Source organism: Candidatus Dependentiae bacterium (assembly GCA_026389015.1).
GTDB lineage: Bacteria > Babelota > Babeliae > Babelales > Vermiphilaceae > JAPLIR01.
Genome location: JAPLIR010000015.1, coordinates 1 through 115,343, shown reverse-complemented (window position 1 = coordinate 115,343; position 115,343 = coordinate 1). Strand labels below are relative to the sequence as shown.

General features: G+C 39.8%; 107 protein-coding genes and 4 tRNA genes (1 of these 111 running past the window's edge). 53 read left to right on the top strand and 58 right to left on the bottom strand.

The features are described 5' to 3' along the window. From NTX86_02070 to NTX86_02050, 5 genes are all read right to left on the bottom strand, one after another. Nucleotides 1-90, bottom strand: partial view of a hypothetical protein gene (locus NTX86_02070; GenBank protein ID MCX5922090.1) — the 5' portion only. 108 nt of this gene lie to the left of the window's left edge; 90 of the gene's 198 nt are visible here — the first part of the coding sequence; it begins with the start codon at nucleotides 88-90; its stop codon lies off the left edge, out of view. A gap of 106 nt (nucleotides 91-196) precedes the next feature. Beyond that, the gene (locus NTX86_02065) at nucleotides 197-2,122 is read right to left on the bottom strand and encodes a hypothetical protein (GenBank protein MCX5922089.1); all 1,926 of its coding nucleotides are present in this window, start codon (nucleotides 2,120-2,122) and stop codon (nucleotides 197-199) included. 268 nt (nucleotides 2,123-2,390) lie between these two features. Continuing rightward, entirely contained in the window at nucleotides 2,391-3,101 is a 711-nt protein-coding gene (locus NTX86_02060; protein MCX5922088.1) for a DUF4136 domain-containing protein, read from the bottom strand. Nucleotides 3,102-3,222: 121 nt separating this feature from the next. After that, nucleotides 3,223-4,245, bottom strand: a complete 1,023-nt coding sequence (gene ruvB, locus NTX86_02055) for a Holliday junction branch migration DNA helicase RuvB (protein ID MCX5922087.1) — start codon at nucleotides 4,243-4,245, stop codon at nucleotides 3,223-3,225. A gap of 129 nt (nucleotides 4,246-4,374) precedes the next feature. Then, entirely contained in the window at nucleotides 4,375-5,505 is a 1,131-nt protein-coding gene (locus tag NTX86_02050) for an FtsW/RodA/SpoVE family cell cycle protein (GenBank protein ID MCX5922086.1), read from the bottom strand. 205 nt (nucleotides 5,506-5,710) lie between these two features. Between NTX86_02050 and NTX86_02045 the strand changes: the two genes are divergently transcribed. The 3 genes from NTX86_02045 to NTX86_02035 all read left to right on the top strand — a co-directional run bounded on the left by NTX86_02045 (nucleotide 5,711) and on the right by NTX86_02035 (nucleotide 7,248). After that, nucleotides 5,711-6,385, top strand: a complete 675-nt coding sequence (locus NTX86_02045; protein ID MCX5922085.1) for an ankyrin repeat domain-containing protein — start codon at nucleotides 5,711-5,713, stop codon at nucleotides 6,383-6,385. 134 nt (nucleotides 6,386-6,519) lie between these two features. After that, complete coding sequence (locus tag NTX86_02040; protein ID MCX5922084.1) at nucleotides 6,520-6,849, top strand: hypothetical protein; 330 nt, start codon at nucleotides 6,520-6,522, stop codon at nucleotides 6,847-6,849. A gap of 36 nt (nucleotides 6,850-6,885) precedes the next feature. Then, the gene (locus NTX86_02035) at nucleotides 6,886-7,248 is read left to right on the top strand and encodes a hypothetical protein (GenBank protein ID MCX5922083.1); all 363 of its coding nucleotides are present in this window, start codon (nucleotides 6,886-6,888) and stop codon (nucleotides 7,246-7,248) included. Nucleotides 7,249-7,442: 194 nt separating this feature from the next. Here NTX86_02035 and NTX86_02030 read toward each other — a convergent pair. After that, nucleotides 7,443-7,518: transfer RNA gene (locus tag NTX86_02030), tRNA-Pro, on the bottom strand. A gap of 99 nt (nucleotides 7,519-7,617) precedes the next feature. Further along, a tRNA-His gene (locus NTX86_02025) sits at nucleotides 7,618-7,693 on the bottom strand. A 173-nt stretch (nucleotides 7,694-7,866) separates the two neighbouring features. On the opposite strand from NTX86_02025, the gene uvrA reads away from it, so the two are divergent. From uvrA to rplU, 11 genes are all read left to right on the top strand, one after another. Beyond that, the gene (gene uvrA / locus NTX86_02020) at nucleotides 7,867-10,449 is read left to right on the top strand and encodes an excinuclease ABC subunit UvrA (GenBank protein ID MCX5922082.1); all 2,583 of its coding nucleotides are present in this window, start codon (nucleotides 7,867-7,869) and stop codon (nucleotides 10,447-10,449) included. Between the two features lie 42 nt (nucleotides 10,450-10,491). Further along, the gene (locus NTX86_02015; GenBank protein ID MCX5922081.1) at nucleotides 10,492-10,851 is read left to right on the top strand and encodes a nucleotide pyrophosphohydrolase; all 360 of its coding nucleotides are present in this window, start codon (nucleotides 10,492-10,494) and stop codon (nucleotides 10,849-10,851) included. Between the two features lie 15 nt (nucleotides 10,852-10,866). Then, nucleotides 10,867-11,787: a hypothetical protein gene (locus NTX86_02010; protein MCX5922080.1), complete on the top strand. Its 921-nt coding sequence runs from the start codon at nucleotides 10,867-10,869 to the stop codon at nucleotides 11,785-11,787. A gap of 21 nt (nucleotides 11,788-11,808) precedes the next feature. Next, nucleotides 11,809-12,267 carry a hypothetical protein gene (locus NTX86_02005; protein ID MCX5922079.1) on the top strand — a complete coding sequence of 153 codons (459 nt, stop codon included), beginning with the start codon at nucleotides 11,809-11,811 and terminating at the stop codon, nucleotides 12,265-12,267. Nucleotides 12,268-12,334: 67 nt separating this feature from the next. Next, nucleotides 12,335-12,799: a hypothetical protein gene (locus tag NTX86_02000; GenBank protein ID MCX5922078.1), complete on the top strand. Its 465-nt coding sequence runs from the start codon at nucleotides 12,335-12,337 to the stop codon at nucleotides 12,797-12,799. A gap of 179 nt (nucleotides 12,800-12,978) precedes the next feature. Next, the gene (locus NTX86_01995) at nucleotides 12,979-13,383 is read left to right on the top strand and encodes a hypothetical protein (protein MCX5922077.1); all 405 of its coding nucleotides are present in this window, start codon (nucleotides 12,979-12,981) and stop codon (nucleotides 13,381-13,383) included. Nucleotides 13,384-13,487: 104 nt separating this feature from the next. Beyond that, entirely contained in the window at nucleotides 13,488-16,109 is a 2,622-nt protein-coding gene (gene mutS / locus NTX86_01990; GenBank protein ID MCX5922076.1) for a DNA mismatch repair protein MutS, read from the top strand. A gap of 175 nt (nucleotides 16,110-16,284) precedes the next feature. Further along, nucleotides 16,285-16,866, top strand: a complete 582-nt coding sequence (locus NTX86_01985) for a hypothetical protein (protein MCX5922075.1) — start codon at nucleotides 16,285-16,287, stop codon at nucleotides 16,864-16,866. Nucleotides 16,867-17,030: 164 nt separating this feature from the next. Continuing rightward, nucleotides 17,031-17,468, top strand: coding sequence for a hypothetical protein (locus NTX86_01980; GenBank protein MCX5922074.1), 438 nt, complete (start codon nucleotides 17,031-17,033; stop codon nucleotides 17,466-17,468). Nucleotides 17,469-17,598: 130 nt separating this feature from the next. Continuing rightward, complete coding sequence (locus tag NTX86_01975; GenBank protein ID MCX5922073.1) at nucleotides 17,599-18,087, top strand: hypothetical protein; 489 nt, start codon at nucleotides 17,599-17,601, stop codon at nucleotides 18,085-18,087. A 219-nt stretch (nucleotides 18,088-18,306) separates the two neighbouring features. Then, nucleotides 18,307-18,633 carry a 50S ribosomal protein L21 gene (gene rplU, locus NTX86_01970; protein ID MCX5922072.1) on the top strand — a complete coding sequence of 109 codons (327 nt, stop codon included), beginning with the start codon at nucleotides 18,307-18,309 and terminating at the stop codon, nucleotides 18,631-18,633. An 87-nt stretch (nucleotides 18,634-18,720) separates the two neighbouring features. On the opposite strand, the gene NTX86_01965 is transcribed toward rplU, so the two are convergent. Genes NTX86_01965 through NTX86_01950 form a run of 4 tightly spaced genes read right to left on the bottom strand, consistent with a single transcriptional unit; the run spans nucleotide 18,721 to nucleotide 22,671 of the window. Further along, a complete protein-coding gene (locus NTX86_01965) occupies nucleotides 18,721-19,365 on the bottom strand; it encodes a TrkA family potassium uptake protein (GenBank protein MCX5922071.1) in 645 nt (214 codons plus the stop codon). Between the two features lie 17 nt (nucleotides 19,366-19,382). Next, a complete protein-coding gene (locus NTX86_01960; GenBank protein ID MCX5922070.1) occupies nucleotides 19,383-20,720 on the bottom strand; it encodes a hypothetical protein in 1,338 nt (445 codons plus the stop codon). Nucleotides 20,721-20,741: 21 nt separating this feature from the next. Continuing rightward, nucleotides 20,742-21,341, bottom strand: a complete 600-nt coding sequence (locus tag NTX86_01955; protein ID MCX5922069.1) for a VTT domain-containing protein — start codon at nucleotides 21,339-21,341, stop codon at nucleotides 20,742-20,744. A 4-nt stretch (nucleotides 21,342-21,345) separates the two neighbouring features. After that, entirely contained in the window at nucleotides 21,346-22,671 is a 1,326-nt protein-coding gene (locus NTX86_01950) for a glycine--tRNA ligase (GenBank protein MCX5922068.1), read from the bottom strand. 189 nt (nucleotides 22,672-22,860) lie between these two features. Between NTX86_01950 and NTX86_01945 the strand changes: the two genes are divergently transcribed. Then, a complete protein-coding gene (locus NTX86_01945) occupies nucleotides 22,861-24,612 on the top strand; it encodes a trypsin-like peptidase domain-containing protein (GenBank protein MCX5922067.1) in 1,752 nt (583 codons plus the stop codon). 80 nt (nucleotides 24,613-24,692) lie between these two features. On the opposite strand, the gene NTX86_01940 is transcribed toward NTX86_01945, so the two are convergent. After that, nucleotides 24,693-26,696, bottom strand: a complete 2,004-nt coding sequence (locus NTX86_01940) for a hypothetical protein (GenBank protein ID MCX5922066.1) — start codon at nucleotides 26,694-26,696, stop codon at nucleotides 24,693-24,695. 32 nt (nucleotides 26,697-26,728) lie between these two features. Further along, complete coding sequence (locus NTX86_01935) at nucleotides 26,729-29,680, bottom strand: right-handed parallel beta-helix repeat-containing protein (protein MCX5922065.1); 2,952 nt, start codon at nucleotides 29,678-29,680, stop codon at nucleotides 26,729-26,731. Nucleotides 29,681-29,931: 251 nt separating this feature from the next. On the opposite strand from NTX86_01935, the gene NTX86_01930 reads away from it, so the two are divergent. The 8 genes from NTX86_01930 (at nucleotide 29,932) to NTX86_01895 (ending at nucleotide 36,875) form a co-directional block, all read left to right on the top strand. Beyond that, nucleotides 29,932-31,407, top strand: coding sequence for a trypsin-like peptidase domain-containing protein (locus tag NTX86_01930; protein ID MCX5922064.1), 1,476 nt, complete (start codon nucleotides 29,932-29,934; stop codon nucleotides 31,405-31,407). A 71-nt stretch (nucleotides 31,408-31,478) separates the two neighbouring features. After that, complete coding sequence (locus NTX86_01925; GenBank protein MCX5922063.1) at nucleotides 31,479-32,213, top strand: TlyA family RNA methyltransferase; 735 nt, start codon at nucleotides 31,479-31,481, stop codon at nucleotides 32,211-32,213. Nucleotides 32,214-32,282: 69 nt separating this feature from the next. Beyond that, a tRNA-Arg gene (locus tag NTX86_01920) sits at nucleotides 32,283-32,356 on the top strand. A 159-nt stretch (nucleotides 32,357-32,515) separates the two neighbouring features. After that, nucleotides 32,516-32,592: transfer RNA gene (locus tag NTX86_01915), tRNA-Arg, on the top strand. A gap of 224 nt (nucleotides 32,593-32,816) precedes the next feature. Continuing rightward, the gene (locus NTX86_01910) at nucleotides 32,817-34,052 is read left to right on the top strand and encodes an FAD-dependent oxidoreductase (protein MCX5922062.1); all 1,236 of its coding nucleotides are present in this window, start codon (nucleotides 32,817-32,819) and stop codon (nucleotides 34,050-34,052) included. 127 nt (nucleotides 34,053-34,179) lie between these two features. Beyond that, a complete protein-coding gene (locus NTX86_01905) occupies nucleotides 34,180-35,382 on the top strand; it encodes a hypothetical protein (protein MCX5922061.1) in 1,203 nt (400 codons plus the stop codon). 72 nt (nucleotides 35,383-35,454) lie between these two features. Beyond that, nucleotides 35,455-36,108 carry a phosphatidylserine decarboxylase gene (locus tag NTX86_01900; protein MCX5922060.1) on the top strand — a complete coding sequence of 218 codons (654 nt, stop codon included), beginning with the start codon at nucleotides 35,455-35,457 and terminating at the stop codon, nucleotides 36,106-36,108. Continuing rightward, the gene (locus NTX86_01895; GenBank protein MCX5922059.1) at nucleotides 36,108-36,875 is read left to right on the top strand and encodes a CDP-alcohol phosphatidyltransferase family protein; all 768 of its coding nucleotides are present in this window, start codon (nucleotides 36,108-36,110) and stop codon (nucleotides 36,873-36,875) included. Before NTX86_01900 ends, NTX86_01895 begins: the two co-directional genes overlap by 1 nt. 102 nt (nucleotides 36,876-36,977) lie before the next feature. On the opposite strand, the gene NTX86_01890 is transcribed toward NTX86_01895, so the two are convergent. Both NTX86_01890 and NTX86_01885 read right to left on the bottom strand, forming a co-directional pair. Next, nucleotides 36,978-38,720, bottom strand: a complete 1,743-nt coding sequence (locus tag NTX86_01890) for a hypothetical protein (protein ID MCX5922058.1) — start codon at nucleotides 38,718-38,720, stop codon at nucleotides 36,978-36,980. Between the two features lie 31 nt (nucleotides 38,721-38,751). Beyond that, nucleotides 38,752-40,059 carry a hypothetical protein gene (locus NTX86_01885; protein MCX5922057.1) on the bottom strand — a complete coding sequence of 436 codons (1,308 nt, stop codon included), beginning with the start codon at nucleotides 40,057-40,059 and terminating at the stop codon, nucleotides 38,752-38,754. A 240-nt stretch (nucleotides 40,060-40,299) separates the two neighbouring features. On the opposite strand from NTX86_01885, the gene NTX86_01880 reads away from it, so the two are divergent. The 8 genes from NTX86_01880 to NTX86_01845 all read left to right on the top strand — a co-directional run bounded on the left by NTX86_01880 (nucleotide 40,300) and on the right by NTX86_01845 (nucleotide 46,738). Beyond that, nucleotides 40,300-41,361, top strand: coding sequence for a C39 family peptidase (locus NTX86_01880; GenBank protein MCX5922056.1), 1,062 nt, complete (start codon nucleotides 40,300-40,302; stop codon nucleotides 41,359-41,361). A 121-nt stretch (nucleotides 41,362-41,482) separates the two neighbouring features. Then, a complete protein-coding gene (locus tag NTX86_01875) occupies nucleotides 41,483-42,679 on the top strand; it encodes an N-acetylmuramoyl-L-alanine amidase (GenBank protein ID MCX5922055.1) in 1,197 nt (398 codons plus the stop codon). A gap of 170 nt (nucleotides 42,680-42,849) precedes the next feature. Continuing rightward, the gene (dnaA, locus tag NTX86_01870; GenBank protein MCX5922054.1) at nucleotides 42,850-44,256 is read left to right on the top strand and encodes a chromosomal replication initiator protein DnaA; all 1,407 of its coding nucleotides are present in this window, start codon (nucleotides 42,850-42,852) and stop codon (nucleotides 44,254-44,256) included. A gap of 36 nt (nucleotides 44,257-44,292) precedes the next feature. Further along, nucleotides 44,293-44,850, top strand: coding sequence for a hypothetical protein (locus NTX86_01865; GenBank protein MCX5922053.1), 558 nt, complete (start codon nucleotides 44,293-44,295; stop codon nucleotides 44,848-44,850). Nucleotides 44,851-45,229: 379 nt separating this feature from the next. Further along, nucleotides 45,230-45,457, top strand: coding sequence for a type II toxin-antitoxin system Phd/YefM family antitoxin (locus NTX86_01860; protein MCX5922052.1), 228 nt, complete (start codon nucleotides 45,230-45,232; stop codon nucleotides 45,455-45,457). Further along, entirely contained in the window at nucleotides 45,454-45,828 is a 375-nt protein-coding gene (locus NTX86_01855; GenBank protein MCX5922051.1) for a type II toxin-antitoxin system VapC family toxin, read from the top strand. The genes NTX86_01860 and NTX86_01855 overlap by 4 nt, the downstream gene beginning before the upstream one ends. Beyond that, on the top strand, nucleotides 45,809-45,991 hold the full coding sequence (locus NTX86_01850) for a hypothetical protein (GenBank protein ID MCX5922050.1): 183 nt from the start codon (nucleotides 45,809-45,811) through the stop codon (nucleotides 45,989-45,991). Before NTX86_01855 ends, NTX86_01850 begins: the two co-directional genes overlap by 20 nt. 384 nt (nucleotides 45,992-46,375) lie before the next feature. Next, complete coding sequence (locus NTX86_01845) at nucleotides 46,376-46,738, top strand: hypothetical protein (GenBank protein ID MCX5922049.1); 363 nt, start codon at nucleotides 46,376-46,378, stop codon at nucleotides 46,736-46,738. Nucleotides 46,739-46,832: 94 nt separating this feature from the next. On the opposite strand, the gene NTX86_01840 is transcribed toward NTX86_01845, so the two are convergent. The 3 genes from NTX86_01840 to NTX86_01830 form a co-directional block, all read right to left on the bottom strand. After that, nucleotides 46,833-51,731 carry a hypothetical protein gene (locus NTX86_01840; protein MCX5922048.1) on the bottom strand — a complete coding sequence of 1,633 codons (4,899 nt, stop codon included), beginning with the start codon at nucleotides 51,729-51,731 and terminating at the stop codon, nucleotides 46,833-46,835. A 658-nt stretch (nucleotides 51,732-52,389) separates the two neighbouring features. After that, entirely contained in the window at nucleotides 52,390-52,668 is a 279-nt protein-coding gene (locus NTX86_01835; GenBank protein MCX5922047.1) for a hypothetical protein, read from the bottom strand. A gap of 184 nt (nucleotides 52,669-52,852) precedes the next feature. Beyond that, a complete protein-coding gene (locus tag NTX86_01830; protein MCX5922046.1) occupies nucleotides 52,853-53,914 on the bottom strand; it encodes a hypothetical protein in 1,062 nt (353 codons plus the stop codon). A gap of 272 nt (nucleotides 53,915-54,186) precedes the next feature. Here NTX86_01830 and NTX86_01825 point away from each other — a divergent pair, with 272 nt between their 5' ends. Beyond that, nucleotides 54,187-54,717: a hypothetical protein gene (locus NTX86_01825; GenBank protein ID MCX5922045.1), complete on the top strand. Its 531-nt coding sequence runs from the start codon at nucleotides 54,187-54,189 to the stop codon at nucleotides 54,715-54,717. Here the strand turns inward: NTX86_01825 and pgk are convergent. After that, entirely contained in the window at nucleotides 54,714-55,904 is a 1,191-nt protein-coding gene (gene pgk / locus NTX86_01820; GenBank protein ID MCX5922044.1) for a phosphoglycerate kinase, read from the bottom strand. The genes NTX86_01825 and pgk overlap by 4 nt on opposite strands. Nucleotides 55,905-55,918: 14 nt before the next feature. After that, entirely contained in the window at nucleotides 55,919-57,154 is a 1,236-nt protein-coding gene (locus tag NTX86_01815; protein ID MCX5922043.1) for an FtsX-like permease family protein, read from the bottom strand. Between the two features lie 98 nt (nucleotides 57,155-57,252). Between NTX86_01815 and NTX86_01810 the strand changes: the two genes are divergently transcribed. Together NTX86_01810 and NTX86_01805 are read left to right on the top strand one after the other, a co-directional pair. Beyond that, entirely contained in the window at nucleotides 57,253-58,089 is an 837-nt protein-coding gene (locus tag NTX86_01810; GenBank protein MCX5922042.1) for a hypothetical protein, read from the top strand. Further along, on the top strand, nucleotides 58,086-58,532 hold the full coding sequence (locus NTX86_01805) for an RpiB/LacA/LacB family sugar-phosphate isomerase (GenBank protein ID MCX5922041.1): 447 nt from the start codon (nucleotides 58,086-58,088) through the stop codon (nucleotides 58,530-58,532). Before NTX86_01810 ends, NTX86_01805 begins: the two co-directional genes overlap by 4 nt. A 94-nt stretch (nucleotides 58,533-58,626) precedes the next feature. Here the strand turns inward: NTX86_01805 and NTX86_01800 are convergent, their stop codons facing one another. Both NTX86_01800 and NTX86_01795 read right to left on the bottom strand, forming a co-directional pair. Then, a complete protein-coding gene (locus tag NTX86_01800; GenBank protein ID MCX5922040.1) occupies nucleotides 58,627-58,938 on the bottom strand; it encodes a GIY-YIG nuclease family protein in 312 nt (103 codons plus the stop codon). A 215-nt stretch (nucleotides 58,939-59,153) separates the two neighbouring features. Next, a complete protein-coding gene (locus NTX86_01795) occupies nucleotides 59,154-61,586 on the bottom strand; it encodes an AAA family ATPase (protein MCX5922039.1) in 2,433 nt (810 codons plus the stop codon). A gap of 139 nt (nucleotides 61,587-61,725) precedes the next feature. Between NTX86_01795 and NTX86_01790 the strand changes: the two genes are divergently transcribed. Further along, nucleotides 61,726-63,225 carry an FAD-dependent oxidoreductase gene (locus tag NTX86_01790; GenBank protein MCX5922038.1) on the top strand — a complete coding sequence of 500 codons (1,500 nt, stop codon included), beginning with the start codon at nucleotides 61,726-61,728 and terminating at the stop codon, nucleotides 63,223-63,225. Here NTX86_01790 and NTX86_01785 read toward each other — a convergent pair. Then, nucleotides 63,193-64,596, bottom strand: a complete 1,404-nt coding sequence (locus tag NTX86_01785; GenBank protein MCX5922037.1) for a hypothetical protein — start codon at nucleotides 64,594-64,596, stop codon at nucleotides 63,193-63,195. The two genes, NTX86_01790 and NTX86_01785, sit on opposite strands and share 33 nt — an antisense overlap. A gap of 232 nt (nucleotides 64,597-64,828) precedes the next feature. Here NTX86_01785 and NTX86_01780 point away from each other — a divergent pair, with 232 nt between their 5' ends. The 5 genes from NTX86_01780 to NTX86_01760 all read left to right on the top strand — a co-directional run bounded on the left by NTX86_01780 (nucleotide 64,829) and on the right by NTX86_01760 (nucleotide 69,874). Continuing rightward, nucleotides 64,829-65,422: a hypothetical protein gene (locus NTX86_01780; protein ID MCX5922036.1), complete on the top strand. Its 594-nt coding sequence runs from the start codon at nucleotides 64,829-64,831 to the stop codon at nucleotides 65,420-65,422. 160 nt (nucleotides 65,423-65,582) lie between these two features. Then, the gene (locus NTX86_01775) at nucleotides 65,583-67,103 is read left to right on the top strand and encodes a leucyl aminopeptidase (GenBank protein MCX5922035.1); all 1,521 of its coding nucleotides are present in this window, start codon (nucleotides 65,583-65,585) and stop codon (nucleotides 67,101-67,103) included. A gap of 322 nt (nucleotides 67,104-67,425) precedes the next feature. After that, nucleotides 67,426-68,604, top strand: a complete 1,179-nt coding sequence (locus NTX86_01770) for a hypothetical protein (GenBank protein ID MCX5922034.1) — start codon at nucleotides 67,426-67,428, stop codon at nucleotides 68,602-68,604. A 113-nt stretch (nucleotides 68,605-68,717) separates the two neighbouring features. After that, on the top strand, nucleotides 68,718-69,317 hold the full coding sequence (locus NTX86_01765; protein MCX5922033.1) for a hypothetical protein: 600 nt from the start codon (nucleotides 68,718-68,720) through the stop codon (nucleotides 69,315-69,317). Nucleotides 69,318-69,397: 80 nt separating this feature from the next. Beyond that, entirely contained in the window at nucleotides 69,398-69,874 is a 477-nt protein-coding gene (locus NTX86_01760; GenBank protein MCX5922032.1) for an ankyrin repeat domain-containing protein, read from the top strand. A gap of 58 nt (nucleotides 69,875-69,932) precedes the next feature. On the opposite strand, the gene thyX is transcribed toward NTX86_01760, so the two are convergent. The 4 genes from thyX to ftsW form a co-directional block, all read right to left on the bottom strand. Continuing rightward, a complete protein-coding gene (gene thyX / locus NTX86_01755; GenBank protein ID MCX5922031.1) occupies nucleotides 69,933-70,691 on the bottom strand; it encodes an FAD-dependent thymidylate synthase in 759 nt (252 codons plus the stop codon). An 85-nt stretch (nucleotides 70,692-70,776) separates the two neighbouring features. Continuing rightward, entirely contained in the window at nucleotides 70,777-71,835 is a 1,059-nt protein-coding gene (locus tag NTX86_01750; protein ID MCX5922030.1) for an ankyrin repeat domain-containing protein, read from the bottom strand. After that, complete coding sequence (locus tag NTX86_01745; protein MCX5922029.1) at nucleotides 71,832-72,104, bottom strand: hypothetical protein; 273 nt, start codon at nucleotides 72,102-72,104, stop codon at nucleotides 71,832-71,834. The genes NTX86_01750 and NTX86_01745 overlap by 4 nt, the downstream gene beginning before the upstream one ends. A 33-nt stretch (nucleotides 72,105-72,137) precedes the next feature. Next, a complete protein-coding gene (gene ftsW, locus NTX86_01740; GenBank protein ID MCX5922028.1) occupies nucleotides 72,138-73,244 on the bottom strand; it encodes a putative lipid II flippase FtsW in 1,107 nt (368 codons plus the stop codon). A gap of 169 nt (nucleotides 73,245-73,413) precedes the next feature. Here ftsW and NTX86_01735 point away from each other — a divergent pair, with 169 nt between their 5' ends. Next, on the top strand, nucleotides 73,414-73,908 hold the full coding sequence (locus NTX86_01735) for a hypothetical protein (protein ID MCX5922027.1): 495 nt from the start codon (nucleotides 73,414-73,416) through the stop codon (nucleotides 73,906-73,908). A gap of 81 nt (nucleotides 73,909-73,989) precedes the next feature. Here the strand turns inward: NTX86_01735 and murD are convergent, their stop codons facing one another. Next, nucleotides 73,990-75,345 carry a UDP-N-acetylmuramoyl-L-alanine--D-glutamate ligase gene (gene murD / locus NTX86_01730; protein ID MCX5922026.1) on the bottom strand — a complete coding sequence of 452 codons (1,356 nt, stop codon included), beginning with the start codon at nucleotides 75,343-75,345 and terminating at the stop codon, nucleotides 73,990-73,992. 104 nt (nucleotides 75,346-75,449) lie between these two features. On the opposite strand from murD, the gene ileS reads away from it, so the two are divergent. After that, the gene (ileS, locus tag NTX86_01725) at nucleotides 75,450-78,386 is read left to right on the top strand and encodes an isoleucine--tRNA ligase (protein MCX5922025.1); all 2,937 of its coding nucleotides are present in this window, start codon (nucleotides 75,450-75,452) and stop codon (nucleotides 78,384-78,386) included. 11 nt (nucleotides 78,387-78,397) lie between these two features. On the opposite strand, the gene NTX86_01720 is transcribed toward ileS, so the two are convergent. The 3 genes from NTX86_01720 to NTX86_01710 form a co-directional block, all read right to left on the bottom strand. Beyond that, on the bottom strand, nucleotides 78,398-78,772 hold the full coding sequence (locus NTX86_01720) for a hypothetical protein (GenBank protein MCX5922024.1): 375 nt from the start codon (nucleotides 78,770-78,772) through the stop codon (nucleotides 78,398-78,400). 142 nt (nucleotides 78,773-78,914) lie between these two features. Further along, entirely contained in the window at nucleotides 78,915-80,324 is a 1,410-nt protein-coding gene (locus NTX86_01715; protein ID MCX5922023.1) for a hypothetical protein, read from the bottom strand. A 281-nt stretch (nucleotides 80,325-80,605) separates the two neighbouring features. Continuing rightward, a complete protein-coding gene (locus tag NTX86_01710; GenBank protein ID MCX5922022.1) occupies nucleotides 80,606-82,450 on the bottom strand; it encodes a hypothetical protein in 1,845 nt (614 codons plus the stop codon). Nucleotides 82,451-82,573: 123 nt separating this feature from the next. Here NTX86_01710 and NTX86_01705 point away from each other — a divergent pair, with 123 nt between their 5' ends. The 7 genes from NTX86_01705 (at nucleotide 82,574) to NTX86_01675 (ending at nucleotide 87,981) form a co-directional block, all read left to right on the top strand. Further along, nucleotides 82,574-82,984, top strand: a complete 411-nt coding sequence (locus NTX86_01705) for a type II secretion system protein (protein ID MCX5922021.1) — start codon at nucleotides 82,574-82,576, stop codon at nucleotides 82,982-82,984. Then, nucleotides 82,981-83,460, top strand: a complete 480-nt coding sequence (locus NTX86_01700; GenBank protein ID MCX5922020.1) for a hypothetical protein — start codon at nucleotides 82,981-82,983, stop codon at nucleotides 83,458-83,460. The genes NTX86_01705 and NTX86_01700 overlap by 4 nt, the downstream gene beginning before the upstream one ends. Continuing rightward, nucleotides 83,457-83,912 carry a hypothetical protein gene (locus NTX86_01695; GenBank protein MCX5922019.1) on the top strand — a complete coding sequence of 152 codons (456 nt, stop codon included), beginning with the start codon at nucleotides 83,457-83,459 and terminating at the stop codon, nucleotides 83,910-83,912. Before NTX86_01700 ends, NTX86_01695 begins: the two co-directional genes overlap by 4 nt. A 343-nt stretch (nucleotides 83,913-84,255) precedes the next feature. Further along, nucleotides 84,256-84,699 (top strand): 50S ribosomal protein L9, encoded by a 444-nt coding sequence (gene rplI / locus NTX86_01690; protein ID MCX5922018.1) that lies wholly within the window; start codon nucleotides 84,256-84,258, stop codon nucleotides 84,697-84,699. A 27-nt stretch (nucleotides 84,700-84,726) separates the two neighbouring features. Then, the gene (gene dnaB, locus NTX86_01685; protein ID MCX5922017.1) at nucleotides 84,727-86,112 is read left to right on the top strand and encodes a replicative DNA helicase; all 1,386 of its coding nucleotides are present in this window, start codon (nucleotides 84,727-84,729) and stop codon (nucleotides 86,110-86,112) included. A 47-nt stretch (nucleotides 86,113-86,159) separates the two neighbouring features. Next, on the top strand, nucleotides 86,160-86,324 hold the full coding sequence (locus NTX86_01680; GenBank protein ID MCX5922016.1) for a hypothetical protein: 165 nt from the start codon (nucleotides 86,160-86,162) through the stop codon (nucleotides 86,322-86,324). Nucleotides 86,325-86,406: 82 nt separating this feature from the next. Continuing rightward, on the top strand, nucleotides 86,407-87,981 hold the full coding sequence (locus NTX86_01675; GenBank protein MCX5922015.1) for a trypsin-like peptidase domain-containing protein: 1,575 nt from the start codon (nucleotides 86,407-86,409) through the stop codon (nucleotides 87,979-87,981). Nucleotides 87,982-88,143: 162 nt separating this feature from the next. Here NTX86_01675 and NTX86_01670 read toward each other — a convergent pair whose 3' ends face one another. Both NTX86_01670 and NTX86_01665 read right to left on the bottom strand, forming a co-directional pair. Beyond that, entirely contained in the window at nucleotides 88,144-88,449 is a 306-nt protein-coding gene (locus NTX86_01670; protein ID MCX5922014.1) for a hypothetical protein, read from the bottom strand. Nucleotides 88,450-88,473: 24 nt separating this feature from the next. Then, nucleotides 88,474-88,833: a hypothetical protein gene (locus NTX86_01665; protein ID MCX5922013.1), complete on the bottom strand. Its 360-nt coding sequence runs from the start codon at nucleotides 88,831-88,833 to the stop codon at nucleotides 88,474-88,476. Between the two features lie 115 nt (nucleotides 88,834-88,948). Between NTX86_01665 and NTX86_01660 the strand changes: the two genes are divergently transcribed. Then, nucleotides 88,949-89,443 carry a crossover junction endodeoxyribonuclease RuvC gene (locus tag NTX86_01660; GenBank protein MCX5922012.1) on the top strand — a complete coding sequence of 165 codons (495 nt, stop codon included), beginning with the start codon at nucleotides 88,949-88,951 and terminating at the stop codon, nucleotides 89,441-89,443. Between the two features lie 179 nt (nucleotides 89,444-89,622). After that, the gene (locus NTX86_01655) at nucleotides 89,623-90,090 is read left to right on the top strand and encodes a hypothetical protein (protein ID MCX5922011.1); all 468 of its coding nucleotides are present in this window, start codon (nucleotides 89,623-89,625) and stop codon (nucleotides 90,088-90,090) included. 6 nt (nucleotides 90,091-90,096) lie between these two features. Here the strand turns inward: NTX86_01655 and NTX86_01650 are convergent, their stop codons facing one another. From NTX86_01650 to NTX86_01590, 13 genes are all read right to left on the bottom strand, one after another. Then, nucleotides 90,097-90,444, bottom strand: a complete 348-nt coding sequence (locus tag NTX86_01650) for a hypothetical protein (GenBank protein ID MCX5922010.1) — start codon at nucleotides 90,442-90,444, stop codon at nucleotides 90,097-90,099. Nucleotides 90,445-90,689: 245 nt separating this feature from the next. After that, a complete protein-coding gene (locus NTX86_01645) occupies nucleotides 90,690-91,541 on the bottom strand; it encodes a hypothetical protein (GenBank protein ID MCX5922009.1) in 852 nt (283 codons plus the stop codon). A 7-nt stretch (nucleotides 91,542-91,548) separates the two neighbouring features. Continuing rightward, a complete protein-coding gene (locus tag NTX86_01640; protein MCX5922008.1) occupies nucleotides 91,549-92,892 on the bottom strand; it encodes a hypothetical protein in 1,344 nt (447 codons plus the stop codon). Nucleotides 92,893-93,285: 393 nt separating this feature from the next. After that, a complete protein-coding gene (gene recF / locus NTX86_01635) occupies nucleotides 93,286-94,395 on the bottom strand; it encodes a DNA replication and repair protein RecF (GenBank protein ID MCX5922007.1) in 1,110 nt (369 codons plus the stop codon). Next, entirely contained in the window at nucleotides 94,385-95,509 is a 1,125-nt protein-coding gene (gene dnaN / locus NTX86_01630) for a DNA polymerase III subunit beta (GenBank protein MCX5922006.1), read from the bottom strand. The genes recF and dnaN overlap by 11 nt, the downstream gene beginning before the upstream one ends. Nucleotides 95,510-95,797: 288 nt before the next feature. Next, nucleotides 95,798-96,715, bottom strand: a complete 918-nt coding sequence (locus tag NTX86_01625; GenBank protein MCX5922005.1) for an ankyrin repeat domain-containing protein — start codon at nucleotides 96,713-96,715, stop codon at nucleotides 95,798-95,800. A gap of 195 nt (nucleotides 96,716-96,910) precedes the next feature. Continuing rightward, nucleotides 96,911-97,816, bottom strand: a complete 906-nt coding sequence (locus NTX86_01620; GenBank protein ID MCX5922004.1) for a tyrosine-type recombinase/integrase — start codon at nucleotides 97,814-97,816, stop codon at nucleotides 96,911-96,913. A 111-nt stretch (nucleotides 97,817-97,927) separates the two neighbouring features. Continuing rightward, nucleotides 97,928-98,104 (bottom strand): DUF1328 domain-containing protein, encoded by a 177-nt coding sequence (locus NTX86_01615; protein MCX5922003.1) that lies wholly within the window; start codon nucleotides 98,102-98,104, stop codon nucleotides 97,928-97,930. A 37-nt stretch (nucleotides 98,105-98,141) separates the two neighbouring features. Then, the gene (locus NTX86_01610; protein ID MCX5922002.1) at nucleotides 98,142-98,312 is read right to left on the bottom strand and encodes a DUF1328 domain-containing protein; all 171 of its coding nucleotides are present in this window, start codon (nucleotides 98,310-98,312) and stop codon (nucleotides 98,142-98,144) included. Nucleotides 98,313-98,386: 74 nt separating this feature from the next. Then, nucleotides 98,387-99,673, bottom strand: a complete 1,287-nt coding sequence (locus NTX86_01605) for an FAD-binding oxidoreductase (GenBank protein MCX5922001.1) — start codon at nucleotides 99,671-99,673, stop codon at nucleotides 98,387-98,389. Nucleotides 99,674-99,746: 73 nt separating this feature from the next. Continuing rightward, nucleotides 99,747-101,171 carry a proline--tRNA ligase gene (proS, locus tag NTX86_01600; GenBank protein MCX5922000.1) on the bottom strand — a complete coding sequence of 475 codons (1,425 nt, stop codon included), beginning with the start codon at nucleotides 101,169-101,171 and terminating at the stop codon, nucleotides 99,747-99,749. Between the two features lie 97 nt (nucleotides 101,172-101,268). Next, a complete protein-coding gene (locus NTX86_01595) occupies nucleotides 101,269-102,738 on the bottom strand; it encodes a hypothetical protein (GenBank protein MCX5921999.1) in 1,470 nt (489 codons plus the stop codon). A 51-nt stretch (nucleotides 102,739-102,789) separates the two neighbouring features. Then, nucleotides 102,790-102,978, bottom strand: a complete 189-nt coding sequence (locus tag NTX86_01590) for a hypothetical protein (GenBank protein ID MCX5921998.1) — start codon at nucleotides 102,976-102,978, stop codon at nucleotides 102,790-102,792. A 353-nt stretch (nucleotides 102,979-103,331) separates the two neighbouring features. Between NTX86_01590 and NTX86_01585 the strand changes: the two genes are divergently transcribed. Further along, a complete protein-coding gene (locus NTX86_01585; protein MCX5921997.1) occupies nucleotides 103,332-104,969 on the top strand; it encodes an ankyrin repeat domain-containing protein in 1,638 nt (545 codons plus the stop codon). Between the two features lie 93 nt (nucleotides 104,970-105,062). Further along, entirely contained in the window at nucleotides 105,063-105,938 is an 876-nt protein-coding gene (locus NTX86_01580) for a hypothetical protein (GenBank protein ID MCX5921996.1), read from the top strand. Between the two features lie 4 nt (nucleotides 105,939-105,942). On the opposite strand, the gene NTX86_01575 is transcribed toward NTX86_01580, so the two are convergent. The 12 genes from NTX86_01575 to NTX86_01520 all read right to left on the bottom strand — a co-directional run. After that, on the bottom strand, nucleotides 105,943-107,079 hold the full coding sequence (locus tag NTX86_01575) for a hypothetical protein (protein MCX5921995.1): 1,137 nt from the start codon (nucleotides 107,077-107,079) through the stop codon (nucleotides 105,943-105,945). 687 nt (nucleotides 107,080-107,766) lie between these two features. Then, nucleotides 107,767-108,744, bottom strand: coding sequence for a DMT family transporter (locus NTX86_01570; protein MCX5921994.1), 978 nt, complete (start codon nucleotides 108,742-108,744; stop codon nucleotides 107,767-107,769). A 28-nt stretch (nucleotides 108,745-108,772) separates the two neighbouring features. After that, nucleotides 108,773-109,210: a hypothetical protein gene (locus NTX86_01565; GenBank protein ID MCX5921993.1), complete on the bottom strand. Its 438-nt coding sequence runs from the start codon at nucleotides 109,208-109,210 to the stop codon at nucleotides 108,773-108,775. A 16-nt stretch (nucleotides 109,211-109,226) separates the two neighbouring features. Beyond that, complete coding sequence (locus NTX86_01560) at nucleotides 109,227-110,051, bottom strand: TIGR00282 family metallophosphoesterase (protein ID MCX5921992.1); 825 nt, start codon at nucleotides 110,049-110,051, stop codon at nucleotides 109,227-109,229. 3 nt (nucleotides 110,052-110,054) lie between these two features. Beyond that, nucleotides 110,055-111,617 carry a ribonuclease Y gene (gene rny, locus NTX86_01555; GenBank protein MCX5921991.1) on the bottom strand — a complete coding sequence of 521 codons (1,563 nt, stop codon included), beginning with the start codon at nucleotides 111,615-111,617 and terminating at the stop codon, nucleotides 110,055-110,057. A gap of 280 nt (nucleotides 111,618-111,897) precedes the next feature. Further along, the gene (locus NTX86_01550) at nucleotides 111,898-112,182 is read right to left on the bottom strand and encodes a cell division protein ZapA (protein MCX5921990.1); all 285 of its coding nucleotides are present in this window, start codon (nucleotides 112,180-112,182) and stop codon (nucleotides 111,898-111,900) included. Further along, nucleotides 112,179-112,475: a hypothetical protein gene (locus NTX86_01545; protein MCX5921989.1), complete on the bottom strand. Its 297-nt coding sequence runs from the start codon at nucleotides 112,473-112,475 to the stop codon at nucleotides 112,179-112,181. The genes NTX86_01550 and NTX86_01545 overlap by 4 nt, the downstream gene beginning before the upstream one ends. A gap of 50 nt (nucleotides 112,476-112,525) precedes the next feature. Continuing rightward, nucleotides 112,526-112,681, bottom strand: a complete 156-nt coding sequence (locus tag NTX86_01540; protein MCX5921988.1) for a 50S ribosomal protein L20 — start codon at nucleotides 112,679-112,681, stop codon at nucleotides 112,526-112,528. A gap of 62 nt (nucleotides 112,682-112,743) precedes the next feature. Further along, nucleotides 112,744-112,947: a 50S ribosomal protein L35 gene (gene rpmI, locus NTX86_01535; GenBank protein MCX5921987.1), complete on the bottom strand. Its 204-nt coding sequence runs from the start codon at nucleotides 112,945-112,947 to the stop codon at nucleotides 112,744-112,746. Nucleotides 112,948-112,968: 21 nt separating this feature from the next. Then, on the bottom strand, nucleotides 112,969-113,514 hold the full coding sequence (infC, locus tag NTX86_01530) for a translation initiation factor IF-3 (protein ID MCX5921986.1): 546 nt from the start codon (nucleotides 113,512-113,514) through the stop codon (nucleotides 112,969-112,971). Nucleotides 113,515-113,543: 29 nt separating this feature from the next. Next, nucleotides 113,544-114,584, bottom strand: coding sequence for a recombinase RecA (gene recA / locus NTX86_01525; protein ID MCX5921985.1), 1,041 nt, complete (start codon nucleotides 114,582-114,584; stop codon nucleotides 113,544-113,546). 56 nt (nucleotides 114,585-114,640) lie between these two features. Continuing rightward, on the bottom strand, nucleotides 114,641-115,343 hold a 703-nt coding region (locus NTX86_01520), incomplete at its 5' end, for a hypothetical protein (GenBank protein MCX5921984.1).

The following is a 115,343-nucleotide window of genomic DNA, read 5'->3' as shown; positions in this document are numbered from 1 at the left end:
TTTTGCGTGCTTGTCTATGAAGTGGAGCATTTTGCATAATTTGTAGGTCAGTTTTAATTTATCGTATTTGCAGTCGCTTAATGGATTCATGGGGCCCCCTTTTTTAGATAGTTTGATGAGACTTTAGCATTTACATACTAAAGTCTCATCGTTGTCTAAAGCAAGAGTTTTGCGTTCATGAGTTTCGCTATAATAACTATTTGTGTGTATCAAGCCATGTTTGGCCGCTTTGTGTGGTAATCAGCCATTGTTGTCCATCAGCCATATTAAGCCAGTTTTGCCCTTCGACAGTCTTGAGCCATGCTTGCCCGTCAGATGTATTGAGCCAATTGTGGCCATCGGATGACCGTATCCAAGTAATGCTTTCTGGTGCCATGCCGCTGTTGGTATTCAGCCAGATGCGCCATGCCAAACCATCAGACGTATTGAGCCAATTTTGCCCTTGGGTTGTTTTGAGCCATGCTTGTCCATCGGTGCCTTTAAGCCAATTGTAGCCATCGAGTGATTTGATCCAGTTAATACTTTCTTGCGCCATGCCGGTGTTGCTATTGAGCCAGGTGCGCCATTGTTGTCCGTCAATGGTAGAAAACCATGTATGCCCTTGCATAGTTTTGAGCCATCTTTGGCCATCAGTACCTTTGAGCCAATTATAGCCATCTGGCGATTTGACCCAATCAATAGATGCTTGGGTCATGGACGTTGTTTGTGGCGTTGTTGGAATTTGACTGTTTTCATATTTTTTCATTTGTATGTATTGGAGAGCGCGTTTAATATCTTCAAAATTAATATCATAGAAGTCGACGCTGACAAAATTTGGCCATATCGCGCTGCCTAGGTTGTAGGTGCAACGTGTTGCGTGATTTACAATTGAATCATAGGTATTGACTTGGCGTGCAACATCGGGAGATCCAGCAACACCTGGCGTGACTTGGTGGGTGAGTTCAAAGAGTGTATTGTCATCTGCAGGATTGGTATACGTTTGTTTACGGTACCATGCTGCATTTGGTCTGATGGCGATTTCAGAACAGGTATTATTGTTGAGTGCGTCAACAGAGGTGAAGTTCCACGCACTTGAATAAATAAAGTCATCAGATAAAAGGAAGCGGTTATCTTGGTATTTGAGGTTGGTAGATGCATCATCGTAAAAAATAACCAGACGTTTGTTGGCATTTACCATTTCTTGCATGGTAGGCCAAGGTCTTTCAGTGGTTTGTGCATATGCATAGTTGAGCAAGCCGGATTGTTGGAACTGCGATACGAAATTGGAAGACATACTACCAAAATCAAAAATATTAAGAAATAGCGTGACAACAGCGGTAGGGTGTTGGTCTAAATATGTTTTTATCGTAGTGAGCGCGTATACAAGTGGTTGGTTGGTAAGGTCGATTCTCCATTGTTCTGCTTTGATACGGTCAATAAGTGGTGCTAAAAACGCTCTGAGGTTTTCATTCATAGCTCCTTGTAGTGCTTGGTCAAGCTCAGATGCTTGTAAGCTATGGGTTGCCCATGGGGTTCCATTTACTGGATGCACCGGAATTTTAAAGGTGCGTAGGCCGTCAACAAGCTGTTCAGCAATACCTTTATTTTGATCAGCAACAATATTGCTCACTCTGAGGTTTTTTCCTGTTAATGAATCAATGACGGGGAGCCCGAATGCTTTTTTAGTCGTTGAGGTTGCATTGTGAATTTTGATTTGTGAAATCTGATTGTAACGCAATGAGTACCATTGTTCATGGCCTACGATTGGCATTGTTGGGGCCGCTTTATTTTGGTCGACAATAACGCCGCCAACAAACTTCATTAATCCATCAAACACTAATGCGACTGGTTCTGAAACGACGTATCTTCCTGCTTGTATACTAATAGATTCCAATTGACCTGGAATTGAACTTGCAAAATTCTGTACTTCATAGAATGCGTCTTCAAAGCCAGCAATAGCTATTTGTCCAAAGTTTTGAACGGTCGTGCCAAAAGATGAGAAGGCATCTTGAACGATACCAAAAAGATTTTGCCAATCGCTGGGACTAAATGGGTTCCATGCATACGCGGTAGATGGTATGCCGAGCGGACTCATCAAAGCGATAAGCGATAGCGTTAACATGGTTCTTTTGACTGTTTTCATACTGCTTCCTTAATGTTAAGGGATATTAATGACAACAATCACCATGTTACTCATTTTAAAAAATGAATGGCAATACATATGAATAGATAGCTATGTAATACATGATTACGTGCGAAACTAATTTTCTGACTAATCTTTCTATGAGTCCGACTGCGACTAAAGCTTTATCCTTCGCGCACATTGCGTCGAACGGGACGTCGGACACTCAGGGATATTTTTTGATAGAGCTAAAGAGTAAGCTGCTCATGCATGTAGTGTTAACTGTATGTTAGCAGGTGCTGTAGCAACCGTCGTTATACTGTGTGCGCAGTGCGGTAACAACTTTATCTTTTGAACTCATGGAGGTTGAGTAGGTGCCTTGAGTATTTGAGCCAAACCATTTCATCGATTCAACAATGAAAAAGTCGGTGTACGATCGTATATCAAAATCTTCGTCGCAATTGCGTATTTTGCATTCCCAAACCTTAGGTTGTTTGTTTTTTCTGTTTGGGCGTGCTTCATGCACATACAGATTTAGGAATTTTCTATAGTAGGTTGATTCCACTGGTACATGTGCCCATATGCCGGAAGAATGGGTTTTTTCGTTATATTGAGCGTCGCCGTCGCATTCCTGAGTGTACTCAAAAGTCTTAGAGCTTTCTTGGGGTATATAGGTGAGTACATTGTTGGTGACGGTTTCTTTATCGTAGCCATAGTTAAAAACGATGTTGTAATCAGCATTTTCTGGTTGTTCGATTGAATAACCTTTGTCTTGTAAGGCAATAGACAACTTTTGTGCTACTTCTTTCGTTTGAAGTTCATTTTCTCTTTTGCTGTCGTTGACGCGTAATGACCCTTCGACGCTAAAAGATTTGTTTCTGGCAAATCCTGAGGGAATAGCTTGTTTGTCAGCATAGGCGGTGGTTGACATACGAATATTTTTAGCGCAACCGGGTAACAAAATAATGAGAGATACAAGAAGAGAATATTGTTTGTACATACGTGTCTCCGTTGAGTAATGATACACTAATATCATTACTCAATTTCTCATTGTTTTATGTGCATGTCAAATGATTGCCTTTATTAAGGGCACAATAATACATTTTGTTTTAATTTGAAATTTAAAATAAGGCTTCTTGTCCTAAAAACTTCTTTTTCAAAAAAGGCAGTTTTTTGTGAGGAATCTGGCGACCACGAGCCGTTTTTTCTAAGTAGCCTTTGCGCATGAGGAATGGTTCATAAACTGCTTCAATGGTCTCTTTGTCTTCGCCAATAAGGGAGGCAAGGGTTTCCAAGCCAACAGGGCCACCATTAAAGTGTTCCACGATACGCTGCAAGAGCATATTGTCTACTTTGGTCAGGCCATCATCGTCAAGGCCTAAGAAGGTGAGAGCGTCTTGGACTACATCAACGTCCGCATTTTTTTTGTTATGGAATTGTGCAAAATCGCGTACGCGGCGTAAAATCTTTTTGCCAATACGAGGTGTTCCTCGTGAGCAGCGAGCAATCATGAGTGCGGCTTCGGGTGCTAGAGTGAGTTGCAAGAACTGAGCATTTTGGAGCACAATGTCGCGGAGCTCTTCGTCAGTATAAAAATCAAGGCGTTCACTGATGCCAAAGCGACTACGCAAGGGGGCGGAAATCATACCGCTCTTGGTCGTAGCGCCAACAAGCGTGAAGGGGTGGATTGGCAGGTTGATAGATTTTGCACCAGCACCTTGACCAATAATAACGTCCACGCGGAAATGTTCCATAGCGCTGTAGAGCACTTCTTCCACATTGGTGGGCATGCGGTGAATTTCGTCAATAAACAGAATATCTTTTGGTTCGAGGGAAGAAAGTATAGCAACCAAATCGCCAGTACGCTCCATCATAGGGCCACTGCAGATCTTAATGCCAACGCCCATAACGTGCGCCATAATTTGCGACAAGGTGGTTTTACCAAGGCCAGGAGGACCAAACAGCAGCATATGGTCGAGTGACTCGTTACGCATTTTTGCCGCTTGTGTGTAAATGTGTAGTTTTTGTTTGAGCTCTTTTTGTCCAAGATAATCGTCAAAAGTTTTTGGGGTAAAATCGTGTGAACGCTCTTCAGCTGTTTCTTGAAGTGATAGAATATTAATTTCGTGGAGTCCTTCGTTCATCGTACATACCTCATAATTTTATCCCCAGAAAACCCCACAGATTTTCAAGACTGTGGATGAATGGGCTAAAGCCCTTTTTCCGGGGTCCCCTAAATCACGGCTTAAAAGCCGTGTGAGGGGTTAATTTGTTTATCCATTACTTACTGCATAACTACTTTGTCCCATATAGAATCGCCGCATGGCAATGCCGTTAAACCAGCCGAGGCTGGCAAAGGTAATCCATAAATTGCTGATGCCGTAACTCATGAGCGGCAGAGGAATGCCCACGACAGGTAATAATCCAAGTACCATGCCTACATTAATGAGGGTAGAAATCATGATATGGATTACAATGCCTGTTGCCAGTAGTTGAATGAAGGGAATTTTGAGCGAAAGGATTATGGCAAAAAAACGAAAGAATAATATAAGATACAAGAGAAGAATGCTTATTGCGCCGACAAAGCCAACTTCTTCACACGCGACGGCAAAAATAAAGTCGGTGCGGCTTTCGGGTAAAAACAGGCATTTGTTTTGTGTGCCTTGCAAGAATCCTTTTCCAGATAATCCGCCAGAACCAATAGCAATCTTTGCTTGTTCTAATTGATACCGTTCTTTTTTGACATCGCCTTCGCCTAAAAATACGGCGATACGTTGTTTTTGATAAGGCTTTAAAAAGTGCCACAGAACAGGTGCGCAGAGAATAATGGTCATAAAGCCGATAATGAAAAATTTTCTCGTTATCCCGGTGAGCCACAGCAGGGTGATGGCAGAGAATGCCAAAATAAGTGCTGTGCCAAGATCTGGTTGTTTCATTATTAATACAAAGCTGATGGCAAGCGTTGCAAGCACCGGGATGAATCGTTTGAACGATAATTCCAGTGTGTCATCTTCGGTAATTAAATAGTAGGTGATAAACGCGGGAAAAAATAATTTTGAAAGTTCTGATGGTTGAAATTTAAATAAACCGATGTTGATCCATCGTTGCCCACCCATGCCAATGCTGCCTTTGAGAATGGTGAACACCAGTAATCCAATGACTGCCAAATAAATAAAATAGCCAACACGCATGAGCGTGCGATAATCTACGCTGCAAAAGAATGCGTAAATTAACCAGCCGGTTGCAAGGCCGAATGCTTGTTTTTTAAAAAAGAGGGAATACGGCTGTTCAACTTTATAGGTTGCGCTGTATACAAACAAAAGCCCTATGATCGAAATGACCATAATGAGCAAAAATCCTAACCAATCAAAGTGGCGGACGTAGCGCCTATCAATTAAAAACATACTGATCTTTCTTGTTTTTTAGATATTCCATGCTTGGTAAGTTTAACGACGATTACCAAGAAGGCAAAATTCTTTTGTTTTTTTGATAAAAAAAGCTTTGCTAAAGCCCGTTTTGATGTTTTTTTTAGTGAGTCTTGTGCTGCAAATATAACGATCCGTATTATGAGCGTGGTTTTATAGAACGTTATAGTACCAAGGAGGAGTTATGTCATTGAGGGGGTTTGTTAAGGTCTTGTTGGTCGGGGTTATAGTTGCAGGTACTGCGCAGAGCATGCAGCAACTCGTAGTAAAGCGTCCAGTGTTACATGATAATCATAAGAATTATTTTTTAGTTGGTGATACGGTAGAAGCGGAAAAGTTTCTGGATGCTGCGCCAGAAAATCTTGAAGCGCGCGATGACCAAGGATGGACACCACTTATGGTGGCCGCATTTCATGGGCATAAAAATCTTGTAGGGTGTTTAGCGGCGCGTGGCGCCCATGTCAATGCATGTAGTGCGGATGGCTGCACGGTGCTTATGCATATGGCTGTTGGTAGAAATACATCGATCTCGGTTATGCGTTTGTTGGTAGATAAGGGTGCATGGGTGAATATCATTAATCCCATAACTAAAAACTTTATCTATCAAACGGTAGAACAGAGGTTTGAAAGAGAGGGGTCTTGTGCTCGAGAAGGTGGTAGCGGTATTGGATTTCTATCGAGGGTTCATGATGACCAGCAAAAACAGGACGAGCACAATTTTTTCCTTGTGTATTCAGCATTATCGAAAAAGAATCGTTTGTGTCTTGATGTGGCCCGTATCATTAAGAGTTTTATGCTAGCGGGTGTAATTGCTGAGCTAGAGCAAAAATCACGGTCTTCATGTTGTGTGTGTATGTAGCTGAGCCAGATGCTTAACGGTATTTTGCGAGCAGTTACTCTGTTTTATTGCGAGCGGTCTTGGCGTTGTGGTATTAAAGAACACAGAAAGTCTTGCCGTTGTTAGGTGTTTATACCGTGAAAAAGGAGATACATATGAAGAGTATTGGTAAAATAATGATACTAGTGCCAGTTTTGTTTTTGGCTACGCAGGGTTTTGGATTAACCCAAGCTGATGTGAATGCAGAAGTGGATAAGTTTATAGCGCAGTTGAAGGCCGCAGAAATTGCTGCAAAAGATTCTAAGACTATGTTTAATACTAAAACAGACCATATAAAAAAAGCAGAAAATTCAACCGATCCTGTCATGCAAAAGTATTTTATGACGATGTATCAAAAGGCAAAAGTAATTATGGATGATGCAAATGACAGAACATTAACGGTTGTTGCTGATTTGCTCAAAGGTGCGCAAGCGCTTAAAAAATAATGATGTTATTGAACGTGAATTGCTAAGGAGCTTTGTATGAATCTTAAAAGTATTGGTTATGTTGTTTTATTCATGAGCTTGCCGTCATTTGGTGCAGTGCCTATAAGTAAAAAAAATGATTTTGAAAGTAAAGAGTCGCTGGCAAAGAGGGTTGACGATAAGCTTAAACAAAATGATGTTAATATTAAAAAGTTAGAAAACGAAAAAACCGAAATAATGAGAAGTATTGAGAAGTTAAAAACAGACAAATCTTCTACGACTGATGCATCTGTTGTTCAGTCAATTGATAAGTTGATTGCTTTGAAGTTTGATTACTTTAAAGATCTTGATGCGCGTGCTGATGCATGGAAGCAGAACTCTGATGTTTTAAAAAGATATAAAGATACTGATCTGAAATAACATATGTTTTTACGATAATAATAAAAAAGCCCCGGTCTTTTAAAAGATCGGGGCTTTTTATATAAGCTAATACGATTTCCTTGAAGAATCTAGCGTGGTTCGATACAATTTTGCTTACGCAAAATCACTCACCATGAGCGAAATGTTTATTCATTTGATAAACTGGCCGCGCCAGCCGTAGCCTTGGCGTAGGCTGGTCGGGATGGCCAGACTCGAACTGGCAACCCCTCGCTCCCAAAGCGAGTGCGCTACCAATTGCGCCACATCCCGACATAACTTTAAGATTCAAAGGAAAAGTAAATTTCAATAGTGAAGATACGACTAATATAAAGGTTTTTTCTTTACTTGCAATATCTTTTTTCAAATTTCTGGGGTGGACGGTGGGGATTGAACCCACGACACCCAGAACCACAACCTGGTGCTCTACCAACTGAGCTACGTCCACCATTCGAATATTTCTATGTCCAAAAGTATACGGTTTTTGCAGAAGAAATCAAAAATAATTATGTAAATAGTTAAAGATAAGCCAAAAAGACCCCGTTGGACTTCCTGTTTTGCCTATGGTACAATATTCTATTGGGCAATTTAGAAATTTTAGATATTTGATGAGGTGCCAAAATGAAGATCGAACAAGGTAAAAAATTATTAGAAAAAAATGGCTGCATTAAGGTGTTTGGTGCCAAGGAGCATAACCTTAAAAACATCGATGTAGTCATTCCAAAGAATACTTTAACGGTCATTACTGGTCCATCAGGATCGGGTAAAAGTTCGTTAGCGCTTGATATATTATATACTGAGGGCAAGCGTCGTTATATGGAATCACTTTCCTCCTATGCGCGCCAATTTTTAGGTGTTGCAAAAAAACCTGATGTTGAGCGTATTGAGGGCTTGTGTCCTTCAATTGCCATCGAACAAAAGACAGTTGGCTCCAATCCGCGGTCTACGGTGGGCACTATTACCGAAATTTATGACTACCTACGGGTTCTTTATGCGCGTATAGGTATTGTGCATTGCCCGACCTGCCAAACGGTCATTAAGGCCGAATCGCCAGAAAATATCACCGCGATGATCCTCAAAAACTTTCAGGGGTCGATTATCACCCTGGCTGCTCCTATTGCCATAGAAAAGAAGGGCGAATTTATCCACGAACTTGAGGGACTCTTTAATAAGGGGTTTTATAGGTTCCGTGTTGACGGGGTTGCTCATAAATTTCAATCAATAGACGATATCAAAAAACTGAAGCTGCAAAAGACCTATAAGCACTCCATAGATTTGATGCTTGATGTGGTTGAAGTCACAGCTCAGGAGCGTTCACGTTTACAAGAGGCGATAGAGAAAGCTTTCAGCTTAGCAAGCGGTTTGGCTAAAGTTATCGTGGGCGACAAAGAATTTCTGTATTCTTCTCATAAAATGTGTTTGCGTTGTGCGCAATCGATTCCAGAACTTGAACCACGATTTTTCTCCTTTAATTCGCCCATTGGCGCGTGTAAAGAGTGTCACGGGTTGGGTAAGATTCATGAGTGGCCATGGGCTGAGGGCGATCCTCAAGCATGGAAGGCTGATTACCCAGACTTTTTTGGTAATAAATATGCTACGGAACATACCTGTTCTACGTGTCATGGTAAACGTTTGAATGCATTTGCGTTAGCGGTGACTATCGGTGGTAAGAATATTTATGATCTATCTGATCTTGCCATTAAAAATTTATTAATCTTCTTTAAGCAATTAACTTTAGATGAAACATCACTTGAGATAGCCAAAAGTTTAATTCAAGAGATTGTGAATCGTATCACCTTCTTGAACGATGTAGGATTAAACTATTTATCATTGAACCGTTCGGCACGAACCCTTTCGGGTGGCGAAGGCCAGCGTATTAGACTTGCAACACAAATTGGTTCAGCTTTGAGTGGTGTTCTTTATATTCTTGACGAACCGAGTATTGGTTTGCACCAGCGGGATAACGATCGTTTGATTAATACGTTGAGAACATTGCGTGATTTAGGCAACACGGTGGTGGTGGAGCATGACCACGACACGATGAATGCCTCAGATTATATTATTGATATGGGTCCTGCAGCAGGGGTTCTTGGTGGTCAGGTAACTGCCGTTGGCACACCCAAAGAGCTTGCCGCTAATAAAAATTCATTAACCGGTGCTTATTTAAGTGGTAGACGCTTTATCGCATTACCCAAAACTTTACGTGAACCTTCTGGTCACATCACGCTGCGCCATGCTCGTAAAAACAATTTGAAAGATTTGACGGTCCAATTTCCGTTGGGCGTATTGTGTGGTATTTCCGGTGTTTCTGGGTCGGGTAAAAGTACCTTGATTATGCAGGAGTTAGTGCCTGCCTTAGAGCGCGAATTGCAAGGTTCTCGACGTATGGATGCGTCAGAGGGCGATGATATGCAGGGAGCAGAGAACCTTGAGAGCATGGTGGTGATTGACCAAGCACCTATTGGCAGAACGCCGCGCTCTAACCCAGCAACTTACCTGGGCATTTTTGACGATATTCGTAAGTTATTTGCCTCGCTACCAGAAAGTAATGCGCGTGGGTACACCGTAGGACGTTTCAGCTTTAACGTTGCCCAAGGTCGTTGTTTTGAATGTTCTGGTGATGGCGTCATTAAAGTTACCATGCATTTCTTGCCTGAAGTAACCATGATCTGTAAATCATGCAAAGGCAAGCGTTATAATGCTGAAACCTTGTCTATTTTATACAAAGGTAAGCACGTAGCTGATATCTTAGAAATGACTGCCTATGAGGCATTGGAATTCTTTAAAGCGCATACGCAGATTGCAAAACGATTGAGTTTGTTGTGCGATGTGGGGCTTGATTATCTTAAACTTGGCCAAGCGTCGACGACGCTATCTGGTGGTGAAGCGCAGCGTATTAAGTTGGTTGATGAGTTGGCAAAACGGGGTAACAAAACCCTCTATATTCTTGACGAACCAACAACAGGCTTGCATACGAGTGACATTGAACGCTTGCTGATGGTCTTGAATCGTTTGGTGGATAAAGGTAACTCTATGATTATCATTGAACATAACATTGATGTCCTCAAGACGGTTGACCATCTTATTGACCTTGGGCCTGAAGGTGGCGATGAAGGTGGCATTATTGTTGCACAGGGTACGCCTACTCAGGTTGCTCAGTGTAAACAAAGTCACACCGGACATTATTTGAAAAGCGTTCTATAATAGGTGTGTTAGCAGAGGTAATACCCCTAAAAAGGATATCATATGACAGATACGACAATTACTCTTGAGCAGCTCAAAACAACGGCAGCGCATTTTGTTGCCGAACGTGATTGGGCGCAATATCATTCACCAAAGAATCTTAGTATGGTTGTGTCGATAGAAGCGGGCGAGTTAATGGAGAAATTTCTATGGCTTACCACGCAAGAATCTATTCAAGAAATTGAAAAAAATCGCCAAGAAATTGAACATGAATGTGCCGATGTGCTTTTTGCACTGCTTTGTTTTGCCAATGCGGCAAACATTGATTTGAGCAAGGCGTTCGAAGTTAAATTAGCTGAAATCGGTAAGAAATATTCAGTAGAAAAGTCTAAAGGTCGTCGAGAAAAGTACACAAAGCTGTAAAGAACAAGGAACGTTATGATGATTAAAAAGACAGGAATTATGGCATTATTGTTGAGTTCTATGGTGCCAGTGTTTGGTATCAACAACGATGTGTTATTGCCAAGAGTGGCGAATGAAAAAAAAATTGAGCTTGTTTATCCCCAACACTCCGTGATTGCACGCCATAAAGAATCCATACAAACATCATTGGGTCGCGCACAGCTTGTTCGTTATGGCATATATGGGGTGAGTGCCATAGTGGCCTTAGCTGCTTCCTATAATCTATTAAAATGGTGTGGTTTTGTTGGTGAAAACACCTCGTCTTCTGCGTGCACTCTCACGCCAGCTGTTATGAAAACTTTAACGCCAGAAGGACTTAAAGATTATGATGCAAAGTTCTATCCGAGCTTTTTTTCGTGGCGTGGATTGCATCATTTGAGATCCCATATAACTAATTGTGTTATCGGTGGTTTTAGCGGTGTAGTGGGAACTTCTTTAGCGCAACGAGTTGGTGAACCTGTTTATGCGCAGGTGTTTAATCCTGGATCAATAGCATGGTTTGTTCAAGAAAAAACGACGTTGATGCCAACATTTGAAGAGTTTAAAGAATATGTTGATGCATTGAATAATGTGCAAACACCAGTAATTGATAAAGCGATGTATCGTAATTTAATGATGGTATCTGCTAATAATCTTGTTGCTCAGCTTGAGCGCGTTATGGGTTTTATAGCGTATAAAAATGGAACATGGGATGATCAAAAAGCCATTGATGAAGTGAATTTTTTATCAGACTATATTTTTGATGTGACGAAGGTGTTCTGTATAAAAGTTGATACTGCTTTGCAGAACGATGATTTGAATGTTAATCAATTAGCTGTTACACTTTCTTCTTTCAAAAGTGAAATTCATAGATTGATGAATAGTTTTTCTCGTATTGAAACAGCACAAGAATTATAAATTTTTCTCGATGAAGGTATTATGAACATCTCAGGTAAAAACCGCATGGCGATCGTCACGATTATTTTTTTGCTATCGCAGAGTGCTTCACTCTATAGTGGACTTTGTTGTAGCACATTGAATCCAGTAAAAATTGCGCCTCTTCCGACTCCTCCTGTTCGGCGTGAAGCATCTCCTATTTGGGTCGTTGAAGCGCAGGATCGTATAAAAAAGGCGCAAGAAGAACAAGAGGTTGCTGCACAGAAATTGAGAGCAGAATTGAAACGGCATAAGAATGAGATTGATTTCTTTACGGAAAAACAAGAACAGAAAAAACATGACAAACTTGTTGAGAAAATTACGGCAACTGAGTGTGCCAAAAGGCGCTTGAGTAGGAGTGATCGTAGTTTTTCACAAGAGCAATGGGAAAAAGGTCAAAAAGCTATACAAAGTACCCTTTGTTTGCCAATGCTGCTTGTTCGCAGAAATGCTACTAAATAAGATAATGAACTGATAGAAAAATAGTTTTTAGATGAAGTCACGTATGAGCATCTTAGGTAAGAGTAACATGAAGATTATTGTAATTATTTTTTTGTTATCGCAGAGTGGCTTGATTTACTGCGGAGCTTGTTGTAGTACATTAAATTCAGCAATAATTGCTCCCGAGCCAGATGATTCAGGACTTATTCCGTGGCTACTGAAGGTGCATGAGCGCATACGGCTAGAAACACTAGAGACAAAAAAGACTGAGGATAAGCAGAAGTTTAAGCCGCGGGTGGATAGTCAAAAAATTATTGATGATTTTATTAAGGAAAAAGAGAAGAAGCGAAAAGAAGAAAAAATGCAGCAGGATTTTGATGTTCAGCAGAGGCAGGTTGCAAAGATTTTGTGGGCTATGAAACGGTCGCATAAACGCAGTTTTAGCGATGGTCAACAACAATGGTCTCAAAATCAAGCTGCTATGAACAAAATTGCTAGCAAGCATCGTCGTCACAAGAGTAGTGTGTCATCATGCAGTAGTACCAAAGAATAATAAGAGTATAGCAAAAGTGTGTATTGTCGTTTATGAGTATTACGGTAACGATAAAGTTAAGCTGAAAATTTTTAATCCTATCCTATATTATTGTCTGCTATATTATTCTTGACTCGCGGGCACGATAATGAGTATTGTCATGCATAAATATGCTTTGTTATCATAAAAAAGGAAATGTTATGAAGCGTTATGTCATGGTAGCTTTGTGTGGGTTTTTTCATACTTTTCTAATGTATAGTGGCGCCTGCATGAGTAAGGCTGGTGATGGTTCAAAAAATGTATCGCATAGCAATAGTAGCATTAATCTTGATCCTGTAACTGCTCACCTTGTAGCAAGAAGGAATGAGCGTCAGGCTTTAGTGAAAAGAAATCATTCACCAGCGCGGCGAGGCCCGATAATTGACGCTCAACGTGATCATTCGCCCGCACGGCGTGATCGCAGTGTTGATCCTGTTGTTAGTCCCAAAGCTATTTGTTTGGTACAGGTGAGTCCCAAGATTCCGAAATCGCATAGGGTACTTGGCTATGAACGGGACCAACCTTTTCCAGGTGTTTCAGTTGTGATAGATTCTGACAAGAAATAGTTTTGTTCTTTTTTTCTTATCATGGCGTAGCTTATTGCACGTAATGTTTTATACTAATATGATGAATAAAACATTATGCAATACGTTATAATTAATCTAAAGTCATGCAAGAATTAACACCATTAATGCAACAATATCACATGATTAGGCAACAGTATCCGGATATGCTGTTGCTTTTTCAAGTCGGTGATTTTTACGAACTTTTTTTTGATAATGCCAAACAAGCTGCCGCGTCATTAGGCATTGCCTTAACCGCACGCGGTAAAAGCAATGGCGAGCCTATTCCGCTCTGTGGTGTACCAGTCCATGCACTCGACCATTATTTAGTTAAATTGGTCAAATCTGGTTTTAAAGTCGCCATTTGCGATCAACTCGAGCAACCAGTGCCAGGAAGAATTGTCGAGCGTGGCGTGACGCGCGTGTTAACGCCAGGCACCTTGACTGATACGAAATTGCTTGATGAAAAATCAGCATCGTATCTTTTCTCTTTTTTTCCAACCGCAGATTCCTGGGGTTTATTATTTGGTGAATTATTAACCGCACAGCTTTTTGCTACAGTATTACCAGCAACGTCTGATAAACTCTTAGAATCTGAACTTATTCGTTTTTTTCCCGATGAAATTTTAATTCCACAAACTGCCATGGGCAAATCGTTTCAAGGATATTTTAAACAACGTGGTTATTTTACCACCTTTGCCGATCACGTGGTAGCGGGGTCCGATCAAGCTGCCGCCGTCGATGAATGGCTCGTGCAACAGTTGCGTGGCCAGTCGGTGCAAAAAGTATATGAAAATGCTGCGTTACGTTCTGCCATCGGTACGTTTCATGCCTATGTCGCTAAAAATCAGCAAGCAGCATTGGATCAATTCAAGTCGATTCAATTTTATGAACCAGAAGACTTTTTATTGCTGGATATTGCTACACAACGTAATTTAGAACTTGTGCATAATGCGCAAGATGGCAGTAGAAAAAATACGCTGTTTGCCGTCATGGATCGCGCCGTGACGCCAATGGGTTCTCGCATGATTAAAAAATGGCTCATGCGTCCTTTGATGAAAAAGGATGCAATTATTCAGCGCCAAGATGCCGTTGTATTATTAGTTCAGGATGAAGGCATTACGCAAAAACTGGAACATCATTTATCACCTATTGGTGATCTTGAACGTGTCATTGGCCGTATCGCCTTAATGCGTGCATCGCTCTATGATTATTTGATGTTGTCGCAGGCGCTTGAAGTTGTGCCGACCATTGCGATATTATTAAAATCGCGCAAACGGGTACAGCTTATCGAAATTATCGCGCATGCTCTAGCAGACTTTCAACCACTGCGCGCATTGCTGGTGACAGCACTGAATGACGACAACACAAAACCATGGATTATTAAGCCAGGGTTTGACCATCAACTGGATCGATTACGAGAACTGGTCAATAATGCTAATCAAAAAATTTTAGAACTTGAGCAACAAGAGCAACGTGCAACCGGCATCAATTCATTAAAAATTAGATACACACAAGCACATGGCTACTATATTGAAGTCACGCAAGCCAATCTTGGTTTAGTGCCAGCGCATTACACGCGCCATCAAACGTTGGTGGGCCGCGAGCGATATACCACGCAATCGTTGCGTGACTTGCAACACGAAATTTTTAATGCAAATTCCCAGATTGAGTCAGCAGAAAAAGCAGTATTTGACTGCGTCAAACGTGAGGTGGTGTCGCATATCAGTTCGTTACGTAAACTTGCGCATGCTCTCGCTCATTTGGATGCGCTTTTTGGGTTTGCAAAAGTTGCCTATGAACATGGCTATGTGCGACCGACTTTTAATAGCGATCGTCACATTATGATCAATGATGGCCGTCATCCCGTGGTGGAGAGTGCGTTGGGTAGTTCTTTTATTCCTAATGATACGGTGCTCAATGATGAAGAATCGACATGGATTATTACTGGTCCGAACATGGGCGGCAAGTCGACTTATTTACGACAAGTGGCGTTGATTTCTATTATGGCACAATGTGGTTCATTGGTGCCGGCAAAATCTGCCAACCTTGCATTGCTTGATCGTGTGTTTACGCGTATTGGTGCAGGGGACAATGTTGCCGAAGGCAAAAGTACCTTCTTGGTAGAGATGGAAGAGACGGCCTCAATTTGTACGCAGGCTACCAAAAATAGTTTAGTGATTTTAGACGAAGTTGGCCGTGGCACGAGTACCTTTGATGGTCTTGCTATTGCCCAAGCAGTAGTAGAATACATTGCCAGCCATGTCCAAGCACGATGTTTATTTGCAACCCATTACCATGAGCTGACGCTCTTACAGGATCAAATTCCTGGTATCGTCAGTTATTATGCAGCGAGCAAAAAAACGCCGCAGGGTATTTTATTTTTATATAAAGTTATACGTGGTGTTGCCGATGGCAGCTTTGGCGTTGAAGTAGCAAAATTGGCGCAATTACCTGAGTCGGTCATTATTCGTGCTGAACAAATTCTTGATGCGCTTGCGCGCAGTGAACAGCAAAGTACGTTGAATACTGTACTAGTAAAAGACGATTTCTTGATGACAAAATATGAGCAGTTATTGCAAGAGAACAAGAGCATGCAGGTTGAGTTTAAAAAAATTCAGCAGCAATTGAAGGATCAAGAAGTTTTATTGAACAAGTTGGCGGTTCTTGATTATAATACGCTGTCGCCAAAGATGGCATTTGATTTGTTATGGTCATTGAAAGAATAATTTTTTTACGTCAAACGAGTTCTTATGGTCCAAGCGTCAAAAATCATCCTAAAATCTCACCTAATAATTGCATAATTGAAATATTAATTGACATATGGCTTAGTTCTAATACACTAGCTAATATGAAGGTTATTTTTAATAAGGCGTTAGTAATAACGCTTAAGAGGATTCTATAATGAAAAAACAAATAATGATTGCGACGCTCTTATTGATCGCTCAGTCGGCACGTTGTATGGTTCCGTTTCTTGAGGGAATAAGGAACGATGTTGATTCCGTAAACATATTAAGACGTAAATTTCACCATTGTGTTGAGGGCGCAGCCTGTTTTAGTTGTGGGCTCTGGATGATATCGCCCCCTAGCATTCCTCTTACCGTGGTTGCATCTTCAATCTGTTGTGCAAATACTGCAGCAAAGATATATGAGAATAATGAGCCTTGTGATTCTATGAGTGAATGCTGTACCTCTCTAGAAAGCACTAATGCTGCATTGTGTTTGTATGCGACGGGCACTTTTTCTTTGTATGGTTATTCTATGCCTGTAGGTGAGGCATGTTTGATGGCCGGTTTGGTCAATGTGTATAGAGCTGCATGGGAAGGTGAATTCAATGATTGTCTTTCGTGTTGTGAAAGTTCTGGTTCGGCTACTTTGCCAGTTCCTCCGGCTTTAGCAATGGCTGCAAGAGTCCCTGCTGGAGACCGTAACCTGTCAAGAGTCCCTGCTGGAGACCGTAACCTGTCAAATGATGATCAGGTTTAATAAGCATTTACTAGGTATGAATTTTGAGGGATGTTTCTCAATGATACATCTTTTTTTTGTGCTATTTTTTAAAAAAGTTTCATGTGTTATAATCTTTAAAAAAGAGTGTGTGGTGTAAGTAATGGTTGATGTATCGTTTTAACAATTCTTTTTTTAGGTCATATATGAAAAATATTTTCAGTAAGGCGTTATTGATAGCACTTTCATTGGTGCTGGCTAGTCAATTATCTGCGGCACCTAGTGATGACGGTTATTCACAAGGTCGGGAAGGGGAAAGAATTGGAGATGCAATTTCCTTTGGTGCCCTTGGTGCTTTTGGGACTTTGGCTGTTTTAGGGAAGATTGCTCATAAGCAAAATCAAGTTCAAGATGGTTTAACCGGAATTGCTGCGGTACTGGGTGCAAAAGCTTTCTTGAATTTTGTGCGATTTGTAGCTCGAGACATAGAGTTTATTCGTGAATATATGCCGTTTTTTGTAAACGATGATAAAACATCTTTTTGTAAGAAATGGTACGCAAGATCAGGTCTCTGTGCTTCGTCTTTTTCTCGTGGTGCTTTCATTGTTGGTTGCTTTATGGCTCCATCGTTTATCGCTAATTAACCAATCGATTAAAGTTGTATACATGAAAAGGATGTGTCCCGACGATACATCCTTTTTTATTGTATTTTTTAAAAAAGTTTCATGTGTTATAATCTTGAAAAAAATCTATGTTTATAATAAAGGATACATGATGAAAAATTTCGTAAAATCATCGATTGTTTTCGTTTCATTAATCACGGCAAGCTCATTGTTCTGTATGGAGCAATCAAGTTTGTGGTATAGGTTATGGGGCACTGTTGCCTCGAGTCAATTAGTCCAGCATCCAGCACGTTCTTTAGCGGCAGCAGCAGAAGAAGCAGCGGTTGATTTTGTTGAAGTTAAGTTGGTAGAAAATATGCACAATAGGGTAGCAACAGCGTGTTTGTTTTGTTCGGGAGTTAGTTGTTGTTTCTGTGGCCCTCATGCAGCAAACACTGCAGGGATTTTGATAAGTTATAATGTCTTGTTTCCCAAGGATGCCCAGGAAATCTCCCAAAGGGTATTTCGAGGTCTTGGACAGGTTGGATGCGAAGTTGCTGTATTGATTCCTGGTAAAGTAGTCTCAATGTCCCGCCAGCTTGCCGCGATCCCTCAGGCTCTAGAAATGAAGGGGCAAGAGCCGGAAAAGAAGCAGGATTAATTATAGGAGGGCCTCCTCTCACGATCAATAATTATTTCTATATGTAAATATTATGGATTGGTGTCTATAGGATCACCAGGATTTTGTAGGTTTTTCTTATATTCCGCTAGACCTAGAAAGCCTTATATGCTACAATTTATCCTATATATCTGAAAGAATAAAAGAGATTGAATGATCAAAAATTGATACATATCATGATTAAATCAAAGTAGGACGCTCATGGAACAAATAATATTTGAAGAATATGCTATTTTTGCAACAGGTGGCAAACAATACCAAGCAATCCCAGGCAGAACCGTTGCGATTGAAAAAATCGACGCTGCAGATGGCTCTATGCTTGAGTTCACCGACGTTTTGTTACGCAAAACAGCAAACGGCGTTATAGAAATTGGTCAACCATTTCTAAAAACTCCTGTTAAAGCTTCTATCATCAAACAAATGAAAGAACCAAAGGTTATTTCATTTACTTTCAAACGTCGTAAAAAAGTACGCGTTAAAAAGGGTCACCGCCAACCTAAGACGGTTATCAGAATTGAAGCTATCTAAGCTTTAAGATTAGAAATTTAAAGAGCCGCATAGTTTTTAACTATGCGGCTCTTTTTTTGTATACATTTATAAATATAAAGATGTTTTTTATAGCTTTGCCATCTTTTCTAGGTTTTCATCATTACCAGAGAACATGAGTAAATCTTGCTCGCCAATAATGTCTTCCGGGTCAATTGACACCACGGTGTTGGCGTCATGCTTAATGCCGATGCAGTGAACATGATAGTTTTTATAAATATCGAGTTCAGACAGTTTTTTGCCAACAAATTTTTTGGGTGCTCGCAATTGGCTTACCGAAAAATTTTCTGCGAGATGAATGGTATCAATGAAGGGCGAGCTCAGTTTGTCAGCAAGACGGTTGCCAATTTCTCGTTCGGGCAAAACAATTTCATCAGCGCCGACGAGTTTGAGGATATCTTGGTGAATATCGTTAATAGCACGCGCAATAACCTTTGGCATTTTTAGGCGCTTTTTTAGGAGCGCGGTGATGAGTACTGATTCAGCAAAATTTTCGCCAGTAGCGACAATAACTGTGTCCATTTCGTCAATGCCAACGCTGCGCAGTGATGCTTCATCGGTTACGCGCATACATATGGCATGGGTAACGTGATCTTTAATCGAAGCGACAAGATTCTCTTGGCTGTCAATGGCAAGTACTTCTATGCCATGTTCGGCTAATCCAGTTGCAACTTGATAGCCAAAACGACCGAGTCCAATAACACAAAATTTCATGGTATGTTTCCTTAACATTAACTTAACATTACACGTTCTTCTGGATACGAAAACCCAGCGGGTTCATTATTTGTTTTCAATTTTAGTGCCAAAATGAGCGTGAGTGATCCAATACGTCCGATGATCATGCTCAGCATAATGAGTAATTTTCCTATGAGTGACAGGTAGGGCGTGATGCCCATTGAAAGTCCCAGGTTAGTAAATCCTGAAATAACTTCAACAAAGATATCCATGAAGGTATGGTGCTCGGTGATGAGTAGGCACATTGTTGTAAACACGATCCAGCCAATACTGAGTGCAATAATAGCCATTGCCTTATAGACTTGCTCAGTTGCGATCGTTCTTCCTCTAATTTCAACCGATGTTCTGCCTCTAATTGCTGTTTTAATCGTGGCAAGAAACACGGCAAGCGTAGTTATTTTTATACCACTACCTGTTGACCCTGGTGCTGAACCAATAAATGCCATAATCATAATAAAAAATATAGTAGCTACATGGAGGCTTTCGAGTGGCATGGTTGCTGGACCAGCACTGCGTAATGTGATCGCATGAAAGAGTGAAGAAAATATTTTTTGGATAAAAGATTGTTTGCTTAATGCGTGGTTATATTCTAATACGAAAAACACGAGTGCAAATGTTATGATTGTTGCTATTAATCCATAGATAACAATTTTGGTGTGTAATGAAAAATTATGGCGTCTTTTTTGATTGCGAGATTTGAAGTAGAGGAGAATTTCGTGCCAGGTGATAAAGCCAAAGCCGCCGCTAAATACTAAGAATGCAATGATGGCAAGTATGGATGCGTGTGCATTAATAAATTGTATATCAAAATCGCCGAGGGTGATGCCGGCATTACAAAAAGATGATACTGAGTGAAACGTTGCAAGAAATAATGCTTTTGGATAGGGAAGCGTTGTTGCAAAAATAGGAAACATACAGAGTATGCCAATAAGCTCGAAAGTGAGTGTCATGACAATAATAAAAAGAATGAATTGTTTAATGTTTTTCCAGGTTTCGAGTTCCAAAATTTTTCCGGCGACCAGTTGTGTGGCCAAACCAAGATCAATAAACAGTGACATAACGAACAGTGTCATGGTAATGAGTCCGAGGCCACCAATTTGTATGAGCATGAGAATGACGCATTTTCCAAACATAGTAAAGCTACCTATGGGAATGGTAAAAAGACCGGTGACGCAGGTAGCAGAAGTTGCCGTGAATAATAAATCTATGAATGATACATCTATGATACGCGCAATAGGGAGCGATAGGAGGAGTGCTCCAGCAACAATAGTGAGAAATATAGAAAAAAGAATAACGCGTCCGGGAAAGATATGCGCTAATTTACGAATGCCCATACAAAATATTCCTGAAATAGTTTATGATTTTTTCATGAGTAACATGGCGCCTACAATGAGTACCATAGCCAAGACTACTAGCATATTAAAGTAGCGGTCAATATATTGTTTGATTTTCTCACCCCAAATACTGATAGTGATTGCGTAGAGATAGAATCGAGCGCCACGACCAATAAGTGATGCGATAATAAATGGCATAAGAGATAAGTTGCAAAATCCGGCAGTTAATGTTGCTGCTTTGTAAGGAATTGGGGTGAACGCAGCTGCCAGAATGGCTAATGCTTCGTATTTTTTATACAATCCGCACAGATAATGGAAGGTGTCTGGTTGCATAACGTAGCTGACCAGTGGGTTATGAATGATTTGCTGGCCGGCGGTCATCCAAAGCCAATAACCGATGAAGTATCCAGTTAAACCACCAAGTACGGAGCATATCGTTGCAATAGTTGCGTAGACGTACGCTCTGTCGCGTCGCTCAATGCAATAGACAATGAGCATAGGATCGGTTGGAATAAAAAAAATTGCTTCAAGATAAAAGAAGAGCCCCAAAATAACATCTGCATAGCGTGAATGAACACGTGTGCCCATCCATGTATACACCCTTTTTACATTACTGAGCATGTGATTATGCCTTTTTTAGTGTGGATTCTAAATAATTAACAATCTGATCGATAGCGATTCGTTCTTGTTTTGTTGTATCACGATCGCGTACGGTTACGCAATGATCGGTTTCACTTTCAAAATCGTAGGTAAAGCAAAGCGGTGTGCCCATTTCATCTTGTCTGCGGTAGCGTTTACCGATGGAACCCGACTCGTCAAAGTCTACCATGTAGCCCTTACGCTTTATGTCGCGGTAAATTTTTTCCATAGGCTCGCTGATTTTTTTTATTAATGGCAAGAAGGCTGCTTTGATTGGTGCAATGGTTGGGTGAAATTTGAGCACAACGCGTGGTTCGCCTTCAACGATATCTTCGGTGTAAGAATCAAAGAGGATCGTTAAGAATAGGCGGTCAACACCGACAGAACTTTCGACAATGTGCGGAATGTAAGAACTTTTTGTTTGTTCGTCATGCACGCCAAGATCTTTGCCTGAATGTTTTGAATGTTGGGTTAGGTCGTAATCACCGCGGTAGGCAATGCCTTCCAACTCTTTCCAACCAAAAGGAAATTCATACTCAATGTCTTTACAACCTTTGGAATAGTGCGCAAGAGAATCTTTATCGTGTACATGGAATCTGAGTTTGCTGGTGTTGATACCAATAGTTTTATAAAAGCTCATACGTTCTTTGCACCAAAATTCAAAGTCTTGCTCTGCTGTTTCTGGTTTGCAGAACCATTCCATTTCCATTTGCTCAAATTCGCGCATACGGAATAAAAATTGTTTTGGGGTGATTTCGTTACGAAATGCTTTGCCAATTTGTGTGATGCCAAAAGGAATCTTAACACGATTGGTTGATAGTACATTTTTAAAGTTGATGTAAATGGCTTGAGCTGTTTCGGGGCGTAAATAGGCCACCGTAGCTTGCTCGGCATTGGCACCAAGATTAGTTTTAAACATCATGTTAAATTCGCGTATTTCTGTCCATGCTTTGTTGCCGCAATGAGGGCATGGTTTGTTCAAATCAAGTTCATCCGCGCGGTAGCGATGTTTACATTTGAGGCAATCGACCATTGGATCGTGAAAGTTTTCGATGTGGCCAGAAGCCGCCCACACTGATTCAGGTCCGAGGAGCGAACCTTCAAGCGAAAGTATGTCGCCTTTTTCGGTGCGGTTCATTGCGTTGGTCCAGGACTTACGAATATTTTCTTTTAAGAGATGGCCAAGATGACCAAAATCGTATACCCCATTTAACCCGCCATAAATTTCAGCTGATTGATAGACAAAGCCTTTGCGTTTACACAAGGCAACGATTTTATCCAGCGTGACGACGGTGTTAGTGGTAGAACTCATGAGCTCAGCTCCTTAAGGGGAATACAATACAATTTGGTAACCACTACTATCGTACTGACTTCTCATTTTTTTGGCAAATTAGGGTTTGGTGGCAGCTGCTTATTACTTTTTTAAATCATTGTTGTAAGCTATAGGACGTCTTTTTAAAATTTTTATATATTTTTTACCCTTATAAAGGAAGGTGTAGCGATGCATAGTTATTCAAAAATTGGCATAGCGTTTGGTTGTATTGTTGGTTTAGTTGGCACGGGTGGCGTTGTTATACTTTCTCAGCGGCAACGCGTACTGGAAGAAGCGCTTTCGACGATGCGTGACCAAAAAGTTGCTCTGGCAACCTGCATAGATGTTCCTTCCAGGCTCTGCTTATCCGGGCCTTCAGGCTCGGCAAGCTACGCCGGACAGGCACCAGCTCCCGTTGAAAAAATGGTTTCCACGAGCCAAGTGTGGCGACCAATTCAAGATAAAGTTAAAGACACAGTAGTTCAAATATTCTCGCAAATTGCAGAAACTGATTTGTTACAACCTTACAAAACACCGGCACAATATTCTGCGTATGGCAGTGGTTTTTTTATTAACGAGAATGGTGACATTATTACCAATGCACACGTGGTTGATCAAGCGCGTTCTATTTGGATTCAAATTCCGTCACTCGGCAAGCGCATTATTGATGTTGAAGTAGTCTCAGTTTCTCCTGAGCGCGATTTAGCGTTATTACGCGTCAAGCCTGATGGACTAGAAGTGATCAGAAAAACTTTAGGTGCTGTGCCGTATTTACCGTTGGGTGATTCTGACATTGTACGTCGTTCTGACGAAGTGATGGCGCTGGGCTATCCGCTTGGACAGCAATCGGTCAAGAGCACCACGGGTGTTATTAGTGGTCGCGAGCAACATTTAATTCAAATGAGTGCTGCAATTAATCCCGGCAATTCAGGTGGTCCACTCGTTAATACCAAGGGTGAAGTAGTTGGTATCAATGCGGCGAATGTTCCTTCGGCTCAAAACGTTGGGTATATTATTCCTATTAACGATCTTAAAATTGTGCTTAATGATTTTTATAACGTCAAGTTATTACGCAAGCCGTTCTTGGGTGTGTTGTTTAACAATGCAACTGATAGCTTGACGCAATATTTAGGCAACCCGCAACCAGGAGGTTGCTACGTGGTTGAAATTGTCAAAGGCAGCACGTTGGACAAAGCTGGCATCAAACGTGGCGACATGATTTACGAGATTAATGGTAACCGTCTTGATATTTTTGGTGAGATGTCTGTTGCGTGGTCGGAAGACAAAGTTTCGATTATTGATTATGTAACGCGTCTTTCTATTGGCCAAGATATGAAGTTGGTAGCATATCGCAATGGTACCCGTAAAGAAGCTACCATTAAGTTTACGCAAGGGACTATGCCAGCCATACATAGAATTTATCCGGGATACGAATCAATTGATTACGAAGTATTTGGTGGCATGGTGGTTACGCCATTAACCTTGAATCATATTCATATGTTAGCTGGTTCTGCATCAGGCTTGGCAAAGTTTGCTGAATTAAAAAATCAAAATCAGCAAAAATTAGTCATCACGCACATATTCCCTAATTCTCAGTTGTATCGTTCGCGTACTCTTGCGGTAGGTGCAACGCTCAACGAGATTAATGGTATGGAAGTACATACGTTGGAAGATTTTAGAAAGGCTGTTAAAAAGAATGTGGGTACTGCCTACTTGACTATTCGCGCATCGGACAACGTTGCTCGTGCATCGGACAATGTATTTGTAACATTGCCGTTTGATAAAGTGCTTGAAGACGAATCTAAGTTGGCGATGGATTATAAGTATCCCTTGTCAGCTATGGCTAAAGATTTGTGTAAGATTATGGATGCTAATAAGTCTGTTGCAATTGTATGTCAGAAGACTGAATCTACAGAACCTGAACAAGCAACAGTGGCATAGTTAAAGAGTAAACTGAAGATCAAAAAAAGGCTCCGCATTTTGTGCGGAGCCTTTTTTATTTCTAGAATAAAGTGAGGGGATTAGAATCCTATGCCACCTTTAAGAAATACACCCCATTGGTTGAAAGCAGCTCTGCAATCGCATGCATGCTTGCCAAGGTCTGTAGGTTTTGCGTCAAATTCAACTTCACCACCAAGGCTGATAAATGGTTTAACGCGGCATGCACGGTCCCAATTATAGCTGATATTTACAAACAGTTTATTGGTGCTAACGCTTGGTGTTGCTGCAGATTCAACATCAAGGTCGAAAGGTTCTGTGTCATTACCAAAGTCGACGGGTGTTGATGTTCTGATAGGTGTTATATCGCTGCCAATACCATCGATAGGGGAATATACAAATTCAACATTAGGTTGAGCGTTGGTATTTAAATAGGCGACTGCTGATCGTGGTGAATCGATACCAGGGTTCAATTCTGGAGCGACGGGGAAGTTGCCGTTTACGTCTCTCACATAGTTACCACCACTAAAAGCGGTTGCTCTATCTTCTTGCATTCCGCTGAGTGGAATGCGGCTGTATTGTGCATTGTTTACATAAGAGTTTCGTGCGCTTGGAACGGTCGATGAGCTGCCCGCTATATCAAAAGTTCCTGCTGTAGGTGGCCAGTTCATATGGCCCATGTTTGCTGCAGCGCCGGGTAATGCAGCGCCATACATAAAGGCGTCACCTTTAAGGCCGTAGAGCTCTATAGCAACTTCATCAGCGATATTCAAGCGTTCTTGTGTGCGTCCCCAGAAGTTGTAGCCTATGTCAAATTCAAAATTTTTGTACGTGTAGGCAAGCTTAAATACTACGTCGGCTTGCAGTTGAATGTTGACATTAGTGCATAGGGTTATTTGGTTTATTGAGTTGAATATTTCACCTGCATATTCACTCTTTGCACTCACTGCACTTACTGATCCGAGAACGTTTTCTTGTTCAGCATTTTGTACAATATCTTTAAAGACTGCTGAAAGGATGTATCTGCTCAGTGGGCCATTGTCAAGGTAATCAAAGGTACGTACTTGCTTGGTGTCAAAAAGGTGTGTTACATTGCAATCAAAATAGAGCGCTATGGACTGATTGTTGTCTTCACATTCCCAGAATTTTAGATGGGAAGTGAAACCTAATCCGAGTTCAAAGTGGCCGCCGTTACCAACGATTGGCTCGAATAGGTATTCGCTTTCAGGCTTGTTGCCAGCAGGCAATGCGGTACGAATTGCAAAGCCCATGTGGCTAATGTCGTTATTAACGAAGTTCCAACCAAGAGCAATTTGTACATCAGAAAGGCGTGTGAGGCTTCTTACTTTTGGACATTTTGATATTTTACCATATTGCAATGGTACCTTTAAATCACCAAAAGTAACATTGCCACCAAAGGTATCAAGCACTCCTTGTGGCAAGCTTGCGCGTGGTACTTCTAGAACGTTCATATAGCCTAATGGGAAAGGTAGGTCGCCTTCAGCGCTGACTTGTTCTCTGGCATTCATTGACCAGCGGGTATATACTAATGGCGCAGTTATTCTAAAGAAGGCTGATCGTGCCCATTTATCTAACCCAATATAAAGATCAAAATCTACCAAGAAGTTTTGTACACGAGGATTAAAGCAGACGGTGCTTCTGAAATCCTGGGGTAGACCGAAATAATCGGCAAGAAGATCATTAGGTCCACGGTTTAGGACTTTGCTACCAGAAAATACAACCTTACCATCAACAGCAGCTCTACCAAAAAAGTATTCGGTAATGTATTTTCCTCTGAATGTTTGTGTGTATTCTGGTGTTATCGAAAATTCACCATAAGAATGCGCTGAGAGATCCAATGGGCTACAGCAATCTAAAGCATCAATGCCGCCAACATTTTCCCTTGAGCATTTGTTGATGTAGCGTTGTACGCCACAAAGGTTTCGAGCAGCGTTTTCGCTTTGTGAGCGATGTGCAAGAAATGTTTTTGGATTTCTGCATGGCACAGCACAGTCATCTGCCTGCATCGGGAGCATGGCCACAAGGGCCATGCTGAGAATCGAACTGTATAACAATGTTTTTTTCATGTTTTTATTCCTTATGGGTAAAAGTATCATTCTTAACAAACGCAGTCAGTGCAAGAACATAAGCAGTCAAGCAGAGCAGACAACTTTGAGTTTACTATCGCAAACTGCGAATTCATGTTCGTCTCAATGACGCCAAGTCTGCTGTTGGTGGTGATACAACAATTGTCGAGATCAGCAGTAAGAGCAGCAACTTTGCTATTTAAGGTCAAGCAGCAGTTGTCGAGATCGCCATTCAGGGCATCTACTTTGCTATTCAAGGTGAAGCAACAATTATCCAGATCGCCATTCAGAACATCAACTTTGCTATTTAAGGTGAAGCAGCAGTTGTCGAGAGCGCCATTCAGAGCATCTACTTTACTATTTAAGGTAAAACAGCAGTTTTCTAATGCGCTAAATATGAGGTCATCGATATTGCTGCCAATAAGGTCGCATTCAACGTTGTTCCAAGGACTGGCGTTTGCCATGTCTCTGATGAAGTCAACATTGAAGTAGTTGAAATCATGGCCGCAAGCATAGTTGCCAAGGTACTGGTTGACTGTATCGCCGGCCAGTTCGTTTCGGATACCGTAACTGGTGCCGGCGCCGTTGGTGCTTCGATTGTGGGTAATTCTGTTGTTTAAGATACTGCTGTCAACGTTGTTGATGCCTACCATAAGAATTCCGACAGAATTAGTATCCAAATCACTATGGTTGCATTCTACGCAGTTGCGTATAATTGAAGATCGTTGGCAATTTTCAAAACTAATGCCATGTGCTGGATTACCAATGTTGTCATTCACTTTGTTGTCCAGAAGATTACAGCAGAAGCAGGTGTCGAGTAAGATGCCGCCGGCTGCGCCGCCGGTATAGCCATTACTGCTGACCGTTGAGTTTTTGATGGTGATAGTTTCGCATGTATTTAATGTTATGCCTTCTACGCTGCAATGAGTAACATAGGCATCAGCAATGAGCATGTCGGTTATAGAGCCGGCTGTTCCATCGAAAAATATACCTCTGCCCGAACAATTTTTGACGGTTGCATTGTTGATGTTCCATGCTTGCGCGGTGCCTTCAATGTGTATACCATCACTGCTTGCATCATTTTGTATGCTGTCGATACATATATCTCGTAATGAGACATTCAATGCGCTGCCTGTTGAGAAGACACCTGCACTCACACCGTTTTGTATAGATGACTCAGTTATGCATACATTAGCAGCAAAACCGAGGAAAATACCAAAGTTTGATCGCATAACGCGGACATTGTTTAAACTGACGTTGGTGACTGATGTAACGCCAGATCCATCAAGGAATACTGCTGCGCCACCGTTATTATTACCAAAATCAATATCTTGTATCAATGCATTGGTAATCTGTAGGTCAGAGCTTTCGGTGAAATGTATCCCGTGGCCATTGCATCCTTGAATAACGATAGTTTCCAAGGTTACATTGCGCGTGCCTGCAGCTACGTTAATACCAGAATTTATGCTCGTTATCCTAGCAGGATTATTTTGTATGGTTACGTTCCGTACAATGATACCACTGTTATTTATACCAACATTGATACCATTATTAGCCACATCTTCAATAAGAAGGTCATGGAGATTAATAGCTTGGTTTGTTGCTTGAACATCGATACCATTGTCACCAGTAGTTACGCCACAGGTTCCTACGATTGATCCATTATACACGGCGATATTTTTATGGCTTGGTTGGATTACGATATTACTAAGGCCTCCAAGAGCAGATAATGTACGGCAATTTAAATCAAGATGGACATCGTTTGCCGCAATAATAATTTGTCCGCAGACATTGGTTGCAAGACAATAACAGCCTGGCGTGTCAAGAGTAACCGTGCCGCTCACACCATCGACAAAGATTGGTGTAGGTGGGCAGGCAAGGAGAACATCTAATTTACTATTAACGGTGAAGCAGCAGCCATCTAATTTGCTTTCAACAACTTCTACGTTGCTTTCGATGACATCCAATTTGCTGTTCAATGTTGCACAGCAACCGTCAAGTTTACTTTCAACGACCATTACTTTGCTGATGATAGTATCATCTTTATCGTCGATGACATCTAATTTGCTGTTTAAGGTTGCGCAGCATGCATCGAGTTTACTTTCAATAACTTCTACAATGCTTATAACAGTACTACTGTCAAAATCGATAGCATCTATTTTACTATTGAGGGTTGCGCAGCATTGTTCAAGATTGCTTTCAATAACTTCTACTATGCTTATCACCGTGCTACTGTCAAAGTCGATAGCATCTATTTTACTATTGAGGGTTGCGCAGCATTGTTCAAGATTGCTTTCGATGACTTCTACTATGCTTATAACAGTGCTACTGTCAAAATCGATAGCGTCTATTTTACTATTTAAGGTTGCACAGCAAGCATCAAGGCTACTTTCAATGACATCAAGTAAGCTAATGATAGTGGCATCATTTACTATTACAACACTGACAATTTCAAAGAGTCTCCAAAGAATTTGGAAGTTAGCTTCATCTACGTATGATCCTCCCTCACGTGTATCAGCAGGGTTTATTGTATCAATTACCTGCAACGCTTCTTCTAAGGCAAGGCGTACAATGTGCACATGTTCAGCAGTAGTAGCTTCAGCGTTTTTTTCTAAAGTAGTTAAGTTAGTTTTTATGGTGGTTAAGGTAGTTTTTAAGGTCGAAAGATCACGAGTAGATAGGTCTAAAGTGGTTGTTGATTTATTGGCATTTAAGAATGCGTCGATTTTTTTAGGTAATGAGGCAATGAGTTGTTTGTCCTCATCAGATAGTTTTGGATTGGTGATTGTTGCCTCTAATGCGGCGGTAAGTTTATCGTTATTTTTTTTTTGTTGTGTAGATGGTATTGTTTTTTGTTTTGTTGTGGGTGCGGCTGATGCTGTTGCAAAAAAGGCTGGCTGTAGCAGCAATGCACCGGTAAGAAACAGGCGCAACCTTCTTGTGTAATTCGGCATTAGATCGCGTAAAGACCTGAGTTGTTTCATAATACTGTCTCCTTTTTTAGATGATACATATGAACATTAATCTCTTTAATTCTGTTTACCCTTATTATTTTTCGTTGTCAATAATATTACTTAGCAAAAAAAATATTATTCTGATGATATCTTTATTGATCTACGGTACTGTAGCATGGTGTGAAAAAAATAATCAATAGTATGGGCATCTCTTTTTTTTTGATGAAACATTGTAGTAGCTTGTGAAAAAGAAAAATATTGTAAAAAAAGGCGAATGAAACATGAAAAAAGAGAATATTGTTTTGATTAAAGGCACGGTAGATTGGACACAAATTCAAGATGCGGTTCAAAATGCGGTTGTGCAAGTTTTTGCGCAGGTGGGTAAATTTAATTGGCTAGAGCCGTACAATATTGAAGAGCAGGCTGAAAATCGAGGCAGTGGTTTTTTAATTAATGGCGATGGCTACATTATTACCAATGCCCATGTAATTGATGAAGCAAAACGTATTTGGGTACATGTGCCTTTGTTGGGTCGGCACATGATTCATGTTGACGTTGTTGGTTGTTGTCCGCAGCGTGATGTGGCATTATTGCGTATCAAACCAAAAGATTTAAAAGAGTTACGCGCAGCACTTGGTGTGGTGCCTTATTTGATCTTTGGTGATTCAGATGTAGTGCAGCGCACTGATGCAATTTTAGTGCTTGGTTATCCCATGGGTCAATATCGCCTAAAAAGCACCACGGGCGTAGTGAGTGGCCGCGAATCAAGTGATGGTGGGCAGGCGTTCATTCAAGTAACAGCACCGATTAATCCCGGATCTTCCGGAGGACCAATGTTTAATGAGCACGGACAGGTGATTGGGATTAGTATAGCTACTATTGCTGAAGCACAAAATGTTGGCTATGCAATCCCTATCAATCAGCTGAGCTTGATCTTGGACGAACTGTATACGCAGCGGTTGGTCAGAGTTCCTTTTTTAGGCGTGCAATGTATGTATGCAAATGATAGTAAGGCTGAGTTTCTCGGCAACCCGCTACCGGCTGGTATTTATATTAATAGAGTGATTAAAGATTCTTTATTTGATAGAGCTGGTATACAGGTTGGCGATATGTTGTATGAATTTAATGGATTGCCAATCGATGTATATGGAGAATCACCAGCGCCTTGGGGAGTAGATAAAACAACGTTGATTGACCTTATTGCGCGTGTAAAAACAGGCGATAAGGTAAAATGTGTGGTGTATCGTAATGGTAAACGCAAAGAGATAACGTTGAAATTTGTATTATCCGATCCGTATCCGATTAGACATATGTATCCGGATTGCGAAGCGATTGATTACGAAATTATAGCTGGCATGGTTATTATGCCGTTAGCGGATAATCATATTCCTTTATTAATTGAGGATGCTCCCGATTTAGTGGTCTACGAAAAAGTTGAGGAAAAACTTCAGCCGGTATTGGTTATTGCTCACGTGTTGCCTGGTTCACTGGCGCAGCAGCTCAATGTTATCATGCCTGGCGATAGCATTAAAGAAGTAAATGGTATAGAAGTTGGCACTCTGGAGAGCTTTAGAAAGGCTTTACAAAAAAGTATCACCACCGGATTTTTGACGCTCAAAACCAGGCGTGATTTTTTTGCGGCATTCAATTTGCAGGATTTATTAGACGATGAGCTGCAATTGAGCAAGGATTTTATGTATCCTGTTACAAAAGCAGTCGAGAAACTGTTAAAAAAGGTTAATAAAACCGCGGTGTAGTCAATATAATTCCTGTTGGTATACTGGTAATATACGGGTATCCATAGTTTTATATTGTTATGAGTGGTGTTATGAGTAAAAAAAGACTTGATCTATTGTTGCAAGAGCAGTTTGCTCAGCATACCAGACGTTATATTCAAAGTTTAATTATGCAGGGCAAAGCGCAGGTTGAAGGGCGTATCGTCACCAAACCAGGCATGATCATCCCAGAAGATGCACAGTTGACCTTGCAGGCCGAAGAGCAAAAATTTGTGGGCCGTGCCGGTTTTAAGCTTGAAAAGGCATTGGATCATTTTGCGGTTGATGTAGCGGGTTTGGTAATCATGGATGCAGGTATTTCAACCGGTGGCTTTACCGATTGCATGTTGCAACGTGGTGCAAGAAAAGTATATGGCATTGATGTTGGTTATGGCCAAGTACATGAAAAAGTTGGTAACGATGAACGCGTAGTTGTAATAGAACGTACTAACTTGCGTAATATGACCGATCTTGGCGAAAAAGTTGATCTCATTACTCTTGATCTCTCATTTATCTCTTTACTCAAAGTTATGGATGCGGTTTGCAGCATACTTAAACCCGATGGGCAACTTATTACTCTTATTAAGCCTCAATTTGAAGTACGTAAAGAAGATGTTGGTCGCGGTGGTATTATTAAAGATCCAAAAATGCATGCGCATGTTATTCAGCTCGTTACTCAGGGTATTGCCCGTTATGGATTTGTCGCAATAGGCGTTACCGAATCGCCAATAGAAGGCACGACTGGTAATAAAGAGTTTCTAGCTTATTTTAAAAGAACTTCAGCGTAGTTTTTGCGCTTCCTATCATCTTTTTCTGGCTCTTTAGTCTTTTTTTTGTTACATATAATACTATTATTTGCGCCCGTAGCTCAACTGGATAGAGTACCGGATTTCGATTCCGATGGCTGTAGGTTCGAATCCTACCGGGCGCAATATAAATATAGTTCATCAAGTTATATAAATTTCTAAGTATTTGCTGCACATTATTTGCGCCCCCTTCGGCTTCGCTTCCTCCTTCGCTAAAGCTTCGGCGGACAGGCAGGATAAAATAGCGAGTAGATTGGGAGTCAAATTTGAAATAAAAGTTATTTGCGCCCGTAGCTCAGGTGGATAGAGCGGCAGATTCCTAATCTGCAGGCCATGAGTTCGAATCTCGTCGGGCGCACCAGTCTTCGCTAGGTTCTTCTCGCTATGCTCGTAGAGCTAGCTACGTCTGGCAGGCCAGATAAGCTTAGGAGTAAAAAATTACTTGAAATGTTTTATTTGCGAAGACTGCCCGAAATAGCCGAAGGCGACGACGGGCTTAATTTTTGATATTAATTCATTCGCTTATCCGGGCCTTCAGGCTCGGCAAGCTACGTCGGGCTAAAGATAAATAAAATAAAGAGAATCATGTCAAAAACTCATATCATTATCGGTGCATCAGCAGCAGGAACAGCAGCGGCACATAAGCTGCGGCAATTGGATGCAGATGCAATTATTATCGTGGTTTCTGATGAGCTTGAAGCTCCCTACAATAAATGCATGCTGGCAGACTATCTTGCTGGCAGCAAGGATGAGTCTCAAGTGCATACACTAACGCTTGAACAGGCTAAAAATAAAAACATCACCTTGATGCTTGGCACACGAGTAACATCTATTATTCCCGATCAAAAAAAAATTATTCTCGATGATGGTCAAGAGCTTGCCTATGACACTTTACTTCTCGGTGTTGGTACCTCGCCAATCATACCAACATTACCTGGCTTAGCAGAAGCTGAAGGTGTATTTACCTTCCATCGTTTGAGAGACATGCACGCGATTATGCAATGGATTGCCAAATCGCAGGTTAAAAAAGCAGTAGTGGTCGGTGCAGGCTTGAGTGGTCTTGAATGCGCGGATGCCTTATTATCACATAACATTGAAGTGACTGTTGTCGAAAAACAAGGTCAAGTTTTGTCATCGATTGTTGATGCTCAGGGTTCAAAGGCTATCGAACAACAGATGGCAGTCCATAACGTGACCTTTTGCGCCAATGAGATGGTGTCAGAAATTATTTCTAACAATGGCTCTACTACGCTAAAGCTACGAAGAGCAGGCCGCGTGAGCGGTGTTATGTTAGCTTCCGGTAAAGCCCTTGATGCTGATATGGTTATTTTTGCGGTTGGGTTGCGACCTAATGTGCAGCTGGCCTTTCAAGCTGGCGTTGCGGTTCAGGATCAAGGCATTATAACCAACCAGTTTATGCAAACATCCGTTTCTGCAATCTATGCTGCGGGTGATATCGCCATGGTGCAAGATCAACTGAGTGGAAAATTAGTTCCAAGTCGATTGTGGCCAGATGCGATGCTCCAAGGGTTGGTCGCTGCGTGTCACATGGCTGGGCAGCCGCGTGTGTATCCTGGCATTTCTCCCGTTATTAGTTCTTCATTTTTTGGTATAAAATTTGCGGCCTGCGGGCCTATTCTGACTCCTCTGGCCGATGGTGAGCTCATAACTCAGCAGGGTGATGGGTATTATCATCTCTTTTTACTGGTCGCTGGAACTTTAAAAGGTTTCTTGTTGGTAGGCAATACCAATGCTATGGGTACCTATCGTCAAATGGTCATGACCAAAGCGCTGGTTGATAAGGCTGTTCTTAAGGTTTAAAATCCGACTTTTATCTGTGCTATTTCTATTAGAAATGTGCTCAATGAGGGCTGTTGATTACTTAATTTTTATAGTTAAACTCAATAATGAACTATAGAATATGTTTTCTAAAAAATATGAGGTTACTATGAATAAGAAAAACACAATCTTTGTTTTATTAATGATTATGGGACTACAGGTCGCTATGCCTACGTCAGGTATGAATCCTGCACCGCAAGTACCGATTCAATCTTCAAGTGTAGTATCGACTTTGATTAAAGCAGGGGCTTTCTTTGGTGTTGTAGGCAGCATTGCTTTGGCATACAAACCTGTTTATCGACCTTATGCTCTTCAAGCATATACTTATGTGTGCGATGGCGCTGCTTATGTAGCTGAGAGAACTACTGCTGCAGCTGCTTATGTAAGCAGGGCAGCTTGGAGTTTACCTACCTTAGTCAAGGCTGGAGCGGTTGCTGCGGTTGGCGCCACGATGTTGGCTAAATCTAATCTAGATACCAAAACTAAAATAGGTATTGGTGTTGGCGTTACAGTTACGGCGGCTTTAACACGGTTTCTGTATAACTATGCAGGAATCAGAACGTTAGATAAAAAGAGAAATTTGGATCATATGTGTCTCGGTGATAGGCATGATGGGCCAATAAAGTTTTATAAATGGGAAGTGCAAAATTATCCTGCTGCTCGTTTAATTAAAGCTAATGGTGCGGCAATTATTCAAGCCTTCAAGACATCTGCTCAAAATGGTACTTTGTATATTCCTGATTTGAACGGTAATAGTATTGCCTATCCAACGTGGAAACATGTCAGAGATGCTATAGATCGTGAAAAGGATGAGTTTTGGCAAGATATCTTGCAATTGGAGCGTGATCATCTTGTCTATTGCGATGTTATGCCTTCATTAGTTGATGCGTTTGGTATTCAGCGAGAGTATGATAAGGCATGTGTTGATGCTCCTCTCAATGCTCGAGGTGAGCATGCAGATCCACAAGGACCAGGTTCTTGGACTGAGCAGCAAGAAAGAAGTATTAACCTTGCAATGCAAAATCCGTGGAGTAACCCAACATTTCTACAGCGTATTTCTAAGCCTATTTTTACTGCCATAAAGCCTAATTATGTGTACGCAGCTAAAACTTATTGGAAGATTTTAAAAATATGGCAACGGCTTTGTGAACTTGAGAAGTTGTTAGCACAACAACAGGCTGGCGTTTTTATTAACCCAAATCGTCCTCAGAATGGTGGTATTCAAGCCCCCGTGGTTGTGATTAATAATAACCAACAGGGAGCTCCAGGTGGCATGCCATTTGTAGCAGATAGCGACGAGCGCAAAAACTAAGCTAACTTTAGATTTTTAAAAAAACAGGTATCCTAACTATGGATACCTGTTTTACTTTATAAGGAATTTTTTATGCTAACATTTATTACTTCGAATTTATTGTGGACCCAAGGTTTTTACATTGCTGCAGTACTTATTGTTTGCACGGTACTTGGTTATTTTTTATTTCGTCCGTTATTGTATGTTTCGCTTGGATTATTCTTGTTTAGTTTTTATTTCTTCCGCAATCCAGAACGTGAATGCCTTGAGGCTAAACGGGATGCATCAGTTTTGATTTGTCCTTCTGATGGTGTGGTGGTGGACGTTCAGTTTGATAAGGACAACAAGCTAGAAGGTTATGCGCAAAAAGTTTCCATTTTCCTTTCGCCCATCGATGTGCACGTTAACTGGACTCCTATGGCTGGCACGATTCAAGATATTATCTACAAAACTGGTACTTTTTCTATGGCATTCTTGCCAAAATCTTCTGAGTTCAATGAGCGTAATGATATTGTGATTGCCGATGAACAAGGTAAAACTATTCTGGTGCGCCAAATTGCAGGCACCGTTGCGCGACGTATTTGTTGTTGGGTGCCTAAAGGTCAATCAGTACCAGCAGGATACAAATATGGCATGATCCGGTTTGGATCAAGAGTTGACATCTTGATGCCAGCTGAGGTTATACTTGCGGTGGGTGTTGGACAAAGAGTCGTTGGTGGACAAACGGTATTAGGAAGGTGGCAATAATGGCTTTTTCTTTACTAAAAACATGGCGCAAATCTGGTAAACAAAAAATTAAACAAAAATTATTTATCATTCCCTTTTTCTTTAGTTTTTTAAACGCATTTTTTGGATTACTGTCGGTAATTCATACTATCAGTCATAATTTTACTTTTGCTGCCTATTGCATTTTGTTAGCCGCATGCATGGATTTTTGGGATGGTAGGTTAGCTCGAGCGTTTGGGTCATGCAGTGATATTGGCATGGAGCTTGATTCGCTGTGCGATGCAACCTCTTTTTGTTTTGCGCCAGCTATTTTAATGTACACTTGGCGCCTTGCTGACTACGGGCCATTTGGTTTACTCGTTGTTGGTGTTTATTTGTGTGCTGGCTTGTATAGGCTTGCTAAATTTAATGCATTACACATGAATGCTCAGCGTCATTTTGTTGGGCTGCCCACAACGCTTGCCGCTTCTTTTCTAGCAACGGTTGTTATTGCATCGGTATGGATTGCGCAGAGCCCACTTTCTTTGCTGGTTTCTCATGAAGGATTGTTTGGCATGGTGCTGGTGTTGTCCGTGTTAAAACTTTCTGCATGGAAGTTCTTATCACCAAAACAATTAAATCTGCACGGCGCCAAATCATATCTATTGGTAGCATTCTTTGGGTTAGGTTGTCTTTTGTTAGCTTATGCTGGATATCCAGTCCTTTTCTTAATTGCATTGGCCTATGTTCTAGGGAATATAGTATTCAATGTCATAACCGGTTTTTTAAACATGGTAAATGTTCAATAATTTAAAAAAATAAGTACTGATTTTTTGGTAAACAACTAAATAACTGTTTCTCGTTTTTATAATGTGCCATATAGAATATATGGCACATTATTTTACGTTAATTTATTGTGGGGTTTGATTATATAGATCTGACATTGTTTTAAAAAGTCCTATAGGATAAGTTATATGTAATGGTGAGTTGGCATCTGGTCTGCTTACTTCATTAATTTCATTATATAAATTTAAGGCTTTCGTTGGTAAAGGATCACCGATAAACTGATTGAGATCAGCCAATAATGTATCACGCTTTGCTTCTGCATTAGGAGCGGTGAAAAGTTGCCCGGGACTGTCATGCTGATAATTAATTCTTCCTATTAAGTCTTGAGCGGTGGTCTTTGCTTGGCGGACCACATTTAAGTATGAATTGACACCATCAGCAATCTTCTTTTTCTCACTATCAAACCATGCTTGGGTTATGTTTTGCGTTTGTTGAGAAAGTTGAGGCGTCTTTTCTATTGTTGAGAGTCTTTCGTTTACTTGCCATACCCAATCTTGTCGCGTTGGCAGTGCTGTTTTTGAAGTAAATCCTGCTTGCGTACCTTTAAATAACTCTAAATCTTTCTTGTAATTGTTGAGTGTATTAATCTGTGAATCATAATCAGATTTTTGAGAAGCGAGGGTTTTTTTCGTCTGATTAGGGAATGGAGACTGGTATCCACTTAATTCAGTTATCCATCCTGAAATCTGATTTTCCCACCCATTAAACTGTGTTATTTTGTCGGTTAGATTTTTCGTTACCGTGTTGACTCGTGTAAGAAGATCGTTTTCGATTACAATTTGATCAGCTATTGCTTTGTCAGCTATGGCTTTGTCTGCGGCTGCTTGAGCGTCAGTCGCTACTTTGTCTGCCGCTGCTTTGTCAGCTATCGCTTGATTAGCTATCGCTTTGTCAGCTGCTGCTTGTGCTGCAACTGCTGCAAGACGAGCCTGTTCAGCTATACGAGCTGCTTCATCGGCTGCGGCTTTATCAGCTATTGCTTTGTCAGCAGCAGCTTTATCGGCTATCGCTTTTTCGGCAGCTGCTTGAGCGTCAGCGGCGGCCCTGTCGGCTATTGCTTTTTGGTTTGCTTCTTGGACAGCTGCAGCTTTTGCATCTTCGGCATCTTTTTTTGCTTGAGCTGCTTTAGCGTCGGCGATTGCTTGGGCTTCTGCAACGGCTTTAGCTACCGCTGCTTTTTGATCCTCTGCTGCTTTTTGAACTGCTGCTTTAAGATCAGCAAGAGCCTTTTCTGCCGCTTCTGATGCTTCCTTTGTCGCTTGAGCAATGGCTTGGGCTACTGCAGTTTGTTGAGCAGCAGCAGCTTGTTGGGCTGCTAACGCGGCAGCTTGTTGAGCTTTTGCTTCATCGATGGCTTGTTGGGCTGCTGCTGCATCGGCTTTAGTTTTTGCCAGTGCGGCTTGGTTTGCTGCTTGAGCGGCTGCTTCTTGAGCAGCTTTTGCATCCGCAGCTGCTTGGGCTGCTGCTGCATTGGCTGCGGCTTTTGCATCGGCAGCTGCTTTGGCAGCTTGTGCGTCTGCGGCTGCCTGAGCATCGGCGGCAGCTTGTGCGTCTGCGGCAGCTTTTGCTTTATCTTTGGCAGTGGCTTTTGCTGGTAATGTTGCTGCTTTTAATGTTGCGGCGGCCTTAGCTTTAGCTGCGGTTGTTGCTGTGCTTGTTGCTGATTTTGCTTTTGTTGTGGCAGCAGCGGTTTTGGCGGCAGCAGCTTTTTGAGCAGCGGTTTGGGTTGCCCCCATCATATGATTGACGTTAGTTACTGCTAGGGTTGCTGCAGCAACGAGCATATATTTTTTTAACATATTCTTCATAAAAAACTCCTTCTTTAGTTCTTTAGATTCATTACTGCCAAACCGAGTCCATTTTTAATAATTTCATGGTGGTGATTGTTTCAAATACATTTCCTGCCAGATCAAGGCGATAAAGCGGTTGCTTAGTATGAAATGCTTTTATCAGTTCTTGGTATGAGTTAATTCCTTTAAAAATCTTGTTGAGTGCAATTTCTTGTATTTTGCCATGGCAGTTGTTGAGGCGTGCGCGTGCTTCAGTAAGCATGTTTTTCTCAATATTACTCACAATCATGACGTGCCCAGGGATCCAGATAATATCTCCTTCTTCTAAAACTTCGTTTTTGTGTAATGGCTTGAGGTGGCTTGTAACAGTGGCGGTATTTTTGAAAAAATAAGGGATGCCGCTGATTTGCGCAGCGCGTCCAATGAGACCGGAACAATCCATGCCAGATTTTGGCGTTTCTTGATCGTCGGATAGAGTGAAATATGATGTCACGCTTGTGCTTGTTTTTTGTTGTATTTCTTCATATTCACCATTGTTGGTTTTGGTAAAACTACAGCCGCCCCATACATAGGGAATAAAACCGTTTTTTTGGTGGGCCCATTGTTTAAGGAGATCTACAAATTGTTTAATTTTTTCTTTTGGTTCTTTGTTTTCATTGCTGACGAGTAATGAGGTTGGGATTGCTAGTTCTTTGTGAGACATGCTCTTTTTATCGAATGCATAGACGCGTGTTATGTCTGGCGAGTTGTTGGCTTCCTCCTTCGCTAAAGCTTCGGCGGACAGGTCCTCCTTAGTCGACAGGTCCTGCACTTTTATAAAGCGCGTGCCAGCAGAAAAAGTGTAGGGTAGTGTCGTGTCCGTATAAGGCATAATTAAGGTTACTGTATTGTGGTCTACTGGTATTGTTTTTTTTCGAAATGAGAGTGATTTAGGGATTTTTTCTAGGTCAACGCCCTGTTTGACCAGTTCTTTAAACATAATCAGATTTTTTTTGGGGGTCCAATATGCATGTTGAGGTGTTGCTTTTCCATTGACCATGTAAAAGAAATTAGGAATATGTATTAATGCTTCACTATTTTTAACTTCAATAATAGTAACAACTTCATTAAAAAGAAGCTGATGCATACGTGGACAGGCTAGAAATTTATTAGTGTTACCGCCACAGAGTGGTAATGCTTTATACGCTTTGGGTTCAGATACATTTGGAATAAGATCTTGTATTGGTGAACCAACTAAATCGATTATTGGTACTGCCACCAGGGCTTTATGGGTGTTATTGGCATAAAGGCTGAGCGGGAGTAACAAGAAACAGTAAAGCATTGTACGGTGCTTATGGGCATAGAGGTATTTTTTCATGAACGTATTCCTCATATTATGGAGTGTTTTTTGTTACTTATGTAGTAGTATGATCTATAATGGCTCATATTTGAAAGAGATTTGCATAGTAAATTCTTAGGGCATTACTATTTCTATGTAAATTTTTTTGCTCCAGCGGGCTTATTTTAATTCACATAGAAAAATATTGATATTGATAGATGATACTCGGTATCATGGAAATAAGAAGGGGAAATGGAAATTGTAATAAGGGAGTGATACATGAAGATGCTACTGCAACGATATTTATGGTTTGGCTTATTCTTTAATGTGGCATGCGCGCACAACATCCAAAAACAGGATAATACCAAAAAAGACGCGTGGACTTGGCTTTATTCCAGAATTTTTACTGAATCTGAGCTAGGAGTTCATGCGAATAGATCGCAGGTATTTTTTCTCAAAGAGAATGTTCCATTATTTTCTCAATTGATTTTTTCATGGAATGCACTGAGACCCCAAAAAGGGTATTTTTCTTTTGCGGTACAGGTGCGCAATGCCCAGACGGGACGATGGGGCGCATGGCATCGGATGGTTGATTGGGGTGCGGCAGTGCAACGCTCTTATACCAGTAAGTCAGATGGTGTTTCGGGGTATGACTTTGTACGATTAGAGGTTGATGAAGGTACCTTGGCCGATGGGTTCCGTATAAAAGTTGTTGCGCATGATGGAGTGAGTTTGCCGTTACTTAAGGCTTGCGCTGTATCATTAACTCATTTTAATAATTTTAAACCAGAGGTGATAGACCAGCAGCTAAAGTCATTATCTTCAGTCCATATTCGCAATGTTCCAATGATGTCACAGTTTGCTTTAGATCATCCAAAAAATGATGCTATATGTTCGCCAACATCATGCAGTATGCTCACTAGTTTTTTACTAAAAAAACCGGTTGATCCATTAGATTTTGCGCAAAAATCTTTTGATGACGGCTTGGGTATTTATGGCAGTTGGTCTTTAAATATGGCACATGCATTTGAACGTTGTAATGGCGAGTTCTTATTTTTTGCAGCGCGTCTTAATTCATTTGGGCGCTTGCACCAGCGGCTTAAACGAGGTATGCCGGTGGTGGTGAGTGTGCGGGGGCCTATTCAGGGAGGTGCATTGCCTTATAGAAATGGGCATTTGCTGGTTGTTGTTGGTTGGGATTCAAAGAAAAGGGAAGTTATTGTTCATGACCCAGCATTCAAGAGTGACAGTGAAACAGTGCGGCGCTATAGAATAAAAGATTTTTTAGAAGCATGGGAGCGGTCTCGTCGCTTGGCATATTTGGTGGAAGAAATGAGTTAGTTAGCCTTTCACACGGCTTTAAAGTCGTGGTTTAGGGGACCCTGGAAAAAGCGCTTTAGCTTATTTATCTCAGTCTTGAAAAGACGTGGGGTTTTCTGGGGGATACAATAAAGGGGGTATGATGAAGAACAGAATAGTAGGGTTAATCAGTTTAGGCATAATTTTGAGTGGTGCTTTGCTGTCTTTTGGTGCATTTGGTGCTTTGCAGGACAAAAAAATTCTGTTGCAAAAAGTGTTTCATCATCGAGGTGTCGCCGCAAACTCTAAAGTGTCATGTGCTGGTTCTATTGAATTAGGTTCACTGGTATTATATTTTTCTAACGCTCCCACTATTAATAACCTGTCGCCAAGAAAAAATAATCCAGAGCGCGAGGAGCTAGTTTTTGTAGTGCCAAGTGTTCAAGTGGTAGCAGATGATGTCAAAAAAATGATTAAAGATTTAAACAGTGCGGCAGCTGATTTATATTCAGTGCGCATCGAAGAATTAGGAACACCAACTAACGGTATAAAGATTTCAATGAGTTATAATCCTAAAAAAGTGGGTATGCGGTACGAGCTTTTTGATTCGATTAGTTTGCAAAAGGGTGTTACGTTTCGATTCTTCAATCAAGAATTGCTTAAAGAATTGAACACTAAAAGCTGTCGGCCGGTTTTAAATACTGCATCGGCAAAAAAAAGACACAGTGTAGTGATAGATTGTGGCCATGGTGGGAGCGATAACGGTGCGGTAGGCTGCTTCAACCTCAAGGAAAAAGATATAGCCTTGGCGGTTGGGGGGCAGGTTGCTGATCAATTAAAAAAAAAGGGGTTTCGTGTCATTATGACACGCGATGCTGATTTTTTTGTGCCGCTTGATAGGCGGACATCGCTTGCCAATTCGGGGCAATCGGCAGAGTTATTTCTTTCTATTCATGCAAATGCTTCAGTTAACAAAAGTGCCCAAGGCATAGAAACATTTTGTTGTGATCCGACACTATTGCATCCTGTGTTTAGCACGATGAGCGATTCATATGCGGCGCTTGTCAGCAACTATGATGTTATTCGTTCTGCGCGAAGTAAGCTTTGTGCCACTATGACACATAAAACCATTCTTGCTGCGGCACGTACTCATGGTACAACCGTTGTTGATAGAAAAGTGAAATATGAAGTATCGCAGGTGTTATTGGGAACGCAGATGCCTGCTGTATTAGTCGAGCTTGGTTTTGTGTCCAACGAGCATGACGCATCTTTGTTGAATGATAAATCCTACCAACAACGTCTTGTCCAGGGAATCTGTCAGGGAATTGCTTCCTATTTTAATGCTAGCGCTACTGCATAAAAAACATTATTTTTTTTTGTTCTTTTCTAGTATGGTTTCATTTGTTAAAGTAGTTATCTATACTTAAACAAAAAACATAAAGAATAAAAACTGACTTCTACTAGGTAATAGTGGAGCTTTATTTGCGATTATCTCCATAACAATAAGTACATTAACGAATGAGTCAAAGCGTGTTAGCAGGTATTTGGGATGAATTTTTAACGATCGCGCGGGAAGAAGCGGGCAGCAGGATTGTGGAGACCTGGTTCAAAGCTGTTTCTTTAAGCAAGTGGGACGCTATTCAAAAAATTATTTATTTGAAGGCGCCTAATCCGTTTGTTAAGGATTGGATTCGTAATAACTATACAAACTTAATGCAATTGCATTTGGGTCGCTTGCTCAATATTGATTCTCTTAAAGTAGTCTTTATTGATGGATTAGAAGTAGCAAGAGAGCCCGTGACAGTGACGTATCAGTCCCAGCCAGCGAGCGGAACATTTTTGGCAGCGACTACGGTGCCAGCAGTACAAAAGAGAAGCTCTACTGCTCTCAAGGTGCAGGGTTCTAAAAATGCGAGTCATATTAATAGTAGTTATGTTTTTAGTAACTTTATTGTTGGCCCAAGTAACTCATTGGCCTATGCTGCTGCGCATGCGGTGACCGAAAATCCAGGCAGACTATATAATCCTCTCTTTATTTACGGGGGATCAGGACTAGGTAAGACTCACTTGTTGCACGCCATTGGCAACGAAATTAAAGTAAGTAATAAAAATGCTGCCGTGCTCTATCAAACAGCCGATCGGTTTGTGAATGAATTTATTAGCGCGATTCGTTTTGACAAGATGTACAAATTCCAAGCAAAATATAAAGACATTGATGTGCTTTTGATTGACGATGTTCAATTTATTTCCAATAAAGAGCAAACACAAGAAGCATTCTTTCATATCTTCAATGCACTTTATGATGCAAAAAAACAAATTGTTTTTTCAAGTGATACGTTTCCGCAAAATATTCAAGGGTTAGCCGAAAGGCTACGTTCTCGTTTGGCCTGTGGCCTGGTGACCGATATGTATATGCCAAGTCTGGAAACTAAAGTAGCTATTTTAAAAAAGAAGGCTGAGCAGAGCGATGGCACCGTGAGTGATGAAATTGCTCATTTTATTGCATCGCGTGTTATATCAAATATCCGAGAACTGGAAGGCGCATTAGTGCGCGTCATGGCATTTGCTTCGTTAACCAAACAGCCGGTGACATTGGAACTTGCCAATCGAGTGTTAAATAAATCATTGCCAGAAGATTATAAAAAACCAATGCTTGATTTTAATGGTATCGTAAAGCGTCTTAACGCTTACTACCCTTATTCTCTGGCTGATTTGCAAGCTAAGGGGCGCAACAAAGAATTAGCATTTGTGCGACAAATTGCTATGTTCTTTATGAAAAAGTTGACCGATAAGTCATTACGTGATATTGGTATTTATCTAGGTGGTCGTGATCATTCTACGGTGATGCATGCGATTGATAAAGTAGAGAAGCTTGTTGCATCCGATGAGGCATTTGCACAAAAATTACAGCGTATAGAACAGGATATTATTAAATAAGAGTTTTTATTTATTACCCCTATATCAGGAGAGGCCATGATGAAGAAACAGTACGTAATAAGCGCGATAGTGTTGCTTTCAGTAGTAGCAGTGAATGCTGCAGACAGAAAACTTACGTTTATTGATGCAAACTTCGATGATTTTACTCAACGTGTTACTACTAATGAGCAAGAGCGCGCACAGTTTAAAGTGTACTATGCAAATCTTGCACAAAAGATTCAAGAAGCAAAAGAAGGCGATCAACAAAAAGAACGTGCGACCTATCGTTATCTCCATAAACTTGCTTTAACCGAATTAGAAAAAAAACATGCTGATTGGTACCAAGAAATAATGCCTTTTGTGAGCGATCCGCGTTTAACGCTTGATGAACAACTTGAAGATGTTCGTAAAATTATTAAATTTTTCTTAACCCGTTATGGTGCTTATGAAGAATTCCAGAATTTTAAGGCAGTTAAAGGGCAACAAGCAGCTGAAGTCGATGCTACATTGGCCCAAAATTCAAAAGGCGGCTTTTGGGATTCAGTTAAATCGTTAGGCAATAAAGTTGCAAGCTTGTTCGGTTTTGGTAAAGCTCAAGAGCAACACGTAGCTTAAGTTTTAGTTTATTAAGAAAATTATTGCCCCAGTTCTTCTTGTTATGAGAAAAACTGGGGCAGTTTTATTTTTATAAAATGGCTTTAATGGACAATAGGGGTAGATCTTATGCAAGAGTGCAACAGCTTGTTGCACTCTTAAATGATCTCCCAGTCTCACGAATCCCATGGGGGGCATAACATTTTACTGCTAACAAGAATTAAGAGCGTGCAAGAGCGTTTATGGTATGCCGAGCAAACTATTAAAGAGGGATTAAGTAGAAATGCTTTAGAAAATTCGATTATGTCAAAGGCTTAATCAAAAAAACTTGACAAATTTGACTTAGCTTAGCTAGCATTATAACTAGAAGTATTCAAGATGCATAACCTGGAGAAAATAGGTGAAAAAAGCTAACTTACATGAAGCCAAGACAAATCTTTCCAAGCTCGTCGAGCTTGCGGCAAGAGGCGAAGAGGTCATAATTTGTAAAGCCGGTCAACCAGTTGCAAGATTAGTTGCTATCCACACTAAAAAAAAGAAACGTAAGCCTGGAGATTGGGTTGGTCAAGTAAAAATAAAAAAAGATTTTGATACATTACCAGAAGAGTTTATGGAGTATTTTAAATGAATCGTTATTTATTAGATACGCATATTTTATTATGGTGGCTTGCTAATGATAAAAAACTTGTTAAAAAAACTAGAGATCTCATTGCCAATCCTAGTAATAACATAATTGTAAGCACGGTAAGTATCTGGGAGATCGTCATCAAAAAGTCTCTTAATAAACTCATTGCTCCGGATAACTTAAAAGAAGTTATCATCTCAAATGATTTTAGCATTCTCTCGATAACTGCTGATCACGCACTTTATTTAGAGAAGCTACCAATGATACATAACGATCCCTTTGATCGTCTTTTAATTGCCCAAAGTCTTGTAGAAAAAGTAACACTTATTACTGCTGATGAAATTATTCCAAAATATGATATTAAGTGTTTATAGTTTTTCAGATCTTAATTTTTCAGAAGCTGTACGTAAAATTATTAAATTTTTCTTAACCCGTTATGGTGCTTATGAAGAATTCCAGAATTTTAAGGCAGTTAAACAGCAACAAGCATCTGAAGTCGATGCTACATTGGCCCAAAATTCAAAAGGCGGCATGTGAGATTCAGTTAAATCATTCTTTAGCCCTGCAGGCAATAAAGTTGCAAGCTTGTTCAGTTTTGGTACAACTAAAGAGCAACACGTAGCTTAAATTTTAGTTTTTTCTTAGAAAGCTATTGGCCCAGTGTCTTTGACGATAAAAGATACTGGGCCATTTTAGTGCGATATTTTTTGTGATCTTAAAAATAGTCAAAAATATGGGCCTCTTGTGTGGGATGAAAAATGGGGATGGGTGCTTTTGTCAGATCCTAGAATTGTTGATTCTCGTTCATAAAAAATTTACGCATTGTTTTGCTGAATTTGCTAAAAAATATTGCGTTTTTTAAGGCAGCGAGCGTATGGTTTTAATGTAAATATCATTTTTAATCTACAATAAGGAGTTTTTATGAATTTAAAATTATGTGCATTGCTTTCTCTATTAGCGGCGAGCAATGTTGCGGTAACGCAAACTCCAAAAGTAGCGGCTGCCCCTAAAGCTGCTGTACCAGGGACTCTTGCAGCCGGTTCAGTTGATCAAGATGAAAATAAAATTGATCCAGCAGACCACGCAGAGATTAAGAAAATAGCTGAGGAAGGATTAGCTGCACTCAAAGAAAATTGTAATAAACTTTCGGGGGATGCAAAAACTGCATGTGAAAAGAAAAGAAAAGATCATAGTGATAGATTTTTAAAAACTACCGGCACCATACATGAGAAGAGAAAAGCACGAAAAGCTGCAAATGCCGCTAAAAAGGCTGCTAAAAAATAGTATACTTTTTTAGTTCTATTTATATTTTTGAAAAATAGTAAGAAAGGTATGAGAGAAATGTAAATGTTTCTCTCATACCTTTCTTACTTTATCTTTATTTATAACTCTTCCATTTAGTTATTATCGTAGGATCTGACTCAGCGTAGGGTACATACGCAGGATTTGTTGCATATGGTTCATACATCTGAGCATATTGTAGATAGTCCTTACTAATGGCAAAGTACATCATCATGTATATCCAATAGTAGTGTTGATAACCATTTGTTTGAGCATAGTTAAAGAGTATATTGTAGGTATTAGGCGATCCTAGCTGGGCCGATAATACGCTTTGTTCGTTAGCTGTGGTCGGATTACCATTCAGCACTGAATAATAACGTTGAGTATAAGCTGTCAGTATTTTTATTAAGTTAGCTGCCGGATTACTTGAGAAATTGTTAATCCAACCCTGTACCGTTGTTGAAAAGAAGTTTGACGCATCGCCAGCTGGTACGTTATCACCTGATGACGCTGTCGTGGTAGATGTCGTTGGTTGTAATTGAGTTACTTTAGTCTGCGCATTGTTCTTGGTAGTAGTTGCATTATTAACAACGGTGGTAGCATTTGAACTTACAGTAGCGTCCGTAGCATTTGTTTTGGCAGTATTAGCTTGTGTTAAAGCATCACTTGCTTGTGTCAATGCTGTGTTTGCTGCGGCCAGGGTAGTGGCTGCATTTACCGCATTTTGAGCTGTTGTTACAGCTGCCTGTGCAGCGTCAACGGCTGCTTGCTGTTGTAATTGAGTTACTTTAGTCTGTGCATTGTTCTTGGTAGTGGTTGCATTATTAACAACGGTGGTAGCATTTGAATTTACGGTAGCATCAGTAGCATTTGTTTTGGCAGTATTAGCCTGCGTTAAAGCATCACTAGCTTTTGTAAGTGCTGCATTTGCCGCATCGAGCGTAGTAGCTGCAGTTACTGCATTTTGTGCAGCTGTTACTGCTGCCTGCGCCGCATCAACGGCTGCGTGTTGTGTGGAAGCAGCTGTTGTCGTTGTTGAGGTAGTGGATGTAGTAGCAGCTGATCCTGTGTAACCTTTCCACTTAGTTATTAACGTAGGATCTGACTCAGCGTAGGGTACGTATGAAGGATTTGTTGCATATGGCTCATACATCTGAGCATATTGCAGATAGTCCTTGCTGATCGCAAAATATAGCATCATGTATATCCAGTAGTAGTGTTGATAACCATTTGTGGCAGCATAGTTGAAGAGTATGCTGTAGGTATTAGTCGATCCTAGTTGGGCCGATAATACGCTTTGTTCGTTAGTTGTGGTCGGATTACCACTCAGCACCGAATAATAACGTTGCGTATACGCTGTAAGTATTTTTATTAAGTTAGCTTCTGGATTACTTGCAAAATTATTAATCCAACCCTGCACCGTTGTTGAAAAGAAGTTTGACGCGTCGCCAGCTGGTACGTTATTAGAACTTGATACACTGGTTGCTGGTTGTAGCTGAGTTACTTTAGCTTGCGCATTGTTGCTAGTAGTAGTTGCGCTTGCTACGACAGCGTCGGCCTTAGCTTTAACATTTGTATCGGTAGTACCTGTTTGTGCAGCAGTTGCTTGTGTTAAAGCAGCATTAGCTTGTGTTAAGGCAGTGTTAGCTTGGTCAAGAGTTGTTGCAGCACTTACCGCATTTTGTGCAGCAGTTACGGCTGACTGGGCGGCATCAACGGCTGCTTGTTGTGTTGTAATTGCTTGCAGTTGAGTAGCTTTAGTTTGTGCATTGTTTTGAGTCGTTGTAGCATTCTTTACGACGGTATTTGCATTTGGAACAATGTTAGAATTGGTTGTATTTGTCTTTGTCGTATTAGCTAGCGTTAAAGCATCATTGGCTTGGGTGAGTGCTGCATTAGCTTGGTCTGCTGTTGTTGCGGCGTCCACAGCTTTTTGTGCTGTAGTTACGGCTGCTTGAGCAGTATCAACGGCTGCTTGTTCTTTTGCCATGGTCTGTCTAGCATTTAGTAATTTTTGTGCGTCATCCCTCGTTGTTGTAGCATTGTTCACTACCGTTGTTGCATTTGCAATTATGCTAGAAACGGTAGCATTTGTCTTTGCTGCATTAGCCTGCGTGAGAGCATTGCTGGCTTGTGTTAAGGCAGCACTTGCTAGGTCTACTGTTGTTCCAGCATCAACTGCATTTCGCGCATCGTTGACTGCTTTTTGAGCAGCGTCAACAGCTGCTTGTTGTGTAGCTATGGCGGCTGTAATTTGATCAATCTTTTTTTGTGCATTAGCCACAGTCGTTTTAGCGTTAGCCGCGACGGTTGATGCGTTGTTAGCTGTAGCTGCTGTACCATTAGTAGCTGCGGCAACAGCTTTTGTGTTAGCATCATTTGCTTGTTTTTGTGCCGCATTAGCTGCATCTAGGCTATTAGCTGCATCAATAGCTTGTTGAGCGGCAGTTACTGCTGCCTGTGCGGCGTCGATGACCGCTTGTGCTGTAGCATTTGTTTGTGCTTGTAATTGAGCAACTTTACTTTGTGCGTTGCTTTGAGTAGTAGTTGCATTAGTTGCGACCGTGTTTGCCTGTGTTTTAACGGTTGCATCGGTAGCACCTGTTTGTGCGCTGGTTGCTTTAGATAAGGCCGCGTTAGCTTGCGTTAGGGCAGTGTTAGCTTGGTCAAGGGTTGTTGCGCCATCAACTGCTTTCTGTGCAGCAGTAACGTCAGCTGCTGCTGCATCAACAGTTGCCTGCTGTGTTGTACTAGTCTGAGTTGTTGTCTGTGTTGTAGTCGTTGTTGTTGTAGGTGCAGGTGTCGAAGAAGTTTGTGTTTGTGGGTTTTGTGTATACGCAGTGATAAGATCAACAAGTGATTGTGGAATATTTACTACGTTTTGCTGACGAGCTTTTGCATAAAGTTGTATTATTGTTTGCATGTTGTCATTGAGTTGATCCTTTGGTTCTGCTGCTAAATAGCCAAATAATTGTTCTTGTAATGTAACAGATTGTGCAGCTGACAAGGATTGCCCGCCCAGACCTTTGTTGGCTTGTGCTTGTTGTAACAAGTAGATAAAGCGATTGACGGCGACAGCGAGTTTATCTGACGCTGCTTTAGCGTCTGCGGCTAATTGCGCATAACGTTGTTGTACTGCAGTGTCTGCTTGATAAGCCTGCATACGTGCAATAATTTTGGCGTCTGCCTCAGCGCGTTGTTTTGCTACAGCTTCTCTTGTTGCGGCAGCTTGCGCCAATGCTTCAGGGGTATTAGCTTTTTCTACATCATCTTTATACTTCTGCCACACCAAATCTGCTTCGGCTTTTGCTGAGTAAGCATCGAAATCTGCTGTAGTAGGTATTTGATTTTGTGGTAATTTAATTCGATCATTGTTAGCTGTGCTGGTCAAATAGGTTGCCATGTCATTAAACCACGCACGATTATCAAGCCAGAGTGATGGTCTTTGTTCTCCTACAACTACCTTGAGCAATAGATTGTAAAGGCCAATCATGGTACTGATAGGTTCCCATCCATGTCCCATAAGAGAGGGTGTTGTTCCCAGAAAAGCGAAATTGCTTGATTTTGCATCATCAAGTGCCTTTTTAGCGGCTGTAATCACGCTGTCGTCTATTTTATAAACGCGAATACCAGTGCTTTCTGCGGCATTAATAATAGTCAGGAGTTGTTGAATAGAGGTATTGAGTCCAAGTGTTTGTGTAGCTGTTTTTATTTTCTCTTCTTGATCTGTTTCATCTTTTTTCCACGCAACTTCCTGGGCATTTTGAGTGGCTATTTTTTCTTTTTCAGCGGTTTGTAGTTCAACAGCTCTTTTTTTAGCTTCTTCAAGTTCTTGAGCTAATCTAAGTTTTTCCATGAGCGATTGGGCATTTGTTTGAGCTTGATTATAGTCAGCAGATTGTTGCGAAACTTGGGCAGCGTAAGCGGCTGCTTGATCAGCTTCAGCTTTAGCGGTTGCGGCTGCTTGAGCGGCATTTTGTGTATCTTTTTGAAATTGTTCTAATGCATAGTTGGCAGCGGCAAGTTCGTTTGCCTTGATGGCTTCTTGTTTTGATTGCGCTACAGAAGCTATAGTGTCCAGCCTTTGTATATCAAGAAGATTTTTTTGAGTTTGATCAGCTACTTTTTTTGCAGCCTCTTTACCGTATGGGTCAAATTCGAATGGTTTGGAGCCCATAGCGCTTTCAGCAATTGCGGTACCTACATTAAAAGCTGTAGATGCTAAAAAGGCTATTGGATATTTGTTCATGTTGATTTGGTCAATAGTAGGTTTTATTGCCGCATTAATTGCTTCAGCAATCTTACCCGCTTCGTTTCCTGGAGCAAGTTGTGATGCTAAGCGCGAGCTAATTTCTATTAATGCTGGTGCGTTGTCAAAAGTAGCAAGGGCTGCTTTGCCGGCTTGAATATTTTGGGTGATATCTTTAATTTTTTCTACTAATTCTTTAGCGCTACCGACTGCTCCCACAATGTCCACGTTGGTGCCACCGGTAACTTGATCTGCTTTAACTAAAGCATCATTAACGATTTGAATAAATTTATTTATTCCGTAGGTTTTGGCCTTGTCTCTTCCAGATGTTTTTGCAATTTCGGCAGTATTAAAAATCTTATTGATAATATTTTTATAGGTAGCAGGAGATTTTAATTCAAGGTCTTTAACTTTATTTTGAGAGGCTTCATTTTGCTGAAGAGCGATTTCTAGTTGATTAGCGCCTTCAGGGGTTTTAAGGTCTGCTGTTTGTAGGATATTGATAGCATTTTTAATGTTGGTAGCTTCCTTTGTACTTTCTTGAATAATTGCCTTTGTAGTTGCATCGAGCGTCGCGGTGTCAATGTTTTTAAGTTCAGTTAAAGTGCTTTCGATCGCTTGTTTTTGTGTATCAAAGCTGGTTGTATCACCTTTCAAAGGGATGGTCTCTACCGCAGCTATAGCTGATTGGCAGCAACCAATAAGTAATAAGGTGATTATGGTTGAAAAAAATCTTGTAAGCTTCATAGCGCTTCCTTTTTTAATGAACATTAAACTGTATTTTAAAAACAATAAAACTAAAAATAATATTACAGTTTGAATAATAGCATTAACTGAAATGAAAAAACAATAGTTGCATCAAAGTTTGTAGGCGCAACCTGAAAATGTCCCTTTTTCACCGTAGAAATCTCACTTTTTTCGAATCAAACTTTGGAAAAGTGGTCAAGTTAACCAAGAACTACAAGGAGAGAGGGTGAACAAAATATAAAAATTCGTAGTTATAACGACAAAAATCGCTATTAAATAAAGGTTTTTGAGCATAGTGAGCAGAAGTTAATTGCTTAGAGCCTATACGGAAATTATATTTTATAATTTTATCGCACCCTTCGAAAAAGCTTCCGACTTGGCTAAGGCTACGATCGACAGGCAGGGAAGTTGGCGAAAAAACAACTCTCCACCGTCCTGTCTAACCCTTCGGTTACGCTCTCGGCCGTCGCTAAAAGCTATGGCGGGCACGGCAGGAGTAAGCGCGTCCCCCGCTCGTCTCGAGTAATGCTGGCAGAGGGTTGTTGAAGGCTTTTTGGATAAGCTCTCAGTGTAGGCTCTCTAGCAATAGAAAGCCCCTGAGTTCGCCGTGCGAAGAACTCGGGGGTCCGTGAGACTTGTTCCTAAAAAGAGGGAAAAGTTATTTTCTAGCAGTAGGTTTTGCTGTTGTTGTTGTTTTTTGAGTAGTAACCGTTGCCTTTTTACTTTTATCGACCCTTGTTCTTTTTGGTAATTTTGGCATAGCCATAGGCTTAATTGTTGATGCAGCCTTTGGTGTTGCAGCTCCGGCTGATTTTTTTGTAGTTGACGTTGTTGCGGCTGCTTTTGTTGTGGTAGCCTTTTTTTGTGTAGCGGTATATGTCAGTGGCACGGTAGTAATGACTACCAAGGCAATTACTATATAAAATTTGATCTTCATTTAAAAATCTCCTTTTTTAGTTATATATAATAATACCTCACTGCGTTGCGCGGTATTATGAGTTCTTGCTGTTTTTATTATATATTTGAAACATTATCAGAAATGGATGGTGGCGTGCAATAGATTAATGATTTTTTTGGGGGTTATGGGAAACTTATGAGAAAAAGAGGTGAAAAATAATTTTTTACGACGATAGTGTAGGATTCCAGGTGTGTTTAGCTTTTTGGGCTGTAAGGCGCTCATCTTTAGTCCTGAAGAACCAATTTTTTGCACATTTACTTGCAAGATAGGTGTACCAGGCAAAGTAGCCATCGAAGGTTACCTTTTTTTTAATACCGACAACGGATGGAAAATGTTCTGTGTCTACAATAACAATTTTTTTGGTATTCTTTTCGATCATAAAGTTATTGATGTGCGGGTCAAGACCGAGCTCAAGGTAATTACACAGGCTCATAGCAAAAGTAGTATGTTCTGTGTTAAATATGCTGAGTTCTTCTTGTGCTTCTATAGCATCGGCAATAATGCAATACGTAGCAGGAATTTGAATGCTAACTTGTTTTTGATCGCCCATATTGGTACCGCTTATCTCGAGCCAGTCTTGTTTTTTAGGAACCCAGTGCCATTTATTGGGCAGGTCAACTGTTGTTGACCATTCGGGATGTTGTGACAATTTATTTTTTATGGTTTCTAGATTCTTGATACGAGTAAGGCCAGCAAGATGACGATTCATGCCGCCCCCTAAAGGAAAAAACCAGATATTATCTAAGCCTTTACAGTAGGGATTAGTAAACGTTTTTGGTGTTTCCATGCATAATTTAAGAATGAAGGGATAGTTTTTAAATTTGAGCACCATCATGCCACATGATTTTTTTCGATTAAAATTTTTGCGGGTGAGGATGATAAAATTTTTGAATGTTTTTTTCTTTTGTTTGATTTCTTCCAGAAGCTCTTCGATTTGGCTATTGAGGATATCAGCTTGAACTGCTTTTTCTGGGGCATTACGATAGGCTATTGGCCCTGATGGTAAAAGATGGTTTTGAAAAAACTGTTTTTCAAAAATGCCAAAAAATGGGTAAAACTCCAAATGAGAACTTTTTAGATGATACAGTCGTGTGCCGTTTGTCCATCGTACAGAAATTTCTGGTAGCGTTGGATCTTTAGGGCGGTGTACGCTACGGCCTAAAGATTCTGCGTAATAGTTTAATAAGAGCAGGAGTGTGGAGAAAAATAAGATAAATTTTTTCACGGTACCTAGGTATGGTAAGAAATACGGGCTAATATTATTACTACATTGACAATAGTATCGTACTACCGTTTAAAATGAAAGAATTAGGTGTCAAATGTTGTGCATTATTGAGATATGTTTATCAAAAATAGAGCTCTGTTAAATTTTTTTTAAGAAAGTACGGTGGTCTATTGATGTTATAGTATAAGTTGAGTATGGTCATAGTAAGTGAGAGTAAAAATTTGATAGTATTGTATTAATGAAAGCACTTTAAAAAAAGGAAAGGGGAATGTATGAAGCCAGAGGAATTACTCAGCAGACATTACGAGCTTCTGAATCATTTAAGTTTGCTACCAAAAAAAATGGTTTCATTGCATGGCCATGAGAACATGACTGAGTTCGTGTTACATGAATTGTGTGATGAGCATTGTTTTAATCTTCAAAAAGCAGCTTATTTTATCGATAATCCTGATTTTGATTGTTTAAAAGGTATCGTAGGCTTTTCTCGCGATGAATCTATGAAGTCATGCGACATTTGGCAATCGCCCGATGATTTCTCGGGTCATATGAAGCAATCGCCGTTTAATCAAAAAGTTCGTGGCCTACTACGCGCAAGCATCAAAAAGAATCACAGTAATGAAAAAGATGTAGCAGCGATTCTAGCTGATTATCTTGGATTACAGCAGCCTAATTTTTGCGTGTGGAATATGAAGCACGATAATACTGGCATTTTGCTTTTTGAAAAAACAAAACAAGAAGATCCAATACACGAAGATCACTTGCAAAATGGCCTAAGCTTGTTGAGTTTTTGTCCAGTATTTTAGGTGGATTTTTTTATGATATCGAGTGCAACGAGTCCTGGTAGCGTTTGGCTACTGAGATAGGTCAATGTTGCGCCACCACCGGTTGAAAGATAATCGATTCTATCGTGTATGTTGAGCGTCTCTGTTGCGGCTACTGAGTCGCCTCCGCCAACGACACTAAAGGCATTGGATTCTGCCACTGCATGCAATAATGCTGTGGTGCCTTCTACTGTTTCTTTTCTATCCCCAAATCCCATAGCGGCATTAAAAAAAATTGTGTGTGCATTGTTAATGTGTTCTTTAAATAGTTCGACTGTTTTTGGACCAATAGATATACCTATGCCGTTAGCAGGAAATGCATCGGCTTCTACAAGGCTTAATGGTCCATTGATGTTATCAGTAGCTATCTGATAATCAATAGGAAATTCTAACGATACTTTTTTTTGTTGTGCTTGTTCCATGAGATTCGCGCATATAGTGAGCGCTGTTTGGTCAACAAGGGATTTTCCCACGGGTTTGCCCAGTGCCTTTAAAAAGGTAAACACGATTGCCGGACACAGCAAAATTGTTTGGACCTTATCGAGCATGTTTTCTATGAGTCGTAATTTTTCAACTACTTTTCCACCGCCAAGGATTAAGACAAATGATTTTTTTGATGAAGTGAGCAATTTGTCGAGTGTTGTTATTTCTTTTTCAACCAATAATCCTATCGTGCGCTTATCTGGCGCAAAATAAGTGGGTACAAGCGTGATTGATGTGTCGCCTCTATGCATAGCTGCAAAGGCATCATTGACATAATAATCGCCTAATCGTGCCAGGCTTTGAGCAAAGGTAGCATCGCCACCTTTTTCTCCTGGAAAAAATCGTAAATTTTCGCATAAAAGAATGCTTTTTTGATCTTCAAGGCTTTTGTTGTAGGCATCATTAAGATTGTCGGTCCAGGTTATTGTGTAGCCTTTTTTTTCAAACCAGGGAATAAGGTTTTTGGTTGAGAGTTCAGCTGTTGGTTTCTTTGGTCGGCCCATATGGGTTATGATAATAACTTTGCCGCCATTTTTTTGAATAAGGTCAATGGTGGGCAGTATGGATTGTAGGCGATAGTCATGAGCGATGGCGCCGTTGGCTAGAGGTACATTTAAATCGGCACGTACTAATACTCTTTTGTTAGTAAGATCCCAGGTTGGCAGGGCAGAATGTATATTTATCATACTCATCTTTCTTATTATGCTTCAAAGCGTAGAATTTGCGCAATGTTTATGGAGCGAGTTCTGTAAGCAGGAAACAAGGTTGCAATAAAACTCAAACACATGATAACGATAAAAACAATCAGGAGCAAATGCCATTCCATTTTTGATGGTAGATGGGTGACGTAATAAGCGTCTGGTAGAGTGATGAATGGGTACGTTTCTAATACCCAGCTTGCAAGGGTGGCTAATGCGAGTCCTAGGAGCGTTGCGCAACAGGTAATACCCATACCCATAAGAAGAAATATTCTGCTAATCGTGCCGTCAGATAGACCCATTGCTTTGAGGATTGCAATGTCGCCACGCTTTTGAGTGATTTGCATAAACAACAGAGAAATAATATTCATGCTTGCCACCAGGGTGATTAATGCAAGAATTAAAAACATGGCATATTTTTCTAATTTAAGAGCGGCAACGAGTGCTGGATAAAGACATTGCCATGAATACACTTCTAACTGAAAGCGTTCTTTTAATCGAGTGATAACGACTTGTTCATGAGCGTCAGGTTTTAGCTTGATATTAATCTGCGTGACCCCATCGTTGGGAAACAGTGTATTAAAAAAATCATGATTGCATAGCGCCAGTCCAGCATCAAATTCATCGATCCCTGTGGTAAAAATGCCGCCTACTGTCGCTTGAGATATCGCAAGGGTTATTTTGCGAGACTTTGTTTTTTCGTTGTCAGGAAACAGAATATTGATAGTGTCGCCCGACGAAAGATTTAAATTTTTAGCCAACGTTTGACCAATCAGAATAGTGTCATCAGTAATGGTTCCCTTGAGCGAAAGATCCTTACTCGCGGATGCAATGATTTTTTTATCGAACGTGGTAACCAGAGATTCTTGTGCGGGGTCAATCGATTTAAGAGCAATGAGATTGGTAATATCGTCAGAATCTGTAGGTTGAATAATAACTTGCTGGTATGAAGTAGGACTAAAAAAAGCAACTTCAGGAAATTCATTGCGCAATACGTGGCTGACTTTTTCGTAGTCGAGGTTGTGTCCATGGCTGCGCATGATGATTTGTGCGTGGATACTTTGCATTTTTTCATGCGTGACCTTCTCAAAGCCATTCATGACGGCAATCACAAGTGCAAGAGAAAATGATCCAATTAAAATACCTAAAAAGCAGACTTTTACCATGCTGGCAATGTTTTTTTCGTGTTGTGAGCCGAGTGCGTAGCGCCATGCAAGGAGCAGAGTGAGAGGATTCATGAGTTAACCTTTTTTGTTAGCGAGCTTGTCAATCAACATTCTTTTTTTTAGGATACTACTATTATGTGGAAATTGTAAAAAAGAAAGAGGCGTTTGGTATGAAGTATAAAAATAGTTTATTGGTTATGACAGGATTTATAGTACTTGCTTTGGCGCCAGGCTGTGGCAGGGTTGTTGATTGGGGTGTAGAAAAGTTTGACCAAGGAGGAGATCTGCCTCCATTACCAAAAAACGCTGATGCGTATATTCGGTCGGTTACGTTGTATAATCAATTTGCTACGGCAGGGATGTTTGATGCAATGTGGTTGTCAGACGATACACGGATTGCCCATGCGGATATGTATATGCGACGTCGCGGGAAATCTGAAGAAGATAAAAATGTTTTTTTACGTAGACAACTGGAAGACAACAAGCATTCCATTACTTTTTATGTATTGAGTCCTTTTGAATTGCCGCTGGGTCAACCCCAATCGCAATGGCAAATGTTTTTAACGGTTGATGATGTGTCCTATAGTCCTCTTGAAGTTAAATCTACTGAGTTGGATCCTGAATACAGGGTGCTTTTTGGTAAAAAGATCTCTCGATTTAAAGAAGCTTATGTTGTTAGATTTAACGCTACGACCACTGAAGATAAACCGATAATTTCATCGACCTCAAAAGAAATGGTGTTGCATTTCAGATCGGCTGGAAAAGAAGGCTCGATGGTGTGGCGTTTACATGAAGGTGCTAAGGTTACTGAAAAACAAGAATCGGGATCAATGAGTCAAGATTTGCAAACACAGGCAAAAGAGCTTTATTCAGATGTGCCAGCTGGAGCAGTTGTTCCTACTGTTGTAGTTGTGCCAACGGTGACCGTGACCTCTACTCCTGTTGCCCCTGGCGCGGCAGCGCAACCTGCTGCAGCACCCGATACAACAACTCAGGTGAAGCCGTGAAAATTGTTATAGGTGCCGATCATCGCGGCTTTAGTCACAAAGCATGCATAAAAGAGCGTGTTCAGGTTGCAGATAAATCCATTGAATGGCTTGATGTTGGCGCGTATAATGCAGATCGTTCTGATTATCCGGTGTTTGTTGAGGCCGTCTGCCAAGCACTACTTGAAAGACGTGCTGATTTTGGCATCTTGCTGTGTGGTAGTGGTGTCGGCATGAGCATCGCGGCCAATAGATTCCCTGGAATTTACGCTGCATTGGCTTGGAATGAAGAAGTCGCGCGCATGAGCCGTCAAGATGACAATGCTAATATTTTGGTGCTCCCCGCTGATTTTGTCTCGCATGAACAAGCCATTGCTATGGTCAAGTCTTGGTTACAGGCGACTTTTAAACAGGGACGTTATCAAGAGCGACTTACTATGGTTGATAATCTAGAAGTTGATTAATCGATAGAGAGCTTTAATAAACGCAAAGACTCGCTGCTCTCTCTACAAGCGAACTCTATCCCCGCCGTCCTCCCTGAGCTTTGTCGAAGGGTTATTAAAATTGAGTGAATGCACCCTTTTTTGTAACTCCAGGAACGGCTTCCCATCCACTATTAATTAGTGCCTCTTTTTTCTTACGAGGCCAGCCTTTTAATCGCCGTTCGGCTTCTTGTGCATCTTCTCGTCTTTCAAATTCCTCTACAAATACTAATTTGAACGGTAATCGTTCTGCTACATAACTAAACGCATTGGATTCTTTTTTAACAGGTTGTATATGTTCATCAAGTCTGCGATGTATATCATCGGTAGAACCTATATAGTACGATCTATCATTGCATTGCAAAATATAAACGTAAAAAAAATCCATAATTATTCCTATATATAATTCATTTTTTGGCACCCTTCGACAAAGCTCTGGGAGGACGGCGGGGGTGGGTTCTTATCTTTAAAGGGCGCTCTTAGTTGGAAGCTTAGAAGGCAACACAAGGACTCAGGAGTTATATCACAATCAAAAGTTCGCCCTGCAGGATTTCTTTTTAGAAAAACGGCAGGGCGAACTTTTTTTTATAGACTTATTACTAATTATGCAGCGACAGGTTCTGTGAGTTCTGGTGTATTTGTAGCGCTGGTTGTTGCATCCATGATTTCTTGAACATCTTGTGCTGTTAGCGTGAGATGTTTTTGTAGTGCAATAGAGATTGCTTGTAATGCTACTTTATTGTTGGCGAGCAGTTCTTTAACTTCTGATTCACATTTGCTTAAGAGGGCGAGCGAAGCATCAATCATTTTGTCTTGTACATGTTCAGGCAAATTACTAATAATGAGTCCTTGAAATACTATGGACTGTGCTATGCGCAATGCATGTTCTTTATCTTCCATGTGGTAACTATAGCCAGATGATCCCAATAATAGTTCTTCTGCGATATGTCCGGCAAGTTTAATTTTGCATAGATTCATTTTTTGATTTTTAGTGTAAAGATTCAGGGTATGATGACAGCATTGGGTAAACATTTTACCATGGACAACAGCCTGTGCATGTTCAACGCTATTGCTCTGTTTATAATAAGCCTCCCAAGGACTTTCTTCTTTAAGCTTTTCTTGAATTGGTCGGATGGTCACTTTGGTAAGTTTTTCCGCGCTATCTAAGAGTATGGTTGCTAAAGCATGTCCAGCTTGGTGAGTCGCGATAATGTTTTTTTCCTCTTGGGACAGTTGCTTGAATTCTCCGGGAATCATATTGCGCACTTCTGTGTCCAATGCATCATCAAGTGCTTCTTGGGTGAGTGGCAGATTTTGTATTTTAGACTTTTGGATTGCTTTTTTGAGAACAGAATTCATGGTTTCAAATGAGCAGCCTGCGGTTTCCAAGCAGACTTTGTCAAGATCAAAACGATCAAGCGATGGGCACACAGGATATAATCTCTTGATGAAATATTCTTTGCGGTGTTCAAAGCCAGGATAGTCAAAGCGAATTTCTTTGCCAAATCGTCCTGGTTGTTTGAGTGCTTCGTCCATATTTTCCGGTCTATTGGTTGCCGCTAAAATGATAACCTGTTTTTTAGGGTCACTATCAAGGCAGCCACTCATGGAGGTTAAAAATTCATTAAGTAATGAAGTGTTTCCGCCGGCACGTTGTAAGCGTAGAAGGTCGATTTCGTCAATAAATAATACGCATGGCGCTTCTCTTTTTGCCATTTCAAGAATTTTTGCAATACCCATAGATTCAATGTAGGAGCCTTTAATCACATAAAAGCCAATTTCGTCTGGGTTGCGGCCTTGTCGTTTGACCACTTTTTTAATTTCGCCAGCCAATGCTTCTGCAGAAAAAGATTTACCCGAACGTGTAGGTCCGGTAAGTAAATAGCCTTTTTCTGGGGTTAGCTTGCTACGATCCCAACGTTCAGGGTCTTCTACGTATTTTACAACGAGGGACAATGCTTCTTTTACGTAATCGAGGCCAACAAGGTCATCAAAGGTGTACTTTGGTTCAATGCTAGCATTCAATGCGTCTTCAATTTTTTTATTTTTGTAAGCGCCACCGAGCAAAAAGTTATGAGTTCTTTCTATTTTTTTACCACACCAAGATGACGCGTTTTTGAATGCTTCATAATAAAAAGGTGAAGCCGTAGCAACTAAATATTTGCCAATTTCTGCGTGACCATGAGTAAGATTGAATGCTTCTTTTTCGAATCTGCCTATCCATCCCAATTTATCATCATTGATTATGGCGCCTCTGTCTTGGATTTTAACATGTTCGCCAACTTTACTACGAAGCCAATGCGAGAACTTGCTCGATGCGTTAGGGTCTTCTCCTTTTTCAGTGCGATACCATAAGAAATACCAAGCTGCTAATGAGGTAGCAATGGCTATCTTTCCAGCATTGCCGATTGAAGCTGCTTTGATGCTTGGTTGAATAAGATAATCGTTAAGCTTTCTGTATGCCCTGTTGTACCACGCTAGGCCGACGCTCGCTGCCTGACTATTAAGGTCGGCAATTTGGGCATCAATGTTCTTTTGTAGGGCATCAATGTCGATAGTTGAATCGTCCTGGGGGCTTTTGATACTCTGGAAGTAGGTGACAAAATCAAAGGCAGGAAATTCGGTAAGTCCATCAGAAAGTGCCTGCTTGGTATGAGCAATAAGGCCTTCTAGGATTTTTAGAATCATTAAGTTTTGTCTAAGGCTAACATTAACGAAGGCATCCTTTTGGACAGATTCTATTAAAGAACGCACGCTTATAATACCTTGGATGACTGTTTTTTTATTTTTTGTTTGCGGGACTTGGTCATTATTGACAACCAGAGCCAGGTCTCCTAGAATGCAATCAACGGCGTTAAATTGTGTTAGGATTTTCTTGAGTTGATCTTCCAAGATATTTTGCGCTTGTTCGATGATGGTTGCTGAAATTTCGTTCATATCGCCAATGTTGGTGGTGTCATCAAAAGCATGTGATAAAGGTTGACTCAGGAGTAGGGTGAGAAAGAGAAAGGTTTTTTTCATAACTGAATTATTCATACAAGTAACCGTCCTATGAGAGAATGTAAATTATGCAATATTTATAACAATAGAATTCTAGAGTATATAATCAAGATACACGAAGTCTCTTGTTTGTCGAGTGGTAGTGTCCGTAAAATCGCTTAAATAAAAGGAAATTATGAAGACGTCTCTGTGTAAAAAAATAAAATGTAGTTTTCTCGGGTTATTGTTGATATCCGTCATGTTTATTCAAGGCTGCGATCGTCCACCGCGTCGTGGTGTTTCGATTGTCATGGAAAACGCTTTTGATAAGCAAAACATTATACCTTTGGTGATCATAGGGTCGGGCGCCGCAGGTTTGAGCGCGGCTATTTATGGGGTTTGGGGTAATGTTAAGACATTGGTTGTCCATGGGCCGTTGCCTGGAGGTCTTTTGACCCAAACGAGCCTTGTGGAAAATTGGCCAGGAAGCAGATCGATTTTAGGCCAAGATATTATTAAAAACCTCCAAGATCAGTCCACCAACCTGGGTAAGAAATTTTTAAAGAATAAGGTCAGTGCTATTGAATTTTTACAGGATACGATAACATCTGCCGATTTATCCCAATGGCCATTTGCACTAGAAACTTCAGGAGGCGAGACTATTCATGCCTTGTCGTTGATTGTAGCAACGGGCGCTACTCCTAAAATGCTGGGTGTTCCTGGCGAGCAAGAATTTTGGAAAATGGGCGTGACTACCTGTGCGGTATGCGATGGTCCATTCTATAAAGATAAAAATGTTGTTGTCATTGGTGGTGGTGATTCAGCTGTGGAAGAAGCGATTCAATTAGCGCGTCACGCTAAAAACATTACCGTATTAGTCCGCAAAGAAAGCATGAAAGCTGCGCCATCTATGCAAGCCCATTTGAGTGAGTATCCGTCCATTAAGGTTATTTATTCAGTTGATGTGCAGCGCATTATCGGTGACGAATCTGGGGTAACTGGTGTTGAAATTAAAGATGCCAAGACCAAAGAGGTAACGACTTTGCCCGTAAGCGGGGTGTTTTTGGCCATAGGGCACACGCCAAACTCTGATTTAGTACGCAAGTATGTCCAGACCGATGCCGATGGCTACATTGTGCTTAAAGGGCGAAATCAAGAAACGTCAGTGCATGGAGTGTTTTCTGCTGGCGATGTTGAAGATAGAGTGTATCGTCAGGCTGGGGTTGCTTCAGGACACGGCATTCAGGCAGCTTTAGATGCTGTCGCATTTTTGACTTCTATTGGTTTTAATAACGATGTTGCAGCAAAACTTGGCGAATCATTGTACAGAGTCAAGGGTGAAGGCACGGTGCAGGTTCTAGAGTCTATCGATGAGTTTGTAACTCAGGTTGAACAATACAAGGGTCTAGCCGTCATAGAATGTATGATGCATGAATGTCCATCGTGTATCATGTTAGAACCGGTCATTCAGCGTGCGGCTCAACACGTGACAGAAGGTATACGCTACTTTAGGGTTGACACTAATGTGGCTCCTGATTTGGCTGAAAAGCTTTTTGTGTATCAAGTGCCAAGTATTTTGGTGTATCGCGATGGCACGTTGGTTGCTCGTTACAATGGCGCTATGAATGATGCAGAATTTGCGGTGTTTATGGAGAAATTTTCCTCAGTGACCGGTGCAGCTTTGCCCGCAGCGTAATTCTCTTTTAGCCTGAGCTCGTTTGCAGCGCTTTGCTTTTGGGCTCCATTCTTTCCTGTAGAACTCGCTGGCTTGCACATAGGCTTCGTGCATATGCCGGTCGAACTCTGCGGGCGAGTAATCGTGGGGCGCATAGGGTTGCGCAATGCTTTTTAGTCTTTTGAACTCCTCATGTGGTATGAAATCTACTACGTGAGGAGTTTTATCTTTTGTAAAGTTCTTTATTAATGCCACATCATGTTCGGGGCGCATATCAAATATAATAGGATGATAAGGAGATGATTCATGCTCCATGCCTTGCACTTGGTGAATGATAAAAGGTAGGAGCGCAGCCACTGGTAATGGATAGCTAAAAAATCCGGGGCGGTAGTAGCGTGATGTCCAGCCAAAATACCAGAGCTCTGTGTGGCCAGGGGATATATCTTTGAGAAGGTGTGATTTGCCGGAAATAATAGATGGGTTATTAAAGTTACCGGTTAAAGCAAGCTTTCTTTCGCTTGTATGTACTTTAGCGTTGTTTCTGGTTGCTTTAATTTGAATTTGTACGAGCTTTTTGGGCAGGGTAAAGCCTTGGCGTTCTGTAAAAATTCGACGTGAAAAAAATCGTTTACATGAAAAGAAATCAAGTTTTTGAATGCGGTCGCTGGTGGAAAACACATTGTACACTTTTTTAAATATATCACTGTTTACTAAGTGATTTGTCTCTGATTGAATTGGGGTGCCGAGCAGGATAAGTTCATCGATAGATAGCCGATTGTCTGCGTGCTTTGTTTCCTGTACTGCGCCAAGGTTCAGAGCGACATTGCCTCCATGACTATAGCCGATTATTCTTATTTTCGGGAATATTCCCTGTTTTTTCAATCGAGCTAACTCTTGCTCAAGGCTTTCGTAAAGTTTGACAGCGTCTTGGTAGCGATGTTTTGAGCTGAGCAATCCAGACCAGCCATAGGTGTAGTAGTAATTTTTTGGAGCGGGTAAATCTGCGGCAGCATTGCTGCTAAGAGCAATAACTTCATTAAAGACTTTAGCTAATGCCTGAGAGCCATTGAGGGTGTCATTATCGGTGAGGTCTATGGGATGGAGGCCGTAATCTCGTATGGCTTGATCTTTGTAGAAATAAGGATTTTTACGTTTTATTTCCACGGTTTTGTAGTAGACCGTATTTTCGACATTGTCGCGTATGCAGCGGACTAAGTTTTTTAGGGTAATGACCTCATGTTGAATGCTAAACGACCCATGCAAAAATATAGTGAGCCATACGTTTTGAGATTGGGCAGGTTCTTGCTGCTCTGCATGACTACAGAGAGCTGTATTGGCTAGGATGGAAGCCAAGGCTAGAAGCAGGTATGTTGTCATTTTTCTATAATTCATAACACTACTCTTTTTTTATATTTTATTCATTACCTAAGTAAATAATATCACACATTGGTAAATAATTCAAACTGAATTTGCTATATTGCAATAAAGTCGCTAAGTAGCAGTGTTTTATTAAATCGGAAAAATATTTCGCAATAATTTAAATTAAAAATTATTGCAATTAGAAAATATTCTAACTATGCTGGAATTAAGATATTAATGAATATATAACTATAAAGGATTTTGTATGACACATCGTAATATGTTTTTACTGATGAGCCTTATGCTCGGTGTGGGATATTCCCATGTTGGCCTGGCTGATTTCGTAAAAGAAATGAGTAAAGAGAAGGAATTTTATAAAAAAATTGAACGGGCGCCTTTCTCTATTGGTATGTTTTATTTTGAAGACAAGATGGACTGTAACTGGCAACGCAATATTGCGCGTCAAAAAAGAGATTTTAGACTGGCTAGTCGTTCGCGTATATATCATGATGGCAATATGCGATTTCTTGGTCTTGATCTTTCTAAGCGTGGCTTAGAAGGTTTGGACGATGAATTTGAGGTTGATATCATGCCTGCCTTTGTTTTATTCAAGCATGGCAAGCCTTTGCGCGATGCGAACAAGAAGGTTATTAAACTTGTTGGCTTTGTTGAAGATACAGCGATTAAAAAATTCATTAATAGGCACTTGCGTCCAGCAATTGAGAATTATATTGAAAAAGAAGCTGAACGAAAAGCGCAAGAGCGTGCACTTAACGCTGCCTATTTCTATGGTGGCTGGCCTTATTATGGTGGTTACAATGGTGGTTGCGCTGGATTTGGCGTAGGTGTCGGGTTTTAAGTAATCTTGTAGTGCCATATTGGCGCGAACTTGAAGGAATATATCCTTGTTTGACAGTCAAAAACGTATACAAAAAGCTTCATCTTACATGATGGAGCTTTTTTTGTTATCATACTTTTTGGTTAGAAGGAATTTTCTAAAAATCAGAAAGGGCCCGTGCATGATTGTTACCAAATTAAGTGACGAGAGTATCTTAAAGCAAAAATCTGAATGCCTTGTGGTGATGCTTGAAGAGAAATTTACTTTCTCCAAGCAACTACAGGAAATTGCCAAAGAAGTTTTCCCACAGTTGGAAGATTTATTTGCCCACCACAAATTTACCGGATCGCTATCAAGCACCGTAGTAGTGCCAGCAATTATTAACAAAAAGATAGTCAATTGTATTTTTATTGGGTTGGGTAAGGCTGGCGTCAATAAAACTATAGATATCGAAAATTATCGACGCGCCCTTGGCAATGTGGTAAAACAAGCAGCTGCATTAAAAGTTGAATCGCTTGCGTTAACCCTACCTGCAGCTAAAATTTTTGGTGTATCGGTTGAATATTTGGCAAAGCAAACTGCTATTATTATGAATATGGCTGCCTATCAATTTACTGAATTTTGGACCGATACAGAGCGCAAAGGTGTTGAATTAGTTCAAGTAACGCTTTGCGTTTCTTCTGCTGACAAAAAGGTTGTACAGCATGGTGTTGACGAAGGTAATGTTGTTGCACATGCTGTGAATAAAACACGTCACTGGATTGATATGCCACCATCATCAATGACCCCAGAACATTTGGCTGACGAAGCGCAAAAAATAGCCAAAAAACATACCGACCTAAAACTCACCATATTTAGCGAAAAAGAGATCAATAAAATGGGCATGGGCGGCCTTGCTGCTGTATCTCGTGGTTCTGATCTTGATTGTAAGTTGGTGATTTTAGAATACAAAACTACGAAAAAAGGTGCGCCAACCATAGCATTTGTGGGCAAAGGTATTACTTTTGATTCGGGCGGATTGAGTATTAAGCCAGCAGACTCCATGGAGAGTATGAAGGATGATATGTCTGGCGCGGCAGCCGTCATAGCAGCCATGGAAGCCTTGGCGATTTTAAAGCCGGATGTTAATGTAATTGGTGTTGCTCCTATAGCTGAGAATTTACCGAGCGGCAATGCCGTAAAACCGGGCGACATTGTACGTTTTTATAATGGCAAGACAGCAGAGATCAAAAATACAGATGCCGAAGGTCGTTTAATTTTGGCCGATGCCTTAGCGTATACGGTTAAACACTATAAACCAGATGCTATTATGGATATTGCGACCTTGACTGGTGCATGCGCCTACTTCCTTGGGCCTTACTTCACCGGCCTTATGAGCAAGCACGACGATTTTGTCGGCCGTGTTCAAGAGGCTGCTGATATATCTGGTGACCGCGTATGGCGTTTGCCTATGCATGAAGATTACAAGCCAGCAATTGTTACCGCTGTTGCTGATTTATCTAATACTGGATCATCGCGCATTAAATCTGGTGCCATTACCGCTGCGTGGTTCTTGAGTCACTTTGTTGGCGACGTGCCATGGGTGCATTTGGATATCGCGGGTACTGCGTTTGATGTGCCAGATATTCCTTATTATCGCTCAGGAGCAACCGGTGCTGGTGTTCGTTTGATGGTTGAATTAGCAATGAATTGGAAGAAATAGATTAACCTATTGTTATAAAATAAGTTAAAGTTAGTTCGCATAACTTCTTAGTTATGTCAAAAACGACTTGTGTTGGCGCAAATGCCGAGATTTGATGTTAAAACCCCACTTTTGTACGAAAAAACGTATAGAGTGGGGTTTCTTCTTGAAATTCAATTTTTCTGGGCAAGCGACTTTTTTCTCTGGTTTAAACCCCGTATTTCAATTCAATTTGACAATATTTTTACATCTGTCATACTTTTACTATATATGCCTAAATAATAGCTTTGGTTTGGTTATAAGTTGTAACCTGACATGGGTTATGAAAATGGAGGATGTTATTATGAAAAAAGGTACAAAATTATTACTATTGGCTCTGAGTATGCTTAGTGCGTCAAATGGCCGTTTGTGTGCTATGGGTAGAGCTGCTGGACCTCAACCTGAAAATACTGATGTGCGGCTTGCGCGACAATTGCAAGAGCAAGAAGATGCTCAATTCGCTCGCAGTCAGGGGCAACTTTATGGTGCATTTCAGCACCACGGCGCGCCTCGCTTTGAAGATCAGCTTGCTCAAGCATTGAGTTTGAGTATGCATGATGCTGGTCAGAATCAGCGCAACGCTCAATCCAATATGGGTTCTGATATGAGTTCTGAATATAAGCAGGGTGAAGAAGTTTGTAATAAGATGACTGCAAAAGCTAGATGCCCTAAAGCACCAATGAAGATTAGTGCGAAAGATCTTTTTAATGTTAAGGGCGATAAATGTAAAGAATGGTATAAGGAAACAGATTGTTGTCTATGTACGAATAAGTTTAATAAAAGTGATAAAATAAAAGTAGCGACATCGTGCTGTGTTCAGGCTCTATGCTCAAAGTGTCTTGCAACTTTAGACAAGGATGCTGAGGAAGAGTATTGCATGTTGCGAGATCCAAAAAAACGTCAAGTTTGGAGTGCGAGTCACGAGGATAGAAACTTTCCAAAAGAACGTAAGTATGCAAATGCGGTATGTCCTTATTGTAACGAAGATGACTTGCAAGTGCATTACTTAGATTTAATAAAAGATCATGATGATGAAGATGTCAAAGTAGATGAACCTAAAAACAAGGTAGTTCATCCGCGTGATGAAGATGATTGGGGGAATGGCGAAGTTGATGCGGCATGGGGTGATGATAAAGTTTCTTCAAGTGCATCATCAAGCTCAAGTAGCTCTAGCTCATCATCAAGTTCATCATCAAATAGTTCTAGCTCAAGCGCGGCGTCATCTTCAATGAGTTTGTCTACGCAGCAAGAAGCTTCAGCGGCAGCGGATAAAAGTAAGGTATCTGATAGCGAGCAGGAGTGCCCATGTTGTTTTGTATGCAAGCGAGAGCTTTCCATAACACCAAATATGCTTAACTATTTACGTAAAATGGATTGTTGCGGCGTAATGCTATGTCTTAATGACATTGACAAAATTGAGCGGCCAGCAAAGAAACAAAGCCAAAAGGTTATGTGTCCAAGCTGTCATCAAGTAATGCAATAAAAAACGAAACTGCACCATAAGAGGCCCAGAATCACTTCTGGGCCTCTTATAGTTTAATAAAAAATGGAATGTTAAATAAAGGTAGCTGGGCTACTAAAATGGAGAATTTTATTATGAAAAAACAAATAATACTGAGCGTTCTTATCGTTGCTAGTTTAATGCCTACGGTGACGCGCCCTATGGAAAAATTTAATAATTTGATGGGTATAAGCGGAACGGCGGTAATGACTTTTGGCTGTCTAGCCGCAGGCATTCTTTATTGCGGTATAAATAAATGTTTAAAGACGCGGGCGCATAATCTTATGTGTGATGCGATTCAGGATGGAGATGAAAAAAAATTATCGAAAGCTCTTAAGGCTGGGGTTGACCCTGATGCGGCACTTTTTCGATCGATTCTAAGGCATAAGTCATCATGCATTACTGCATCGCTTAACGCGGGAGCTGATTTTACAGGATCGTTTAACCATAGCATAGCGGGTAATTGTACGCTTGCAGAATATGCTTCGTTGGAACAAATGGACGGTGTATTAACACAGTATAAACGCAAGATAGCTGAAAAAATTATTAATAAGAGTTCTGATGTTGTAAAAGGGTCTGATGGGACACAGTTATCCTGTGATTTGTCGTCTATAATCTCTCAATATGCTGTTGATGACAAGGTTATTATTGATGACGAGCAAATTCGAGTTTATCAAAAAGCAATAAAAAAATGACTTGACTCTGTGAGTACTATTTCTCTATGTTGGTAACGATTAAGTGTTAATAGTATTAACTCAAAATAGAGGTAGTTTTTATGAATAAACAAATAAAAGTATTGACCATGGTTATTGCTTGTTTGATGACACATCATGTTAAAGCAATAGAAGAATTATCAAAGAGTGAGCAAGAAAAAACAAACAGAAATACCATACGTTCAACGCCATTTTATGAAGCAATCGTAGATAATAATGCTCCGAGCGTGCTTGCACTACTCGAGAGTTTTTCGATCAATAGTGTAGATGGAGTTGGTAGAACGCCACTTATGGAAGCAGCATTATTAGGTCGTACGGATATGGTGCTTTTGCTACTTGATTCTGGTGCTAATATAGATATGCAAAGTATGTACGGAGAAACTGCGCTTATTCGGGCTGCGTATGCTAGTCAAAGAGATGTGATAGTTGTATTGCTTGAAAGAGGTGCTGATAAAACTTTGGTTGATGGTAATGGAAATCCGGCTCGTATGATTGCTCTTTTTGAGGGGCGCAATGATATTGCCGATTTGGTTAGCTAAAAATTAAGAAATATCATCTTGATAGTAATAGGCCCGGGAAGAAACCCGGGCCTTATTCTTACTCGTTACCAAATTTAATCAAATCGTAATCGCTTATGCCTTCGGGCATATTTTTTTTCTGCCATGCTTTGAGTGAAACCGGAAAGTGTGGCAATGCGAGCCTGAGCATCGCTAGTGCATACATTCTAATTTCGTATTGCGCACCGGTGTGCAAACGCAGGGTCAAAAAGTGCATAAGTGAATGTAAATTGCAGGTGAAGATAAATTGTGTGTAGGTGCAGGTTGGCAGTACGCCGCGTGCTTGCTCGCGACAAATACCAGCTTCTAGTAATTGTTCGTACGTTTTAAAAGCCGTTTCAATAACGGTTTTATATTGCTCGGTCGCTGCGCTATTTTCAAAGCCGCCAACAGAAGATTGTTTATTATTTTTATCTTGAAAGCGCCATGCTTGCGGTACGTAAAATTCTACCGGTGCTTGAACATAGCGATAGCTAATTTCGTTGTATGAATTCATGCGGTGACGCATCCATTGTTTGGAAACATAGAGCGGGCATTTTACGCGGAACGAAAGTTGATTGTGTTCAAACGGGCTGGTGTGGCCGTGGTCCATAAGGAATTGGAGTAACTTGCCATCTCGTTCGGTGATGGTATCTACAAATTTGCCATACGACACGCGTGCGGCATTGACGATATCAACATCTGAACCAGATACGCGTATTAATTCTAATGAGCTTATACCGTCGTTAAGCGGATCAAGCGTCAGTTCTAGATTTGTTTGAGTCACGGGTGGTTGTGGCTGTACTGTTTGTTCTTGCATTTTAATTCCTCATTCGGTTCAACATAGTATGATCATGCGCTCTTCTTATTTTCGCACAGATTTTAAACAAAGGGAATGACTGTTTTTACTCCACAAGAGGAATTGTGGTAAGGTTTGTTTTTTTAAATATTTTTTGATCAGTATCAATAATCCACTTTTTGATAGAGTTGGACCATTCAGAGAGTGTTTCTTGTTCTTTTTTAGTTTGATCTTTTAAATACTGGTTTAAAAGATCTCTCATGGTGTATAACAATTTCTGCAGGTCTTCAACAGAATTGAATGGTACTGAGCTATCAGAAACCTTGCTCATAATATCATCAAATTGTTGCACTAGGCTACCTTCTTGAAGAGTGCCATAAAATAACGGTTGTATATCTTTTCTGGTATAAGGCTTATCGTGCATATCGCTGAGCTTCCCCTTGGATGGCCCTCTGGAGAGCTTTATTACTATGTTTTGTAGTTGTGTTGTAATACTTTTTTTTGCTCTTTTGACCAATGCGAGCGTCTCATTGGAAGTTTTTGATTCTTCTTGTTGTTTTTTTGATTCGCTTGTCTTTTTTTCAGGAATTTTTGGCGTATCATTCTTATATTCTTCTGGATCATAGAAAGCATCTTCGTCTTCATCGAAGACTTTTTTGTCTAGGAGTTCTGCTAATTCTGCGGAGGTGAGAGTGCTCTGTGCACCTGTTTTTATTAGGCTTGTGTCGGCGCCTTCTGCAATTAATGTTTTTACTACCGCAAGACGTTTTTTTTGATCTGCTAATATAAGCGGTGTTTGTCCTTCGTTGTTTTTAGCGTCTACTGAAGCCCCTTTTTTAATGAGCGTTTGGACGACGGTGTTGTGGCCACGCTTGGCTGCCCAGTGCAAAGCTGTCCAGCCGTTTTTATCTTGTGCTTTAACATCGGCACCGGCTGCAAGAAGAGCATCGATGATTTTTGCAGAGTTTGCTTTCTGGCTATAATGAGCAGCTATCAATAAGGCTGTTGTTTTATCGGTGTTTTTAGTATTAACAGCGGCTTTTGCCCGTAAAAGTTCTAATGTCGTATCAAGGTCGTCCTGCCCAATAGCCCTCATTAGAGCTGTCCAGCCATTCATATCCTGTGCGTTTACTTGGGCGCCTGCTGCGAGTAGTGCTTTGACTATTTAGCTGCTTCTGCTTCATTAGCTGCTTCTGCTTCATTAGAATGCTTCTCTCGGTTAGCTGCCTTTGCTTCATTGCTTTCTGCCATGCTATGATTCCATCCAGCTAATATGTCCAAGGCTTTATATGCTAATTCTCCACCCTTTAATGCTAATTCTCCACCTTTTTTTACTGCTTCTACTAACCCCATTTTAGTGGGTTGGGTTGAAGGCAGAGTTTCCTGAGGTAGTAACAAAAAAAGGGTTACGGCGAGTGTTACAAAATGCTTCATAAAAAATATCTCCGTGTAATGTGTTTTTTTATTTTACTTATCATTATGAACCATATTCATAATAAGGCCGAGCATGGCCATGGTGCAGACCAGGGCGGTGTTGCCATAGCTCACAAAGGGTAGGCCGATTCCTTTAGTTGGTGCCAAGCCAGTTACAACAGCCAAATTAATCACTGTTTGCAAACTGATTAGGGTGATAAAGCCAAACGCAGCAAACATTGAGAAAGTATCTTTAAGTTTCCATACAATTTTGATACCAAAATAAAGAAACAACGCGTACAGGGTAATCAAAAATAACGATCCGGCAAAACCGGTTTCTTCTGCAATAATCGAGAAAATAAAGTCCGTGTGCTGCATAGGAAGATAGAAAAACTTTTGTTTGGAATTGGCGATGCCAACACCAAGCCATCCACCTGACCCAACGGCAATGAGTGATTGAATGATCTGAAATCCTGCTCCTTGCGGATCAGACCCGGGATCCAAGAAAGTTAAAATTCTTTTTAAGCGGTAGGGCTTAAATAGCACTAAGGCAATGATAGCGGGTATGATTGCCGCCAGCGTAATCATCATATGCTTTGCATTAAACTGTGCCATAAAAAGCATGGCAAGCGCGGTCATGAGGAGGGTGACGGTGAGTCCAAAATCAGGTTGTTTGAGAAGTATACCACAGGTTGCACCAAGGACTATGAGGAGGGGGATATAGGTGTGCGCCAGGGACGATGCTTTATTGGTTCTTTTTTCTAGAAAATAAGCTAGATAAAGTATGAGAGATATTTTGATTAATTCACTGGGTTGAAAGCCAAAACCAAAAAGATTAACCCAACGGCTTGAACCATGGATATGTTGTGATAATCCTGGCACAAGGGTCATGGCGGTCAGAATGAGTGACCCGAAAAAAAAGAGCGGGCTACATTTTTTTATAAAGCTCAAAGGGATTACGCGTGCCATGAATATGGCAATGACGCCGAGTACGAGACCGATCAATTGCTTGGCAACAAAATAATAGGATACGCCAAATTTTTCTATTGCATAGACTGAGCTTGATGAATAGATGAAAATGAGACCAATAACAATGAGCATGGCGGCTACGAGGAGCAGCGCGCGAAGATCAGTTTGTATTCTTTTTTTTGCGGTAATCATAGCTACTCTCGGGTTAGGGTGCTTTTTTTAAGTAGCCTAGTATGTCTACCGATGAGCTGTCAATGTTAGATCAAGTATGCATTGCTCATCGTGATAGTTTTTGTTCAAATTTTATTGTAAAATATAAGATGATACGGTATTGATTGCATTGATTTCTAAAGGATTTTTTATGAATAAAGCATTTCTTTTACTTGTTGCCTTTAGTGTGCCAATCTTCATGGTTGCTGAAGAGAAAAAAGAGGAAATAAAAGTAGCTTCTATTTTTGAGAGCATTGATACGAAAGACTTTCCTTATTGTTGGCGTTGGAAAAATGATGTTGTTGAACGAAGAACAACGAGATATTCTGTCGCGACCGAGCAGTCTTCTGAAAAAGATATTCTTAAGTTAGCTCAATGCAAACTTTGTAAAGAATTAGCTGCGAAAAAAATGGACATAGATACTTTATCTAAAATCATGGCTGGTTGCGAACAATTCATGATCAAAGCGCCCGCTGCTGGGTGGCTTTGGAATGAGCACATTGATCCGCAAGTTTTAGCCCAGCATGATAAAGCTATGGCTCTATGGAATTGTGCACTCCTGTGTAGAGATAAAGCTCAATTGTTTACCCTGAAAGAACAGATCGACGGTCTTTTGCAAGGAAGAGCCCTCGACGCAAAAAAATAATAATAGATCGCGTCATAATTAATTATAGGCGGCACATCAAATTAGATTGATGTGCCGCCTATTTGTTGTCTTATATAAAATTTACTGCTGAGCTGTCAACGTGAGGTCGTAGACTAGTTTTTTAAAGTACATTCCTCGTTCGATGTAATGCGCAAATAAATCGTAACTACTTCCCGCAGGCGACAATAAGACTTGGTCACCGGGTTGCATGTCGGCAACGCAGGCCGCAAAAGCTGCATCAAGATTGTGGAATGCCGCACTTGGGATTCCTTGCTCGATGCAATAAGCATGAAGCTGTTCGGCTTCTTTGCCAAAACAATATATTTTTTTTACCTGACCTTTCAGGTCAGCAATGAGTGGTGAGCGGTCAACACCTTTGCCAAGACCGCCGAGTAACAGCAGGATTGGTTTATTTTTCAGCGCATTGACTGCCGCCAACGTTGACTGTGATGTGGTTGACTTTGAATCATTATAAAAAGTGACGCCGTGAATGGTCGCGACTTTTTCTAAACGATGCTCGGGCAATGCAAGGTCTATGGTGTCAAACTCAGGCAGTGGTTGATTTAATAAGGTGAGTGCGCTGCACATGATGAGCCAATTTTCTTCAAAGGTGATCGTTGGCAGGGTATTGCAGAGTATTATTGGCGTGGTGGTGCCATTGTTGTAGATAACGATTGCACCATTGTGTATATAAAAAAGTTTGCTTGTCGCGGGGAGCGATGCTAATTGCTCTTGTGTTGGCAGTTGCGCAGAAAAATAATGAATAATACGAGAACCGTGAACGCAATCTTTGAGATTGAGAGGAATGAGCGCTTGTTGGCAATCTTTTTGGTGCGCAATGATCTGTGCTTTTGCTGCTAAATATTCTTGTTCGGATCCATGCCGGTCAAGATGATTCGGATACAGATTGGTCCATATGGCCAGATCGGGTGCAAATTCTTTGCATTGTTCTAGTTGAAAGCTTGAAAGTTCAAGTAGTACCATGTCACTCTCATCTTTTTGTGCGAGTAAATCGAGCATAGGTGTGCCGATGTTGCCACCAGTAGCAACCTGCACTGCGTTATGTTTAAGAAGTTTTGAAAGCAGGTGGGTGATGGTAGTTTTTCCAATGCTGCCCGTGATGGCAATGATCGGTTTTTTCCATGCGCTATAAAAAATGTCTAATTCATTAAGCCAGGTGTTGCTACGCGTTACATAAGGACGAATATCAATGCCAGGACTAGGTAATATGACATCATATGTTTGCAGAAAGGTCTCAATGTTGTCTTGTGTGTAAAACGCACTATGTGTGCCACGCAACAACTCTTGTTCATCAGGGCTGAGTGTTTTTTGGTCAATTACGGCAAGTTCATAGCCGAGGCCACGGAAGTAGCTGATTGCTGATTTTCCCGTGGCGCCTAGGCCCCAGATGCCGATTTTTTTATGTGGTGCGCTCATAATATATCCTGGTACGAAAAAAAATAAAAAAAGTGTATACTCGTAGTTGTTTAAAATTCGCCTATTAAGAGTAGCATGTATTAGATTATTAAGGAATAATGATCATGGCTGAAAATCAGAATCCAGAATCAAAAGTAAGTTTTAAAGATACCCTCAATTTACCGCGCACTGACTTTCCAATCCGTGCCAATGCCAAGGTTGACGATCCTCTTATGATTGATCGTTGGAAGCGGGATGAGTTGTTTGGTAAATCATTTGAGCAAAATGAAGGGCAACCAAAATTCATTCTTCACGATGGCCCACCGTATGCCAACGGACACATTCATTTAGGGCATGCATATAATAAAATATTAAAAGATATCGTGACTAAATCGCAACGTATGTTTGGCAAGCATGTGCCAGTAACCCCAGGTTGGGATTGTCATGGACTGCCTATCGAAAAAAAAGTAACCGAAGAAAATCCTGGCCTTTCGCCCCAAGACCTTAAAAAAGCGTGCCGTGTGTATGCCAATAAATGGATTGATATTCAACGAGAAGAATTCAAGACGCTTGGTGTGCTCATGGATTGGGATAGACCTTATTTGACCATGAATTATGAGTATGAATCACAGATTTTAAAAGCCTTTGGGCAGTTTGTAGCGGATGGCTACATTGAACGTAAAAATAAAACAGTGCCTTGGTGTCCTACCGATCAGACGGTTTTGGCATCAGCAGAAATTGAATACGAAGAACGTAAAGATCCATCAATTTATGTGCTGTTCCCGCTCGAGCAAAGGGTGACCGATAGTCTCTTTGCTAACCTCAAAGGCAAAACCGTTAACTTGCTTATTTGGACAACAACCCCCTGGACATTGCCACTCAATAGAGCAGTGGTGTTAAAGCCATCGGCTGAATATGTGGTTTTGAATGTCAAAGATCAATATGTGGTGGTTGGCAAACAACTAGTCGATAAAGTATGCGCCTTGATGAGTGCGGAAAAAAATGTAGTTGCAGAATTTAATGCTGATCAATTGATTAGTCTGAAAGCGCGCGCGCATCATGCTTTTGTTGAAGGCCTTACCGTGCCGGTGTTACTTGACCAATCAGTATTGCTTGAAGATGGTACCGCGTGTGTGCACAGTGCTCCTGGTTGTGGTCCAGAAGATTACGAAGTTGGCGTCAAAAATAATTTAGAAATTTTCTCCCCAATTAGCCCCGATGGCAAATACACGGTTGGCATCATGCCAAAAGAACTTGAAGGCATGCCGGTTACCGATGGGCAAATCTGGGTACTCAAAAAATTAACCGAACTGAATCGCTTACTCTATAAAACTTCTATTCGCCACCCGTATCCGCATTGTTGGCGTTGCCATGGTGGGTTAATTTTCCGCGCAACCAAACAGTGGTTCTGTGATCTATCACGTGGTGGCTTAAAACAACATGTGTTGGAAGCTGCTGATTCTATTGCAACAATTCCAGACAAATCTATTAATCGGCTTAAGGCTACGCTTGAAGGGCGTCTTGAGTGGTGTTTATCTCGCCAACGTACCTGGGGCGTACCAATTCCATCGTTACTCTGTTTACAGTGTGATTATACCTACATTTCACCAGAACTTGTTGACCAGGTTGCCGACAAGGTTGCGCAGCAGGGTATTGAATATTGGGATATGGCTGAACCAAAAGAGTTATTACCCGCAGGATTTGTGTGTCCAGGGTGTAATGGTACACAGTTTAAAAAAGAACAAGATATTTTGGATGTGTGGTTCGATTCTGGCGTAAGTCATTATGCTGTGTTATATAACAATCCTAAACTCGCTTTCCCTGCTGATATGTACCTAGAAGGTAAAGATCAGCACCATGGTTGGTTCCAAAGCTCATTACTCACGAGTATGGTTCTTGAAAAGCGACCGTGCACGAAGATGATTGTGACTCACGGTTTTACCGTTGATGACAAAGGACGTAAAATGTCCAAATCGTTGGGCAATGTGGTGACGCCTCAGCAAATTACTGACAAGATTGGCACCGATGGTCTTCGCTTATGGGTTACGACTATTGATTCATCAGGCGAAGCCGTTATTTCTGATATTTTGGTACAAAACGTACAAGAAGTGTTCCGCAAAGTACGCAACACCTGTCGATTCTTGCTTTCAAACTTGTATGATTTTGATATTGAACGTGATGCGGTACCGCTTGATTCTATGCGTTTAATTGATCGCTATGCTTTGCAGCAGTTGTATCGAGCAAACGATACGCTGCTCAAAAAATACGCTGAGTATGATTTTACTGCTGTGTTTCATGGTTTAGCTGAATATTGCACGGTTGATTTGAGTTCCTTCTACCTTGATATTATAAAAGATCGTTTGTATGTCGAAAAGGCTGATGGCTTAGAGCGTCGTTCGGCCCAAACGGCCTGCTGGTATATTTTGGATACGATGACAAAATTGATAGCACCTATTTTGTCCTTCTCCGCAGAACAAGTTTCTGATCTGTACCAAAAAGACAAAACAGAATCGATTCACTTACAAAAATTTGCATCACTGCATAATGTTTTTGAGCTTCTTGCGCGTCAAGCGAGTCTTCCAGCAGCAGCGGCTGTTATTATGTCAAGTGAGCGTGTACATATTGAACCATTAATACAAACACGCGTTATGGCCTATGTCGCCGAACAAGAGCAACAATGGCAGGCGCTCAAAGAGATTCGTTCTGCATTGCTCAAAGCTATCGAAGGATTGCGTGCACCAGGGATTATTAAACATTCATTAGAAGTGAAAATTACTTTGTATTGTGATCCTATCATGCCTCAGTATGACCTTGTGCAACATTTTTTTAAACAATTGCAGGAATCGGGACAAACCGTCGAAGCATTTTTTGAGGAATTTGTGATTATCTCCCAATGCATTATTGCCGACAAGCAGGGCGATCTTCCGTCTTCTGAATTCACAGGTTTTTTTGTATTAGTAGAAAAAGCTGCTGGTGATAAGTGCCCTCGTTGTTGGCAATGGGAAGTTTCAACCCATGAGCATAAGCTCTGTAAGCGTTGTGTTGAGATCGTTAAAGCTTAGACGTTATATTATTAAGAACCAAAAAGGGTAACGATATATTTATTAAGAATATCTTCTGTTTGTTGAGCGAGAGCTTGGGCTTGATATTTTAATGAGTTTAATTCTTTTAGCGTTAATGGTTTTGCTAGGGCTGCATCACGCAACTTTGTTACATCGGTATACAGTTGCGTGATCTTGCGAACAAGGCTTTGTGCTTCGGGAACGATAACAAGGACCTCTTGAGCTTTTTTGAGTGATGCAGCTGCTTTTGTAACAGCATCATCGAGTTCTTTAATGATACAGTCGGGACAATAACCTTTGTTGTGCATTGCGGTATCAGTATAAACTGGCGCAGTTGTTAATGATGTTATAGCCAGACATATAAGAGCTTTTTTCATTATATTCATCATGGGTCCGATCGATTAAAAGGTTTTGATATCAAGATAACCAGAAGTACTGTTTGCGAGTCAATAAAAATATACAAAGAGCCCGGCTTTATAGCTACAAACTATAAAGCCGGGCTCTTTCATTTATAGAACCGTAACTTTCTTATGCAATAAGATCTTCGATTTGTTCTACCGATTCCCACGCACGGGTGTTAGCCTGTGCTGTTTCTAATGCAGCTTCGTTTACTGCTTGTAATGCTTTAGAGGCAGCTTGAGGCGTATCGGCTTCAAGGACTCTATTTACTGCTTGAGCTAGTACTTGTATTTTATCAGACGCTTTTTTTGCAGCTGTTTCGGCGATGTTTTTTCGGTCTCGTATTCTTCTGAGTGAGTCATCTAATCTTTCGCTTGAAGCAATTGCATTGTTGATTGCCTGGTCGTTCTTAAGGTGCGCCAGATCTCGAGCTTCGCAAGCTTTTGCTTGTGCTAATTGTGCCTTTAAAGCCATTTGTGCAGCTTCTTGTACTGTTTTGTTGTGCACTTGCAAGTGAGCACATTGTTGTTTTGTTTCTTTAAGTTGTAAAGCTAAAAGATCGCGTTCTTTTTGAAAAGCTATGCTGTTATTTTTGATTTCCTCTTGAAGTGCAACAACTTTTTGAGGGTAGGTTTCTTTGAGAATCTTGATTTCCTCTTGAAGGGCAATAACTTGTTCAGGATACTTTTCTTTCAGTATCTTGATTTCCTCGAGACTCTTGGTTTTTGTCTCTTCTAATTGCTTTTTCACGCTTGCGATGGTTGCTTGAGTATGAGCTTCTAGCTCTTGTTTATTTTGGGCTAGGGCTTGTGTAATCTGTTCTTGTACCTCTTGTTGAGTTAGGGTCATTTTTTCTTGTAGATTTTTATTGTTGCGATCGAGTGTTTGTATTTTCTTGTTTAATGAAGCAATAGTGATTTCTGCTTTTACTTGTTCTTTTTGAATCTGTTTTTTAGCTTCTTTTCTCAGCGTGCTTAAGGCCTCTTGGACTTTTTGTGTAGCAGATTTTTCCTGAGCTATTTTCATATTCGCAGCCTGTTGAATTTGTTTTAGCTTCTTGTCAAAGTCTTGCTTTTGCCACTTTTTGTTTTGTGGTATTGATTGTTCCAGCGCTTCTTCATTGCTGGCAACCGTTAACGTTTTGTCGGTATCTTCAGCACGAGTTAATACATTTTTTGCTTCTTTTGTTTGTTGGGCTAATTTCATTTCTTGTACGGCAGGTTTTTTGAGAGTGGTTGTAGCATCTTGTGTCGCTATTGCTTGTGCTACTATCACTTTGTCTCCCACAGGACCTGGCAAGGGTTTTGTAGCGGTGACTACTTTTACGGCTTGCAGAGCTGGTGTAACTTTACCTTCCTGTAGTGCTAGCTCATATGAAACTTCGGTTGCTTTTACAAGAGATTGCTCAAGAGAGAGTGGTTTTTTTTTGCTTTCATTCTTGCGTAACATCTTACTCAACGCGGATGTTTTACCCAACGCGTCGGATGACAGCATGGAAAGTAATCCAAGAATACAGAGTATATAATTTTTTTGCTTCATATGAGGGGCTCCTAATTTTTATAATAATTTTTTCGATCGATATAGAGTATAAGATCATAAGTTATTTTTATGCAATATTCTTGTGATGAAAAAGATTGATTGCCGAGAGAGTCAGATGTCGCATAATACTTTGTTTATGTCTATATAGGTCTCACTCGGGCATCACAGAATGAAGTGAGTTAAAATACGGATTTTAAACAGGGGAGATCCAAGCAGTGTAATAAAAAAGGGGCTGCCATTGTCGGCATGCCCCTTGGTTAGTTTATTAAAATATGCTCGTATTAGAAATCGGCACGAGCTTTTTTAAATTCATCGATAGTTTTTTGTAGATCATTTAAAGCTTTTTCAGAAGGTAGCAATTCTTCTACTGTTTCTTCTTCTGATTTTTTTTCATCTTTTACTGCAGAATAATCAGCAATAAGATCGCCTATTGCTGGGCTTGCTAAGGGAGTAGCTTTGGCAACTTCTTCAGCTATAGCTTTTTTATTTTCATCTTCAGATTTCTTTTCTCTTGCCTGTTTTTCTTCAGTTTCTTTTGCTGTTTTGATCTTTGTTGCTTTTTTTTCTTCAATTATTTTCTTAGTCAATTCCTCTTGGTGCGGTTTAAGATTCTCTTCTATATCTTTGAAGTATCCGTCGCAAGTTTTTTTGATTTCAGTAGTATCTTTTTTAACTTTATCTATTTTATTCGCTTTTGAAAGATCGCTATCAAGCGCTTTTTTCAATCCCTTCATTATACCGGTAGCTTGTTTAAGCTTTATTAATATTGTGTTGTAATCATCAGCCCATCGCGCATCAAAAAGAGCGTCATTTAATCGTTGTATGAGTTTTGCCGTACTTGTTGGTTCTTCTTTTTTCTCATCTTTACTGCCGCTACCTTTAGATTTACCGTCACCTTTTTCATCTTTTTCTTTATCATCTTTCTTGGTATCGCTTCCGCTGCTGCCAGATTTTCCTGCGCCGCCTTGTTTGTCGCCGCCTTGCTTATCTGTAGCATCGTGGCTTGAGTCGTCACGTCCACCAGAAGAATAATCAGGTGAGTAATAAGGTGAGCTATACGGATTATAATAATCACTGCCGCCTCTAGATCCACCTGAATAATCATCTGCGGATTCTGCTTTGCCTGCAACAACAGTTCTTTCTGTTTTTTGTTTTTTCTTGGATTCTTCGAATGCTTTCTTGGTAGCTTTCTCTTCTTCTTCGGTCAATTGTTTTGCTGTTGGGGTATATCGGGCAATAACTTTGTCGATATCCGCAGGGATATCCAATGAGAATAAAGCTTCGATATATTCACTCAAGATTTTACGCATTATTTTGCGTACTTCTTTACTGACTTGTTCTAAACCAAATTCATAAACTTCTACTTGTGGTTCGAGTTTGACCAAGCTACTGTATAATTTGCCAAGATTGTTATACAACGATTCATCATCAATCAAAGCGCTCAGATGCTTGTAGTTCTTTGTTTTAGGATCTTTTTCTTTAAGGGTTGATAGTTTTTGGACTAATTCTTCCAGTTGTTTTTTAATACTAATGTTTTCTTTAGCTTTTTTAGCATTAGTTTCGTCAGTATCCCACATATAATTAGGTCTCCAGCCAGTAATGGTACCTTGTTCGGCCCATTTCTTTATTTTACCGGGAAACTCAACCATAATAGCTACTTTATTTAAAAAGCTTTCAGTATTTTTGATGATGCCATCAATCTTTTGTAATGCTTCCTCTTGCTTGCTCAGCATTTTTTGCGAGACTTCAACTCTTGGCGCAGCTTTTGGTGCTTCTGTTGCTGTAACAGGTTGTGCTACAGGTGTTACTTCTGGCATTGGTTGTTCTGGTGCTGGTTGTCCAAAAAGAACTTGATCGATAAACATTTCAAGATCTTCAGGTTTCATTTGTTCTAATTCTTTGGTCAACTGTGCGACGTCGTTATCAAATTGTGCTCGTTCTGCGGGTGTCATTTTGGCGCGTTCCATTTCGACTGCTTGCTCCATTGCCTGCAGGTCTTCCACGGTTAATGCTTGTCCACCCATGCCAGGAAAATTTTGTGGTGGTTGTGTTGCTTCAGTACGAACAGAGAGTAGGGTGCCTAAGAGTAGGACAAAAAAGACGCTTGTTATTTTTTTATGGTTCATAGTATCCTCAGTTTTAAAAGTAACAACACACAATAACCTTTTTGAAATGGTATCTCTATACCATAGTAATAAGGTAGCATATAAACAAAAAATATTCAATATGTAATTCTTAAAGGAAGATAGGTGAGCAAGCAAGAGCTATTTCCAGGTTTAAAGGGCAATAGGACTCAAGGGTTTTTACTCATCGAGCTTATGGCGGCTTTAGCTTTACTGAGTGGCGCTACGGTTATTTCAGCCTATTTTTATGCCCAGATTGCTACATGGCATCATGAGGCTCGCCGTTATCTTGAGGCAACTACGTTGGCGGGTTCTGTATTAGAAAAAGCGATGATTGAGGGTGTTATGCCAAAAAAACAGGGAATAGAAAAAGAACCATTTATTGTCTCGTGGCATACGCAGTCATTAAAGGATGCGCAAAAAGGTATGGAACATTTTACTATTGTAGAAGTTGATGTTACTTGGCAAACGATGGCGGGAAATAAAAAATCAGTAACCATTGTCTCAGGACTGCCTTTACATAAAGAGAGTTTGTGAAAACAAAACAAGGATTTTCATTAGTTGAATGCGTTATCTATTGTGGGCTTTTTAGCATGATGATGATGGTGCTTTTTAATTGGATGATTCCTATGCACATGCGATTAAAAGCTTCCAGCTCGCGCATTGCAAAACTTATTGAATTATACGCTGCTTGCGATGTGTTAACACGAGACATTCGTATGGCGAGCGCAAATACAGATCAATGGAAAAAAGTTACTGAGCAGGAACTCATTTGGCATTCGCGGGGCGTTGACATTGGGTGGTCGTTTGAAAAAAATTCATTATTTCGATCGGAAGGCACCTATAATGCATCATCACAATCATGGGTTAAAAAAACGAAAAATTTAATAGCAGACAATGTTGACACCGTTAAATTTCAGCGGGGCGTTGATAATGATAATAATGTGCGCTTGGTACATTTTGAACTTAATAAACTATCGACTACCATTGCATTAAAAAACAGAGAGCTATGAAAAACAAAAAAGGGTCAAGTCTTCTTATGGTATTATTTGTGGTGAGTGCATTGACCATATTGATTACCATGGTATGGCGGAATACTACTTTGGCGCTTGATATGGCGCTACAACGAGTTGCGTATGAACAGCAACTGCGCTTGGCAGAAGGGGTGCTTAATTATGGTGTTCTGTACGCAAAGATTCATTACGACCAGTTAATTGAAAGCGAAGAAGAAGAGCATGTAATTACTCTTGATCGTTGGCCATCAAAAATTGCCGCATTATATGTCACCAAAGTTATATTAAAATCCGCATCAGAACCTATCTCTATAATCGCACAGTTGTACAAAGATAATAATCTTGTACTTATCGTATCATGCCAATGCAAACAAAAAACGCTTGATGACGGCACGATAAGTACTTCGATTGTCGATTGGCACCTGGACAACGAAATCGATGAAAAAAACTAAAAGAACAAAGTAACTTAATTCATTATTTATGGTGCGTTTTACGCACCATAAATTCATTTAAATCATTCTTCATAAAACGACCTTTGTGACGCATAATTTCTCCATTATGTAAAAATAATTCCTCCTCTTTTTCGCATCCAAACTCATTTTTGAAAACATTAAAACGGACTTTTTACAAAATAATTTAAAAAAATTAATAACGAATTCTCTACAAAAAAACTATGCGCAACTTTATAAAATTATCAGCCGATTTATTATGCTTTGTATGTTTTCAATAAACATTTTTTGATCTATACTAATCAACAATAGTAGCATCATAAATCATCGTTACAAAGGAACTATAATGAAAGTTTTTTTACTAAAAAATGTTGAAAAAATAGGCATGGCAGGCGAAATTATCAAAGTAGCTGACGGCTTTGGTACAAACTTTTTACTAGCGCGCAAACTTGCTGTAGAAGTAACTCCCAATAACGAAGAATCATTTAAAAAACGTGAAAAGATTGTTGAAAAACGTAAAGAAGTTGTTGCAACAAAGACTTCAATGCTTGCCGAAAAAATTAATGGACTAAAGGTAACATTAAAACGTAAGTTGCATGATGATGGCAAATTATATGGTTCCGTTAACGCATCAGAAATTGTTGATGTATTAGCAGAAAAAGGCATTAGCGTTACCAAAAGTCAAATTGAATTTGGTAAATCAATTAAAGCAAAAGGTAGTCACGAAGTTACCATTAAACTATCTTCAACATTACAACCAGTTATCAACGTCAACATAGTTTCTGAGTAATTTTCATTACCTTATTATGAGTTTGCATTGGCATATACTAATAAACAGCGGAATTCTTATGATAATTCCAAGGCTGTAGATCACTCAACTTTTTTGGGCAAACAACTTCCCTGCAGCCTTGAAGCAGAGCGCGCCGTACTCGGCGCGTTGCTCTTGAACGATGAATATTTAGGAAGAGTTTCAGAAAAGCTCTTTGCCAACGATTTTTATAGTCCAGCTCATCAAGTTATTTATCAAGCAATTTTAGATCTTGTACATCAACTCAAACGTATTGATTTAGTAACGCTTCAAGATGAACTTTCTAAAAAAGAGAAGTTGGAAGCAATTGGCGGCATTGTCTATCTGGTTTCTCTACAAGAAGACATTCCATCGGTTGGCCTTATCGAACAACATGCAAACATAATAAAAGAAAAGTCAGTATTGCGAGAGCTCATTACCTCAGCCAGCAATATTGTCTCTAACTGTTACAATCAAGACGAGCAAGGAATAGAATCCGTCCTTGATCAAGCAGAAAAAACAATTTTCCAAATATCAAACAAGCGCACCGGCCAAAGCTTTATCCAACTTGATATTTGGTTGAAAAAAACATTCCAACATCTTTCTGATATTAAAAGTCACAGCAAAGGAATCACCGGAATTCCTTCTGGTTATAAAAAACTAGACCAAATGACGTCCGGCTTCCAAAATGGTGACCTTATAGTACTGGCCGCACGTCCCTCAATGGGAAAAACGGCACTCGCTTTAAGTATTGGTGCTATGGCAGCAGAACAAGGATTTTCGGTTGGCATTTTTTCCCTGGAAATGGGTGCCGAGCAACTTACCTTGCGACTTCTTGCCGCAGAGTCTGGCATTAGTCATCATAGTATTCGGAATGCTACCATAACCTCAGATGAATGGGTTGAGCTGACCAACGTTGCAGCAAAACTCGCTGAACGAAAAGTCTTTATTGATGATACGGCTATGTTAGATATTATGGAATTGCGCGCTAAAGCGCGCAAGCTCAAAATTGAACATAACCTACAGTTCCTCATTATTGATTATCTCCAATTATTGCACACCGTTAAAAAACATGAAAACCGCCATCAAGAGGTATCTGAAATCTCTCGTTCTATTAAAGCGCTGGCCAAAGAGCTCAATATTCCTATTATTGCGCTTTCACAATTATCACGTGCCGTTGATAGCCGTATGGATAAAAGACCTATGCTTTCCGATTTACGTGAATCGGGTGCAATTGAGCAAGATGCCGATTTAATTATGTTTTTATATCGCGATAGCGTGTACAACCCTGAAGCTGAAAACCCCGCAAGCGCAGAACTCATAATTGGTAAAGCGCGTAACGGTCCCACAGGTACGGTATATATGAACTTTATTAAAGATCTAACTAAGTTTGAAGACAGTGATGATGAATTCTAGATTGTGTTAAAAATACCAAAACCTCTGATACTGAAAGGATTTTTTACGTGACTAAAAAACCAACCTATAGTAACAAAAAAAGCGATCTGCTTTTAGCAACCATAGCATTCTTTGTTGTCGGAGGCTTATGTTTTAAAGGCGCAACAACCCTGTACGGACAAGATACAGTATTGAAAACAGAACAAACATTACATGTTACAAACAATAATTAATATAACCTAAGCAGTTATTATAATTTTTACTTCTAACCACACACCTAACCTTATATAAAAAAACAATAACGAAAGGGACACCATGATACCTACCTCCAAGCACAGAGCATTATTGGTTTTCCTGCTGACTCTCAGCAGCATGAGACTATGTGCACAAGACTATGTTGATGAAGCATTATATGAAGATGAAAATGAAATTGTTGTCCCTACCAAAAGCTTGTGGCGCCCCATACAAAAAAAGATTCGTGATACCGTTGTACAAATTTTCTCTCAAATAGCGGAGCTTGACTGGCTACAGCCATACCGAACACCAAGTCAATACACAGCGCGTGGCAGTGGTTTTTTTATCAATGCAAACGGCGAGATTATTACCAATGCCCATGTGGTTGAACAAGCAATCGCTGTGTGGATACAAATTCCATCATTAGGAAAACGACTTATTGATGTTCAGATTATCAGCATTTGTCCTGAGCGAGACATGGCTTTACTCAAAGTCTCCGATGAAGATCTGGTCTACATTCGTGAAGAACTTGGTACGGTTCCTTACTTGTCATTAGGTGACTCTGATTTAGTATTGCGCTCTGATGAAGTTCTTGCATTGGGTTATCCACTTGGCCAAGAGTCTATCAAAAGCACCAGCGGTGTTGTAAGCGGTCGAGAACAAAATTACATTCAAACAAGTGCACCAATTAATCCAGGAAATTCTGGCGGCCCATTGTTAAACACCCAAGGTGAAGTGGTCGGTATTAATTCTGCTGGCATCACCGAAGCACAAAATATCGGTTACGCTATTCCCATTAATGATCTAAAAATTATATTACCTGATTTGCATAAAGTTCATCTATTAAGAAAACCATTTCTTGGTATTTTGTCCGTCAATGCCACTGATAATCTTACTGCTTATTTAGGCAATCCAACACCAGGCGGTTGCTACGTTGTTGAAATCGTAGAAGGCAGCCCATTGGCAAAAGCAGGCGTACAACCAGGAGATATGATTTACGAGATCAATGGCAACGAACTCGATATCTATGGTGAAATGACCACGCAATGGAGTGAAGACAAAGTCTCGATTATCGATTATGTTTCTCGTTTGGCAATAGGCGAAGATGTTACTCTGGTTATCTACCGAAAAGGAGAACGCAAAGAATGCGTCGTAAAATTTGAGCATTCGCAAGTACTACCAATTCGCAAAATATACCCAGGATATGAAAATATAGATTATGAAGTTTTTGGTGGCATGGTAGTGATGGAGTTAAGTCTTAATCATGTTAAGATGTTGATTAATCATGCGCCAGGTCTTGCTAAATATACTGAGATGAAACATCAATCTGAACCTGTATTGCTGATGACTCATATTTTCCCTAACTCACAATTGTACCGCACGCGCACCCTAGCTCCCGGTGTTACCATAAAAGAAATTAATGACCTACCAGTTAAATCGCTGGCTGATTTTAGAGCAGCATTAAAGTTAGGATTCGATACTAACTATATGACCATTAAAGCAGTAGACAATTTGACACGCGCCTCTGACAATTTGTTAGTGGTATTATCGTTTGATAAGATCTTACACGAAGAAAAGGCGTTAGCGCAAAACTTCCGCTATCAGATTTCCGATACCGTAGAAGAGCTATTTAACATAGCTGCACAAAAAGCATAAACACGTAACAAAAAACTAAAAAAAGCACTAATCTTTTCATTTGTCGATTAGACTAGTGCTTTTTTAGCTTCAATACATTAACGAGTTACTTAGATCCGCGAGCGGGGTTAAGATTTTTTTTCTTAGATTAAACTCGTATTGCATTACATTTACTTGCTTAGGTTATTCAACAGCAATAAGGTTTTCTTTGCTTTGTTGAAAAAATTCGATCGTGGCATTTGTCATCTCAAGAGAAGTTTCTGTCACCTCTCTGCGAATGCGGTAGGTTTCCTTAACCAGAGGGTCTGTAGCTTTATTTTCGTTCTTCTTAAATGTTGCTATGCCAACCTCCATTTGTCTTTTTTTTGATTTATTGTAAGCGATAGCACTATCAAGACTATAATCTCCAACAGAAGGCCCCGCGCAAACATTTGCACACAATAAGATTAGGGTAATGGCGATAAGTGATTCTTGTATATACGATTTCATAGGTTACTCCAATGTGTCGAGAGATTAGCTCACGTTGCTCTGTAGTTTTATTTGTTGTGCTTTCAATTTCTCTATAAGCTTGTCAGTTTTGTCTGCCATTGCTTGATAATGATTGGCAAGATCTGCCTTATACTTTTTATGTTGTGTCAGTTTATTTTTAAGTTTGGTGTCGGTTGTTGCACTACTTTTCTTGTCCAAGGTATTTGCAATCTTAGTATGGGCGGGTATTCTCTGCTCAAAAAATGATTTCTGCTTTTTGAGCAGGGTGCAATCGTGCTCAAGAGTGTTGATAAGATTTCGCTTTGTACGCGCATCGGTCGATTGCAGAGAACCTATCAAAAAGCAACTGGCTACAAGAAGTAAAAATATATTTTTTTTTGTCATAATGTTCCTTTGTTATAGTCTGCAAGCATATTTTCATATATGATGCACATTATAATACATAGAATGTATCAAGGCAAAATGTAACATCCTTAAATTATGTGGAAAAGACAACGCAATGATTATATTAGGAATCGATCCTGGGTTTCAATTTGCAGGATTTGGCATCATAAAAAAAGAGGGGCATAAGGCTATCGTATTAGATTATGGATTCCTTAAAATGAATCCTACCAAAAGTCTTGATGTAAGAATTGGTATATTTCATGATTTCTTTGCTGAAAAGATACAAACCCACGGTGTAACCAATCTCGCCTTAGAAACGCCATTCTTGGGAAAAAATGCTCAAAACTTTTTAAAACTTGGTTATTTGCGCGGCATACTCTATTTGCTTGCTAACAAAAACAATTTACAACTGCATGAATTTTCGCCCACACAAGTAAAGCTTTCTGTTACCGGCTTTGGCGGTGCAAGCAAAGAACAAGTAGCAAGGGTTATTATGCAACTATTTCCTACGATGAAAGCGCCAGAGAAAGCCGACGTCACTGATGCATTAGCAGTCACGTTGTGTGGTTTATGGCAACATCGGCATGCGGCGCTATTAGCACAAAGATAACATCATTATTTATTAAGCCTTTTACCGTATTCATCGAGACTTAAGTACATTGTTGGATTTCTTTACAGAAAATAAAAAAATGGGCCCTTGCTTTCTCTATTAAGTTTAAGCTACGTTGATCCCAGGACTAGGGTTAGGGGAAACATTGCTGTACGCTGCTATGTGGAGGAGGTGCCACTATGAAGAGCGAATTATGGACACAAGGCAACGTGCTAGGGACACGAATTGATATACCACTATTGGTTAATAATCCATTGACCGAATCTGATATTTTATTTCTTCAAGATGCATTTTTAACGAACGGGTTTCATTCAATCAAGGTGCGCGATATTGCCGCAGGGCGATGCTTGATGCAGACTTTTTTGCAATCATTACGTATTACTGACGTTGCTTGTTTGACTATGGCAGCTATGCCATTGGAAGACAACGTAACTGATATTTACGAGCAATTATTGCAAGAAGGGCATTCTGATAAAAAAAATAGCATTGAAGAATTTTTATTGAATGACGGTTACTTTAACTTTATATGGATTGAAGCTACTCAAGAGCTTGAAAATAAGAATTGGCACATGCTGTTTCAAGAAAGCATCATTGCTTGTAATCTTGATAGGCATATGCCAATTATAGAACTCAGTTACGACGAGTAATTTCAATTACTTTGATGACTCAACCAGAGCAAGAAGCTTTTTTGCTGCTTGAGCGATCTCTCTGTGTCCATTCTTTTCGGCTTCGTTCATGCTGTGTACTAATGCACAACCTTGTACTTCTTTCAAATCGCCATGAGGGTACACGTAATGTTCTTTAGTGTTACTATCACGTTGGGTATCAACGCCTAAAAACCATAAGCCATATTCTTTAACAAAATGAGTATCGATAAAGTGATTTACTTCATCCGGAGTTGGCTGTTCTTCGTTCCAATCAGCATCAAAAGTTTCAACTTCGCCAACTTTTATAAGACGCTCTGCTTGCTCAACGCCAGCTTTATTTAAAAGAATAGCCATCGTACGCTCCTTATTGTTTTTTATTAAACTATTGTTTCCAATGATTATAATGAAAAAAATAGGGTGAAAAGAGCAAGAGATTAATATTCTTTTTTTGATTGGAGCTTAAAAAAGAAATTGCCCAATATTGTTTCAACAACAATATTGGGCAATTATACAACAAAGTCAGTTCATTATGAAAGGCATTAAAAATGACGCAAAAGAGAACAATATTTCCAAATAGGAATTGTTTCTGATAATGGTTATTATGTCAAAATGCTTAAAAATTGGCTTTGGCCTTCGGCTGCCCATGAATCCTGGTGAGGGATTTTATGGTGCCTATAAAAAGCATGGACTATGTTTCTGAACTTTTTCCCATCCTTACCCCATATAATTCTACCATGAGCACCATGCTGACACGATAAAAGATAGGCATTTTGATGGCCAGCTTCACGCAAGGCATCATACAAATTTTTTGTGCTCCAAGAAGGGATAATACCATCGTGCTCTGAAGAAATAAAAAGTAAAGGAATAGTATGAGGAATATGAGCCGTCAAACATATCGGTTGAATCCCATTGTGCTTATAATTAACAAAAAATAGCTGTAAAAATTTTTTAAATTTATTTTTACCATACTCAGACATGATACTCTTAAAAATAACATCTAAAAAATAATCGCCTATTTTTTCAGTATGATCATACGGCGATTCCAACACAGCAGCAATAATATTATTAGGTTTGCATAAACCTAGGTAATTGATAATCGTTGATGCGCCACGCGACACACCAACCAAAATCACTTTTTTATGATCCTTACAGGCATGATGCAAGCGTTCTACATCGCCATCTTGGCCAAAATAAGTCAAGATGGGAATCAAACAGTCACTGTAATTAAACGATTTCATCGGTCCTGTAATAAAGGCATTTGCACAAAATTTATTACCATATTCTGATGATGCATGCAGTAATTTTGAAAAAAATTTATTACATAAATAACCGTGCGAATAAACGGTTATTGGTTCGTCTTGCCCATGCTGAGTTGTAGAGCAAACTACTGTATTATTGCTTCCCACATACGCTAATACAACAACGCTCAATAATATTTTTTTAATATTCATATCCCTATCAATCTTTACTATATGGCGCTTGGTAGGTAATATCACCATACTCATTAAGCGACATGCCAGATAATAAATCATTCGCTTCTTTACTTGATTGCAAGACTTTACCATAAAAAATTTTGTTGGCAAAGGCAAAGGGCGCAAAACAAGACCCTTCAAGTTCGCTCGTTAAAAACTCACTACCCTCAGGGAGGACGGCGAGAGTAGATACGTTCTTTTTGAGTTCTTCTGGGAAATTTACTGTTGAGTTTATAGTGCTTACCGGAATTGTTGTTTTATTCTCAAGATTATACCTAAAAATACCCAATCCTCTCGCCGTCCTCCCTGAGGGTAGCGCCATTTTGGCGCGAACTTGAAGGGTCGTATAATAGATATCCAGTCCAACATGAAACGGCAATAAGGGTAATAATGATTCATAAAGCCGCTCGTCGTTTTCTCCCGTAATAAGACCCATAGGTATGTCAAAGGCAAAAAGCTGCGCCATAGACCACGTTTCATCAACGTTTTGTTGAATATGGTGATACGAAAACAACATAGAATGAGCAAGGGTGTCAACAGTCTCTGTATGCCGAACAAAAAATCCTTCACGATGAGAAACCATATGTAAAAACCTACACGGCTGACTACCGCAGGCAATAAGTTGTTGAGATTCCCCGGAAGCTATAGAGGTACCAATGATGCCTTGTTCCTTATTTTTAATAAATGCCGCAACGCGTTCATCAAAATTATTGGTCGTATTGAAAGAAGTACAATTCCTCGAAATCTCAGGATAATCCATACTCATAAGATAGTAAGAGTAGCCACCACCCTCCTCCTTCCACCGCTCAATATAAAAAAGCTTGCTCCCAATCTTTTGTGGATAAAGGCAGTCATACCCCAAGCCCCCTGCTATTTTACGGCAATAACCATTTACATCGCCTTCAAACACAGCGATCGTGTCATAACCATGGGGATTACAATGCGCGTAGCAATAAAAATGTTGGGCATCAATCCATTCCAGCATTTCAATGCCATGCATAGGCTCATAGATTTCTAAAACCTTTGGTGAACGTTTATTAAAGAACTTAACGTTAATATGCCCTGCTTTATCAAAAAAACTAAATCCACTATTGTCAGGCAGTACCCGAAGGCCTGCTATAACAGGAAGAGAAGATAAAGCCTTACTCAACACCTTGGTCTCAGGATCCCATTGTAATAACTCTAGGTTATGTAACGATTTTTGATGGATAAAATACAGATATGGCGTGGCGCCACGTGTAATTGATGCGACAGGATAGAGGTACTCTTGAGCATTGATTACTAATGACAGAAATATCAATAAGACACTAAGAAATCGTTTATAGTTCATAAATCATACCTTTTATTATTTGAATACGACATGAACACCTTACAATAAACATAAGACCAGAACAAATAAATAAGGAAAACTACACAAAAAATGGGCTAAAAAAAACCATCGCACTGACCGAAGTCAATGCGATGGAAAAAAGGAGAGTAGTAATGAAGCCTAGATTAAACCGAGTTTGCTTACGCCTGAATCCTTTAGAGACTCAGCTCATCACAAGCTCTTACTGATTATTTTAAGCCTATAGCTTAAAATAACAAATGTCAAATACGGTAATTTTTATTTAAACCTGTTGTTTCAAGGTAATTACTATAAAATTCTCTTTTACTGTACTGTTTATTTTCATGTCTGTCAACTACCCATTAAACGAAAAACATCACAGGAGCCACTAACAATTCAGTGTGTCAATTTTATATGGAATGCGCCGAGTCCGAGTAGCTTTTCCTCAAAAAAGCCCGTTTTGAGCGGAGAAGTAAAGATAAGTTGGCTATTCAGCCCCACAAGGATATCCAGAAGGACTTGAGCCCTGCCTTGGTCAAAGTCGGTCATAAAGTCATCAAGAAGGAATATTACCGGACCCTTTTTGGCTCCCAAAAGCCTAATTAAGGCTATTTTAACCAGGAGAACTATCAACTTCTGTTGCCCACGGGAGGCATACGTTTTTGACCGCTTATCCTGGAAAGTAATAGCAATGTCATCCAAATGAGCCCCAAAAAGCGACCGTCCAAAGCGAACTTCTTCCTGTTTGAGGTTGCCATTAGCCTCAAGAAACTCCTGCAAAGTGGTAAGGGACCCCATCTTCTTTGGTTGATAGGTCAGGGATATTCCAAATTCATCATTAAAATGGTTTTTAATCATAGAATTAACTTCTTGTTCAATAGAGAAGATAATCTCCTTACGGCGATCCTGAATGATTCTTGACCGTTGCCAAAGCTGCTGGGTCCAGACTATATATGAATCGTGGTCTCGCCCCCCTGCCAGTAATACCGCCATGCGATTATCAACAACTTGTTTATAGGTGCGAATCGTGGTGATAAATTCAGGGTCAAGAAGCAAAATTGCTTGGTCTATGAATGCCCTTCTTATTTCGGGCCCCTCGTTGATCAAGGCAAGATCGTCTTCAGTCAAAGTAACAATACGATAATGATCTAACAATTCTTTATATGAGCTCACTGATTGCTGATTAATTTTCACCAATCGCTTTTTACCTGAGAACCCAACTTGAACATCATGCATATGCTCATCTGAATTCTGCAGTTGCTTAAATGTCGCTTTAATAAAAAAGCTTTCATGGTCAAACTGAACCAATTCGCGCGGACTATGCGTTCTGAATGAGCGCAAATAACACAAATAATGCAGTGCCTCAAGAATCGATGTTTTACCAGAACCATTATTACCCTCGATAAGCACAATTGCGCCATCAAGGTCAAGAGTGATCTGCGAAAAACAACGAAATGATTTAATCTGCAAATGCATTAATTGCAAACTATGCGTATTAGCCTGCATGGGTAGGTGCTACGGGCATAACAAGGTACAAGAAATTAAATTCTGATTCATGTGATTCAAAAATAATTGGCCGTGATGAATCTTTTAAATAAAAGGTCAGCATATCTTCATTAAAGACTTGTAAGCCATTTAAAAGGTATGGCGCATAGAATCTAATAGCAAGATCAGCACCAGTAAAATCTTTAAGTGGTAACTCTTCTTCGAGCTTGCCAACTTCTTTGTTTTGCATAGATACATTCAACGAATGCTCAGCAAAGCCAAACTTAGTTGCTAAAAACTGACCGGATAATAAGCAGGATGAACGACGCAATGTTTTAACAAAATGACTGCGATCAATTTTTGCAGGCAGAAAATCTTTTTTATCTAAAATAGCTCTGTATTGTGGAAATGGGTCAGCTAACACTTTAGTAAAAAAATTAAATGAATCGCCTGAGAACACCAGTTGATTTCCGCAAACGCCTAAAAATATTACGGCATCTTCAGAACTTTCTAAAATCTTTTTAACTTCAAAAACCGCACGGCGTGGCATTAACCACTTTTTTGGTTCTTCTAGTGAATATTTTTCTGTAGTGAGCTGCGCTAAGCAATGGCCATCGGTACTGGTCATTGTCATGCCTGTTTGGCCGATTTCTAAATACAAGCCATTTAATGCTGGGTTAGCGTTGTTTTGTGGAATTTGGAACGCAACTTTGTTGAGCATCGTGAGTAAAAATGCAGAATCCAAATGCATTAAGTTTTCGATACGTTCAGGAAACGGGGGGAACTCTTGTGCATCTTTAATATGCAACGCCAAGTTAACTTTACCCGCTTTGACTACCAGCTGGTCGTTTTCTAATAAAAACTCAATTTCGCCGTCTAATTCTTTGATAACATCAAAAATTCGTTTGCCCGAAACTAAAAATGAACGAGATTCATTCATCGAACTTTGTTTGAGAAGGTAGCTTGCTTGCAAACTAATTTCCAAATCGGTTGCTTTTAATACAAGCTCCTTGTGCCCCACTTGAAATAAAATTGACGTTGTTGCATCAAGCGTTGTGCGCTTAGAAGCGATGGGTTGCATTGATGACAAAACCGCCATCAGCGATTTTTGGTCTACAAAAAATTTGTTTTCCATGGAAGAACCTTTTAATGAATTATGCGCTAAATAAAGAATCATTTAATAACAAGTATAATGAGCTTGCAAAAAATGGAAAGCGAACAAAAAAGAGAATTATATATCTTACGAACGCGGATGTTTTTTGCCATACACTGTGCGTAAATGACTGGTTTCAGTATGCGTATAAAACTGTACACAAATAACATTTGGAGTTTAAAATAGAGTATGCCACAAATAAAGCCTCTTCTTGCTTTTAGCGTAAAGAGGCTTTATTAAATATTTTTTTCTTAATTATGTTGGTACATTTTATTGCATATTACAGCATGTATCTGAAGCAGCGTCGAGTTCTCTAGTCTTACGTCGTTGGTTAGGCTTTTGCCGTAGTGTATACTTATATTCCTGCACTATATTGATTTGTTTTAGTGTAGGCATTTTATTATTATCAACGTATGCACCAGTATATTGATTAACAAGATCAAATAGTGCAATATGGCCACCACTGGTAGGCAATGGTAATACTGAACGTTTTTGCGCTTTATACTCACCATCAACTACAACTTCTTTTGTTAGGACAGCTCTTATCGTATCCCTATACTCTTGACTCAATGAGTTGCCATACTCTTGTTTGACTAATCCATCTTTTTCAGTCCAGCATGCTTGCCTAATAATCGCACCGGCTTTAATGAGATAAGGAACCATTTCCTTATTTCTACTAACAGCAACCTCCAATAAAGAATCTTCGGAAGAACCTTCGGCATTCACATCAGCATTAGCATTAACAAGTGCAATAGCTATGTCCGTACTATGAGTACTTTGAGTAGCATAATATAATGGAGAAGTGCCCTGCTTGTTTTTGATATCCATATCAGCTTTAGCTTTAACAAGTTCATTAACCACTACCACTGACTCTATTGACTCTGCCTGATGCCTCTCGCCATGATAACAAAAAGCAACATTATGCAATGCTGTCCAGCCCTCCCAGCCCTTATTTGTATTTTTACAGTTCACATCAGCTTTATCTTCAATGAGTTTTCGTACAACGCCTAGATGACGAGTTGCAGCAACAAGAGCTTGATGCTTGTTGCTACAATTATTCAGTAAATTTCGGTATACTTCAGCTTCTCTTTCTGTAAGTATTACTTGATCACCTTGCTTCATAGCGACAACACCACTCCCAGCTACCAGTAGCCCAATTAACATTCCTAATTTAAATCTATTCTTCATGTTTTTTCTTTCATTTTTGCGCCACCTGCATCATGCACCATGCATAAGTCCTGGTTGCGATAAATCAATATGTACTAATCATATTGCATGTTTATTTAAAAAATATCAATGAGGAATTATTTAAACGGTTAATACTGAACCGCTTGGAATGAGTTATCTAATCAAAGGGAAAAAACCATTAAACTTTAGAGCTAACTACGAACGAGGGTGTTTTTTATCATACACTTTGCGTAAATGGCTCGTCTCAACATGCGTATAAATCTGTACCGTGGCAATGGTTTCGTGCCCGAGTAACATTTGGAGTGAACGCAAGTCAACGCCATTTTTAAACATATGCGTTGCTAATGAATGACGCAATTGGTGCGGGAAAACGGTACGATTAAGCCCACTTTTTTTGCACAGTTGATTTAAAATAACCCATACTGCTTGACGCGTAATTGGCTTTATTTTCCCTGCATAAAAAATAGGAAACAAATAATCAGTTGAACGACTGCCATTTTTAGTAAAGGTACCGTGTACGGTATTAAGGTACTCTTGCAACAACGTCAACATCGGTGCTGGAACCGGCACCATACGCATTTTGCCGCCTTTACCAAGCACATCAATAAATCCTGTATCAAAATGCAGATGCGACAATTGAACATTGATCAATTCGCTCACCCGCATGCCGCTGACATAAAGAAGATACACAATAACTTTATTTCTTACGCCAATATCTGTTTGGTCGTGATTGGCCGCCATTAAAAGCTGTTGCACTTCTTGTTCATTCAAATAATTGGGTAAATTTTTTTCAACTTTAGGAAAGATTAAATCCTCTGCTACATTAGGCAATCCAAGATGTTCATGCATGTAGGAGAATAATACTTTTAACGATGAAATCTTTCTAGTTATGCTTCGTGCGCTCAAACAAAGCGTATCTTTCATATGACGCAAGAATTCTTTGACGTCGGCAATAGTAACCGAATCTAACGTCACCTTGCGCGATGCAAGATACGTCATAAATTGATCAATGTCCCTTTTGTAAGCACTAAACGTATTGCTTGCCACACGTTTTTCTGTTAACAAATAGGTATGAAATTTTGTTATAAGATAATCACTCATGCAAAGTTCCTTTAAATCATTTTAAAAAAAATACGCTAACAACGTGCTGCATGGTTCTCACACAACATTCTGTTAGCGTATACTAAAAAACGTTTTTATTACTATTAAATCTTAAGGTAACGGGTCTCTACCACGCAATACGTGCATCAATACCGAAACGGCGAATAGCACTAAGAAAATAACAAAAAGAATGCGAGCAATATCAAGTGATATAAGCTCAATACCGCTAAACCCTAATAATCCCGCAATCAAAGCGAAGATAAAAAACGTTAATACCCAATTTAACATACTCACTCCTTTGTGTTTGATTAAAAAATATTCTCTCTCATAGTATTTTTATTAAAAATGAAAGTAATGATAAAATAAAAAGAATCAAAAATACATAGAATAATATATACACAATGCCTGCAACTGCCGCCACCACTAAGCCGCTAAAAATTAATGCACCCGTAATAAAGGCAGCAAGAAAAAATAAACCTATTAATGTTAATAACATTATCATCCCCTTTTTTTACTATTGCCCTAAAGAATATCCTAGAAAATTCTGCTCTTAAATTGCAATAATAAGACTTATTGCATCTCTAAACTAATAAAATTAGAAAGAGCAAAAGTGATAGGTTTACCAACGATATATTGTAGGAATTTTGGTAACGGATATGGCCGCGTTGGCAGAAAGAAATCATCCATGGTACTATTATTATCCACAATACGTTCTGCACTATAATTACCAAGCGCTGCAGCCCAGGGTAAGCCCGCTGTACCCGCAACATAATAAATAGATGGAATCTCAGGATCAAAACCTGCAACTGGCACAATATCTTTGCTCACGCCAATGAGTCCAGGCCACATGTACTGAAAATTGAACTTCACTTGAGGAAATTTTCTCTCTATGTAGTTTATTAATTTTCGCTGAATACTCAAATCGTCATGCTGGGCATAGGGAAAGTAAGTGGAAAACATGCTCGCCCCTCCAAGCACAAGCCTATTTTCTTGCACGAGACGGTAGTATTGATAAACCAGATCGGTGTCCCATACCATACAAGGTTCTTGTGGAAATATTTGATGTACTTGCGCATCGGTCAATGGCGATGATGCCATAACAAATGTTTGCACATGATAGACTTCATGATTTAATTTTCCTAATTCAGTTGTTGCATAATCTGCGCATACAACGATATGGTCTGCCTGAATTTCTACTCCCTGAACCTCCACACTGTTAGCTTTAACAGCGGTAACGGGAGCTTCTTCATACACATCAACACCCTTTTCTATCAAAACATCTTTCATGCCTTGTATATATAAAAAAGGATTGATACCAAATGACCCTCCATAGCGTATACCGCCATAATAATCAGTAGACCCTATAATATTCGCTATAGTTTTATCGTCATAAAGGGTGCTGGCATAATTAACCTGCTTGCGTATAATGCTTTCTTCTTCTAATTCCTTATAGGCTCTACAAGAATTGGCCACAATCAGTGTATCTTGCACTCTATAGTCACACGTTAGATTGTATGTTTTAATATTGTTTTCTATACGTTGTGACCCTGCCATGCCAAACTCCCAGAGTTGCTTAGCTCTAACCGGTCCATATTTACGATTAAAATGATTTAAATCCAGTTCGGAATCGGGCGTAATAAAACCAGTGCTTTTTCCTGTAGCACCCGAACCACAAAAGTGTTTCTCTAATAAGACAACAGATTGCCCTTTTTTTCTAAAACTTTGCGCCGCAGAAATGCCAGCCATGCCGCCACCTACAATGACAACATCTGTTTTAAATGAATGGGTTAATCGTTTTGGTTTTATATCTTTGGTAAAATACCAGAATGGTAAATCTTGCGTGTGTGCTTTATTCATTACCCTACTCTTTCATAGTGTGTTTATATAGTTTTGGTCACCATACTAAACACACTATGAAAAAGTATATGAATCAATATGATTTTGCTATGAGAATATCACCCAAGCTTGCTTTGTCACAATTAAAGCATATCGCAAAAGTCGACTCTTGCAGAAGACATCTAATCGACGCCTGAACTGTTTTGAGCGGAGCTTCACATGCCTCATCCCTGCACCAGCCCGTTTGATAGAAACCATTTTGTTCAGATAGTTTCTTGCTGATGGCCGCAAACGTTGCTTCTTTGTGCCATAATGCAGCGCGGCGGTCAAAAGCACGTTGAAATAATTGCTTTTGAACTTCATCGAGAAGCTGAGCAGCGTCTTGCGCGATGGTGTCTAAGGAAACTGATTTTTTACCCATGCCAAGACGATCGGCTAATATTGCTTGATTGCTTGCAATGTCGCGAGGACCAATTTCCATACGAACTGGAACACCTTTAAGTTCCCAGGTATAAAATTTTGCACCAGGTGTTTTTTGCTCTTCAGCATCAACATGCACACGAATATTTTGCTCTTTAAGCTGCATGACAATCTTATTGACCGCATCAAGCACGATTTGCTTATCAGCATCATTTCTAAAGATTGGAATAATAACCACTTGAATTGGCGCAATTTTAGGAGGAAGAATTAATCCCTTTTGGTCGCCATGCGCCATAACAATAGCACCAATCAAACGGGTAGTAGCGCCCCAACTAGTCAGATAAGGATAGGCAAGTTTGCCTTCACGATCTTGAAACGTCATCTCAAATGATACGGCAAAACTTTGAGACAACAAATGAGAGGTGCCCATTTGTAATGCTTTACCATCGGGCATAAAACCTTCAAAGGTGTAGGTTTTTTCTGCACCCGGGAATTTTTCACTTTCAGGCTTAGGGCCTGCAACAACCGGAATAGCTAAATAATTTTCGGCTAAATCAACATACTCACGCAACATCATTGCTACTTCAGCTTCCGCTTCAGCTAATGTTTCATGTGCGGTATGCCCTTCTTGCCAAAAAAATTCTGTGGTACGTAAAAAAGGACGCGTGCGCATTTCCCAACGTACAACGTTGCACCATTGATTTATTTTGAGAGGTAAATCACGCCATGACTTCATCCATTTTGCAAACATAAAGTGAATCATGGTTTCAGAAGTGGGTCTGACAATTAATGGCTCATCAAGTAACTTGCCGCCCGCATGGGTAACAACAGCAACTTCTGGGGCAAAACCCTCAACGTGTTTGGCTTCTCGCTTTAAGAATGATTCTGGAATAAAAAGAGGAAACGAGGCGTTATGATGACCTGTCTCTTTAATGCGTTTATCAAGTCTATCGCGAACTTGTTCCCACATCGCAAATCCATAGGGTCTAATAACGATACAGCCTCTCACCGGCGAAAGATCAGCTAATTCGGCTTGATAGATAACATCATTATACCAATCTGAAAAATGCGTATTGATATCAGGAAGTTTTGAACTCATTATCCTATTTCCTATGAAAAGCTAAGGGTAGACTTTTGTATATTTTTCAATACAAAAGTCTACCCAAAATAGGATCGAAAGTATAGACGCTGATATTTTATTGAGAGCTCTTACTTGATGCGCTCGCTGGAGCATTGCCATCACCAACGATAGTTTGTAGGTCTCTATAACTTATTCCCTGAGATGCAAACCACTTCTGCCATTCTACTGGTATGTGCCAAGCAGAATATACATAATATTTATAACCTTTTTTCCAGGCTATATCGCGCTGCTCAACAAACTGCTTTTTCATTTCATCGCCATTATGCTGCCAATTGATATTTTTGCATTCGTACAGGGTGTCTTTTGTTGCAATATCAAATTCCTTGCGGTCTACGACGAGAGAAAAATATTTCACACATGTTTGTAATGATTCTGCTGCAACTAATTCAAAAGCAAACCCTCGGGCAGCATTACGTGCTTCCTCTATTTCTTTACGATCTAAATGAGATGATGTACACATATCAATAGATTCAAAGAATTTCTTAACAGGACCGTCGTACACATGAACGCTAGAGTTTTTATACCATCCTGATGCCCAAGATCCGATAGAATAATATTTTTGAATACAAGACTTAAGATTCTTAAATAGGGCATTTTCTGTTTTAAGAATTACTTTTTCAAGAAAATAATTAATAGATCGCTCTTCATCATGAGATAATTTTGTTTGTTTATTCAATGATGGCGATTTTCTTGCCGAATCTCTCTCATCTTCACAGTCTGCTTTTTTTTCACCTTCATTATCCTCATCATCTATCGTTGACCCTCGAGATATTCTACTATCAGATGATCTACTGCCAGGGGATGTTGATGATGCCGGCGATGATGATCGATTTATACATTCTAGAGTGTGTGAATTACCCATAGATACACAACCAGGACAATCATCTAATGATTCCGATGTTGTCGAAGCTCTACTTTCTACTCGTATAGTATCTTCTTGTTGACCTGCCCCTGCCGCACCACCTGCTGCTGGCGATATAGATCTAAATTGTTGTGACGCTTGCTTTGGTTTTGATTTTTGTTTTTGATTTAATTTCTTTCCATACTGAGCATCCTCAAGACGTAATATTACCTCTAATTCTTCTGCATTTTTAAGTATCAGCTCTTCTTGTATTTTACGCTCTTTCTCTTCTTGTATTGCACGTAATTGCTGTTTTTTTTGTATTATTTTTTCTCCAAGTTCTAATACAATTCTATTCATCTCTTTAACTTCTTCTTGCATCTTTTTTTCTTTATTATTATCACCTTGTGTTGAAGCAATGCAAAGATTGATGAAATCACATTTAATACAATCCAATCTAAATACTTGTTGATTAAATATATGGACGCTTTTCTCGCACTTTTCTATTGATATTTCGTCATTATTAAACTTAGAAATGAGACCTTTGATAAGCTCATAATAAATTTTATAAGTTTGATAAAAATGCTCCTCATACACGTTTAATAGTTTATTATAAAGATCATCCCAAGAATTAAGAAATTTCACTACTTCACTATCGAACTGTAAATTTAATTGTAAAGACACGTTTGCTTTATTAAATACTACTATCGAATTTGTATTATTTTTTGATACAAATTAATGTGATAATTTTGCTACAACAGCTGTATCATAATAAGTACTTAACATTTCCAGATTACTCTTCATCTTTGCATAAAAATAAGGGTTTAGACTACTCACCTCGGACGAAATTTCCTGGCTCGCAAAAGTAGTAAACCCAAGCGTCATTAAGGTTACGCTCAAACCTATGTATAATAACTTTTTCATTATAACTTCCTCCATATTTTAATGATTTATTGTTACTATTAGAATATCATATGGAATAACTTTGTCAATATTTTATATTCAACTAGAAACAATTGTCATTTTGAACCTGAAGATCAGTTACTTTTCACTAAAAATTAGCCTGTTGCCTTCCCCACCCCTAAAAAGCCCATTCTAAGGTATAAATTTGACCTTAAATCGAAGAAAAGCCTGTATAGAAGGAAAGATGTTGGCTGACTCGAATTCTTCATTGACAAATTGAATTCTTATGTTATTGTTATTATATATTGAATTATAAATACAAACATCATTATTCTTTATTATTATCAAAAAAAACTTGAGGTTATGAGGTTATTATGAAAAAATATCTATATTTTATGGCGATTTTCGCTATTTCTTTTTCCTGGCATCCTATTAGAGCTATGAACGAATCTGAAACAAAGTCTGCTTATGAGCAAATCATGCCACAACCTTTAATTCAAGCAGTTCAACATGGCGATGCACATCTGGTGCTAAAATTAATTAACGAAGGAGCGCTAGTAAATGCTCCAAACGATCAAGGTGCAACAGCCCTCATGCTTGCTGCTTATAATGGCGACGCAATATTAGTAAAATTATTACTTGATGCGCAAGCAGATATGAATGCAATAACCAACGATGGCAACACCGCCCTGATTATGGCGGCTCAAAACAATAGTACTGATGAAAATAACGATACTACCGTAATACAACTACTACTTTCTTCTGGCGCTGATGTTAATGCGCAGGACGATACTGGTTTTACAGCTCTTATGCTTGCGGTACGGAATAATGATTTAGCAACCGCTCAAATGTTAATACATGCAGGTGCCCAGATCAATAAGTTTTTCTCTGAAGGCAATACGTTACTGATAGAAGCCATTAATAATGGCTCTATTGAAATGGCAGAATTACTAACCAGATTTACCCATCAAGGTGATATAGTTAATGTACCAAGTATGGATAATCAAACAGCACTCATGACTGCTGCAAATCATGGTCTTACTAACCTTGTAGAACTCTTGCTTTCTCGAGACGCTCACGTTAACGCACAAGCAAATAATGGTGATACGCCACTTATGTTAGCAGGTTATAATAATGATATCGTAACTGCCGGCATTCTCTTAAATGCTGGCGCTGAAGTTAATAGTACTGATTCTCAAGGCTACACGGTGCTCATGCAAGCAGTACAGGCAGGATATTTTGATATGGCACTTTTATTGCTGCGTTATGGCTCATCAATCAATACCGTAAATCCAATCCATCATAATATAACAGCGCTTATGCTTGCTGCAAAAAATGGCAATGGGCTACTCTTAAATCTTTTGCTAGATCTAGGAGCAGAAATAGATGCGACAACAGTTTGTAACCATACGGCATTAATGTTTGCTAGTGCAAACAACCACGAACTAGCAGTAAAAATATTATTAAACGCAGGCGCAGATGCAACAAAAACTAATCACCAAGGATACACCGCATTAATGCTTACAAAAAATATGAAGATTCAACAAATACTTATGGATAATTTAATAATCAAGCATGGTATTTTTATTCAAAAAGATAAAGAGCGCTATCAAACAGCTCTTACTACCATTTTTGATAAAGTTCCTTTTCTTATGAAAAAAAACATAGCACTTTCACCTTATATACTAGAACGAATGAGTGAATTTTGCTGGAATAAAAAAGACGCACAAGCAAGAATAGAACTAAGAAGATCGTCACAGAATCCTTCCACAAATTCCTCTACCAATTGCGCAGCTGCAGCATTTCCAGCTATAAGTAGAGGCTCTAGTGCTTCAACTCCACAATCATCATCATCATCATCATCTTCTTCTTCTTCCTCTTCATATTCTTCTTCAAACATTCAATCGAATGAAAGAGGTGAAGATTTTATCGATGAGTACGAAAATGCTGAAACAATCGAAGCTATAAGAAGATCTCTTGAATATAGTCACTCAGAAGAAAAAAAGAATTAATAAATATTCTTAAGCAAGATCTAAATATTATAAAATATACTAGCACAAAGACTAAGTAATTTTAATAAACCCGAGAGATTAAATGGAATTAGCATGTCACACAAAAAACTAGGGCGATTAGCCTTACTCCTTATTTTAGCACTCGCCTTGCCAAGTTGTCGCAAGCCGGTCAAAGCAGAACAGCGTCAAGAGGAAGTAGTCACGGTCTATTCGCATGGTTACGTTTGCAATAAGCTTATTGCTCATGTCTTTCATACTTCACTCAAGCACCCAAACAAACTCTGTGCAAACGCATTTATGATAGGCACAATGCATTCATTCAATTACAGTGACTATCTTAACCCGCTCTCTACCTACTTAGGCCAAAGAAGTGACATCAAACGACTTCACAAAGCCTGCAAGGATCATAAAAAGGTAATACTTGTTGGTGTATCACGTGGCGCATCGACCATTATTAACTATCTTGGCACCTATAAACCAACCAACATCATTGCTGCAATTGTCGAATCGCCATTTGATAATTTTGAGAATGTTGCAGAAAACTTTATGGCAACCAGTAGAGTTTTTAAACGGGTTGTCACACCAAAAAATAAAGAGAAAATAAAGCATTTTTGCCGTCGCTTGCTCTTCCGTAACTATAGACCAAACGAGACACAACCAATCAACGTTGCACCTGATGTACCAAAAGACATCCCATTACTCCTCATTTCTTCTGACCAAGATACGCTGATCCCTGCCCAAAGCACTAAAAATATTTACGATGTTCTGCGTAAATCGGGACACACCAAAGCATATCTACTCCCCTGCAAAATTGGTTCGCATGGAAGGATTTTATGGGGGCAAGAAGGTCAAATGTTCAGAAACGTAGTACATGCCTTTTATAAGCACCATAACGTTCCTCATCATGAACCATGGGCACAAAAAGGTTACGCAGATTTTATGCAATGCTCTGGCGTGGTAGAAAAGTAAATAATTAAGCCGTTGCGCTCATGTTTAAGGTATCAACGACCTCAAAAATGTCATGCTTAGGGTATTCGAAGAAATCGACTTGTATGATGTTAGGGATGCGGCCAGCCTTGGTCTTAAGACGATTCAGTCTATCCTGAATACAAACCTTTTTATTAACCTTCTTAGCACTTGAAGAGCAACCACCAGTCCTTGGGGTAATAAAGTGATGCACAATAAACAGTTTATTTTTAGGACCATTATGACGATCGTCATAAGCCTGAGTACCTCGCTTTGGCATCCTGTCGTTACGTGGATCTTTTAATGCACCCACATCACCAAATTCCCATTCTGTGTCATAGGCAAAGTCCCAAATGGGGTGCATCCAGGGATGTTTTTTATAAGGCAAGGTTGGCTCACCATGGAGCAAGACCACTAAGCGTTTGTCATCTTTAACCATCTGCCCGAGAGTAGGCCATTCTTTATGTTTATCTTGAATATGAGCATAGTCCTTCAAGCCACTCACCTTAAAATCTTGGGCTATACGCTCGAGATTTTCGGTATGATCTTCTAAGATGACGGTAAAAATTTCATCGGGGTATTGATCTAAAAAGACCTTAATTTCGGTCAAAACTTCAGATAACGGCTTACTTGCCGGATCTAATATGCCATGCCTAAATTGAATAACACCCTCTTTGTCGCCATGGCCGTAGGCAGTTTTGCAGGCATCGCGTACTAATTCATTGAGAGGGTCATATTGCTGCAAGATACTTCGAGCCCATGAGCGAAATATTCGAGGGACTTTTTCTATCACTTTTTCTAAATACGCATCATCAAGCATATTTTTGGGAACCCCATGACACACGTAGGGAGAGCTCTTGCCATCAGCATCACGATCGTACCATACATGAAGCTTAGTAGCACGTATGCCGCGCTCGAATTGTTCGGTTAACGTTAGATTTTGATTTTGTACTGGAGATTTAAGATAAGACTGGCCATTATGTGTTGCTGCATACGCAACCTCATTATAACGACGACTTAAGAGTTCAGGTTTAATTCTATATTTAATGAACTTGTTTTCATGCCAGGCATAACTATAGATGCCAAGCAACACCCCTGCTGCGCATAATATTAATGCACAACGATATAGGATATGTTTATTCATACTTCTATCCCCCATGCTCCATTCACCAATAGAACAACCACCGCATTATATAAGCATTGTAGCAACTTGAATAAAAATCACACAAGAATAAGTATAACATAAGGGTTCTTGAAAGACCATTGTTGCTGATTGTCATACTTATTTTTTAACAAGACACCCATAATCCCCCAAAAAAACAATGCTATTGTGACAAAAAAAATCAAAAAAAAACACAAAATTAGTTAAAAAAATGCACAAAAAACAATGCCAAATTTTATGCATTTTTCTTATAGGCACATTAAAAAAAATGATTCCTGAAAAAATTGCTTATTATTCACTGGCAAGCACTTTAGCAACAAAATATTTTTTTAAAAAAACTTTCAGAACAAACACTATAAAAAAACATTTTTTGTATTTTCCTTTATAAAATTTTAAAAAATATTTTATACAATTATAGACAGCTGTTAAAAAGGCTGCTCCAAAGAGAAAGACAGCTGCTAAAAAGGCTGCTCCAAAAAGACGTGTAGCTGCTAAAAAAGCTGCTCCAAAGAGAAAGACAGCTAAAAAGGCTGCTCCAAAAAGACGTGTAGCTAAAAAAGCTGCTGTTAAAAAAGCTGCTGTTAAAAAAGCTGCTTAATTCCTATAGATATAAAAAAAGACCCTTTCTGTCTCGGACAAAAGGGTCTTTTTTTATTGTTAATTTTTTTACTACTGACGTACTTGTCTTGATGATCTGGCTTCTCTATAGATCTTAAGTTCTTGTCTATAAAAAATATATAAACCAACACAGGTTATAACTACTGAAGCAATAAAAGCCGACGATATGGTGTCGCCTATGAAGATAAAATCATAGAGCGCCGCAAAAAGTGGCGTGGTAAACCCTGCAAACGATAAAAAGGTTGCCGAATATTCTTTCAATAAAATGCCGTAAAGATTATAGCAAATGATATTGGCAATCAGAATAAGTAATAACATAAAACCAAAACACAAAATCACGGGAGCATAAGCACCAAAGAGGGAAAGAGCCCAGGTGTTAAGATTGCTCTGGATAGCAGGCATAGTAATTGCCGGTACTCCTTCAACTAACAGCGAGGTAAGGAATGCCAACACTCCACCACCAAACATGCCAATGCCGTTAACCATGACCGGGCTATGGTGTTTATGCATGAGCTTTTTCATGACCATCCAACCATAGGCCGACGAGACGACAGCGCCAAGCAACGCCAATTCAGGCCATGAGGTATGCAATAATGTTGCCAAGCGACCTTTGAGTGGATCCCCTGCCAATAAAATGGGGAGTAATCCAAAACAACCGATCAGTAGTCCTAACCATTTTTGAGCATTAAGACGCTCTGAGAAAAAGATATAGGCCAGTAATGCCGTAATAAAAGGCGAAATATTATACATGAGACATGCTTTTGCTGATGCGACATATTGTAACGCCCAGAACTCAAAAATGAAGGCAAAATAGATATGGAATAGTATTATTTGGAGATAGAGCCCCATGCTGCTTTTTTCAAACTTCCATGATTTTTGATTAAAAAAATATTGATAGCCGAGCAGTAATAAACCACCAATGATCATGCGAGCCCCTATAAAAAATATAGGATCGCAATAGGCAAGTGCCATTTTACCAAAGGTAAAGGTGCTTGCAAAAAGCATATAGAGAATTAAAACTAAGATCATATCAAACCTAAAAAATCAATGGAAAATATTAATTAATTACACAAGATTCGCTAGCCTCACGACTACTTGAACCTTGGTTGATCACATAGCAAACAGTACTCGCATCTGCAGTTTCCAATTCTTCAAGAACCTTACAGATCATTTGAGTTTTAACTGGTGCGCCATGCGTATTCGCGCTTGTATACACACTTTTTTTATCTAAGCCGTTTTTCATAGCATAGGTTAAAAAATTCGCTTCACCAATAATCACATTAAAGGCGCGTATTGCCTTGCGCGTTTTAATTTCGCAAGCATCTTTTTCATCACTATCTTCTAGCGCTTTTAAAGCTCTTAAAGAATGTACGACGACGATGCCCATTTCTTCGATTTTTTTATTATCAGATTCGCTTTCATCTTCGCTCATCGCGTAACCAGAAGTTGCGCTCAACGTTACAAAAAAGAACAGTGCTAATAATAATGCTTTCATACACTCTCCTTAATAATTAATCTTCTATTGAGCCATTACTCGGTTCAGTGTCAATAACCCGAACACGTTCAATGCCCACAGTTCTGCCCGTAACGGTATCAACTTCCATAATGACACCACTCAAAACAAAGGGCGGCTCAGTTTCAACGGAAAACTTAACCGGCATCTGATGCAAAAAGTTTTCAAGAATAGCTGCTTTTTGCATGCCAAGCATACCATCAAGCGCTCCTACCATGCCAAGATCGGTAATAAAACCGGTTCCTTTAGGTAAAATTCGTTCATCAGCTGTTTGTACATGGGTATGGGTCCCCACAACTCCCGTGACCAAACCATCAAGGAAATGGGCTATGCCAATTTTTTCCGATGTAGTTTCGGCATGGAAATCAACAAAAATAATGTTAGTTTTTGATTTTAAATAGGTCAGGATCGATTCAGCCGTACGGAATGGACAGTCGATAGTGTCTTTCATAAAGACACGCCCTTGAAGATTGATGACGGCGATCGTCTGATTTTTGCACATGAAGGTTGTAACACCAACACCAGGAACACCACTGGGAAAATTAGCGGGTCTTAACAGATCCTGATTTGATGATAAATAAGAATAAATTTCCTTATTATACCAGATGTGATTGCCCGTGGTCACCACATCAGCGCCACAGTGCCTAAAAAATTTCACAATTCGCGAGGTTATTCCTCTTCCTTGGGAAGTACTATTTTCACCATTCACAATAATGGCATCAATGCCATACTTGGCTTTTATGTGAGGAATGTGTTTTTGAAACATCATGCGGCCAGGAACCCCAACCACATCACCCACTAACAATACTTTTAAACGACTCATATTTTACCTTGCGTATTCGATAGCGCGTTTTTCTCTGATGACATTAACTTTTATTTGACCAGGGAAGCTCATTTCTTGCTCAATACGTCGCGCAATACTATGGGCCAATACCATTGCTTGCTCATCGGTCAATCTATCTTCTTCCACAATAATTCTTATTTCGCGGCCTGCTTGTAATGCGTATGCTTTTTTAACGCCTTCATAATGACCAGCGATCTCTTCTAATTTTTCAAGACGCTTAATATAGGCGGTCAATGTTTCGCGACGCGCTCCAGGACGTGATGCAGAAATAGTATCAGCAATCACCACAATCGGCGCATAGATAGAGGAGAACATAACTTCTTCATGATGTGCCGCAATAGCATTGACAACCAATGGGTCTTCGCCACAACGTTTTGCTATGTCGCCACCAATGGTTGCGTGAGGTCCTTCAACTTCCGCCGTTACCGCTTTACCAATATCATGCAATAACCCTGCGCGTAGCGCTATAGCACCATCAAGGCCTAATTCTTCTGCAATCATACGAGAGAATACACCCACTTCTTTACAATGGATAAGTACGTTTTGGGAATAACTTGTTCTGAAGAATAATTTACCTAATAAAGTAACAATTTCTTGATGAACACCTTGAAGATTAAATTCAAGCACGGCATCTTTGCCATATTCTTGAATAATCTCGTCCAACTCTTTTTCGCATTGCGCAACGGTTTCTTCAATACGAGTAGGATTAATACGACCATCAGAAATCAATTTTTCTAAGGTACGTTTTGCTATTTCGCGTCGTATTGGATTAAAGCCAGAGATAGTAATGATTTCAGGCGTTTCACCAATCACGAATTCCATGCCAGTCGCCATTTCAAGAGCTTTAATGTTGCGACCTTCTTTACCAATAATGCGACCTTTCATCTCTTCATTAGGCAAGTGGACAACGCCAGAGGAATGAATAGCTACTGCATCTGATGTGTAACGTTGCATAGCGGTCACTACAATTTTATTAGCTTTTTCTTTTGCCGTTTGCTTGGCTTCTTCCTCAACCTTTGCAATCCACTTTTGATTGGTGAGTTTTACTTCCGCATCAAGAGTGTCAAAAAGCGCTTGGCGCGCTTCATCACGAGACATACCAGCGATTCGTTCTAATTTGACAATCAATTCATTATATACATTTTTAAGTTTAGTTTCACTAGCGCGCAATCCATCCTCTATACGTGAAAGATCACGCTCTTTTCTTTGGACTTCTTGCCGTAAATCATCGATCTGTTGTTCTTTTTTCTCGATTGCTTCGACTTTTAGATTAATTTTATTTTGCAAACGATCAAAATCCAAACGTTCACGCTTTAATTCAAACTCAAACTCACTACGTTTTTTATAGATCTCATCTTTAATCTTCAACGTTGCTTCGCGACGTTCGTTTTCGATATCACGCTTAGTGTTTTTCCATTGGCTTTGCACGTCACCATGCAACGTTTGCGCAAGGGTTATTTTCTTTTTTGCATAAAACAATAATAAAAAGCCACCCAGAAGGCTAGCTCCAGCAATCACGCTGAATATCAAATTAAAATCTGCCATTATCATTCCTACACGGTATTTTCATTATCAAAATAAAACATTCACAAAATTTTTAAATCAATCACTACACTCATGAGTATCATCATAGTCTATTATATAGAGCACAAATCGGGTAAATGCAACAAAGAGACGATTTAGCTCTTATATCCATACATAAAAAACGTAGCAAAGAAAAGAAATGGCGCGTAGCTTACAAAAAAGAGCAGAGACAAACTAAACATTCGGTTAATGAAGCGAACGCTATCAGATTAACCGTGAGACATGGATGGGAAGTAGGTAACTAAACAGAAAAAAGCTCTTGATCAATTTGATCGATGAGCTTTTCTTTGTGATGCTTAATCATTTCGTGTTCAGATTCTAGAGCCGAAACCCTGGAGGCAATACGTAATGCTGTTAACACAGCAATCTTTTTACCATCTGAAACTTTTGAATACTGAGCTATTTCCCTCATAAGAGAGTCAACCAATGCAGCCGCTTGAACTATAGTCTCTTCAGACTCGTCGCTCATCAAACTGTATTGATCGCCAAAAATAGTTACTTTATAATTTTTAACATTTTTAATCATTTTTGATGCTCGTTTCCTACTAATGCATCAATCGATTTAATTAAGTCATCAACAACTATTTTAGTTTCCTCCATGCGTTCATTATCTTTCAGCATGGAGTTTTCCATCGCATTCAATGTTATAGTTAGTTGAGCATTTTCTTGCAACAAAGTAGCATTTTCTTTGCTCAATGCTTCATGCTTTACATGCGCCTTATCAGCTTCAGCTTTTAAAACTTCATTTTGTGTTTTTAAGTCTCTTATAATACCAACTAAGGAAGAAATTTTCTCTTCTAATGTTCGTAAAAGTTCCATAACAATTCCTTTTTTTTATCGTTACAAAAGACTCTCAACCAAATCAAAGCTTAGTCTCTACCCTTGGTAGCAAAAGCAAGTGCGCGTAGCAATGTATCAGAAGCTTGTTTGAATACGTTTTTACGTTGGCCCCAAAAACCTTTGGTTTGTTTGAGTAGGCGTTTATGTCTTTTCTTGGTTACTGTACCGCGTTTGACTCTTGTCATTATAATTCCCCGTAACAATCATTCATTAAAATACTATTAAATATACATTAATACAGAAAAAACTAATAAGGTAACAACCCTAGAATGTGCTTAAAGTCAGCCTTGCTCACGTAAGCAACGCCACGTAAATCACGTTTAGTTTTTCTGCTTTTTGAAGTTAAAAGATGACGTCTAAAAGCTTTGCCTCTTTTAATCTTAATGCTCTTGCTGCCACCAACTTTTTTAAATCTCTTTTTTGCCGCTGAGCGCGTTTTCATTTTTGGCATAGGAATTTCCCCACTTATTAATTATTTGCCTGTTTTTAAATAATAAATTCTAGACCAGTACTGTCCAAGCTTAGAATCTTTTTCTTGCACTAAGTTCTTAGTCAAACCAGCATCATCGAAACTCTTGTTAATTTTTTCAAATAACTCAGTACCACGCTCATGCTTAAGGACATTTTCACGTCCTTTAAAGAAAAGCGTAACTTTTAAACGTTTGCCATCCTTTAAAAACTGTATAGCTTGATTCATCTTTGTTTGATAATCATGCTCGCCAATTTTAGGACTTAATTTGATTTCTTTAACTTGAATTACTTTTTGATGCTTCTTAGACTCAGATTGTTTCTTCTTCTTTTCATAAAGCACCTTGCCAAGATTCATAATCTTAACAACAGGCACTCCATCTTTACCTTCAGAAAGCAATACTAAATCCAAGCCAGCTTCTTCAGCCATACGTAACGCTTGAGCGCGTGGCACTACACCAACATTGACCCCTTCATGATCAATCATTTGCATAGTAACAGCACGAATTTGCTCATTCATCAACGGTAATGTTTCTTTATGTTCTTTCAATAGGTACCTTTAATATAAATAAAGTTCTACTATTCGCCATCAGCAATAACCATAGGAGCATTTTTAGCTAACTTATCACATACTTTAGCATAAATTTTACTTGCAAGATCTTTATCAGACTTAAATAACTTTAGAGCCTGATCGCGCCCTTGTGCAAAGTTAGTGCCGTCAAGCGCCAACCAAGAACCAGATTGCGTAATGATTTTGTAATATAAAGCAGCATCTAACAAATCAAGCTCACGGCTGATACCTTCGTTAAATAGAAGGTCCAATTCGACTTGCTTGAATGGAGCAGCTACCTTATTTTTAGCTACTTTAACCACAATTCTGTTGCCAAAATGGCCTTCTGCATTCTTTAAACTTGCAATTCTACGTACATCTAAACGTAAAGAAGCATAGAACTTCAATGCGTTGCCACCAGTGGTGGTCTCTTTAGGCCCATACGCCATAGCATTGATATTTTGTCTAATTTGATTGATAAAAATCAAAATCGTCTTTGATTTATGAACCACAGGGGTTAATTTTCTCAAAGCTTGGGACATCAATCGAGCCTGTAGACCCATATGAACGTCGCCCATATCGCCTTCAAGTTCAGCTTTAGGAACCAAAGCCGCAACTGAGTCGATAACGATAACGTCAACCGCACCAGAACGAACAAGCATTTCTGCAATATCCAGCGCTTGTTCGCCATAGTCAGGCTGAGAAACGATTAAATCGTCAATATGAATACCCAACTTTGACGCATGTGCAGGGTCTAAGGCATGTTCAGCATCAATAAATGCACAAATGCCGCCTTGTTTTTGAGCCTGAGCAATAACATGCAAAGCTAAGGTTGTTTTACCTGAGGCTTCAGGGCCATAGATTTCAATGATTCTGCCCTTTGGCAAGCCGCCAACCCCAATAGCTTGGTCGATCAACAGAGATCCTGTTGAAATCACTTCTACGTTGGAGTTAGGATTTTGCCCCAGAAGCATAATGGCACCATTGCCGTACTGCTTATCGATTTGCGCAAAAGTAACTTCAAGAGCCTTCTTTTTCGCTGCATCGACAGGCAAGTCTATCTCATGCATACCACTTCTTTTTGGTGCAATAACTTCTTTAGCTGCTGCTTTGCTTTTCATAAATATTATTCTTCGTACTGTGTAGTTGAAATAGATTCATTTTTTTCTATTGTAGCATTTCTATATAAAGAAGCAACAAATCCGGCCATAAACAAACGCGCTACTTCGCGCTCAGTTTCGCGGGTAAACACTTCTTTTTTGGCATCAAATTGCTCTTGATTAAACGAACCAATCTCGTCTAAGCGAACCAAATGGCCATCTTTTCCGTGTGAGTGAACATACAGAGCTCCAACTTTTTCTAATTGAAATATTTCATCTGTTGGAATATCTTTTTTTCCAAAAGCTGATGTTGCTTTATCGTCTGTTTTAGTGAGGAATCCCGTAGCTTCCACGGTGCCGTTATAGGTTTCTTTAAGTTGCTGTAAAGTAGCGCTATTGCCCTTTTGGCGAGCTTCAAGAAGCGCTTCCTGAACCGCTCGTGCAGCTTTTTCTTCATACATATCGTTTTTTACAACGTCTTCAATAGCATCCAGCGTAGGCACATAGCTCGGTTCAATATGGGTTAATTGAAGAATAACCCCAACACCATTATCAACATACACATCAGCATCATCCTTGTGATGAATGGCAAAAAGAGCTGGGCCCCATTCTGTATGAGTACGATTTACTCGTTGAACAACCTCTTTTTTTGCACCTTTTTCTTGCATAATCTCTTCAAGCTTTCCTTCAACACCTTTAGCTTGCTCAAGAGCTCCGCGCATTTCTCTG

What these genes read in the sequence shown, in the direction of transcription:
- NTX86_01580 (MCX5921996.1), top strand. Translation starts at nt 105,063, where the DNA reads ATGTCACACAAAAAACTAGGGCGATTAGCCTTACTCCTTATTTTAGCA.
- NTX86_01665 (MCX5922013.1), bottom strand. Translation starts at nt 88,833, where the DNA reads ATGACAAAAAAAAATATATTTTTACTTCTTGTAGCCAGTTGCTTTTTG.
- NTX86_01900 (MCX5922060.1), top strand. Translation starts at nt 35,455, where the DNA reads ATGCTAACATTTATTACTTCGAATTTATTGTGGACCCAAGGTTTTTAC.
- NTX86_01765 (MCX5922033.1), top strand. Translation starts at nt 68,718, where the DNA reads ATGAAAAAACAAATAATACTGAGCGTTCTTATCGTTGCTAGTTTAATG.
- NTX86_01720 (MCX5922024.1), bottom strand. Translation starts at nt 78,772, where the DNA reads ATGAATATAATGAAAAAAGCTCTTATATGTCTGGCTATAACATCATTA.
- NTX86_01565 (MCX5921993.1), bottom strand. Translation starts at nt 109,210, where the DNA reads ATGAAAGCATTATTATTAGCACTGTTCTTTTTTGTAACGTTGAGCGCA.
- NTX86_01930 (MCX5922064.1), top strand. Translation starts at nt 29,932, where the DNA reads ATGAAAAAAGAGAATATTGTTTTGATTAAAGGCACGGTAGATTGGACA.
- NTX86_01945 (MCX5922067.1), top strand. Translation starts at nt 22,861, where the DNA reads ATGCATAGTTATTCAAAAATTGGCATAGCGTTTGGTTGTATTGTTGGT.
- NTX86_01995 (MCX5922077.1), top strand. Translation starts at nt 12,979, where the DNA reads ATGAAGCGTTATGTCATGGTAGCTTTGTGTGGGTTTTTTCATACTTTT.
- NTX86_01605 (MCX5922001.1), bottom strand. Translation starts at nt 99,673, where the DNA reads ATGAATAAAGCACACACGCAAGATTTACCATTCTGGTATTTTACCAAA.
- NTX86_01710 (MCX5922022.1), bottom strand. Translation starts at nt 82,450, where the DNA reads ATGAACCATAAAAAAATAACAAGCGTCTTTTTTGTCCTACTCTTAGGC.
- NTX86_01545 (MCX5921989.1), bottom strand. Translation starts at nt 112,475, where the DNA reads ATGGAACTTTTACGAACATTAGAAGAGAAAATTTCTTCCTTAGTTGGT.
- rpmI (MCX5921987.1), bottom strand. Translation starts at nt 112,947, where the DNA reads ATGCCAAAAATGAAAACGCGCTCAGCGGCAAAAAAGAGATTTAAAAAA.
- NTX86_01620 (MCX5922004.1), bottom strand. Translation starts at nt 97,816, where the DNA reads ATGAGTGATTATCTTATAACAAAATTTCATACCTATTTGTTAACAGAA.
- NTX86_01660 (MCX5922012.1), top strand. Translation starts at nt 88,949, where the DNA reads ATGATTATATTAGGAATCGATCCTGGGTTTCAATTTGCAGGATTTGGC.
- NTX86_01890 (MCX5922058.1), bottom strand. Translation starts at nt 38,720, where the DNA reads ATGAAGAATATGTTAAAAAAATATATGCTCGTTGCTGCAGCAACCCTA.
- ftsW (MCX5922028.1), bottom strand. Translation starts at nt 73,244, where the DNA reads ATGATTACCGCAAAAAAAAGAATACAAACTGATCTTCGCGCGCTGCTC.
- NTX86_01880 (MCX5922056.1), top strand. Translation starts at nt 40,300, where the DNA reads ATGAAGATGCTACTGCAACGATATTTATGGTTTGGCTTATTCTTTAAT.
- NTX86_01575 (MCX5921995.1), bottom strand. Translation starts at nt 107,079, where the DNA reads ATGAATAAACATATCCTATATCGTTGTGCATTAATATTATGCGCAGCA.
- NTX86_01735 (MCX5922027.1), top strand. Translation starts at nt 73,414, where the DNA reads ATGAATAAAGCATTTCTTTTACTTGTTGCCTTTAGTGTGCCAATCTTC.
- NTX86_01670 (MCX5922014.1), bottom strand. Translation starts at nt 88,449, where the DNA reads ATGAAATCGTATATACAAGAATCACTTATCGCCATTACCCTAATCTTA.
- NTX86_02005 (MCX5922079.1), top strand. Translation starts at nt 11,809, where the DNA reads ATGAACATCTCAGGTAAAAACCGCATGGCGATCGTCACGATTATTTTT.
- NTX86_01950 (MCX5922068.1), bottom strand. Translation starts at nt 22,671, where the DNA reads ATGAGTTCTACCACTAACACCGTCGTCACGCTGGATAAAATCGTTGCC.
- NTX86_01540 (MCX5921988.1), bottom strand. Translation starts at nt 112,681, where the DNA reads ATGACAAGAGTCAAACGCGGTACAGTAACCAAGAAAAGACATAAACGC.
- NTX86_01780 (MCX5922036.1), top strand. Translation starts at nt 64,829, where the DNA reads ATGACACATCGTAATATGTTTTTACTGATGAGCCTTATGCTCGGTGTG.
- NTX86_01650 (MCX5922010.1), bottom strand. Translation starts at nt 90,444, where the DNA reads ATGGCTATTCTTTTAAATAAAGCTGGCGTTGAGCAAGCAGAGCGTCTT.
- NTX86_02050 (MCX5922086.1), bottom strand. Translation starts at nt 5,505, where the DNA reads ATGTTTTTAATTGATAGGCGCTACGTCCGCCACTTTGATTGGTTAGGA.
- murD (MCX5922026.1), bottom strand. Translation starts at nt 75,345, where the DNA reads ATGAGCGCACCACATAAAAAAATCGGCATCTGGGGCCTAGGCGCCACG.
- NTX86_01790 (MCX5922038.1), top strand. Translation starts at nt 61,726, where the DNA reads ATGAAGACGTCTCTGTGTAAAAAAATAAAATGTAGTTTTCTCGGGTTA.
- NTX86_01655 (MCX5922011.1), top strand. Translation starts at nt 89,623, where the DNA reads ATGAAGAGCGAATTATGGACACAAGGCAACGTGCTAGGGACACGAATT.
- NTX86_01975 (MCX5922073.1), top strand. Translation starts at nt 17,599, where the DNA reads ATGAAAAATTTCGTAAAATCATCGATTGTTTTCGTTTCATTAATCACG.
- NTX86_01825 (MCX5922045.1), top strand. Translation starts at nt 54,187, where the DNA reads ATGAAGCCAGAGGAATTACTCAGCAGACATTACGAGCTTCTGAATCAT.
- NTX86_01940 (MCX5922066.1), bottom strand. Translation starts at nt 26,696, where the DNA reads ATGAAAAAAACATTGTTATACAGTTCGATTCTCAGCATGGCCCTTGTG.
- NTX86_01715 (MCX5922023.1), bottom strand. Translation starts at nt 80,324, where the DNA reads ATGAAGCAAAAAAATTATATACTCTGTATTCTTGGATTACTTTCCATG.
- NTX86_01960 (MCX5922070.1), bottom strand. Translation starts at nt 20,720, where the DNA reads ATGGGCATTCGTAAATTAGCGCATATCTTTCCCGGACGCGTTATTCTT.
- NTX86_01775 (MCX5922035.1), top strand. Translation starts at nt 65,583, where the DNA reads ATGATTGTTACCAAATTAAGTGACGAGAGTATCTTAAAGCAAAAATCT.
- NTX86_01980 (MCX5922074.1), top strand. Translation starts at nt 17,031, where the DNA reads ATGAAAAATATTTTCAGTAAGGCGTTATTGATAGCACTTTCATTGGTG.
- NTX86_01965 (MCX5922071.1), bottom strand. Translation starts at nt 19,365, where the DNA reads ATGAAATTTTGTGTTATTGGACTCGGTCGTTTTGGCTATCAAGTTGCA.
- NTX86_01615 (MCX5922003.1), bottom strand. Translation starts at nt 98,104, where the DNA reads ATGTTAAATTGGGTATTAACGTTTTTTATCTTCGCTTTGATTGCGGGA.
- NTX86_01745 (MCX5922029.1), bottom strand. Translation starts at nt 72,104, where the DNA reads ATGAAGCATTTTGTAACACTCGCCGTAACCCTTTTTTTGTTACTACCT.
- NTX86_02010 (MCX5922080.1), top strand. Translation starts at nt 10,867, where the DNA reads ATGATGATTAAAAAGACAGGAATTATGGCATTATTGTTGAGTTCTATG.
- NTX86_01840 (MCX5922048.1), bottom strand. Translation starts at nt 51,731, where the DNA reads ATGAAGCTTACAAGATTTTTTTCAACCATAATCACCTTATTACTTATT.
- NTX86_01865 (MCX5922053.1), top strand. Translation starts at nt 44,293, where the DNA reads ATGATGAAGAAACAGTACGTAATAAGCGCGATAGTGTTGCTTTCAGTA.
- NTX86_01800 (MCX5922040.1), bottom strand. Translation starts at nt 58,938, where the DNA reads ATGGATTTTTTTTACGTTTATATTTTGCAATGCAATGATAGATCGTAC.
- NTX86_02045 (MCX5922085.1), top strand. Translation starts at nt 5,711, where the DNA reads ATGTCATTGAGGGGGTTTGTTAAGGTCTTGTTGGTCGGGGTTATAGTT.
- uvrA (MCX5922082.1), top strand. Translation starts at nt 7,867, where the DNA reads ATGAAGATCGAACAAGGTAAAAAATTATTAGAAAAAAATGGCTGCATT.
- NTX86_01625 (MCX5922005.1), bottom strand. Translation starts at nt 96,715, where the DNA reads ATGAAGAATAGATTTAAATTAGGAATGTTAATTGGGCTACTGGTAGCT.
- NTX86_01795 (MCX5922039.1), bottom strand. Translation starts at nt 61,586, where the DNA reads ATGAATAATTCAGTTATGAAAAAAACCTTTCTCTTTCTCACCCTACTC.
- NTX86_01550 (MCX5921990.1), bottom strand. Translation starts at nt 112,182, where the DNA reads ATGATTAAAAATGTTAAAAATTATAAAGTAACTATTTTTGGCGATCAA.
- NTX86_01850 (MCX5922050.1), top strand. Translation starts at nt 45,809, where the DNA reads ATGATATTAAGTGTTTATAGTTTTTCAGATCTTAATTTTTCAGAAGCT.
- NTX86_01570 (MCX5921994.1), bottom strand. Translation starts at nt 108,744, where the DNA reads ATGATCTTAGTTTTAATTCTCTATATGCTTTTTGCAAGCACCTTTACC.
- NTX86_01640 (MCX5922008.1), bottom strand. Translation starts at nt 92,892, where the DNA reads ATGAACTATAAACGATTTCTTAGTGTCTTATTGATATTTCTGTCATTA.
- NTX86_02015 (MCX5922081.1), top strand. Translation starts at nt 10,492, where the DNA reads ATGACAGATACGACAATTACTCTTGAGCAGCTCAAAACAACGGCAGCG.
- NTX86_01875 (MCX5922055.1), top strand. Translation starts at nt 41,483, where the DNA reads ATGAAGAACAGAATAGTAGGGTTAATCAGTTTAGGCATAATTTTGAGT.
- NTX86_01845 (MCX5922049.1), top strand. Translation starts at nt 46,376, where the DNA reads ATGAATTTAAAATTATGTGCATTGCTTTCTCTATTAGCGGCGAGCAAT.
- NTX86_01910 (MCX5922062.1), top strand. Translation starts at nt 32,817, where the DNA reads ATGTCAAAAACTCATATCATTATCGGTGCATCAGCAGCAGGAACAGCA.
- NTX86_01895 (MCX5922059.1), top strand. Translation starts at nt 36,108, where the DNA reads ATGGCTTTTTCTTTACTAAAAACATGGCGCAAATCTGGTAAACAAAAA.
- ruvB (MCX5922087.1), bottom strand. Translation starts at nt 4,245, where the DNA reads ATGAACGAAGGACTCCACGAAATTAATATTCTATCACTTCAAGAAACA.
- NTX86_01905 (MCX5922061.1), top strand. Translation starts at nt 34,180, where the DNA reads ATGAATAAGAAAAACACAATCTTTGTTTTATTAATGATTATGGGACTA.
- NTX86_02035 (MCX5922083.1), top strand. Translation starts at nt 6,886, where the DNA reads ATGAATCTTAAAAGTATTGGTTATGTTGTTTTATTCATGAGCTTGCCG.
- NTX86_01785 (MCX5922037.1), bottom strand. Translation starts at nt 64,596, where the DNA reads ATGAATTATAGAAAAATGACAACATACCTGCTTCTAGCCTTGGCTTCC.
- NTX86_01675 (MCX5922015.1), top strand. Translation starts at nt 86,407, where the DNA reads ATGATACCTACCTCCAAGCACAGAGCATTATTGGTTTTCCTGCTGACT.
- NTX86_01590 (MCX5921998.1), bottom strand. Translation starts at nt 102,978, where the DNA reads ATGAAAAAGTTATTATACATAGGTTTGAGCGTAACCTTAATGACGCTT.
- NTX86_01955 (MCX5922069.1), bottom strand. Translation starts at nt 21,341, where the DNA reads ATGCTCAGTAATGTAAAAAGGGTGTATACATGGATGGGCACACGTGTT.
- NTX86_01835 (MCX5922047.1), bottom strand. Translation starts at nt 52,668, where the DNA reads ATGAAGATCAAATTTTATATAGTAATTGCCTTGGTAGTCATTACTACC.
- NTX86_01885 (MCX5922057.1), bottom strand. Translation starts at nt 40,059, where the DNA reads ATGAAAAAATACCTCTATGCCCATAAGCACCGTACAATGCTTTACTGT.
- rplU (MCX5922072.1), top strand. Translation starts at nt 18,307, where the DNA reads ATGGAACAAATAATATTTGAAGAATATGCTATTTTTGCAACAGGTGGC.
- pgk (MCX5922044.1), bottom strand. Translation starts at nt 55,904, where the DNA reads ATGATAAATATACATTCTGCCCTGCCAACCTGGGATCTTACTAACAAA.
- mutS (MCX5922076.1), top strand. Translation starts at nt 13,488, where the DNA reads ATGCAAGAATTAACACCATTAATGCAACAATATCACATGATTAGGCAA.
- NTX86_02065 (MCX5922089.1), bottom strand. Translation starts at nt 2,122, where the DNA reads ATGAAAACAGTCAAAAGAACCATGTTAACGCTATCGCTTATCGCTTTG.
- NTX86_01855 (MCX5922051.1), top strand. Translation starts at nt 45,454, where the DNA reads ATGAATCGTTATTTATTAGATACGCATATTTTATTATGGTGGCTTGCT.
- rny (MCX5921991.1), bottom strand. Translation starts at nt 111,617, where the DNA reads ATGGCAGATTTTAATTTGATATTCAGCGTGATTGCTGGAGCTAGCCTT.
- NTX86_01560 (MCX5921992.1), bottom strand. Translation starts at nt 110,051, where the DNA reads ATGAGTCGTTTAAAAGTATTGTTAGTGGGTGATGTGGTTGGGGTTCCT.
- NTX86_01985 (MCX5922075.1), top strand. Translation starts at nt 16,285, where the DNA reads ATGAAAAAACAAATAATGATTGCGACGCTCTTATTGATCGCTCAGTCG.
- dnaN (MCX5922006.1), bottom strand. Translation starts at nt 95,509, where the DNA reads ATGGAAAACAAATTTTTTGTAGACCAAAAATCGCTGATGGCGGTTTTG.
- NTX86_01610 (MCX5922002.1), bottom strand. Translation starts at nt 98,312, where the DNA reads ATGTTATTAACATTAATAGGTTTATTTTTTCTTGCTGCCTTTATTACG.
- NTX86_01815 (MCX5922043.1), bottom strand. Translation starts at nt 57,154, where the DNA reads ATGAATCCTCTCACTCTGCTCCTTGCATGGCGCTACGCACTCGGCTCA.
- thyX (MCX5922031.1), bottom strand. Translation starts at nt 70,691, where the DNA reads ATGCAAGAACAAACAGTACAGCCACAACCACCCGTGACTCAAACAAAT.
- NTX86_02040 (MCX5922084.1), top strand. Translation starts at nt 6,520, where the DNA reads ATGAAGAGTATTGGTAAAATAATGATACTAGTGCCAGTTTTGTTTTTG.
- NTX86_01810 (MCX5922042.1), top strand. Translation starts at nt 57,253, where the DNA reads ATGAAGTATAAAAATAGTTTATTGGTTATGACAGGATTTATAGTACTT.
- NTX86_01760 (MCX5922032.1), top strand. Translation starts at nt 69,398, where the DNA reads ATGAATAAACAAATAAAAGTATTGACCATGGTTATTGCTTGTTTGATG.
- NTX86_01770 (MCX5922034.1), top strand. Translation starts at nt 67,426, where the DNA reads ATGAAAAAAGGTACAAAATTATTACTATTGGCTCTGAGTATGCTTAGT.
- rplI (MCX5922018.1), top strand. Translation starts at nt 84,256, where the DNA reads ATGAAAGTTTTTTTACTAAAAAATGTTGAAAAAATAGGCATGGCAGGC.
- NTX86_02000 (MCX5922078.1), top strand. Translation starts at nt 12,335, where the DNA reads ATGAAGATTATTGTAATTATTTTTTTGTTATCGCAGAGTGGCTTGATT.
- ileS (MCX5922025.1), top strand. Translation starts at nt 75,450, where the DNA reads ATGGCTGAAAATCAGAATCCAGAATCAAAAGTAAGTTTTAAAGATACC.
- proS (MCX5922000.1), bottom strand. Translation starts at nt 101,171, where the DNA reads ATGAGTTCAAAACTTCCTGATATCAATACGCATTTTTCAGATTGGTAT.
- NTX86_01935 (MCX5922065.1), bottom strand. Translation starts at nt 29,680, where the DNA reads ATGAAACAACTCAGGTCTTTACGCGATCTAATGCCGAATTACACAAGA.
- NTX86_01645 (MCX5922009.1), bottom strand. Translation starts at nt 91,541, where the DNA reads ATGAATATTAAAAAAATATTATTGAGCGTTGTTGTATTAGCGTATGTG.
- NTX86_01695 (MCX5922019.1), top strand. Translation starts at nt 83,457, where the DNA reads ATGAAAAACAAAAAAGGGTCAAGTCTTCTTATGGTATTATTTGTGGTG.
- NTX86_01585 (MCX5921997.1), top strand. Translation starts at nt 103,332, where the DNA reads ATGAAAAAATATCTATATTTTATGGCGATTTTCGCTATTTCTTTTTCC.
- recF (MCX5922007.1), bottom strand. Translation starts at nt 94,395, where the DNA reads ATGCAGGCTAATACGCATAGTTTGCAATTAATGCATTTGCAGATTAAA.
- NTX86_02060 (MCX5922088.1), bottom strand. Translation starts at nt 3,101, where the DNA reads ATGTACAAACAATATTCTCTTCTTGTATCTCTCATTATTTTGTTACCC.
- NTX86_01925 (MCX5922063.1), top strand. Translation starts at nt 31,479, where the DNA reads ATGAGTAAAAAAAGACTTGATCTATTGTTGCAAGAGCAGTTTGCTCAG.
- recA (MCX5921985.1), bottom strand. Translation starts at nt 114,584, where the DNA reads ATGCATGAGATAGACTTGCCTGTCGATGCAGCGAAAAAGAAGGCTCTT.